The sequence below is a fragment of the Mesorhizobium loti genome, assembly GCF_003148495.1.
Taxonomy (GTDB): Bacteria; Pseudomonadota; Alphaproteobacteria; order Rhizobiales; family Rhizobiaceae; genus Mesorhizobium; species Mesorhizobium loti.
Genome location: NZ_QGGH01000007.1, coordinates 55,973 through 169,932, shown reverse-complemented (window position 1 = coordinate 169,932; position 113,960 = coordinate 55,973). Strand labels below are relative to the sequence as shown.

Sequence of the window (113,960 nt, the reverse complement as noted above, 5' to 3'; positions counted from 1 at the left end):
CCGGCCAACGTGCCATTGGCACTCTTGGTCATGACCGTTCGCGTGCGGTTGCTGAAGGCATCCGTGGTCGTCACATCGGTGACGACGGTGTCGTAGGTACCGTCGCCATCTATGTCGGCCTTGTGGGTCAAAGAAAAGCCGTCCGCGGAGGTCTGGTCGTAAGTCCTGCCGACCAGCGAGCCGTCCGCGTTGAATTGGCTGACGGTCGAGGTCGTCACGCCGACGGCATCGATAAGGATCGACTTGGCCATATCGACATGGCCATCTCCATCGAATTCGGTCGAGATCGAGATCGTCTTACGATCTGCGCTGGTGTTGGTGATGGTGCTGGACAGCAAGGTGCCGTCGCGGCTCTTGACCTGCTGGGTCTCCGCCAGGCTGCCGCCGGTCCCGACCACGGTCACGTCCGAGGAGACGAGATCGCCCTGTCCGTCGCCATTCGAATCCGTCGAGACAGTCTTGGAAAGACCATCACTGCTTGTGGTCGCGACCGTTTTGCCGATCAGCACATTGCTCGAGCTGAAGGTGGAGACGGTCGTTACGGTCGAGCTCCCGGCGCCGGTAGTGATGGCGGTGACGTCGTGGGTCTCATAGATGCCGTCGCCGTCGAGGTCGTGCGAGACGGTGCGTGTTCGGCCGTCGGCGCTGGTGACCGTCAATTCGCGATCTATCAGCGCACCGCCCCTCGAGGTTTCGGCAACGGTCTTGGTGCGGGTGCCATCGCCGGCCACGACCGTCGTCTCGTTGCTGGTCAGATCGAAGACGCCGTAGCCGGTCGAATCGCTCTGAACCGTCTTCGTGAGACCATCGGCGGAAGAAGTGGTGACAACCTTGCGCAGCAAGGTTCCGTTGACGCTGTTTTCGGAAACCGTCGTCGTGGTAGAGCCGTCCGCATTCTTGACGAAGACCTGGGTCTGGTCGGTCACGCCATCGCCGTCCTGGTCGAGTGCCGTCGTTACCGTCGTCTTGTCCGCGCTGGTCGTCGTGGTGGTGCGCTGAACCAGCGAGCCGTCGGCGTTGAAATCGCTGACGACGCGCCGGCGCACACCCGCCGTTATCGACGTCACGTCGGACTGCGAACGCTCATAAGTACCGTTGCCATCATCGTCGAACTGCGTTGTCGTCGACAGGCCGTCGGCGCTCACGGTGATGCAGTTCTGGAAGGCCAGCGTGCCATCCCTGTCGTAGCCGCCAAGCGTCGTCGTCTTGGAGCCGTCGCCATTGGTCACAGTGGTGGTTTTGACGATATATCCGTTGGCGTCAGAGGCGAGCACCGCATCGCCGACGGCGCCAGTGGTTCCGTCGGTCCTGGTATAGGTCGCCGTGCCGGTGATGGCCGAACCATCGGCAAAGTTCTGGCCGCTGCCCGTCGCCGTCAGACCAATCGAGGCAATGCCGAGCGAAGCCAACGACACAAGCTGTCCATTCACCATCACCTTGAAGTCGGACCAGCGATCGTCCCCGGAATCGAGCACGCCATTGTGATTGGTGTCGAAAACGCTTTTCAGCGCATCGAGATCGCTGGTTGCCGTCTGGTCCCATTCGGTGAAGACAAACTCGCTGGAACGGCTGATCTTGCCGTCGCCATCGGCATCGAGCACCAATACGCCATTGCCGTCGCCGGCCCAGGCCGTGCGGTGCTGGTAGCCGTCGCCGTTTAGATCGAGGAACTGCGACGACGATGAAAGCGGATTGATTGAAAGGCCATTGCCTGAAAGATCAAGCAGGACGGGATGACCTCCCCAACCATTATTGCTGTCGTGGCCGATACCGTCATGGTTACCGGCGTGGTCACCCACTGCCGGCGTTCCGTGCACACTGTTGCCCATTCCACCTGAGCCGGATCCAGAGCTGGAATGGTCACTACCCCCATGGCTTCCACCACCCCCACCGAATATGCCTCCGATCGCATGAGCAATGCCGCCGACTATGCCGCCGACAAGACCGCCTATCGCGCCGACAATTCCGCCAAATACTCCAGCAACCGCGTTACCGAACGCTCCGAGGGGGTTCCCAGGGACTTCCATCGGATGAATTGAGTTAGTGGGGGTGGGATCTATTGTTATATGCATTATTGGTACTTGCCCTATCGGTACCATCTTCAGCGTGTCAGGGTCGACGATTACCTCGACACCGGTGTCTGGGTTAAAAAACATTTGGCCCGCAGTTTGAGGCGGGGCTGTCCCGTAGTCATCGGCAAAGTCCGGAATCGGCCCGACTGCTGGAGTAGAGGCGAATTGATTTTTTGCGGGAGTCCTACTACCGCCATAGGAGTTTGGCGCTGCACTGCGGTCGGGCGCGCGCGAATCCTTTGGTGAGCCCGATGGGTCGGCCATCCCCGAGCGGCCAGATCCTGGATTTGTACTTTTGCCAGTGGATCCGCCAGATGACGGGGTACTTCCGCCGGCAGGGCTATCTGCTCCCGAACGTGGCGACGTCCCGCCGCGCTCGCCTCCGCTGCGAACATGCTCTGAAGGCGAATCGAGCCCGGACTTGGGGCCCCATTCTCGTACTCCAGCGGAATGAGCTGCCCCAGTGTACTTGGGCTCGATGCTGGAGAAATCCCACCCGCTGAAGTATTTACCAAGCCTGTTTTCATCGATCAGGGCAGTGTCGGCGAGATGCATATCAGCAAAGGCTCCATCCCTCAAAGCTGACAAGCCATCACGGTAGCCTGTTGTCATATTGTCGATATTCCGTGGATTGTTCCCCCACTCCCCCGAGTTGTCGACATTCTTGTTGGTCAAAGCGTTCTTTTCGTTTAGCACCCCAGCCCCAATCTTAAGGGTATCCAGGTCGAACCCGAGAGATGCACCGACAAATCCAAAATCATAACTTGCCACCGCAGTAAAATCGGCGACAAACCCCGTATATCCCCGACCAATCACTCCGTTGTAGCTGCGTTGCAGATCACGCGGGCCATTTGTCTTATAGTCGCCCATGACGGATAAGCTGCTACGACCATTGTATGTATCTACAATCGCATTCCTAGCAGAGGCGACGGGGTCATATTCGGCCGGGGCGCGCATAGGCTGTCCATTTGATTCACTAATTGTCTGACCTCGAGGGTTATGTGCCACTCTGGCTCTTGCCGTTCCACCACCCGTAGTTCCTACGTTGAACAAGTCGGCCATGCACTTTTTCCTCATCTAGAACGGATTTGAATGCCACATTGCCAATGTACTTCGTGTGGAAAATGTCAAAGTACAACCATTGATAAACAGTAAGAAGAATATAGGACTAAGAAATTAGCTATGGTAAAAAACCTCCTAAACGGAACGTCTGTATAGTGCAATAGGGACAACAATAAATTTATACATATGGTAATAATGATATACACTATTGCTGGCAGCAATAATATATCTATCGGCAAATCACTCGACTGAGACAGCAAAGAAAGTCCGTATCTATGTGACAGATAGGACTCGCACTCCGATCCGCCATACCCATAATTTATACCCATTCCAATGTAACTACCGCAGTTGTTAACCTTTTCGATAATACTTGAAAAAACACCAGCTAAAAATGCCACCAGCATAACCCAGCCTAAATAAAGGCTACTAACATTCTTAATTGGCGTCATCTGAGCACCCAAGCAATGCCAAAATCAGTTTATGGTACATGATGGTCTCCGTCTTACCGCTCATGAAACGCCTCGTCTGTCATTTCCATCAGGGGGTCGAGCAGGAACTCCAGAACCCGCCGATTACCGGTCTTGACCTCTGCCGTCACCGACATGCCCGGCGTCAGCACGACATCCCTCCCCTCGACGCGGAAAGACGTCTCATTCAGCGCAATGCGCACTGGAAACACCAATGGCCCAGCACTGTCCCGCGCCGTCTCTTCTTTGGCCGCTAATGGTTCCTGTGGCGAGCCGGCCGGAATGGCGTCGTTGGAGACAGTCAGCACCTTGCCGTCGAGCGTGCCGTAGCGGGTGAAGGGGAAGGCCTCGAGCTTGACGCGTACGTCCTGCCCTTCATGGACAAAGCCCTTGTCGCGGTTTAGCAACATCGCCTCAATCTCGAGCTTCGTACCGTCGGGCACGACCACCATCAGCTTCTGGCCGGTCTGCACGACCTCGCCTAGCGTGTTGACTTCGAGCTGCTGAACGCGGCCGGCAACGGGCGATCTGAGCAAGCTGGCGCGCTCGAACAGTTCGGCCTTGGCGAGGTCCTGCCGCGACACGCCGATCATGCGGTCGATTTCGATCAGTTCGGTAGCAACCTTGTCGAGATATGCATCGCGGCGTGCGCGCTTTTGCGCGGCGAGCGTCTTCACCGTGGCTTCGAGCTCGGCGATGTGACCCTCGTCGGACACCGTCGCCATCAACTGGTCCTGCTCCCCCTGGCGCGCCTCGATGGTGCTGGTCTTGATACCGACCTGGCGCTTTTCCAGCGCGACGTAGACATCGAGCCTGTCGCCAGCGAGTTGGACCAGCTTGCGGCGCTCGACCAGAGTCTTGCCGGCACGCTCGATCTCGATACGCTTCTGCGCAATCTCGGCTTCGAGGCTGTCCTGCTCCGACTGATAGGCTGCCAGCGACTGGCGCATCTGCAGGCGCTGCAAGTCGACCAGCGGCGCGGGGGCGTTTTCAGGCACGACGAACGCCGCTTCCGTCGCAGGCGTGTCATCGGCCACGGCGTCGATCAGCGCCTGAAGCCGGGCCTTGGAGACTTCGGCGGCGGCAAGGTTGCCGGCATTTTTCTGGCGCTCGGCCTGATATTCGGAGGGGTCGAGCTCGACCAGCGCGTCTCCCGCCGCGACATGGTCGCCCGCCTTGACATGCAGCGCCCTGACCGTGCCGGTGATCAGCGGCTCGATAACCTGCACTTTGCCGATTGGGATCAGCTTGCCTTGGATGGTGGCATAGGTGTCGATGCGGCCGAACCATGACCAGGCCAGAGCGCCCACGGCAAACAACATGATCAGCGCGGAGAAGATGCGTGCTGCCGGCGAGGCCGGCGTTTCCAGGATCTCGATCGCGGCGGCCTGGAAGGCGCGCTCGTCGCGGTTGAGTTTTGGGCGCTTGGCTTCGCTCTCGCGCGCCACGCCTTCCCTGATTGCTTGCCAATAGCGTCCCATCGCCTACTCCGCCGCCTGGGGTTGGAACGACGGGCGCTGTTCGGCCTGCAGTTGGTAGAGCTGCGCGTAGCGGCCGTTGAGTTTCAAAAGCTGCTCATGCGTGCCCTGCTCGGTGATGCGGCCGGCCTCGATGGTCATGATGCGGGTGGCGTCGCGCAGCGCTGCCAGCCGATGCGCAATGATGAACACGGTGCGGCCCTTGGCCATCAGCCGCATGTTCTGCTGGATGATGTATTCGGACTCGTAGTCGAGCGCGCTGGTCGCCTCATCGAACAGAAGGATGCGTGGATTGGTGACCAAGGCACGGGCAATGGCGATGCGCTGGCGCTGACCGCCTGACAGATTGGAGCCGCGCTCCTCCAGCACCGTGTCATAGCCGGACTTAAGCTGCAGGATGAACTCATGCGCGCCGCTGAGCTTGGCCGCCTCGATCACCCGCTCCAGAGGCAAAGCCGGATCGGCCAGCGCGATGTTCTCGCGCACCGTGCGCCGGAACAGAATATTCTCCTGCAGCACGACGCCAATCTGGCGGCGCAGGCTGCGCGGGTCGATCAGCGCCAGGTCGACGCCATCAATCAGCACACGGCCGCGCTCCGGCACATGCAGCCGCTGCAGCAGCTTGGCGACGGTGCTCTTGCCCGAGCCCGACGGGCCAACAATGCCGATGATCTCGCCGGGTTCGGTCTGGAACGAGACGTCGCTCAGGATTTCACGCTCGCCCGGCCTGTAGCGGAAAGTGACGTGGTCGAAGGCGGCATGGCCCGAAATCTTGCGTAGCGACCCTTGCCCGCCGCCGCCTGATATCTCGACCGGGGCGTTGAGGATATCGCCCAGCCGGTCGACGGAAATGCGCACCTGCTGCAAATCCTGCCACAGCTGCGCCAGCCGCAGCACTGGGCCGGAAACGCGGCCGGCCATGATGTTGAAGGCGACCAGCTGGCCGACCGTCATGTCGCCAGCCACCACTGCCTTGGCGCCGAACCACATGGTGCCGACGATCACCGCCTTGGAGATGAGCTGGGCGGTGTTGGAGGCAAAATTGGCGAGCCTGGCGGTGCGGAAGCCGGCGCCGACATAGCCGGCGAGTTGGTCCTCCCAGCGGCGCTGCATCTGCGGCTCGACCGCCATCGCCTTTAGCGTTTCGACGCCGACGATGGACTCGACCAGGAACGTTTGGTTCTCGGCGCCGCGGTTGAACTTTTCCTCGATGCGGCGGCGGAATTCGGGTGTTACCGCCATCGACAGGATGACATAGGCGGGGATCGAACAGATGACGATCAGGGTCAGCCACGGGCTATAGAGATACATCACGGCGAGGAAGACAAACAGGAACAAGACATCAAGCAATACGGTGAGCGCCGAGCCGGTGAGGAAGGCGCGGATGTTTTCCAGCTCATGCACGCGCGCCACGGTCTGGCCGGTCTGCCTGGCCTCGAAATAGGCAATCGGCAGGCCAAGCAGGTGATGGAACAGTTTTGCGCCCAGCGCCACATCGATGCGGCTGGTGGTGTGGATGGTGGTGTACGTGCGCAGCCCGGTGAGCAGTACCTCGAACATCGAGACAGCCGACAGGCCGATGACGAGTACTTCAAGCGTGGTCAGCCCATTGTGGACCAGCACCTTGTCGATCACCAGCTGGAAGAAGATCGGCGAGATCAGGCCAAGCAATTGCACGAAGAAGGAGGCGAGCAGCACCTCGGCGAAGATCCAGCGGTAACGGATGATCTCAGGAATGAACCACGAGAAGTCGAAGCGTCGCGAAAACCCTTGCGCGAAGGCGCGGCTGGTCACCAGGATGACATGGCCGCTCCAGAGCGCGTCGAATTCCTCTCGCGTCATCTCCTGCGGCGCCCCAACGTGCGGGTCCTGCAAAAGCACCTTGCTCGCGGATGCCGCCGCCAACACCGCGAAGCCGCCGCCCTTCTTCTCGATGATGGCCGGCAGCGGCAGACGATCCAGCCGCTTCGCCGACGGCTGCACGCTCCGTGCCTTGAGCTTCAGCCGCTTGGCCGCGCGCACAATGTCGACGCGATCGGCGACGCGCTCACCCAGACCCAAGTCGTGGCGAATGGCATCGGGGTCTGCCGGCTGGCGCAAATACTGGGTGAGCAGCATCAAGCAAATGACACCACTGTCCAGCACAGTCGATATAGGCGTGACAGAATCCACTTTCCCCCCGGAAAGACAACACGCAGTTGTACTTTCATTTATCCGTTGGAGAACGTCGCTCAAGCAATCAGCAAAAGTTGAAAACTATCAGATGACAGAACACGTTTTCGTGATCAAATATTAGATAAAACTAATACATCCGGCCTCCGAATTCAGGATCCGCGTCGTTTACGCCGACAATCCGGGCCGCGTGATTAGTCTCTCCCTACATTCGCGATCCATACTCAGGGCAACGCAGCCGGGCACCGGCTTGTAGGCGTGGTCGCCCCGGACGGCACGGAGTTTCGTTGGACAGCGCGGGAGTAACAGCTTTTGGACGCGCGCTAGCGCGACGTAATGACCAGGATGTGGCACGCAGCAGCTATTTCACCTGTGGGAGCAAAGGCGCTCAGAATGTAAAAACTTGAAGGAGCGCGCTACAGGGAGGCACACATGCCAGAACTCGACACCGTCGAAATTATCCAAAATCCGAATCTAACGTCCCACTTTGTCCATGAGCACACGCAATTCTGGCTGAGGCGAGACACAGAAAGTTCGAAAAGCTTCCAGGAACCCCAGCCAACCGGATGCTCGGCAGGCAACTTCGCTCCACAACCCTCGTTCGCTCTACGGTCGCTACTACTTCTGAAATAACATCAAAAGGTTGTCCGAAGTCTGCACGAATTCTGCGTCGCCTCCACTGCAGTTCGATAGACCAGGCTTAGGAGGACGGTTGCGTCGTTGATCATCAACCAATAGAGAGGGGATAAATCAGACAAAAGGACCACCAATGACCAACGAATCCGACACCCGCCCTGCCGAACTAGCTGAGTTAACAGCCAACATTGTCTCAGCATATGTCAGCAACAATCCATTGCCGGTGTCTGGTTTGCCGGACGTGATAGCATCGGTTCATGCTTCGCTGTCCGGATTAGGCACGCCGATTCCGCCTGTCGTTGAACCGCAAACTCCCGCGGTCAACCCGAAGAGGTCGGTGACGCCGGACTTCATTATCTGCCTCGAAGACGGCAAGAAGTTCAAATCCCTGAAGCGGCATCTCAGCACGGACTTTGGCCTGACACCGGACGCCTATCGCGCCAAATGGAACTTGCCGCACGACTACCCTATGACAGCTCCGAATTACGCCGCTCAGCGCTCGCAACTGGCGAAGTCCATCGGGCTTGGCCGCAAGGCTGAACCCGTCGCACAAGCCAAGAAGGCACCTGCGAGGCGGAAAGCCAAAGCGTAGTCCGCCACCACCTGACGCAGCGGAAGACTCAGCTATGTCTGGAGAGCGGCGGACCTGAAAAGGACCGTCTGGCCGGCGCCATTCGGGCAACCTCCCAGCGAGGGCGCCGGTCTTTTTTCCTAGCGGGGCGGCAATAGCCGGCGAACACGTCTCAGGCACCTATCGCCAGCGCCTGAAGCTATCATCGGGCCGCTTCGCGATGATCGACAACGGCCTCGGATACAGCGCGAAGGTCACCATCCTGCCCGGACCCGTGCAGGAACTCGCGCCTCTTCCCCGCGTGTTAACGACGTCAAGAATGCTCTCGGCAAACCACGGCTTAGCCAAAATCCAATGATGCCACCTAGCGATCTGTGGCGCGGTAGATTCCATAGCCAACCTTGCTGAGCAGCCCCTCGTCGCACATCCGGGCCAGATAGCAGCGGGGAATTCCGATCTCAGTCAGCTCGCGCGTTCGCACTTCACCCTTTTCACGGGCAAATGCGACAGCACGGTCTCGGAGGGATGGCCCAGGCCCGCCGGCCAATTCGATGCGCTCCGCGCGCTCTCGGTCACGCTTGCGAGTCTTGACGGAAGGTTTTAGCGTAGTTTCGAGGGGGATCGGCAGCTCGTAGTTCGCGGTTTCATTCGGCCCGGGGAGCCAAATTTTTCAAAGCTATGAGACCTTCAGTCGATCACCCAAAAGGGCTGATTTACCGCATGCCTACGGAATCGGAAGTCCTTAGGTTGCCTCAAAAGGCCGGACCCGCCGCCTTTCGCGGGTGAATCGTTTCCGCTGATCCAGCGCACTCGTCTATGACATCACGACACCGGGGCTACGGCGTTGTCGCGTAGCAGGCATGTAGCCTGGCCTTCGGCTTCGGCGATCTCGTTAGGATTTCTTGTCGCCATTTGGATTGGGTACCGGTGCCTCTCGCACGTCTCGCGGTGGCGGATCGACGTGTTCAAGCTCTGGCGGTGCTTCTTTGTCGCGACGCCGAGGATCTGCCTTCTTCGGTTCGGCCTTCGGTGGCGGTTCCTTGATCTTGTTTGGCATAATCCATTTAACCGGAATCCGCGTCTCTTGTTCCCGCTAGGGCGCCGAAAACTGAAAGCTGGAGGAACCGGGACCGTTGAAGAGCGTTCTCTGGCATGCTCAAAAAGATCGCCCTTGCTGCTGTGCTGTTCCAGGTCGCCGCCTTATCGGCTCTGCTGACTCAGACGGTTCTCTTCGCGTCATCCACCGCTACGCAGGCCGCGAACGTGCAGCCGGAGACATCCGTCGCGGTCACGGAGAAAGAATGCGCCAAGGCGACGTGGCCAGATATTCCCGATCATTGCCTTAAGCGGATCGAGGCGAGGAAGCTCATCACGATGACCTTGATGACGGCCGGGCAACAGCCCGCCGTTGCAGGCGTGGATTGATCTTCCAAGGCTTAGGCCGCTCAACCGGCCCCCCAGTCGACGCCGGCCGTCTCTCCCCGCATCATCAATCCACCCAATTTAAGTCAGGGCGCTGTGCTTGAAAGCGCAATGATTCCTGCTACTTGCGGCGTTGGGGTAGTGCGTTTTGGTTGGGCAAGAATTGGCGATGACTTCAGTGAATATGGAATGCCTGCGCTGTCATGGCAGCGGCAGGGTCTTCGACTGCTCCAAATGGTCGGCGTCAAACGGGCATTGCTGCCCGCAAGGGACGCATCGGACCGGTTGCCCCGGAAAGACGATCGCCTGCTCGGGATGCGCAGGCCTGGGGACGTTGGCGGAGCCGCCGCTGAGAGCCGTCGCATAGCTCATGATCGGGTCGCATGCCGCTGATGACGAGCGCGGCCCGAAGCGCCCGAAACGGCTTATCTTACTCCACTGATGGTTCTTCAGGTGGTGGCGTCAAAACCGTGATATCCATCCTGGCGATCTTGGATGCCGCGCGACCTCGCGCACCAGCATCCACGTCGCCGGTTGCGGCAACCATAATTTTGGCGAGATGTCCCACGGCGTCTGCGCTGCGGCCTCGTGAAAATCCATCGCTCGTTTCCGGCTTTCCCACTGCCGTTTGTTTTTCCGGTACTTGCCGATGCTGATTTGCGATCGCGGAAACCATTGAAACCTCCTGTGGTAACGCCTCGAACCTTATATTAGCACTGACTGTTGCGAGGCTGACCTGGCTAGGCCGCCGCCAGCAGCCGCACTCATCGCCGACTCGCTCTTGGCCGCTAGCCCAACTCTGCCGCACCGCACAAGGTCCATTGAACCGCGCGCTCAACGCTGCCTTGCTAGCAGATGACTACCGCGCGATGCTGACACCACGGTTGGAGCGAATCATGCGAAAAATTCTGGTGTCGGTGCTATTGCTCACAGCGGCCTTTTCCGTAAACCCGGCTTGGGCGCTGGACAGCAGCGGCACGCCTGTCGTGGTGACGCCACTGGCATCACGCACGACGACGGCGTCCGGCCAGCCGATCACGCTGCCGCAGAAGAACGTGCAGGTGCTGGCGTCGACCTACGACATCGCGCCGGGCGCGACCTTGCCTGTTCACAGACACTCCTTCCCGCGCTACGCCTATGTCCAGGCCGGCACGCTGAAGGTCACCAATGTCGAGAGCGGCAACAGCAACACTTACAAGACTGGCGATTTCATCGTTGAAATGATCGGCCAGTGGCATCAGGCCACCAATATCGGCGATGGTCCGGTGAAGCTGCTGGTGATCGATCAGGTCGAGGAAGGCGCCAAGAACACGGAACTGCGCCAGTAGCTTTGGCCGCCCAGGATACGTTCGACATGTCGACAAATGTGCCCAGGAATGTCGGTAAGGCTTCTGACCACCCGTCTGAACATGGTGGCGCAAATATCCCTGGTGTGCCTTGCTCAGTCGACAATTTCAGAAGCCGAATTGCTCCTTGCGCAACGCATCTTCGTACTCTTTCTTCAATTCCAGAACCTTGCCGCGCACCTCATCTTCCTTGAAGTGCGCCGCTTCCCATTTGTCGATCTCGGCTATTGAATGATTGACAGACGCGAGTTCCTCTTCCAGCTTGATCGCCGCTATCCATTCCTCCACCGCAGCCTTGTAGGCGCCCTGGAGTTGGTCGAGATCTGACGTATCGATTGGCATGGCACACTCCATCGTTGATGCCACTTTGTAGGTCAGCGCGATGAACAAACTAAGACAGCCGTTAGCGTCATCATTTCGGCTGCCTGGTATCGCGCCACGTGTCACCGCACCGTCGCGCACGACCACTTGGCCAAGCACTTAACCCCAGGCGCCGACCATCTGCCGTGTCGTGGCGTTCAGCCGGTTGAAGGCGTTGATGAGCGCGATCTGGATGACGAGGGCAGCTAGCGCCTTTTCATCATAGTGCCGGGCGGCCTCGTCCCAGACATCGTCCGGCACCGCGTCCGGCCGGTCGGCGAGCCGTGTGCCGGCCTCAGCCAGCGCCAGCGCCGCGCGTTCCGCATCGGTGAAGTAAGGCGTCTCCCGCCATGCCGCTAGCGCAAAGATGCGTTCGTCCTTTTCGCCGGCCTTCTTCAGTTCGCGCGCATGCATGTCGACGCATACAGCGCAGTTGTTGATCTGGCTGGCGCGCAGATGGATGAGCTTGCGTGTGACATAGGGTACGTCGGCCGCCTCGGTCGACTTGTCCAGCGCCAGCAGCGCCTGCACGGATCCGGGAATGAGTACCACCGGGTTTTTGATCCTTGCTTGCATGGTCTTTCTCCTTTGAAGTGTTTCGTCAGGGCATGTTTTACCGGCCCGGATGCCGGCCGCGCCGCCATGTTGCCGACGACAAACCCATAACCATTTGGCTATTGATTAATCCATAACTCCATGGTTATGAGAGTGTCAAGCGGGGAAATGCCGCCTGGCCCAAATGGCGGCGCGCTGTTCATGCTTTCGCGCCAACCGGCCCGATGCTAGGGCTGTCGGCGACATCATGGATTGGATCGCCCCTTGACCAGAGAGAATCGCCTGCCGCTGATCGAAATCTGTGTCGAAGGCATTGACGGCCTGCTGGCAGCAGAAGCTGCCGGCGCCGATCGCGTCGAATTGTGTGCCAGCCTCGTTGAAGGCGGCATCACGCCGAGCCTTGGCACGGTGCGCGCCGCCCTCGACCAGGCAAGCGTGCCGTTTCATGTCATGGTGCGGCCGCGCGGCGGCGATTTTCTCTACAGCGAAACCGAGTACGCCTCGATGCTGGCCGATGTCTCGGCACTACGCGAGCTCGGCGTGCCCGGCGTGGTGTTCGGCTGCCTGAACGCCGACGGCACCATTGACGAAGCGCGCATGAGCGAACTGACGCAGGCCGCCGGCCCCTTGCACGTCACCTGCCATCGCGCCTTCGACATGACGCGCGACCCGGCCGAGGCGTTGGAAGCGTTGATCCGCAGCAAGGTCGGCCGCGTGCTGACCAGCGGCCAGCGTGACACGGCAGTAGAAGGCGCTTCACTCCTGGCGGATCTGGTGCGGCAGGCCGGCGACCGCATCGTCATCCTCGGCTGCGGTGGGCTGGACTTGCACAACATCGCCGACGTGCGCAGCAAAACCGGCCTGTCCGAAATGCATTTCGCAGCCCTCAAGGATGTGCCAAGCGCTATGAACTACCGAAATCCCCATGTCGGCATGGGTGGCTCCGACCTCGACCGCGAGTATCGCAACACGCTGACTGACACCGACCTCGTGGCGGCCACCATCAAGGCAGCCAAGGCATGAGCGCAGCCCCTGCCCCGATCAGCCGTGTACTGGCCGAAGACGAAGCGGCGATCCTGACGCTCAACAATGAGCACGCCGCCGAACTGTCGTGGCTGGAGCCAGAGCGGCTGTCTTTCCTGCTCGGCGAAACGTTCTATGCACGCCGCATCGGTGATCTCGAAGCCTTCATCATGACCTTCGACCAGGACGCCCGTTACGACAGCCCGAATTTCTTGTGGTTCCGCGAGCGCTACGAGCGCTTCGTCTATGTCGACCGTGTCGTCGTTGCGGCTAGCGCGCGTGGCCGCGGCCATGCCCGCCGGCTCTACCAGGACCTGTTCGGCCATGTCGCGCGCGCCGGTCACACGCTGGTCACCTGCGAGGTCAACACCGACCCGCCCAATCCCGCCTCGGATGCCTTCCACGCCGCACTCGGCTTCACTGAGGCCGGTGACGCGGTGATCCACGGCGGCAAGAAAGCGGTGCGCTATTACGTCAGGCAGATCACCGCCTGATCCGCTGCGCTGGCCACACAAAGAAGCCAGAGCTAATGTAGGTGTTTCCGCCAACCGGAGGAAACGCAATGCCAAGCAACGTCTTCCGCTTCGATGAAAGCTGGCACATCCCCGAGGGTACGCCGCAGGAAGTGTGGGAGGTGCTCTCGGATGCCGAGTTGCTGCCGCTCTGGTGGGGCGACGTCTACAAGGAAGTGGTGCCGCTCGACAACAAGGGCAAGGCGACCATCGGTTCGCGTGCAAGAGCCAGGGCTCGCGGCGCCCTGCCCTATGAGCTGAATTTCATCATCGAGGCAGCGGAACTCGTACCCGGCCGCCTGGTGGTGGCGAAAACCCACGGCGATTTCGACGGGCTGTGGCGGGCGGAATTGTCGCCATCGGGCACCGGCACCCATGTGCAATTGACCTGGCAGGTCACGGTGCTGAGGCCGATCCTCAAATTCCTCGCCCCGCTGCTGCGGCCGGCCTTCGCCTGGAACCATCGCTGGACAACACCGCGCGGCGAAGCCGGTCTCCGCCGATATCTCGAGGCACGAAAGGCAGCGCCTCGATGAGGCCGGCGGCATTCACCAGTTGCGGTTAAGCCATTCGCGTGCCGGTCGTTCGATCAGGTAGTAGCTGCAGAGCGCGCAGGCAAAGACGCCGGCCAGCATCGGGATCGGCGCGCTGCCTTGCTCATAGACGAATTTATAGAACGGCTGCTGCCACAGATAGAGCGAGTACGACCACAGTCCCAGCGTTGCCATTGGCCAGGAGGACAGCAGTCCGGAAAAATAGCGCGGGCTGAAATCGAGCACATTGACGGCCAGAGCCAGCAGCGGCACTGCGAAGAGATAGTGGATCGGCGTCGGCACCGGATCGAGGAACAGCAGAACGGCGCAGATCGATGCCGCCAGGGCCACATGCTTGCCTCGCAAGACCGCCGGCAGCCTGCCATCGGCCTTGAGCAGGCAGATCGAAGCCGACAGCAGGATCGACGCGATGTGCACGTCGGTGCGCCAATAGGTGGTTTCGTAGTCCATCCCGAAGACCCAGTACGAAACCGCGCCGTTGGCCATGGCCAGAAAGGCCAGCGCCAGGAGCAGCACGACGACGCGAGAGCGGCTTGAGACGATGACGCTGATCAGCGCCAGGATGATATAGGCGTGCTCCTCGATGCAGAGCGACCATATATGGTCGAGCGCCCCTGCCCGCGTCACGAGAATGCCGGCATAATTATAGGTGAATGTCAGCGCCGTCAGCGCCGCCTTCCATTTGAAGGCGATGAATGTGCCGGAGAGCGCAACCATCGCGACGACCACGAAGACCAGAAGCGCCGGATAGATGCGGGAAAAGCGGCGCTTGAAGAATTTCTTCAGCGGGTAGCGTTCGATGAACAGGATCTCGCCCATCAGCCGGCCGCTGAGCACGAAGAAGAATTCGACGCCCAGCACGCCGAGATTGATCCCGGGAACGGGAAAGAAATGGCCGATCAGCACCAGGGCGATCGACAGGCCGCGCCAGCCGTCGAGATAGGCCAGTCTTGTTCTGGCTGGTCTGTCGACGGCGGACCGGAATGGAACGGCATGCGTCGCGGAGATGTCGGTCATGCCGATCCTTTCGCATTAGGCATGCGAAAGGGCACGGCGGTACACTCCGAACCCGGCTCGCATTCCCGCCCCAGGTCATATTGCAGTGCAATATCACTTTGTGCAAGTGCGAGATCGCGGCCGGAACATTTCCGGGCGAAGTATCGGCCGGAATTGCTTCAAGCAGAGAATTGCTGCACGGCGGCGATTCCATCAGCAACAGGACGGATACAGGTCACCACACACGAAAAAGGGCCCCGAGGGCCCCTTTCCTTGTCTGCAACTCATCGTGTCAGAAACTGTTTCGAAATTCGCTCTGGCGAGTCATATGGTGGTGGTTTCGAGAACCGGAGCGCAGCGGACATTTGGGTCCGTGAGCTCAGTTCTACTGCGACGCAGTAGAACGGGGAAGCGCAGAAAACGCCATCAGATGGCCGCCAGAGTAGAGTTTCCAAACAGTTTCTCAGGCGTTGGCGGCAGCCACCGCCCGCTTGGCCATCACCGCGATCAGATTGGCGCGATAGTCGGCCGAGGCATGGATGTCGGTCATCAGATTCTTCGCCGGCACTTTCAGGCCGTCGAGTGCCGAGGCCGCGAAATTCTTGGCCAATGCGGCCTCGATCTCCTTCGAGCGGAAGACGCCGTCGTCGCCGGCGCCGGTGACGGCGACGCTGACGCCATCCTTGCCTTTGGCCACGAACACGCCAACGATGGCATAGCGCGATGCCGGGTTGCGGAATTTTTCGTAAGCCGCCTTGGCCGGCGCGGTGAAGGTGACGGCGGTGACGATCTCACCGTCCTTCAACGACGTCTCGAACAGGCCCTTGAAGAACTTGTCGGCCGCGATCTGGCGCTTGTTGGTGACGATGGTGGCGCCCAACGCCAGCAGCGCCGCCGGATAATCGGCCGCTGGATCGTTGTTGGCGATCGAGCCGCCGATCGTCCCCTTGTGGCGCACCGCCGGATCGCCGATCAGCGATGCGAGATGGGCAAGCGCCGGACAGGCCTTCTTCAGCTTCTCGTCATTGGCAACGGCGTGATGCGTGGTGGCAGCGCCGATGGTGACGGTCTTGCCCGACACCTTGACGCCCTGCAGCTCCTTGATCCGCGACAGGTCGACAAGGTCGGAAGGTGCGGCGAGCCGCGTCTTCATCGCCGGGATCAGCGTCATGCCGCCCGAAAGCAGCTTGGCGTCACCCGTCTTGATCAGCTTGGCGGCATCAGTGACCGAGGCGGCGCGGTGATAATTGACCGAATACATGCTCGTTCCTCCTCAGTGTTTCGCCGCGCGGATCGCTGCCCACACTGTGGACGGCGAAGCCGGCATGGCAAGATCGTTGCTGCCGATGGCGTCGGTGATGGCGTTGATCACCGCCGGTGGCGAACCGATGGCGCCGGCCTCGCCACAGCCCTTGATGCCGAGTGGATTACCCGGGCACGGCGTGTTCGAGGTCGAGACCTTGAACGAAGGCAGGTCACTGGCGCGCGGCATGGTGTAGTCCATGTAGCTCGCGGTCAGCAGTTGGCCGCTGTTGTCATAGTGGGCGCCCTCGAGCAGCGCCTGGCCGATGCCTTGCGCCAGCCCGCCATGCACCTGACCCTCGACGATCATCGGGTTGATGATGTTGCCGAAATCGTCGGCGGCGACGAACTGGATGATCTCGGTCATGCCGGTTTCCGGATCGACCTCGACCTCGCAGATGTAGCAGCCGGCCGGGAAGGTGAAATTCGACGGATCGTAGAACGCCGTCTCCTTCAATCCCGGCTCCATGCCTCCCGGCAGATTGTGGGCGGTGTAGGCGGCGAGCGCCATCTGGAACCACGGCACGTTCTTGTCGGTGCCGGCGACCTTCAGGGTGCCGTTCTCGATGATGATGTCGCCTTCGTCGGCCTCGAGCAGGTGTGCTGCGATCTTCTTGGCCTTGGCCTCGACCTTGTCGAGCGCCTTGACGATCGCCGACATGCCGACCGCACCCGAGCGCGAGCCATAGGTGCCCATGCCCATCTGCACCTTGTCGGTGTCGCCATGGACGATCGAGACGGAATCAAGCGGCACGCCGAAGCGCTCGTTGACCAGTTGCGCGAAGGTCGTCTCGTGGCCCTGGCCGTGGCTGTGCGAGCCGGTCAGCACCTCGATCGTGCCGACCGCATTGACGCGCACCTCGGCACTTTCCCAAAGGCCGACGCCGGCGCCTAGCGAACCAACCGCGGCAGATGGCGCGATGCCGCAGGCCTCGATGTAGCAGCTCATGCCGATGCCGCGCAGCAGGCCCTTCCTGGCGGCGGCGGCCTTGCGCTTGGCAAAGCCGGCATAGTCCGACGCCTTCATCGCCGCGTCGAGCGAAGCCGCATAGTCGCCAGCGTCATAGCACATGATGACCGGCGTCTGGTGCGGGAACGAGGTGACGAAGTTCTTGCGCCGCAACTCGGCCGGCGAGATGCCGAACTGGCGGGCCGCGGTCTCCATCATGCGTTCCATGACGAAGGTCGCTTCCGGCCGCCCTGCCCCGCGATAGGCATCGACGGGTGCTGTGTTGGTGTAGATTGCCTTCACATTGGCGTGGATGGCGGGGATGTTGTACTGGCCCGACAGCAGCGTCGCATAGAGGTAGGTCGGCGTTGCCGACGAGAACAGCGACATGTAGGCGCCGAGATTGGCTTGGGTCTCGACCTTCAGGCCAACAATCTTGTGGTCCTCGTCGAAGGCCATTTCGGCATGGGTGTGATGGTCGCGGCCATGTGCGTCGGTGAGGAAGCTTTCGGTGCGGTCGGCCACCCATTTGACCGGCACGCCGGTTTTCTTCGACGCCCACAGGCAGACGATCTCTTCGGGATAGATGTAGATCTTCGAGCCGAAGCCGCCGCCGACATCGGGCGCAATCACGCGCAGCTTGTTTTCCGGCGCGACGTTGTAGAAGGCGCTCATCACCAGCCGCGCCACATGCGGGTTCTGCGAGGTCGTCCAGCAGGTGTAGTGATCCTCCGCCTTGTCGTAGTGGCCAAGTGCGGCGCGCGGCTCCATGGCGTTGGGCACCAGCCGGTTGTTGATGATGTCCATCTTGACAACATGGGCTGCCTTCTTGAAGGCGGCCGCCGTATCGTCGGCATTGCCGATGTCCCAGTCGAAGATCAGATTGTTGTCAGCCTCGGGGTGGATCTGCGGCGCGCCCTTGTCCATCGCCTTGGAGGCATCGACGACGGCCTTCAGCTCCTTGTAGGTGATCTCGACCGCCTCGGCGGCGTCACGCGCCTGCCCCTTGGTCTCGGCCACCACGACCACGACGGCATCGCCGACATAACGGACCCGGTCGAAAGCCAGTGGCGACCACGCCCCCATCTTCATCGGCGAGCCATCCTTGGAGTGGATCATCCAGCCGCAGATGAGGTTGCCGATGCCGTCGGCCTTGAGTTCCTTGCCGGTCAGCACGCCGATGACGCCGGGCATGCCTTGCGCCTTCTTGACGTCGATCTTCTTGATCTGCGCATGCGCGTGCGGACTGCGCACGAAGGCGGCATGCTTCATGCCGGGAACCACCATGTCGTCGACATAACGGCCGGCGCCGGTGATGAATCGTTTGTCTTCCTTGCGCGCGACCCGAGCGCCAACACCTTCAATGCCCATCAGAAATTCCTCCCGAAATGCTGAAATAGCGAATAGTGAGTAGCGAATAGCGAATAGCGAGTGGTGGAGATCGAGAGCCGCGTTCAGTCAGTGGAATACTGGCTATTCGCTACTCACTTCATCTCACGCAGCCTGTTTCGCCTTGCCCTTCGCCACCTTGGACATCGTCTTCGATGCGGCGAGGATCGCCTTGACGATGTTGTGGTAGCCGGTGCAGCGGCAAATGTTGCCTTCGAGCTCGGCGCGCACCGTCGCCTCGTCGAGGCCTTCGGGGTGGCGACTGATCATGTCGGTCGCCGTCATGATCATGCCCGGCGTGCAGAAACCGCACTGCAGCCCGTGATGTTCCTTGAAGGCGGCCTGCACCGGATGCAGGTCGGCGCCATTGGCCAGGCCCTCGATCGTCACCACGGTCGAGCCGGAGGCCTGTACCGCGAGCATCGAGCAGGATTTGACCGCCTTGCCGTCGACATGGACGACGCAGGCGCCGCATTGCGAGGTATCGCAGCCGACATGCGTTCCGGTAAGGCCGAGATTTTCCCGCAAGAAGTGAACCAGAAGCGTTCGGTCCTCGGCAGCACCGCTGACCCGTTTTCCGTTCACCATCAACGAAACGTCCGACATGAATCCTCCCTGGGTATCAACCTTGGTCATCACGCTGCCGATGCGGTGTTGGCGCTTCGGTCATGCGTTATTCGTACACTGCACAACGAACAAAAAACAGCACGTCGCAAACGCGGCACATTGTACTTTCGGTCATGGCCAATCCCAAACGTGCAATCCCGGTCGCCCCATTGCCAAACTACCGATTGGGGACAACAATGTTGGTCGACGCTCGCGCGCCCGACGCGCACAAAAATGCGTCGGAGGAAGTGCGGAGAATATCGCTGGCCAGTTCACGGACGCGCTATGCATGCGGCCTGTCGGCGCTCACCACGGACGAGCCCGACATGGAGGCGTTCGCCAGGGCGATCGCGCAGGAGGCAGCCGCCATCGATGCCGGCTTTGCCCTGCTGTTCTTTTCTCAGAGCCTGGTCGAGGCCAGCGCCCTCTCAGAGGCGCTCATGACCCACGCGCCGGCGCTCCACCATGCCGGCTGCTCGACCGCCGGCGAGATCACGCCACAAGGCCTCGAGGATGGCCACGTGCTCGCCATGCTGCTTCCGTCCGCCGCGTTCACCGCCGTCAGCGTGATGGTCGACAATCTATCGTCGTCGGGCATGGACAGGATCACCAGCGAGGTCGAGGCCTTGCGGCGGTCGCTGCGCATGCGCCTGGGTTGCGACCGCACCAAAGGCACCTTCGCGCTCTGCTTCATCGACGGGCTCTCCTATGCCGAGGAAGCGGTGAGTTCGGCCATCCACTGGGGCCTCGACGACATACCGCTGCTTGGCGGCTCCGCCGGCGACGATTTGAAATTCGAGACGACGCGCCTGATCTCCAACGGCCGGGTCACCTCCGACAGCGCCATCATCGTGCTGATCGCCACGGAAATTCCCTTCCATGTCTTCAAGACCGACAATTTCGTCCCCACCGATGAAAAGTTGGTGGTGACGGCGTCCGATCCCGATCACCGCATCGTGCGCGAGTTCAACGCCACCAATGCGGCGGAGGAATATGCCGCCTCCGTCGGCATCGTCGCGCAGACGCTGACGCCGCTGAGCTTTGCCTCGCACCCGGTGGTGGTGAAGGTGGGCGGCGAATATTACTGCCGGTCGATCCAGAAGATGCATCCCGATGGCTCGCTGTCGTTCTTCTGCGCCATAGACGATGGCGTCGTGCTGTCGATCGCCCAACCCAAGGACATGGTCGAAGCGACGCGCGCGGCACTGCGCGATGTCGAGGAGAGGCTTGGCAGCATCGACATGATCCTCGGCTTCGACTGCGTGCTGCGCCGACTGGATGCGCGCAACCGGCAGGTGTTTCGCGATATCTCGGAGCTCTACCGGGTCAACAATGTCATTGGCTTCGGCACCTATGGCGAACAGTACCGGTCGATGCATCTGAACCAGACTTTTACCGGCATCGCCTTTGGCGAGCGCCAGGCGGCGGAATAGGACGGCGCAACAAGATGCCGCTGAGGGACATAAACGATCTTGAAAAGCTGAAGAAGATCAACGCGGCACTGGTCAGCCGCGTTGAGCGCTCGATGGACCAGCAAGGCAACGCCTTCTCGCTGTTCCAGACCGCGATTTCACTGGAAAATCGGGTGCGCACACGCACCGAGGAACTGCATTCGACGCTGCGCCGGCTGGAGCAGTCGAACATCGACCTCAGCGCCGCCAAGGAAAACGCCGAACTGGCGAACCTGTCGAAAACCCGCTTCCTCGCCGCCGCCAGCCACGACGTGCTGCAGCCGCTGAACGCCGCCCACCTCTCGGTTTCGGCGCTGGCCGAAGTGCAGACCAGCGACGAGGGCAGGAAGCTGGTGCGACAGGTCGAGCGCTCGCTGGAGACGATGGAGGACCTGCTGCGCACCCTGCTCGACATCTCCAAGCTCGACGCCGGCGTGGTGCAGCCCGACATAGGCGACGTCAGCCTGGAGGCGCTGTTCTCGTCGCTGCGCTCGGATTTCCTGCCGGTGGCGGAACTGAAGGGGCTGTCGCTGAAATTCCGGCCGGTCAATGCCGTGGTCCGCTCCGACCGCACGCTGCTGCGCCGCATCCTGCAGAACATCCTCTCCAATGCGCTGGGCTATACACGCTCGGGCGGCGTGCTGGTCGGCACCAGGCATCGAGGCGACACCATCCGCATCGACGTTGCCGACACCGGCTGCGGCATTCCCGACGACCAGCGCGAGGCGGTGTTCGAGGAATTCCATCGCGGCACCTCGACGGCCAATGCCGAACTGGACGGCGGCGGTCTCGGGCTCGGGCTCGCCATCGTGCGCCGCATGGCCAGCGCGCTCGGCCATCCCGTGACATTTTCATCGAAGGTCGGACGCGGCACGATCTTCCACATCGATGTTCCCGTCGGTATCGGCGCCCCGGCCGACGCCATCGCCAGCATCGCCGATATGGAACGGCCGCGCGGCTATGGCCTGTTCGGCACCAAGGTGCTGCTGGTCGAGAACGATGTCGAGGTCCTGCAGGCCATGACCTTCCTGCTCGGACGCTGGCAATGCCTGGTGCGCGCCGCAACCTCGACCGACGATGCCCTCGACATGCTTGGCGACACCGACTGGGTGCCCGACATCGTCATCGCCGACCAGCATCTCGACGGCGGCGATCTCGGCACCGCCACCATCGCCGAAGTCCGCGACTATCTCGGCCGCGCCGTGCCTGCGCTGATCGTCACCGCCGACAGTTCGGAAGCGGTCGCCAAGGCCGCGCGCGCCGGCGGCATCGAACTGATGCGCAAGCCGCTGAAGCCGGCGCAGCTAAGGGCGCTGCTGGCGCATCTGCTGGCTTAACTTGACACCCTCCCACAACCGGGAATGTCAGTTCAAAACCCGGCCTGATCCCGAAACAGCTCCGCATTGTCCAGCTTCGACACCTCGATCACCGCTTGCGTGCGGCTATAGACATTGAGCTTGCGCAGGATTTCCGAGACATGCGCCTTCACGGTGGTCTCCCCCACCTGCAGCTCATAGGCGATCTGCTTGTTGAGCAGGCCCTGGCGCAGCATCTGCAGCACGCGCAGCTGCTGCGGCGTCAGCGTCGACAGGCGCTGCACCATGTCGGCGCGGTCGACGCTTTCGGCGTCCGGCGTGCGGCCTTCATAGGTTTCCGGCACATAGATCGCGCCTTCCATCACCGAGCGTATGGCGGCGGCGAGGTCGCTCTTGCGCGCCGATTTCGGAATGAAGCCGGCAGCACCGTAGGACAGCGCCTCGGAAATGATCTTCGGCTCCTCATAGCCTGAAACGATGACCACCGGCAGGCGCGGATAGCGGGTCCTGAGCTGCAACAAGCCTTCAAAACCGTGCACGTCGGGCATGCTGAGGTCGAGCAGCGCAAGATCGAATGGCTTGGCGCCGGCCAGCAGATCGAGCGCCTCGGTGATCGAGCGCGCCTCCACCGTATCGACTTCCGGATAGGCCATCTGCACCGCGCTGTGCAGCGCCTCGCGAAACAACGGGTGGTCGTCGATGATCAGGAACCGGGCGCGATCGTGGATTGCGGTCATGGGGTTCATTTCAGTTCGTGGGCGATTAGAATAACCTCGCCACCATGGCCAGATTATAGCCAAATAGTATATCGCCATCTCCGGCGGAAAATGCCGCCGGCACTTTCTCGACCAAATCGCCTTGCCCGGGCGCCCAAATCGGTCGAATGTTCCGGCAACCTAGCAGAGACCCGCATGACAGACTTCGTCCTTCCCTCGCCCGCGATCGCATCGGTGGCCGTTGCGGGCTCGTCCCAGCGTTTCGCGGTGCGCCGCATCTTCTGCGTCGGCCGCAACTACGCGGCGCATGCCCGCGAATTCGGCAATGACGAGCGCGATCCGCCCTTCTTCTTCACCAAGCCGGCCGACGCGGTGGTCGATTCCGGCACGGCGATTCCCTACCCGCCGCTGACGGCCAATCTGCACCACGAGATCGAACTGGTCGCCGCGATCGGCAAGCCTGGTTTTCGCATTGCCCGCGACAAAGCGCTGGACCACGTCTGGGGCTACGGCGTCGGCATCGACCTCACCCGCCGCGATCTACAGGACGAGGCCAAGAAGGCCGCCCGGCCGTGGGACTGGTCGAAGGCCTTCGACCGCTCCGCGCCTTGCGGCCCGCTGATCCCGGCGGCGAAATCCAGCCATCCGCAGAAAGGCCGCATCTGGCTCGCCGTCAACGGCCAGGTCAGGCAAGACGCCGACCTCGCCGAGCTGATCTGGCCAATATCGGATATCGTGTCGATCTGCAGCGAGGCGGTGGAGCTGGAGCCCGGCGACCTGATCTTCACCGGCACGCCGGCCGGTGTCGGCGCGGTTCGTGCCGGCGACACGATGACCGGTGGCGTCGACGGCATCGGCACGATCGAGATAACCATCGGCCAACCGAAGTGAGCGCATGAGCGAACTCGTCCTGCACAACTACTATCGCTCCTCCACCTCCTATCGGGTGCGGATCGCGCTGGAGATGAAAGGGCTGAGTTACGATTACGTCCCGCATCATCTGCGCCATGGCGAGCATCTGGAAGCAGCCTATCTCGCGGTCAATCCGCAAGGGCTGGTGCCGGCGCTGATCCTCGGCGACGGCACGCTGCTGACGCAGTCGCTGGCGATCATCGAATTCCTCGACGAGACCAGCCCGGAACCACCGCTGCTGCCGAAGGATGCGGCCGGCCGAGCACGCGTGAGAATGCTGGCGCAGATGATCGCCTGCGACATCCACCCGGTGAACAATCTGCGCGTGCTGACCTCGCTGCGCACCCTGTTCGGCGCCGGCGACGAGGACGTCGTCAACTGGTTTCGCCACTGGGTGAACGAGGGTTTTCAGCCGCTTGAAAAGATCCTGGCTTCCTCGCACGAGACTGGACAATTCTGCCATGGCGACACGCCGGGGTTGGCTGACATCTGCCTTGCCGCGCAGATTGCCAGCAATGCCCGCTTCGGCGTCGACCTAACGCCCTACCCGACGATCGCGCGCATCAACGCCGCCTGCATGGCGCTGCCGACCTTCCAGAAAGCCGCACCCCAGAACCAGATCGATGCCGAATAGGCTTCATCGGCCCACACGTGGCGTCGGCGCCGGAGGTCTGGCGGAATCGATTTCCGCTTGACCGGAGAGGGAATCGGCTATCGTTTCCCAGCTGCAGCAGGGTGGAGTAACCGATGAAAGCCGTCGTCTTCGAAAAATTCGGCGAAGCGCCGACGATCCAGACCGTTCCCGATCCGAAGCCGGCCGCCGATGGCGTCGTCATCAAGGTCGAGGCGACCGGCCTGTGCCGCAGCGACTGGCATGGCTGGATGGGTCATGACGACAGCATCACGCTGCCGCACGTGCCGGGCCACGAACTGGCCGGCATCGTCGTCGCTGCCGGCAAGCAGGTCACCCGCTGGAAGGCGGGCGAACGCGTCACCGTGCCGTTCGCCGTCGGCTGCGGCCGCTGCTTCGAGTGCAATTCGGGCAATCACCAAGTCTGCGAGCACCAGACGCAGCCTGGCTTCACCGGCTGGGGCTCGTTTGCCGAATATGTCGCCATAGAACACGCCGACACCAATCTCGTGCGCTTGCCCGACGAAATGGAATTCGCCACCGCCGCCAGCCTCGGCTGCCGGTTCGTCACCTCGTTTCGCGCCATTGTCGATCAGGGCCGGGTGAAGCCGGGCGAATGGGTCGCGGTGCATGGCTGCGGCGGCGTCGGCCTGTCTGCGATCATGATCGCCAGTTCCATGGGCGCCAATGTCATCGCCATCGACCTCACCGACGAGAAGCTGGATTTCGCCAAAAAGATCGGCGCCGTCGCCACCATCAATGCGTCAAAGACGCCGAATGTGGTCAAGGCGGTCAAGCAGATCACCAATGGCGGCGCGCATATGTCGATGGACGCGCTCGGCCACCCCACCACCTCGTTCAATTCGATTGCCAATCTGCGCCGGCGCGGCCGCCATGTGCAGGTCGGCCTGATGCTGGGCGAGCATGCCCGGCCGCAGGTGCCGATGGACAAGGTGATCGCCTTCGAGCTCGAGATCCTCGGCAGCCACGGCATGCAGGCCTACCGCTACGAGTCGATGATGGACATGATCCGCAACGGCAAGCTCAAGCCCGAATTGCTGGTCGGCAAGAAGATCAGCCTCGATGAGGCGCCGGCGGCCTTGGTGGCGATGGGCGGCTTCGAGGGCATCGGCATTGGGGTGGTGACGAAGTTTTAGCAGAGGGCGGCACCGTCATCAGGCGATCGCGCGTCGTGGCAATTCCTGCTTTGCGAATCGCTTGGCGCCTACGACGCAAAGCACCACGCCAAGCGTGACGACGACCATCAGCGGGCTGACCTGCTCGTGCAGCAGCGTCGCCGCCAGTGCCAGACCGAAGAAGGGCTGCAGCAGCTGCAACTGCCCGACCGCGGCGATGCCGCCTTGCGCGAGCCCGCGATACCAGAACACGAAGCCGATCAGCATGCTGAACAGCGAGACATAGGCAAGCCCGATCCACGCACTGACGCCGACGCCGTCGAACGACGGCGGCATGGTCATCAGCGTCAGCACCAGCATGATCGGCAGCGACAGCACCAGCGCCCAGCAGATCACTTGCCAGCCGCCAAGCTTGCGTGACAGGGCGGCGCCCTCGGCATAGCCCAGACCGCAGGCGATGATGGCAGCCAGCATCAGACCATCGCCCACCGGCGAGGCGGTCACGCCCTGCGTCAGCGCAAAACCCGCGACCAGCGCGCTGCCCACGCACGAAAACAACCAGAATGCCGGCCTCGGCCGGTCGCCGCCGCGCAGCACGCCGAAGATCGCGGTCGCCAGCGGCAGCAGGCCGACGAAGATGATGGAATGGGCCGTAGTGACGTGCTTCAGCGCCAGAGCGGTCAGCAAGGGAAAGCCCACCACCACGCCCAGCGCCACGATCACCAGCGACATCAGATCGCCGCGCCCCGGGCGTTTCTGCCGGAACAGGACGAGCAGCGCCAGGCCAAGCAGGCCGGCAATCGCCGCTCGGGCCGATGTCAGGAATGTCGGATCGAAATCCTTCACCGCCACGCGTGTAGCCGGCAGCGAGCCGCTGAAGATCAACACGCCGATGAATCCGTTCACCCAGCCGCCCGCGGTCTTGTCCATTTTATGCTCCGTTTGTCGGCTCTGTATCGAGCCGAACCCGTGGCTTTGCCAGAGACAATGCGGTACACTTATGCAAAACTGTCATGGTCAACAGAGCAGTACGGATGGACAAGCAGACCACAGAAAGCGAGAGCGGCGGAACGCTCGTCGAAGGCGTTATGGCGACAATCCGCCAGCGGATCGCGGCGCGCAGCCTGACGCCGGGAGCACGACTGCCCTCGATCCGCGCCTTCGCCAAATCCATGCAGGTGTCCAAATCCACCGTGGTCGAAGCCTATGAGCGGCTCGCCGCCGAAGGTGCGATCCGTTCGCGGCCGGGATCCGGCTTCTATGCCGCCGGCTCGCTGGCGCCGCTGTCGCTGGCCGAAATCGGCCCCCGCCTCGACCGCGCCGTCGATCCGCTCTGGATCTCGCGCCAGTCCCTGGAAGCAGGCGACGACATGCTGAAGCCCGGCTGCGGCTGGTTGCCGGCCTCGTGGATGCCTCAGACAGGACTGCGCCGGGCGCTGCGCACGGTGGCGCGCGCCGACGATATCGCGCTGGCCGACTACGGCACGCCGCTCGGGCTGCCGCCGCTGCGGCAATTGCTGGCGCGGCGTATGGCCGGGCACGGCATCGAAGTCTCGCCCGAGCAGATCATGTTGACGGAATCGGGCACGCAGGCCATCGACCTTCTGTGCCGGTTCCTCATCGAACCCGGCGATACGGTGCTGGTCGACGACCCCTGCTATTTCAACTTCCACGCGCTGCTGCGCGCCCACCGGGCCAAGGTCGTCAGCGTCCCTTACACGCCGTCGGGGCCGGATATCGAGCTGTTCGCGCAGGCGCTGGCCGAGCACCGGCCGCGCCTCTACATCACCAACTCCGCCATCCACAACCCGACCGGCGCGATCCTGTCGCCGGTCACGGCGCACCGGCTGCTGAAGCTCGCCGACCAATCGGAATTGACCATCGTCGAGGACGATATCTTCGCCGATTTCGAACATGCGCCGGCGCCCAGGCTGGCGGCGTTCGATGGTCTCAACCGCGTCGTCCATATCGGCAGCTTTTCCAAGACGCTGTCAGCGTCGGTTCGCTGCGGCTTCATCGCGGCACCCCGTGACTGGATCGAGCCGCTGACCGACCTCAAGATCGCCACGACCTTCGGCGGCGGGCGGCTTGCGGCCGAACTGGTGCTGACCCTGTTGAAGGACGGCAGCTATCGCAAGCACATGGATTTGCTGCGCGCGAAGCTTGCGCGCGCCATGGGCGAGACGAGCGCCCGCCTGAAGGCGATCGGCGTCACACCCTGGATCGACCAGCCGGCCGGCCTGTTCCTGTGGTGCAGCCTGCCGGATGGCGTGGATGCGGCCGAAGTGGCCCGCCGCGCTCTGGCCGACAACATCGTGCTGGCGCCCGGCAATGCGTTCAGCCTGTCCGGAACGGCCAGCCGCTTCCTACGCTTCAACGTCGCCCAATGCGCGGACGAGCGGGTTTTCAGGGTGCTCGAGGCGGCGATGGCGCGTTGATTTCGCACTCTCGTCCGTTAGCGGGCCGCGCAGATCTCCCGCACGCAGTCGCGCAGCCAGCGTTGCGCCGGATCGGCATCGAGGCGCGGGTGCCACAGCATGGAGATGGTGACCCCAGCGGTGGCAACCGGCAGGGGAAAACTGTGCATGCCGGCGCGTGCGCCCTCGGTATGCCGCTCCGGAACGCTGGCGATCAGGTCTGATGTGCGGGCCATGGCAAGGGCTGCCGAGAAACCGGAAACCATGCACACGACTGTCCGCTGCAGCCCGAGCCGGTTCAAAGCCTCGTCGATCGGCCCCTTCTCGCGGCCGCGCCGTGAAACGCTGATGTGCCGGCCTGCCGCATAGCGCTCTGGCGTCACCGTGTCCTCGCTCAAGGGATGGCCTGTTCGCACGGCGCCGATGAAGCGGTCGCGAAGCAACGCCTGGATGCGCACCTCCGGCCCGGTCTCGCCAGCGACGCCTATGTCCAGATCGGTCGCCGCGTCGCGCAACGACATGACGTCCTTGTCGGACTTCGGTGCAAAGCGCAGCCGCACGCCGGGCGCATCGGCCTGGATACGGGCGACGAGACGAGGAGCGAATTCTTCGACGAAGCTCTCATTGGTGCGCAGCGTGAAGACCCTGTCCAGGCTCCGGAGATCAAGCAGGGTGGCAGGACGCAGCAGCGCCTCCGCATCCTGGACGACACGGCCAACCTGCTGTCGCAGTTCTTCCGCACGCGGCGTCGCCACCAGACCGCGACCGGCGCGAACCAGCAGCGGGTCGCCCGTCGCCTCGCGCAGCCGCGACAGTGTCCGGCTCATCGCCGAGGGACTGAGGCGCAGACGGCTGGCGGCACGCGCCACGCTGCCTTCGGTCAGCAGAACGTCGAGAGCGAACAGCAGATTGAGATCGGGCGATGTCATTGGCGGATCATGGCACGATATGGCGTCAAACGCACGAATAAGATGCAAATGCTGCGTCTTCCGCCATATAGGCCAAGGGACTAGATCTCCAGCAGCTCCGCTTCTGGGGCTGATGGAAGGAGATCGCAGTGGCAATCGCTGAGCAAAATCGAGACGGACGCGCATCGGTGCTGCCACAGATGCAATCCGCCCGCTGGGCGCTGGCAAGCCTGTCGCTCGCAACGCTGCTGTCGTCGCTCGGAACCAGCATTGCCAGCGTCGGGCTGCCGTCGCTGATGCAAACGTTCGGCGCATCGTTCCAGTCCGTGCAATGGGTTGTTCTGGCCTATCTGCTCGCCATCACCACGCTGATCGTCAGCGCCGGCCGGCTGGCCGACATGTTCGGGCGCCGGCCCTTGCTGCTTGGCGGCATCGCGCTGTTCACATCGGCATCGGTGCTCTGCGGCCTGGCGCCGACACTCTGGCTGCTGATTGCCGCGCGGGCCGTGCAGGGACTTGGCGCGGCGCTGATGATGGCGTTGACGCTGGCCTTTGTTGCCGAAACCGTGACCAAGGACAGAATCGGCAGCGCCATGGGCCTGCTCGGCGCCATGTCCGCGATCGGCACGACACTCGGCCCCTCGCTCGGCGGCCTTTTGATCGCCGGCTTCGGCTGGCGGGCGATCTTCCTCGTCAATGTCCCGCTGGGTGTGCTCACCTTCGCTCTCGCCTGGCGTGCCCTGCCGGCACACAGCAAGACAGCGCAGGTCGACCGAGGCACGTTCGATGTCATGGGCACCGCCCTGCTGGCCCTGACATTGGCCGGCTATGCGCTGGCCATGACGCTCGGCAGAGGCAATTTCGGCGCGCTCAACGTCGGCCTGCTGGTCGCTGCCGGCATCGGCGTTTTTCTTTTCGCCGCCTCTCAGGTGAGGGTGAAAAACCCGTTGATCCAGCTTGCCGGCTTCCGCGATCTCCAACTGAGCGCCAGTCTCGCCATGAGCCTCGTTGTCGCCACCGTGATGATGGCGACCCTGGTGGTTGCCCCGTTCTACCTGTCGCGCGGACTTGGGCTCGATGCCGCAATGGTCGGCCTCGTGCTGTCGACCGGGCCGCTTGTCTCGACCCTGTCGGCGCTGGTGGCCGGACGCCTAACCGACCGCTTCGGCGCCCACAGGATGATGGTCGCCGGCCTGCTCAGCCTCGCCACAGGCACGTTCCTGCTGTCGCTCGCCATGACCAAACTCGGCATTGCCGGCTATGTCGTTCCGATCACCGTCACCTGCATCGGCTACGCGCTGTTCCAGACGTCGAACAATGCAGCCGTCATGACCGGTGTCGGAGCCAGCCAGCGCGGCGTCATATCCGGCCTGCTCAACCTTTCGCGCAATCTCGGCCTCATCACCGGCGCATCGTTGATGGGCGCCATATTCGCCGTCGCATCGGCCGAAGGGCACGCAGGCATTGGTCAGAAGTTTTTGAGTTCCGAGGCCGCCGCCCGGGGAATGCAGGTCACTTTTCAGACAGCAACAGCGCTGGCGCTGGTTGCCCTGTTCCTCGCGCTGCTCTCGGCCCGCGCCGCAGGCCGCGCAGAATCCAGGGTTTCGTGACCCGCCACACCGCTCAGAGACTGTTTCGAAATTCGCTCTGGCGAGTCATGTGGTGGTGGTTTCGAGAACCGGAGCGGAGCGGACACTACGTCCGTGAGCACCGGAAGCGCAGAAAACGCCATCAGATGGCCGCCGGAGTAGAATTTCCAAATAGTCTCTCAGGCGCCTGCCCGCTTGCGGCGCTCATAAAGCATGACCAGCGTTTCAGCCATCAGGGCAGGCTTTTCCTCGCCTTCGATCTCGACCGTGTTGGCCGCCTTCATCAGATACTGGCCGGGCCCCCTGTCCTCCATGGACAGCAGCGTGGTGCGCAGCCTGATGCGCGCCCCGACCTTGACCGGCGCCAGGAACCGCACCTTGTCGAAGCCATAGTTGAAGGCGGCCTGCGTATTCTCCGGCACGATGCCCATGCCGAGCGCCAGCGCGCCGATGATCGACAGCGTGAGGTAGCCATGCGCGATCGTCGTGCGGAACGGGCTTTGCCGCCGCGCCCTTTCAGGATCGACATGAATCCATTGATGGTCGCCGGTGCATTCGGCGAACTGGTCGATGCGGTTCTGGTCGACCGTCGTCCATTCCGACACACCGAGCTCTTGCCCGGCCATCGTCCTCAACTGGTCGAAGGTCGGCGGCGTTTTAGGCCGTATTTCAGTCATTCCTGCTTTCCCGATCGCTTACAAAGCCTCCGGACCACGAACTGACAGCCTCTGTCAATTCGCCCTGCGTGAATCCGTTCCGCCGAATCCGGCCGCAATCGCACCATGCCGCGACGGTAGTCGCAGGTTAAATCGGGATTTCCAGGCTTCGGGCCAGCCGGCAGCAACGAGCCGGTCTCGGCCACATCTGCTACTTCTTCTCGTAGCCGGCGCGGATTTCTTCCATCGCCTCCTTGATGCGGGTGCGCAGGATGTCGACCGATTCGGTGCCGGATTTCTTGACCAGTTCAGCCACTTCGCCGGCATTCTTCAACGCCGCCTCGAAGGACTTTCTGGCAAACTCCGTCTGTTTGGCCATCAGCTCCTGCGGATTGCCCGGCGCCCTGTAGCTTTGTGCTATCTCAGTGACCTCGCGCAGCGTGTCCTGCAGCATCTCGCGTTGCCTTGACAACAGCGAGGATGCGCCCGCGGCACCGGCTCGTGCCGATTTCTCCAGCGCTTCGAGATTCTTGCGGTGATGCGCAAGGATCGCCTCGACATCGACATTGGGCACCTTCAGGTCGCGGCCGAACCTGCCGAACATGTCCATGAAGGAATCGGATTCCGGTTGTTTTGCCATGCTCGTTTGCTCCCCTTTGCCGCGGATGCGGGCGCCCTCAGCAGGAGAATAGCACTCGCGTGCCATGAGTCCATTCGGACGCGGTGGAATGAGCGCCAGCCTGGCCGCGCATCAATTCACGAGGAACAGCCGCTCAACCACATAGAGCACGATACCGGCAAGCCCGCCGATGATCATGCCGTTGAAGCGGATGTACTGCAGGTCCCGGCCGATGTTCATCTCGATCAGCCGCGTCAGCTGCGCAAGGTCCCAGCGCTTGACCTGGTCGGCGATGAATGTCGACACGCCGCTCTTCTGGCTCTCGACGAACGACGCGAGCGCCACCACGAACCCCTGGTTCATGTCGGCCCTGATCTGCGCATCGCCGGCAAGATGCCGACCGACCTCGACGAACATGTTGGCGAGATGCGCGCGGATAACCGAATTCGGCGCCTTGGCGTCCTGCTCGATGAACTGGCTGAGGCTTGCCCACATGTCGCCGGCCAATCCCTTGACCTCCGGACGGGCCAGGAAATCGCGCTTCAGCTTCTCGGCGCGTTTGGCATATTGCTTCGATGTCCTCAGCTTTTCGATGAAGCCTTGAGCGAAACGATCGAACTCGGCGCGCATCGGGTGATCGGGATCGGCCCTCACCTCATCGAGCAGCGAGCCGGCCGAAGCGACGATTTTCTTCAGGAGATAGGCGTCGGCTCTGAATAGGTTGAACAGCGACGGCAGTTCCTCGCGGATCTTCTCGCGCATCGTCGCCAGCGCCTGTTCGTCGTTGAGAAACCGGCCGATCACCTTGGTGAATTCGTCGAACAGTTTCTGGTGGCGGCGATCATCGGTCAGGGCTGAGAGCAGCTCGGCAGCCAGCGGCGCCAGCGGCACCTTTTCGATCTGTTCCAGCATGCGGCTGGTGACGAAGCCGCGCAAGCCGGATTGCTCGACAGCGGCAAGCGTCTGCGGCACCAGCCGCACGACAAAGCGCGACAGGCCGGCGGCGCGCGCTGTATCGGCCAGCCAGTCGGCGACGAGCGCCGAAAAATCGACCTCGGCAAGCTTTTCACGCACCGGTTCAGGCGCCAGGAAATTGACCTCGATGAAGCGGCCGAGATTGTCGGCGATGCGATGCTGGTTCTCGGGGATGATGGCGGTGTGCGGGATCGGCAGCCCCAGCGGCCGTCGAAACAACGCCACCACCGCGTACCAGTCGGCCAGGCCACCGATGGTCGCGGCCTCGGCAAAGGCTGCGACGAAGCCGAGCCACGGATAGATGTGCTCGAATGATTTTGCGACCGCAAACACCAGCACGCACAGCGCCAGCGCCGCCGCTGCAACGAATTTTGTCCGCCGCAACGCGGAAAGCTTGGCATCATCCGCGTCGGTATCGAAACGGACAGGCGCCAGGGACGAAGCCGATTGTGACATGGGTGAGCCGCTCCTCGTCGATCTCAGGCTATTTAGTGGTTTGACAGCCAAAATACCCGCGACAGCCGGTTTCGCGCCAAATCTTGCTCGGGCGCGCACACAAAGTTGAGGAGAAAATTCATCTATTGGTCGAAGCTAGTCTGGAATTGTTCCAAGGTATAGGCCATATTCCGCCGAGGCCAATGTGGCGAATCCGGAATTTCGGGTCAAAGCCGCATCAGCAAAATTTCCAGATCTGGCGTGGTTGCACCGCACCAGTGCCTTGTGAGGACAAAATGCGGCTTACGCGCCAGACCAACTATGCCATGCGCATCTTGATGTATTGCGCGGCCAATGATGACCGACTGAGCCGTATCCCCGAGATCGCGGCCGCCTATTCGGTGTCGGAGCTTTTCCTGTTCAAGATCCTGCAGCCGCTGGTCGAGCACGGCCTTGTCCAGACCGTGCGTGGCAGGAATGGCGGTGTCAAGCTTGGCCGGGCGGCTGAAGCCATCAGCCTGTTCGATGTCGTGCGCGTGACGGAAGAGAGCTTCGCCATGGCCGAGTGCTTCGAGAACGATGCCGCCGAATGCCCGCTGGTCGACAGCTGCGCGCTGAATTCGGCGCTGCGCGAGGCGCTGAACGCGTTCTTCGCCGTGCTCTCCCGCTACACGATCGCCGACCTCGTGGCGGCACGCCCGAACGTGCGCAACCTGCTCGGCATCGACATGCTGATGGAGCGCCGCGCCCCGGCTGCCTGAACTTGGCCACATCGTGGTCTGGCTAGACCTACTGCAATAAACTAGGCTGCTGACTGCGGCAGCACGAACGGCATGTTTCCGGCCGGCAGCACGCCGACTCTGAGCCGGCAGTCGAACACTTTTTCGATCAGATCATCGCTCAGCACGTCCTGCGGCGACCCGGTGGCGGCCAGCCGGCCACGATGCATGACGAAGATCCGGTCGGCATACATGGCCGTGAGATTGAGGTCATGCAGGATGGCAACCACGCCACCGCCCCTTCTGGCGAAGTCGCGGGCAATGCTCATGATGATCAGCTGGTGCTTGATGTCGAGGCTGGAAACCGGCTCATCGAGGAAGAGATAGCGCGGCTTGCCGTCGAGCACCGGTGCCCAGACCTGGCACAGCACGCGCGCAAGCTGGACGCGCTGTTGCTCGCCGCCCGAAAGCTCCTGGTAGAAACGTCCGCCAAAGCCGTCGAGATCGACGCGCGCCAGCGCCCGTTCCGGCAGCCGCGCATCCTCGCCCGGCAAGACGCCCGAGCGGCCGCCGACAAGGCCAAGCTTGACCACTTCTCGCACCGTGAACGGGAACGACAACGTCGTCGCCTGCGGCAGCACCGCGCGCTGGACGGCGGTCTCGACCGGCTTCATCGCGCGGAGATCGCGGCCGTTGAGCGCGACGCGCCCGGTATAGGCGAGTTCGCCGGAAAGCGCCTTGAGGAAGGTCGTCTTACCCGAACCATTGGGGCCGACGATGGCGGCGATCTCGCCGGGCCGCGCGTGGAAATCGACACCGGTGACGATAGGCTTGCCGGCGATATCAACCGAAACATCCCTTGCCTCGATCATCCAAACCTCACAAGTCAATCACGCCGCGCTTGCGCAGCAGGATCCAAAGGAAGAACGGTGCGCCGGCGATCGCGGTGACGATGCCGATCGGCAGTTCGGCCGGCGCCACGATGGTGCGCGCGACCGCATCGGCCAGAAGCAGCAGCGAGGCGCCGAGCAACGCGGACGCCGGCAGCAGATAGCGATTGTCCGGACCAATAGCCAAGCGCAGCAGATGCGGCACCACGATGCCGACGAAGCCGATGCCGCCGCTGACGGCAACGGACGCGCCGACCGCCGCCGAGACGCCGATGATGGCCGTGTATTTCAGTCGCTGCACCGGAATGCCGAGATGGCCGGCGGTCGCCTCGCCCAGCGCCAGCGCGTTGAGGCCGCGTGCCAGGAACGGCATCGCCGCCAGCGCCAGCACGATGATCGGCCCGACCGAAGCAATCTTCGCCCAGGTCGCGCCGCCGAGCGATCCGAGTTGCCAGAAGGTCAGGTCGCGCAACTGGCGATCGTCGGCCATGAAGATGAGGATGCCGGTCAGCGCCATCGCAAGCGCCGCCAGCGCGATGCCAGCGAGCAGCATTGTGGCAACCGAGGTTTGCCCCCGTCGCGTGGCAACCTGATAGAGCACAAGCGTCGTGGCGAGCCCGCCACAGAAGGCCGCCAGCGGCAGTGCGAGCGTGCCGAGCAAGGCTGTCACCGGAGCCAATATTGTGGCGCCGAGCACGATGACGGCAACCGCGCCGAGGCTGGAGCCAGCCGAAACACCGATCAGGCCGGGGTCGGCCAGCGGATTGCGGAATAGTCCCTGCATGACCGCGCCGGAAACCGCGAGCGCCGCGCCGACCAGCATGCCGAGGATGATGCGCGGCAGGCGGATGTCGTAGACGATCAGGCTGTCGCGGGCGCCCAACGCAGCGTTATCAGGCACGGTGCCGAACAGCCAGTCGCCGATGACGTTGACGGCCGATGCGTCCGACGCCCCCGATGTCAGCGACAGGAAAACGGCAGCGGCCAGCCCCAGGCACAGCAGAAGAATGACGATACGGGCGCGGCCCGACCGGTCGCCCTCGGATGCGCTCGCCTCCACCGGACCGGCGATCGATTGATCGACCATGATCTGCCTGCTCAGTCCGTGACCTGCCCGCCATAAAGCGAGACAGCGAGGTCGTGGATGGCATCAGCCGTGCGTGGCCCGAAGCCGAGCAGATAGGCGCCATCGATGCGGATCAGCTTGCGTGCGGTTCCGGCCGGCGTCGAGGCGATCGACGGATTGCCGAACAGTTCGTCGTCAGATACCGGAGGCCCGGCATTGCTCATCATAAGGATCACGTCCGGCCTAGCGGTGATAACGGCCTCGTCGGACATCTGCTTGTAGCCGGAAAAGCCCTCGACCGCATTGACGCCGCCAGCCAGCTTGACCATGCCGTCGGCGGCGGTCTCGCTGCCGGCCGCCAGAATCTTGCCGCCTTGTATGGACAGCACGAACAGGATGCGCTTGCGCTCCTTGATCAAGGCGGTCTGCTTCTCAGCGGCCGTGAGCTTGGCGTCGAGCTCCTTGGCCAGCACTTCGGCCTTGGCGTCGACGCCGAGCGCCTTGCCGACGATGCGGACCTTCTCGATGATGCCTTCGTGGCTATAGTGCTCGGGCACTTCGATGAACGGGACGCTCGTCTTCTTCAAGACATCGACGGCTTCCCTGGGACCGCTGCCATGCAGCGCCAGGATGCCGGTCGGATTGACGGAGAGCACGCCTTCCGGTGACAGCGCGCGCATGTAGCCGACATCAGGCAGTTCAAGCGCCGCCTTTGGGTACCGGCTGGTGGAATCGCGCGCCACCAGATGCTTCTCCTCGCCGAGCGCATAGACGATCTCGGTGATCGAACCGCCAATGGCCGCAATTTTCGAGGGATCGGCGAAGACGGCCGTGCCTTCGGTGGCGCTAGCAGGTTGCAGCGCGACAAAAGCCAGAGAAAGACCGGCCATCGACCCGAGGATCGATCCGCGCACAGCCGACAGTCCGAGGAAAAAACGCATCTTACTTTCCTCAGGCTGCGGTCGGGCTTGGGATGCGCGGCAGGTTTTCCGCCAGGAACCGCCAGTCGTCACGCTCGCTTTCGCCTTCATGACGCTTGCCGAAGAACTGGATGATCATCTTGCCGTCGACGTCATAGACCTCGAGCGAGGTGACATGACCGTCCTTGGTCGGCTTGCGCACGGCCCAGACCTCGTGGATGTGATCGGTTCGCAGATGCAGGTGGAAGGTTTCGTCCAGCACATTGATCCATGGCCCCATCGGCTTGATCGATTTGATCGGCCCGGAATGGATCTGGATGCAGCCGCGGTTTCCGACAAAGCACATGATCGGCATCTCGCCTTCCACGGCATGATGGAACATGGCCCGAACGGCATCATTGTCGAGCAGCCAGGCATAGTCCTGGCCGACCATGCGCACCGCCTGCCGGCGGCTGAGCTTCAGCGTCTTCAGCATGCCGAAGAACTGGTGCACGTCGGTCAGCCGGCTCCAGCGGTCGCGCAGATCGTCGAGATTGGCGGCCGCTTCGTCGCCATGGATCTCGTCATCGGGGAGTGGCCCTGAAATGTCGACCGTCGGCTCCTGGTTGGACGATTCGAGCGCGGCGACCAGCTTCTGATAGGCATAGAGGCTGGAGGCCGGTCGCAGATGCACCTTGTGCACGGCCTCGCCTGCGGGGTCGAAGAACTGCAAGCTGCGGCGGATCTCGTCGCCATCGCGCTTTTCCACGGCAAAGCCGTGTGCCCACACCTTCGGGAAGATGCGCAAATCGATGTTTTCGCCAAGCACCATGGCATTGTGGTTACCGGTGACAACCTTGTCATAGACACCGATCTTTTCGTGCACCGCGCTTTCATTGCGGGTCAGCGCCATGACCTCGCCGACGGCTTCGAGGCCGGTCAAAAGATCGTTGACGCGCGGCTCGATACGGACGACGCCGTCGCCGCTATGCGCGGCGACCAGCTCGGCCTCCGAAATGCCGAGCTGGGCAGCCAGATCACGCTCGCGCGTCTTCGGATTGTCTGTCCGTGCCCGCCGGATTTCCTGCGGGGCGGGTTTTACGCGCTGGTCCATGTCTCGTCCCTGTTGCCTTGTCTTACTTGTTGAGAATGAGCTTGCCCTGGCGGGTGATCTTCAGCCGGTAGAGCGCGCCATGATGCTCGATGCCGATCTCGTGCTCGCCCTGGAACAGGGTGTTGCTGGACAGGGTCCGCACCGCCAGCGGAACCCGGTCGAAACGGACGGAGGCATCGTCGGAACGGCGGACGCGATAGCGAAAATCGTTGGGATTGTGGGTGTTCATCTGGATCGATCCCTTTCCTGTGCCGGGCGTCTGGCTAGGCGTTGCGTAATCCGATTCATTTCTTGACTTGAATAATCATGTTTACTAGTCAGTGCAATACCGGATTAAATGAGTCAACATTTAAGACGCCGGACACGATCAAAACTGCCAGCCAGCCCCGGGCCAGCCAGCATGAAACCTGGACTTTGGAGTTGGGGCATGGGGTTGATGACTTGGGAATGGCGCGGCCGGTCGGCAGCGAAGGGCATGGCGGCTTTGCTGGCAAGCGTGGCGGCGATCGCCTTGTCGGCGCAACTGGCCAACGCTCAGCAGGCGGCGCAGCCGGTAGATCAAACGAAGAAGGCTGACGAGGAAAAGCCCGCCCCTGCGGGCGCAACGCTGCTCGACAAGATCCTCGTCATCAGTCGCACCGGCGAGACGGCGATCGAATCGCTGGCGTCAGCCAGCCATGTCGATCAGGAACAGCTCGACCGCCGCATGGCGACAACGCCGAACGAGATGCTGCTCGGCGTGCCCGGTGTCGCCGCGCAGGCCGACGCCAGGCGCGCCAGCACTAGTATCAACATCCGCGGCTTGCAGGATTTCGGCCGCGTCGCGGTCATCGTCGACGGCGCCCGCCAGAATTTCCAGCGTTCCGACCACGGCACCCAGTCGACCTTCTACATCGATCCCGAGCTCGTCAAATCCGTCGACGTGATCCGCGGTCCCGTCGCCAACACCTACGGCTCGGGCGCCATCGGCGGCGTCGTCTTCTTCGACACCAAGGACGCCGAGGATTTCCTCAAGCCGGACGAGACTTGGGCCGGCTCCGTCACGGGGCGCTATGAGAGCAACGGCAAGGGCTGGACATCAAGCGCATCCGGTGCCTACCGCTTCAACGAGAACTGGGATGCGCTCGGCAACATCGTCTACCGCAACTATGACGACTACAAGGATGGTGGCGGCGACACAGTCAAGGGCACCGGCTTCGACGTGCTCAGCGGCCTGCTCAAGACCACCATCCGCCCGACCGACAACAGCGAACTGAAGCTCGGCTGGGTCGGCTCAAGCGACGGCTGGAACGAGATCAGCGGCGGCGTGCGGGTCAATGACGTCGACCTGAAGTCGAACACCTTCACGGCCCGCTACAACATCACCGATGAGGACAAGAGCTGGCTCGATCTCCATATCAACACCTCTTACAACAAGACCAATCTCGATCTGACCAGCCTCGTCCCTCTCAACCGGTTTGATCCAACCACCGGCCTTCCCATCGTGCTGCCGCAAGGCTCGACGTCGACCTTCGACATCGGCACGACCAGCATCGACATCTGGAACACGTCCCGATTCGAGACCGGCAATGTCGCACACGAACTGACCTATGGCGGCGACTGGGCCGGCGATAACGTCAAGACTGGCGGCACGGCCGGCGGCGACAGTTTCTACACGCCGTCGGGCAAGCGCAACGCTTCTGGCGCCTATGTCCAGGACAAGCTCACCTGGGAGTGGCTCGAAGTCATCGCCGGGCTGCGTTACGACAATTACAGCCTGAAGGACGATTCACGCGAGACATCCAGTGACAGGGTGTCGCCTCGTATCACCGTCGGTGTTTCGCCGTTCGAATCGGCTGGCCTCGCAGGCCTTCAGTTCTACGGCACCTATGCCGAGGGCTATCGCTCGCCGTCGATTACCGAAACGCTGATCAGCGGCAATCACCCGGCAGGCGTCAGCTTCCCGTTCCTGCCCAATCCCAATCTGCGGCCTGAGACCGGCAAGACGACCGAATTCGGCGTCAACTACAAGCAAAATGATATCTTGGAGGCTGGCGACGCGTTCCGTCTCAAGGCGGCGTATTTCAACAACGATGTCGACGACTATATCGAAGGCGTGACGCTGTCCGCGTTCGACCCGACCAGCGGCTGCCCGTTCGGCCCCGGCATCCCGATCTGCTTCCAGTATCAGAATTTCGCCAAGGCCAAGATCAACGGCTTCGAAATGGAAGGCGTTTACGACGCGGCATGGGGCTATGCCGGACTTTCGGCATCCATCATCAATGGTCATACCATATCGTATGAAGGCGACCGCGCAGATCTCGCCACGATTCCCTCCTCCCAGGTCACGGCGCAGCTCGGCTTGCGCTTCCTCGAGGATAAACTGACTGTCGGCGGCGAAGTGCAGTACAACGGCAAGCCGAAGGGCAATGCGGTGGCCAAAGACTACACGCTGGTCAATGCCTTCGCGAGCTATCAGGCGACCGATAATCTCAAGGTCGATTTCCGCGCCGACAATCTGTTCGATGTCAAATACGCCAACCCGCTCAACGGCAGCACGACAGCTGCGGTCTATGAGCCGGGCATAACGCTCAAGCTGGCGGCAACGATGCGATTTGGAGGCTGATGACAATGACGAGCTTGACGACATCCCTTCGTCAACTGACCTCGACGCTGGCGATGTCGCTTGCGATGGTTCCGGCGTGGGCACAAGAGTCCGCGCCGGTCCCCGCACTCAGCCTCGAACTCAACGGCGCGCAGCCTTCCGACAAGGGCTGCCGCCTGACGTTCGTGGTCAATAACAATCTCGGCGCCGACCTGTCCAAGGCGGCATTCGAGATCGCCCTGTTCAACGAGGCTGGCGTCGTCGACCGGCTGACCGTGCTCGATTTCAAGGAATTGCCGGCGGGCAAGACCAAGGTGACACGTTTCGATCTGGCCGGCACCGAATGCTCGAAAGTCAGCCGCGTGCTGATCAACAGCGCGACCGAATGCACCGGTACCGGCGTCGAGCCGAATGCCTGCATGCGCAAGCTGAAGACGGACACCAGGACCGGTATCGCTTTCGGCGTCTGAGGTGGGACTGCATCCCCCATTCCTGCAGAACACTGTGGCGTGGCCAATTGCCGGCCACCGTCGACTGCCGCTGCCAGCGAACGATCTTGATTTGACAATTCTGCTCTTGTCGCTGCAGGTCTCGTGGCGAGACATGCATGATATCAGCCCCCTCCCCAACGCCGGCGCCGGCGCCGAGCTGGCCATAAAACCAACCGAGCCGCTTGCGCTGCCGCAGCCGTCGGCCTGGAACCGCAAATGGACGGCAGCGATCGTCATCTCCTGTCTGCTCCACGCCGCGGTGGCAGCGGCTTTTCTGATCTCGCCTTCAGGGACATCCAGTTTCCAGGACGCTATGCAGTCGGAAGGCAGTGATCAGTCGGGCGCCAAGGTGGTCGGCAGCGCGCTGGACAAGGACCCGGCGGCAATAAATGTCGCGCTGGTGCCGAACCCGCAGCCGGCCAAACCACAGCCGGCAACGCCGCCCAAGCCGTCGCCGCCAACGGAGCCTTCTCAACCCGCGAAGGACGCAGCAAAGCCGCCGCTCAAGCCTTTGCCGGAACCTGTCAAACAGCCAGCGGTGACGCCGGACATATTGGTGGCCGGCGCCCCACGCCCCGATGACCAAAGCGTCGCCCCCAAGACCGAAACGCCAGCGCAGCCGACCGTTCAGGCCGGGAGCGCCGAGGCGCCTGTGGCCGTTCCGGAGCAGCCGCCGATCCCCAGCGCGAGGCCAACTCCGGCAGCTGCGCCAGCAACTGCAAGCGAACCATATGAGAAGCGCGGCACGGCGGATGGTCGGGAAATCAAGGCCGCAATTGCCAGCAAGGGCAGAAAACAAACCGGTGCAGGCAACGCGGCAGCGTCTCGCTATAGCGGCGAGGTGGCCAACAAATTGGCTCGCGCCAATCGCCGCGTTTCGAAAGCGGCGCAAACGACAGCCCGCAACAACGCTATGGTGGCATTTGTGGTGCTGGCCAATGGAAACATCAGCGACTTGCAACTTGCCAAAAGCTCGGGCTCTCCGGAGCTCGATCAATTCGCTTTGGAGCTGGTGCGAAAACAGGCGCCCTTCCCTCCCATTCCGCCGGAGACCGGACTGTTAAGCTGGCGGTTCAAAGCACCAATCGGCCCGTTCTGAGCCTCAGCCGCCCCGTTACGCCATCCATCGATCGTCAAAGTTCAAAACCGCTGAAAGGAACCCGATGTACATCGCCATGAACCGCTTCAAGGTGCAGACCGGCTCGGAGAACGATTTCGAAGCCGTGTGGAAGAACCGAGACTCCAGCCTCGCTGAGATGAAGGGTTTTAGGGAATTCCACCTGTTGCGTGGCCCGGTCAACGAGACCGAAGGCTACACGCTGTTTGCATCGCATACGGTGTGGGCGAGCCACGAGGATTTTATCGCCTGGACCAAGTCGGAGAATTTCCGCGCCGCCCACAGAAATGTCGGCACGACAAAGGTCCACTATCTCGGCCACCCCCAGTTCGAGGGTTTTGCGGTCGTCGAAGGCGCATAAATACTGGCCGGGGTCAGGCTCCGGCCAGCAGGCTCGCATTGCCGCCGGCGGCGGTGGTGTCGACACAGACCGCCCGTTCATGCGCATAGGCCGCCGGGTTCAGCACCTCGCTGACCAGCGGCACGATCGGGCCTGAGCGGTCGGCGATGACCTTGCGCACGATGCGCGCGGCCTCGGGCGTGCCCGAAAAAGCGACGACATCGACCCGCAGCGAGCGCGCTTCGACCGGATCAGGACGACCATCGATGGCGGCCAGTGGCAGGCCCTTGCCGGTCAATGCGGACAGGGCAGCCGGCGCACCGGGCGCCACCGCCAGCACCGCATTGCCGGCGGCGAGCGCTTGGATCGTCTGCGCGAGCAGCGTGTCGCCATCAGGACCAAGGCATAGCACCCGTCCGCGCGGCGACAGCGAGAGCGTGTTGGCCTCGCCGGTCGGCCCGGGCAGGTCGACCTGGCCGAAATCGATGCTGGCGGCAGCACCAATGGCTGCGGCACCCTTGCCGCGCAGATGCTTCCTCAGAATGGCGATCCGGTCGGGCCGCGTCGACCAGCCGCCAAGCGTGGGATCGGGCAGATTGTCGGCAAGTTCGGTCGCCGTGACCTTATGGCCATCCTGCAAATGGGTGCCGGCCTCCGGCCCCTTGCGGAAGCGCCTGAGATAGTGCGGACCGCCGGCCTTTGGACCGGTGCCTGAAAGCCCCTCGCCACCAAACGGCTGCGAACCGACAACGGCGCCGATCTGGTTGCGGTTGACATAGATGTTGCCGGCATGGATGCCGTCGACGAAATGCTGCACGCGGCCCTCGATGCGGGTGTGCAGGCCGAAGGTCAGGCCATAGCCCTTGCGGTTGATGGCCGCGATGACCGCGTCGATCTCGTCGGCGTCGAAGGTGGCGACATGCAGCACCGGCCCGAACACCTCGCGCTCCATGTCTTCGATGCCCTTGACCCGGAAGACGTGCGGCGCGACGAAGCGCCCCTCCTTCGGTGCCTCGAGCTTGGCGATCAGCCTGCCCTGCAGACCCATTTTCGTGCAGTACTCGCGGATCGAGCTTTGCGCCTCGTCGTCGATGACAGGGCCGACATCGGTTGAAATCCGCCAGGGATCACCGATGCTGAGCGCCTCCATGGCGCCTTTCAGCATCTCCAGCATCTTCTTCTCGACGTCCTTCTGCACATAGAGCACGCGCAGCGCCGAGCAGCGCTGGCCGGCACTCTGGAAGGCCGAGGCGAGGATGTCGCGCACCGCCTGTTCGGGCAGCGCGGTGGAATCGACGATCATGGCGTTGAGGCCGCCGGTCTCGGCGATCAGCATGGCATCGGGCGCGGCCGTCTCGGCCAGTTGCTTCTCGATCAGCTTGGCAACCTCGGTCGAACCGGTGAAGCAGACGCCAGCAATGCGCGGATCGGCGGTGAGCGGCCCGCCGACCGATGGACCGTCGCCAGGCAGCAACTGGATGACGTCTTCCGGCACACCGGCCTCGCGCAGCAGTTCGACGGCACGGAAGGCGATCAGCGGCGTCTGCTCGGCCGGCTTGGCGATCACCGAATTGCCGGTGACAAGTGCGGCGGCGATCTGGCCGGTGAAGATGGCGAGCGGGAAATTCCACGGCGAGATGCAGACGATGGCGCCGCGCGCTTGCGTGCCCGCCTCCGCATTGGCCGCTTCAGTGGCGTAGTAGCGAAGGAAGTCGACCGCCTCGCGCACTTCGGCGACGCCGTCGGCCAGCGATTTGCCGGCCTCCCTTGTGGCGAGCGCGAAGAATTCGACGGCATTCGCTTCATAGAGATCGGCGGCGCGGTTGAGGATGGCGGCGCGTTCGGCAACGGGACGCTTCGCCCAGGCCGGCTGCGCGTCCACCGCGATCCGCACGGCGGTCGCCACTTGCTTGGCAGCGGCTTCGCTGACCGTGCCGACCACTTCGGAAGGCTTGGCCGGATTGACGATCGGACGCTGCTTGCCATAGCCGGCGGCCCGGGTGATCGGCTTGGCATGCCAGCGATCCGGCCCTGCGAAGGCGGCCTTGGCCTTGTCGATCGCCGCCAGCGTCACCGTGTCGGTGACGTCAAAACCCTTCGAGTTCCGACGGCCGGCGCCAAAAATCTGGGAAGGCCGGGCAATCGCCGGATTGGCGGCCGGACCCTGGCTTTCGACCGTTTCGAGCGGATCACGCGCAATGTCCTCCGGCTCGACATCCTCGTCAGTCAGCTGGTGCACGAAGGAGGAGTTGGCGCCGTTCTCCAGCAGCCGACGGACCAGATAGGCAAGCAGATCGGAATGCGCACCGACCGGTGCATAGATGCGGCAGCGCGTGCCTTCGGACCGTCGCACCGTCTCGTGCAGGGCTTCGCCCATGCCGTGCAGACGCTGGAACTCGAAGGAGTCGCGGTTCGTCGCCATCGACAGGATGGCCGCGACTGTGTGGGCGTTGTGGGTGGCGAATTGCGGATAGATGCGATCGGTCATGCCAAGCAACTTCTTGGCGCAAGCGATGTAGGAGACGTCGGTGTTGGCCTTGCGGGTGAAGACGGGATAACCTGATAGTCCGAGCGTCTGCGCCCGCTTGATCTCGGTGTCCCAATAGGCGCCCTTGACCAGCCGCACCATGATGTTGCGGTCGTATTTCTTGGCCAGCGCGTAGAGCCAGTCGATGGCAAAGGCCGCGCGTGGCCCATACGCTTGCACCACCACACCAAAACCGTTCCAGCCGGCGAGTTCCGGCTCGGCCAGCACCCGCTCGATCACGTCGAGCGACAGATCGAGGCGGTCGGCTTCCTCGGCGTCGATGTTGAGGCCCATGCGCGAATGGCGCGCGGCAAGCGCCAGCGACAAAAGCCGCTCGGCCATGACCGGCAGCATCTCTTCCTTCTGCGCTACCTCATAACGCGGATGCAGCGCCGAAAGCTTGACCGAGATGCCGTGATTCTGCCTGATATCAGGGCCGTTGGAGCCGGAATCGAGCGACGAAATCGCGGCGGCATAGGCCTTATGATAGCGCAAGGCATCGGCCTCGGTGCGAGCCGCTTCGCCCAGCATGTCGAAGGAATAGAGATAACCTTTCTGCGTCATCGGCCGGCCGCGCTTGACGGCCTCGGCGATGGTGCGGCCGAGCACAAACTGCTCGCCCATCTCGCGCATGGCGGCGGCCACCGCTTTGCGGATGACCGGCTCGCCCAGCCGCCGCACCATAGAACGCAGCGTGCCCTCGATGCCGCCCTCGCCCTCATCGAGGACGCGGCCGGTCAGCATCAGCGCCCAGGTCGAGGCGTTGACGAAGATGGAACTCGAGCCGCCGGAATGCGCCGACCAGTCATGCGGCGCGATCTTGTCGGCGATGAGGTCGTCCATCGTCTCGGTGTCAGGCACGCGCAGCAGCGCCTCGGCCAGGCACATCAGCGCCACGCCTTCCTTTGTGGAGAGGCCGTAGGCCGAGAGGAAGACCTCCATCAGCCGAGGATCCGACGAACCGCGCACCGCCCGCACCAGATCGGCGGCCCGGGCCGAGATCGCCTTGCGGTCTTTCGCTGAAAGGCCCGTCGCTTCGGCCAGCCGCTTCACGGCCTCGTCTTCGTCGGGCAGGTAGTTGGCGCGGATCTGCTGGCGGATGGCATCAAGCGCGGGCATGGCGGTCCCATGGATTGAGCAAAGGGGATCGGGCCGGCGGTCACCGGACCGAATGGCGCAAGCTAGCACAAGTGCGAAATTTCGACCGGTCCAAAGAAATCGACATTGCAGGTCATTCGATCTATCTTGGTGATCTAAAACTATCATATGGACTGCATTTTCGATGACAGAAGATCAATTGGACCGCATCGACCGGAATATCCTGGCGGCGCTGGCAAGCGATGGCCGGCTTTCGATGTCCGAACTGGCGGCGAAGGTCGGCCTGTCGAAGACGCCGGTGCAGGCGCGAGTGAAGCGGCTGGAGAAGGACGGCTACATCAGGGGCTACCAGGCGATCATCGACCGCGAGCGTATGGGCGAAGGCCATGTCGCTTTCGTCCAGGTGAAATTGTCCGACACCCGATCCGCCGCGCTCGATGCCTTCAACCGATCCGTACAAGCCGTGCCGGAGATCGAGCAGTGCCACATGATGGCGTCGAGCTTCGATTATTTGCTGAAGGTCCGCACAAGGGATATCGCCGCCTACCGCCGCGTCCTGGGCGAGCGCATCTCGGCGCTCCCCCATGTCGCCCAGACCTCGACCTTCGTGGCAATGGAGACGGTCAAGGATCGGTAGCTCACTCCGCCAGCGTCTTCAGGAAGGCCACCAGCGCCCCACGCTCGCGATCCGACAGCTCAAGCGGGTGAACTTCGGACGTGCCCTCCACGCTGGGCGCAGCCTTGGCGTAGTGCGCCACCACCTCGTCGAGCGACGAAAACTGCCCGGCATGCATGTAGGGCGGTCGCGTTGCCGCTCCGCGCAGCGACGGCGTCTTGTAGGCGCGAACAAGTTGCGGCGCATCCTTGACCATGAAGCGCAGCTCGCCGCAGGCGCTGGCGTCGCCATCGCGATAGGCGCCGAAGCAGTTGAACGGGTCGGCCTCGACCTGTGCCACGGCATCGATGCGGCCGCGATCCGGCGGCAGACCCGCAACGGGCGGCACGCCGGTGTTGTGAAAGCTGTTGTCGGTGAAGCGCGGGCCGTCGTGGCAGGTCACGCAATTGGCCTTGCCGATGAACAGTTTCAGCCCAAGGATTTCCTCCTTCGAGAAAACGGCATCGCCTTTCGGCTCCGCGCCGGCGACAAGGTCCAGCGCAAAGCGGTCGAAGCGCGTTGGCGCCGGCTCGATCGAGCGTTCGAAGGCGGCAATCGCCTTGCCGAGATTGGCAAACACACCGTTGATGCCGTCGCGTTGTGCGCCGCTCATCGCGTTCCAGGCAGCCTTCTCGGCATCGGTTCCAAGCGGACTGGCATTCAACGGCATGCCGGAAAAGTCAGGCAGCGGCCCAAAGATGCGCTCATAGCGCTCACCAAAGCGCGCCTTGATGTAATGCGCGTAGGCGGCGCGGTTTCCCGCCTGCTCCAGCGGGTTTTCGAGCGGAGTCAGCGCTTGCGCCCACAGGCTGTCGCGGCGGCCGTCCCAGAAAAACCAGGGATCGCGCGCCACGCCGGCCAGCGGCATGGTGCGCCGGTTGGTGTGGCCGACGCCGACCGCTTGCGGCAGGTCGTCCTGGAACTGGCGGTCGATCTTGTGGCAGGTCGAGCACGACACCGTGCCGTCGCGGCTCATGCCAAGGTCGAAGAAAAGCGTCGAGCCGAGCGCGGCAGCGGCCGGCACGTCGGCAAAACGATTGGTGGTGTCGGGCTTCAGGGGCGGCAACCTCGACAGCGCCAGCGAGGCGATGGTCTTCTTCTCGGCGTCGGAAAAGTCAGGCTTGCCGCAGCCGACGAGGATGACGGCGACCATCAGCGCCAGAAAGCAGAAAAGGCGCTTCATCGATCGCTCACAGCACCACGTTGAACAGTACTGTGTCGGAGCCGGCGCCGGACGAGATGGCGAAACGAAGTTGCCACCAGCCGCTCATCGTGAATTTCAGCCCCTCGATGCGGTAACGGCCTTCGCCCAGGTAATCGGTGACCTGCGGGCTGGTCGGCAGGCCGTGATTGTGTTGCGGCATACCGCCGGAGATGGCGATCGCGGCGCGCTCCACCGAAGCCCCAGTCTTTGTTTTCAGGGTCAGCAGCCAGGATTCCAGTTCGCCCTGCCGCACCACGCCCCGTTCCGGCACGAAGCTGGCCATGTACAGCCCATTTTCGGATTTCTTCGTACGCGAGACATCCGGGCCGGCAGGCTGCGCGGACCGCGGCGCCGTCAGATAGACGACCGCGAGAATGCCGACCAGCAAGGCAGCCAGACCAAGACCTGCCAGAAGATAACGCCATATCGATACCAAACCGGTTCCTCTTCTGCAGACAACGCTCTGCCGAACGGATCGCATCCCGCCAGCCTGTGGGAAAACGCTGTGGCGGAAAAAACCCTGCTTGCCAAGCATGGCGTTGCCGATGGCAAAAAGCTACAGCACCAAGATCACTGGAGGACTGTAGATGGCGGGAACCGGCGTCGCCTCGATCGGCGAATGCATGCTCGAACTGTCGGGCCAGACGGGACCGAACTGGCGCATGGGCTTTGCCGGCGACACGTTCAACACGCTGTGGGCGCTGCATGCGTTGAGCACTGAGCGGCCGGCAACCTATGTCTCGGCCTTCGGCGACGATCCCTTCTCGCAAGGCCAGATCGGTTTCCTGGCTGAAAACGGCATCGGCATCGGCTCCAGCCCGGTCATAGCGGGCGCGCGGCCCGGCCTCTATGCCATCACACTGACCGGCGCCGAGCGTTCCTTCACCTATTGGCGTTCCGACGCCGCCGCGCGGCAGCTTGCCTCGGACCCGGCTGCGTTGGCGAAAAATATTGAAAATCAGGCGCTTGTCTATTTTTCCGGGATCACTTTGGCAATTCTGGACGATGCCGCACGCGCCACATTGCTGGCTGCTGTCGCCAAGGCGCGCTCGGTCGGTTCACTTGTCGCCTTCGACCCCAACTACCGGTCGCGGCTCTGGCGCAATCGCGAGGATGCGCAGGCAGCGATCGTCGAAGCCCTTGCTGTCACCGACATCGCGTTGCCGACCTTCCCCGACGAGCAGATGCTGTTTGGCGACGCAACACCGCAAGCGACCGCAGAGCGACTCGGGCAACTGGTTGGCGAGGTCGTCGTCAAGAATGGCGAAGCGCCGGCGCTGGTTGCCCAACGAGGAACATTACGCGAAGTCCCTGCGATCCATGTCGCCGCTCCCGCCGATACGACAGGCGCCGGTGATTCCTTCAATGGCGGCTACCTTGCGGCTCGTCTTGCCGGCCATGACCCGCTGGAAGCCGCGCGCCGTGCCCATCGCGTCGCCGCTGCCGTGGTGCAGGTACGCGGCGCGCTGGCGCCGTTCGAGACGCTGCGAACCGCTTTCGAAGGCTAAAGGCTGAAAAAACTAGGGTAGCCGAAATCTGTATTCCGTGACGTGGTGGTAGATCGCGCCCGGCCACAGCGTTGCCTGCGGGAAATAGGGCCGGTTCGGCGCATCCGGCCACACCTGCGGCTCGAGGCAGAAACCGCAAAAGGCCTTGTAGTTCCGCCCTTCCAGCCCGGTGCGCGGCGTCACATACTGGCCGGTATAGAGCTGGACGCCGGGCTCGGTGGTCCAGACCTCCATCTCGACACCGGAACTGGCGCCTTGCGTCCATGCCGCCTGCTTGAGCGGCCCGCGTGTCGACGCAAGGCAGAAATTCTGGTCGTAAGGCAGCTGTTCGCCCTCGGTCTCCATGCGCAGCGGCCGCGCCTGGCGGAAATCGAACGGCGTGCCGTCAACCGGCTTGACCACCCCGGTCGGGATCATGTCGCCATCGACCGGCAGGTAGGCGCCGGCGTTCAGCATCATCCTGTGGTCGAGAATGTCGCCGGCACCGCCATCATCCAGGTTGAAATAGGAATGCTGGGTGAGATTGCACAGCGTCGGCTCCTCACAGGTGGCGGTCAGCTCGACGCTGAGCGTGCCGGGGATCTTCAGCCGGTAGGTACAGGTGACGTCGAGCGCGCCGGGAAAACCCATCGTGCCGTCGGGATCGTGCAGGGTCAGCGTGACGAAATCCCTGCCATGCAAGGAAACCGTCCACGGCCGGTGGGAGTAACCTTGCGAGCCGCCATGCAGCGTATGCTTATCGAGGAAGTTTTGCTCGGTCTGGTAGCGGTTGCCGCCAATAGTAAAGCGGCCGTCGCGGATGCGGTTGGCATAGCGACCGACGACCGCTCCGAAGAAGCCCGTATCCGTCTCGTAGGCTTGCAGACTGTCGTAGCCGAGCACGAGCGGCGCATCATGCCCGGTCAGGCGCAGGTCCTGGATGATTGCGCCCAGACCGATGACGTTGGCGGTGATGCCGCCACCCCTGATCGTGAAGCGACGCACCGGCTCGCCTGCCTGTGTCGTGCCGAAAACCTCGCCGTCCTTCATCGCCATGCCCGTAAATGCCAGTTGATCCTGAGGACTTCGGCTGGTTTTCCTTCCGAGATGGGCAAGCCATTGGCCTCCCCATCTCAGGGATAGCCTATCAGAGGCCGAGGCCACCGATGCAGACATATTTGGTGTCGAGATAATCCTCGATGCCCTGATGTCCGCCTTCCTTGCCGAGACCCGATTCCTTGACGCCGCCGAACGGCGCCTCCGGCGTGGTGATGAGGCCTTCATTGACGCCGACCATGCCGTATTTCAGCCCTTCCATGACGCGGAAGGCGCGGCCGAGATCGCCGGTGTAGAAATAGCAGGCGAGGCCGAATTCGGTGTCGTTGGCGAGTGCGACGGCTTCCTCTTCGGTCTCGAACTTGAACACCGGTGCGACCGGGCCAAAGATCTCTTCCTTCATGAAGCGCATCTTCGGCGTCGCGTTGGCGATGACCGTCGGCTGGAAGAACGAACCGCCGAGCGCATGGCGCTTGCCGCCGGCGACGATCTTGCCGCCCTTGGAAGTGGCGTCGGCGATCAGCTCCTCGACCTTCTCGACCGCCTTCTCGTCGATCAGCGGTCCCTGCTGCACGCCGTCCTCGAGGCCGGACCCGACCTTCAGCCCATTGCTGGCGGCAGCGAGCTTCTCGACGAACTTGTCATAGACACCAGCCTGGACAAGGAAGCGGTTGGTGCAGACGCAGGTCTGGCCGGAATTGCGGTACTTGGCGGTGATCGCACCGGCGACCGCACGCTCGAGGTCGGCGTCGTCGAAGACGATGAACGGCGCGTTGCCGCCGAGTTCCATCGACACCTTCTTGACGGTGACCGACGACTTCTGGATGAGAAGCTTGCCGACCTCGGTCGATCCGGTGAAGGTGATCTTCGACACCAGCGGATTGGCGCAGATCTCGTCGCCGATCTCGCTGGCCGAACCGGTCAGGATGTTGACGACGCCCTTGGGGAAGCCGACTTCCTCGGCGAGCGCGCCCCAGGCCAGACCCGAATATGGCGTCTGCGACGCAGGCTTGACGACCGCTGTGCAGCCGGCGGCGAGCGCCGGGCCGAGCTTGCGGGCCAGCATCGAGGATGGGAAATTCCACGGCGTGATGGCGGCGATGACGCCGACCGGCTCCTTGGTCACCAGGATGCGGCGGTCTGCCCATGGCGACGGCACGACGTCGCCATAGGTGCGGCGGCCTTCCTCGGCGAACCACAGGATGTAGGCCGCGGCAGAGCCGATCTCGCCCTTCGATTCGAACAGCGACTTGCCTTGCTCGATGGTTAGCAGTTCGGCCAGCACGTCCTGATTGTCCATCATCGCGTCGTGCAGCTTGCGCAGCAGCTTCGAGCGCTCGAGCGCGGTGGTCTTGCGCCACGACTTGAAGGCGGCGGCGGCAGCTTCGATGGCGCGGCGGGTCTCGGCCTTGCCCGACTTCGGCACGGTGCCGATCTTGAGACCGGTGGCCGGGTTGTTGACGTCGACCGTCTGGCCGCTGTCGGCCTGCACCCATTCGCCATTGATGAGATTGGCCTGCCGCATGAAATGGCTGGTTTTCTGAAGCATGGTCTATCCTCCGTTCGGCGCGCTGACGGGCCGGTCTGTGAAGTCTTCGGTGAGCGTGCGCCATGGACTGAAGCCGGCACGCCGGAGCCTCTGCTCTTTACCTAGGGCAAGGCCCGCAAGCAATCGCAAGATGGCATATAGGGGTTGGACCAGCCCGAGGCGAGAGCAGGCCGAACTATGACGCGCCGATCGCGGGCCGGAATCATCTGAATATCGACATGCCCCATCAGAAAACGTGAAGCACCACCGCCAGCCAAAAGGCGGTGGTGACGGCGGCGCAGGCCGTGGCGATGGTCATCTGGTTCGACGCCAGCGCCTGGCCGGTGTTGAACTGCACGGCGATGAGATAGGAATTGATGCCGGACGGCAGCGCCGCCACCACCACCGCGACCTTGGCCGTCAAGGGCGGCAGGCCGAGCAGCCAGACAAAGGCGAGAACCAGCGCCGGCATCAGGAACAGCTTCAGCACCGAAAGCGCCAACGCCGGCCGGACATTGCCGGAGATACCGAAGCGGCGCAGGCTGAGGCCCATGGCAAACAGCGCCACCGGGCCGGCCGTATCGGCCAGCGCATCGACCAGCCGCTTGACAAGGTCGGGCAGCGGTACGCCGCTGAGGCGCCATGCCAGCCCCGCCAGAATGCCGATGATCAGCGGATTGATGAACAGCCGCCTCAGGAAGCTGCGGATCATGCGCAAGGGGTGCATGGGCTCGCCGCCGCTGCGGCCGAACATCTCGAACAGGACGATCGAGGCCATCATCATGATCGGCAGATGCACGGAGACCAGCAGTGACAGCACTTCGAAGCCGCTCGGGCCGAATATGCCAAGGATGAAGGGAGCGCCGAGCAGCACGACATTGGAATAGGCCGAAGATACGCCACCGACGACACCGGCGCGTGCATCCCGCCCGAATATCCGCGTGGTGACGAGATGGCCGGCGGCCCAGGTGATGGTTGCGGCCGCGAAATAGGCGCCCCACAGCGGCCAAGGTGCCACGCCGTGGAAATCGGCATTCACCATGGTCTGGAACAGCAGCAGCGGCATCGCCACCGAGACCGCGAAGTTGGATATCCCCTCGCCGCTCTCCGGCTTCAAATAGCCGGTGAACCCGGCGAGATAGCCGAGCGCGACAAGGCTGAAGACGAAAAGGACCGTTTCGGTGAGCGGAGACATTTTTACCGTGACAGGCGAGTTTCCCGTGATAGGCGAGCCACGGCCGCGGCGCAATCGCGCCCGAATTTGATCATGCCCGAATTTGATCATGGTAGGCTGGCAGCATTATAGAGGGCTTGGATCATCAGGGCGGACATCAACGACAAATGGCCTTTGTCGAAACCACGAAGCGTAATCTTTTGCGGCAGGCGTGGCTGACGGCTTTCGTCGCCGCACTGCTTTGTCTTGCCGCGACCGCGCTTGCAGGTGCCGAGACGAAAAGCCTCAAGGGTGTGGCGCTGATCATCGGCCAGTCGAAATACGAGCACATCGCCGCCCTCCCCAACCCCGCCAACGACGCCCGCGACATGGCCAAGATGCTGACCGACCTCGGCTTCGACGCGCGCAGCGTCACCGATCGCGACGCCACCAAGCTGAAGCGCGACCTGGAGCGGTTCACGGAAGATGCCGAAGGCGCCGATGTCGCCTTCATCTATTATTCCGGTCACGGCATCGAGGCCGGCGGCGAGAACTATCTGGTTCCGGTCGATGCCGACGTGTCGTCACTGAGGGATGCCGACGCGGCTTTGGTGCCGATTTCCGCCATCATGGACGCGTTGAAAAAGACTGTGCCTGTGACGATCGTGCTGCTCGACGCCTGCCGCACCAATCCGTTCCCGCAGGACGCCGTGGTGCGACGCGCACCGACCGCTTCCGCCTCGCCGATTGGTGCCGGCGGGCTGGAACCGGTGCGCGGCGCCAGGGCGCTCGGCAATGCGCCGGCGGCTGACGCGAGCCTGGGTACGGTGGTCGGCTTTGCCGCCGAACCGGGTCGCCCGGCGCTCGATGGCGCCGCTGGCGAAAATAGCCCTTACGCGTCCGCCCTGCTGCGCCACCTCGCGGCGATGAAGGGCACCGAATTCGGCTCGGTCATGCGCATGGTGACCGAGGAGGTCTATCTCGACACCAAGGCAAGGCAGCGCCCCTGGGTCAATGAAAGCCTGCGCCGGCTGCTTTATTTCGGCGTTGCACCAGCGGAGCCGACCGGCGATGACGGGCTGATCACCGGCGAGCGGCGCCAGCTGCTGCTGACGATTTCCGACCTGCCCGACCCGAAACGGGCGCAGGTGGAACTGGCCTCGCTGCAGGAAGGCGTGCCGCTCGATGCGCTCTATGGCGTGCTGAAGGCGCTCGGCACGGAAAAAATGCCGGAGGATCCGTCCGACCTGCAAAAGGTGCTCGACGCCCAGGCCGAGCGCCTGAAGAAAATGATGTCCGAACGTGCCGCGCTGCGCACCGACGATCCGGAGATCAAACGCCTGGTCGCCTCCGCCGACAAGGCGATCCGCCAGGGCGCCATCGTGACGGCGCGGAAGTTCCTCGATGACGCGGTCGGCCGGGTCGAGCAGACCAACGACGCGGTCGATGAGGCCGAGGATCTCGTCAAGCAGAAGCGTCTTGCCGACGCCGCGATCTATGCCAGACGCGCCGATGCCTCGGGGCTGGTGTTCGACTACAAATCCGCCGCCGGCGACTACGCCAAGGCGTTTTCACTGGCCGAAAAATGGGACGACAAGCTGCGCTGGAACTACAAGAACCAGGAAGCCGAGGCGCTGAACGCCTACGGCTACGCCACCGGCGACCTTGATGCGCTGCAGCGCTCCATCGATGCCTATCGCACCATCCTGAACTTCATCCCCAATGGCGAACAGAATCGCGACTGGGCGATCACCCGCAACAACATGGCGGTGGTGCTGCAGACCATCGGCGAGCGCGAGACGGAGACCGCACGCCTCGAGGAGGCAGCACAGATCTTTCGCGCCTCCCTTGTCGTGTTCGAGCGCGAGAAAGACGATCTCAACTGGGCCGCCGCGCAGAACAATCTGGCCAATGTGCTGTTGAAGATCGGCGAACGCGAGAGCGACCCGAAGCGCCTGAACGAGGCGGTGGTGGCAATGCGCGCGACGTTGGAGAAGCGCCCGCGTGAAAAAGTGCCGCTCGACTGGGCCGCTTCGCAGAACAATCTCGGCCTGGCGCTCTATGCGTTGTCCGAGCGCGAAGCCGCCGGCGAACATCTGACGCAAGCCGAGGCGGCCTACCGTCTGGCACTTGAGGAATACACGCGCGAAAAGGCGCCGGTGGAATGGGCGATGGTCGAGAACAATCTCGGCAACACGCTGGTGTCGCTCGGCATTCAGCTCAACGACAAGGCGAAGATCAACGAGGCGGCCGATGCGTTCCGTGCCGCGCTCGAGGTGCGAACTCGTGAAACCTTCCCGGTCTCGTGGGCAACCAGCCGGCTCAACCTCGGCAACGCGCTGAGCGGTGTCGCCCGCTTCGATATGGGCACCGGCGCGCTCGAAGAGGCCGCGACGGCCTATGACGATGCGCTGACCGTGTTTACCCGGCAGCGTTTCCCGATGGACTGGGCGTCGGCGCAGAACAATCTCGGTTCGATCTACCAGACGCTTGGCCAGCGCACCCGCGACGCGGCCAAGCTGGAGCAATCGGCCGCGGCGTTCCAGGCCGCCCGGCAGGTCTATGTCAGACGGAAATTCCCGCAGGACTGGGCAATGAGCCACTACAATCTCGGCAACACGCTGCAGCTTCTGGGCGGCGTGACCGATAAGCCGGAACATTACGGTGAGGCCATTGCCGCCTACCGCGATGCGTTGCGCGAGTACAAACGCGAGACGAACCCGCGCCAATGGGCGCTGGCCCAGGCCGGCCTCGGCTCGACGTTGCACTGGCTGAGCATGAGCAATGCTGACCCCAAGACCTTGCTGGAGTCCATCGCGGCCCGCCGGGCGGCCCTCGAGGTGCTCACCGTCGACGCGGCACCGGTCGACTGGGCCAACGCCCAGAACGGTATCGGCATGAGCCTGCTCAACCTCGGCAATCTCGAACGCACCGACAAATATCTCGGTGACGCCGAGGCCGCCTTCACGGCGACGCTGAAGGTATTCACCAGGGAAAGCCTGCCCATGCAATGGGCCCTCGCGCAGAACAATCTAGGCGACATCCACTGGAACCGCGGCAGCTATGGCGGCGGCAAGGCCGAATATCAAAAGGCGATCGAATTCTTCGAGAACGCCAAGCAGGGCTTTACGGAAGCCGGCTACACGATCCCCATCCCGCTCACCGACCAGAAGATCGATCTGGTGAAGAAGCAGATAGCGAAGAAGTAGGTCTACGCTTCCCGCCGACCGTACCTTGTCTTTCGGCCGGCTTTACCGTCCCTATATGTCTCGTCACCGGAACCCATTGCCGGGAACCGGAGAAGGATAGCGGATGATTCGATTTGCCTTGGCGTTGTTCCTGCTTGTTGTTCCCGGCGCGGCGCACGCCACGGATGCAGGCTGGGCGCTGCTACGCGATGGCGGGCATGTCGTGCTGCTGCGCCATGCCATGGTCACCGGCACCACCGACCCGGCCAATTTCGACATCGACAGCTGTGCCACCCAGATCAACCTGTCGGCGCGCGGCAAGCAGCAGGCGAGCAAGATCGGCGCTCTGTTTGCCGCTAGGGCGGCACCGATCGAGCGCGTGCTGTCCAGCCGCTATTGCCGCTGCCTCGACACCGCCCGCATCGCCTTCGAGGCCGAGCCGAAGCTCTTTGCGCCGCTGGACCTCTTGAAGGGCGACGAAACACAGAAGGCCGCGCAGATCGCCGCGATCATGAAGGAGATCCGAGCCTATTCCGGCTCCGACAATCTGGTCATGGTCACCCATCTGGAAGACATCGTGGCACTGACCGGCATCTCGCCGCGCGAAGGCGAGGCCGTCGTCGTGGAGCCACAGGGCGATGGCCTGCGCGTGCTCGGCCGCGTCACCTTCTGAGCGCGCTACGCGCGATCGCTGACGCCGGAAGCGGTGTTGCCGAAATGCCACCATTGAAAGAAGCCGCAAATCCGCCATGACAATGCCGCTTGCGACAACCCGTCGCAGGGTCTATAGGCGCGCTCCCGGTCACGAAAACCGAAGTGAGCACAACGGTTGGAGCTTTCGTCTCCGCCCGTGCAGGCGGCATTGCCGCCCTGTATACGGCGCCGCTTTGGGGATTGGGATCGCGGATGTAGCTCAGTGGGAGAGCGCCGGATTTGGATCCGGAGGTCGGGGGTTCAATTCCCTTCATCTGCACCACGGATAGCTCAGTTGGGTAGAGCATCAGATCGAGAATCTGACTGTCGAAGGTTCAAATCCTTCTCCATTGGCCTGATAAGCCAGCACCCTGCCACGGTGTTATCTGAAAAACGGTCCGGGGACTGGAATGCGAAAGACTGGACGGATGGCCCAAGCCCTCGGGCGCGGACCAGCCTGAGTGTCTTTCGCCATCGGCTCGCGGCCAGGCCCGCGGTGACGATCAAGGCGCAGCGTCGCCGGCAAAGGAAGCTTCGGCCTCCGGCGCCCGCTTCACTGCCCCGCGATCCGCTCCCGCAGGCCCGCCACGGATTGATGCCACCAGTCCCCGGATCATTCGTGCCCGGACCATGATGCAAGACGACGATGTGAAACGAGAAACGAAAAGGAAGATCGACGCATGACGTGACGCCTCGCATGGGGCCATGCCCGACAGGAGTAAGACAATGACCATTCTCGATCAGGTTCTTGGACGCGAGCGCGTCCTCGTAAGGGAAAACGAACGTGCCCTCACCCTCTACAAGGGGGAGATCAAGGCTGTCCTGTTGCCGGGCGAGCATTGGCTCGCCAACCGGCGTGGCAGCCTCGAAGTGTCCCGGCACGATCTGAAGAACCCGGAATTCGTTTCGGCATACGAGAAGGCGTTGTTCGACAAGCTCCCGGATGTGGCCGCGCGTCATTTCACCGTCGTTCGCACCGGGCGCACGGATGTCGCCGTCATCGAGCGTGACGGCAATTTGCATGCCGTGCTGGCGCCGGATCGCAAGCTGGTGCTGTGGACGGATGCCGGTCCGTGGAAGGTGACGCAGATCGACACATCAGTCGATCTCGCCATCGATGCGGCGGTCATGCGCCGGCTCGGCCAGGCCCGGAAGGCGGAATTGATGTCCGTCCATCCGGTCGTCGATGGTCAGGCCGGACTGCTCTTCATCGACGGTGTCCTGGTCAGGACGCTGACGGCGGGCGTGCATGGCTTCTGGAACGTCGGACGCATGGTGCAGATCAAGGTCGTCGACCTCAAGCGCCAGTCGCTCGACGTTGCCGGGCAGGAAGTGCTGACCAAGGATCGTGTAACGATCCGCGTCAACATCGCCGCCGAATACCGGGTCGTCGATCCGGTCAAGGCGGTGAGCATGGTGAAGGACTTCTCCGAAGCCCTCTACCGCGCCCTGCAGTATGCCTTCCGCAAGACGCTTGGCGCGCTGACACTCGATCAGATCCTCGAAAAGAAGGTGACGATCGACGAGGAAGCGGCGGCCAAGGTCCGCGCCGACATGGCCGAGATCGGAGTGGAGGTCAGCGATATCGCCCTCAAGGATGTCATCCTGCCGGGCGAGATGCGTGAGATCCTCAACCAGGTGGTGTCGGCCGAAAAGCAGGCCGAGGCCAACATCATCCGCCGCCGCGAAGAGACGAACGCCACGCGTTCCCTCCTCAACACGGCCAGGGTGATGGCGGAAAACCCGGTGATGCTGCGGTTGAAGGAGCTCGAGGCTCTGGAAACCATCGCCGGCAAGGTCGAGCGGCTGACCGTCCACAACGGAACGGGCGGGCTGCTGAACGACATCGTCAAGCTGCGCGAAAGCTAGACTGACGCTACGTCAACGGGAAGGGCCGCCGGCTTGTCAGGCGGCCCTTCTTGCGTTTCCTAGGCACCCTACCCATCTGCGCCCGGCGTATCAGGCCTTTTCCTGCCGGGAAAAACCGATTAGACAGCGCCCAAACAAGATGCGGACAGATTCCGCCCGCAACCGAAGGAAAAGCCCTTGTCCACCACGTTCGACAAAGTCGCCAAGATCATTGCCGACACCAGCGAGATCGATATCGACACCATCACACCAGAGAGCCACACGATCGACGATCTCGGCATCGACAGCCTCGACTTCCTCGACATCGTCTTCGCCATCGACAAGGAATTCGGCATCAAGGTACCGCTGGAAAAGTGGACCCAGGAGGTCAATGACGGCAAGGCTTCGACCGACGATTACTTTGTCATGAAGAACCTGTGCGCCAAGATCGACGCACTGGTCGCCGCCAAGACCGCCTGACGTCAGTTGAGCGCACGATCTTGACGCGCTCTGCCGCCTGACCCACAAAGCCGCCCATGAGCAGCCCCCGCGACGTCGTCATCACTGGTATCGGCCTTGTCTCCTCTCTGGGGGAAGGTCCGGACGCCCATTGGCAGAAGCTCGCGCAGCCGGGCCTGCAGCCGGTGCTCGAAGCGGCGCGCTTTGCACCCTATACCGTCCATCCTCTGCCTGAGATCGACTGGAACCTGCAGATCGCCAAGCGCGGCGATCAGCGCCAGATGGAAACCTGGCAGAGGCTCGGCACCTATGCTGCCGGCCTTGCACTGGACGACGCCGGCATCAAGGGCAATGACGAACTCTGCGCGACCATGGACATGGTTGTGGCCGCAGGCGGCGGCGAGCGCGACGAGGCGGTCGATGCCGCCATTCTCGCCGCTTCGGAAAGCCGCAATGACCGCGATGTGCTGCTCAACGAGAAATTGACCACCGAATTGCGGCCGACACTGTTCCTGGCCCAGTTGTCCAACCTGCTCGCCGGCAACATCTCCATCGTCCACAAGGTCACCGGCTCGTCCAGAACCTTCATGGGCGAGGAAGGTGCCGGCGTCGCCGCCGTCGAGACGGCCGCCGCGCGCATCCGCTCGGGCCAGTCGACGCACATCCTGGTCGGCGGTGCCTTCCAGACCGAACATTCCGACATGCTGCTCGGTTATGAGCTTGCCGGCTATTTGCATCGCGGTCCGTGGAAGCCGGTCTGGCAAAGACAGGGCACCGAGGGCGGCGGCGTTGTGACCGGATCCGGCGGCGCCTTCCTGGTGCTAGAGCAACGCGAACACGCGACAGACCGGGGTCGGAAAATCTATGCCGAGCTTGGGCCGGTCGTCTCCGGCCGCGCCAGGCGGCCACGGGGAGAACTCGACGCCGAGATCGCCGCACTGCTCAAGCAGGTTGCATCGCCGAACGGCAAATTGCTGGCCCTGTCGGGCGCATCGGGTGCCCACACTGCAACATCAGCCGAAAAAGCCGCACTCGATGCCAATCCGGCAATCGCCGCGCGCGGCTTCTCGACGCTGACCGGACACATGAAGGAAGCGCAGTTTCCCTTCGCCGTGGCGCTGGCGGCACTCGCCGTCGACCGCAAGGCCGCCTACCCTGTTTTTGATGCCGCAGCCGAGACGCCGTTCGAAGGCGTTCCCGCAGCCGTCCTTGCAACGGCGATCGGCTATCACCAATTCGAAGGCATGGCGCTGGTCAACGCCGCCTAAGGCGACGCTGCACGGTCCATGTTGCAACGATAAAAGGTCGAGGGCTACCGGATGGCCAATCTGAACGATCACATGGGCAGGCCGATCGTCGCCGTCACCGGCATCGGCGTTGTCACCTCGCTTGGCGTGGGCAAGGCCGACAATTGGGCGGCGCTGACCTCGGGCAAGTCGGGTATTCACCCGATCACCCGCTTTCCCATCGATCAACTGAACACCCGCATCTCCGGCATGGTCGATTTCCTGCCGTCGAGTTCGAAAGGTGCCAGCCCACTCACCTATGAGCTGGCCGAGCTTGCGGGCTTCGAAGCGGTGACCGAAGCCGGTCTTGATTCCAGCAATTTCGGCGGACCGCTCTTCCTCGCATCGCCGCCGGTCGAACTCGACTGGGCCGAGCGCTTCTCGCTCTACAATTCTGACAAGGACAAGGATGACACCGCCGCCGAAAGACTGCTTCGGGTCGCGCGTAGCTTGAAAGAGCTGGATATTTTCGAGACCACCCAGTTCGGTTCGATCGCCGACCGCCTTGCCGACCGTCTTGGCACACGCGGTCTGCCGATCACGCTGTCGACGGCTTGTGCTTCAGGTGCCACCGCGATCCAGCTCGGTGTCGAGGCGATCCGACGCGGCGAATGCGACCGGGCACTATCGATCGGCGCGGACGGCTCTGCCACCGCCGAGGCATTGATCCGTTTCTCATTGCTTTCGGCGCTCTCCACGCACAACGACATTCCCGAAAAGGCATCGAAGCCCTTCTCCAGGGATCGCGACGGCTTCGTGTTGGCTGAGGGATCCGGGGCGCTGGTGTTGGAATCGCTTGAAGCGGCATTGGCTCGCGGCGCGACTATTCTCGGCGTCCTGGGCGGTTGCGGCGAGAAGGCCGACGACTTCCACCGCACCCGCTCGAAGCCGGACGCTTCGCCGGCCATCGCCGCGGTTCGCGCCGCCCTCGCCGATGCCGGCCTGAGTGAAGACGAGATCGACTATGTCAACGCCCACGGCACGTCGACTCCGGAGAACGACAAGATGGAACATCTGGCGCTGTCGACCGTGTTCGGCGAACGGATCGGCTCGATGCCGGTTTCGTCGAACAAGTCGATGATTGGCCACACGCTGTCGGCGGCAGGCGCGGTCGAGGCGGCGTTCTCGCTGATGACGATGCGCGAAAGCGTCATTCCACCGACCATCAACTATGACAATCCCGACCCCGCGATCGTGCTCGACGTGGTGCCGAACAAGAAGCGTAATGCCGAGGTTCGCACCGTTTTGTCGAACTCCTTCGGTTTCGGCGGCCAGAACACTTGCCTTGTCATGGCGCGGGAACCGGTCTAAGCGACCTTTTTCAGCCAGACTGAACCGACAGGCCCCATGCGCGCATTGCAACTTATCGAGGACCGCCGTCTTGAGACGGTGGACCTGCCGCCTCCCCCACCGCCAGCACTCGGCGAAGTCACGCTGCGCATCAAGGCGGTGGCGCTGAACCACATCGACGTCTGGGGCTGGCGCGGCATGGCCTTCGCCAAGCGCAAGCTGCCGCTGGTCGTCGGCGCCGAAGCCTCCGGCGAGGTCGAGGCGGTCGGCCCCGGCGTTTCCAGCCTGCTGCCCGGACAATTGGTGTCGATCTACGGCGCGCGCACCTGCGGCCTTTGCCGCGCCTGCCGCGAAGGCCGCGACAATCTCTGCGAACATGTTTCGGGCGTTCACGGCTTCCATCTCGACGGCTTCGCGCAGGAAAAGATCAACCTGCCGGCCCGCCTGCTGGTTCCTGCCCCGCCCGGCGTGACCGACATCGGTGCGGCGGTGGCGCCCGTTACCTTCGGCACGGTCGAGCATATGCTGTTCGACAACGCCAGGCTGCAGCCCGGCGAGACCATTCTCATCCATGCCGGCGGATCCGGCATCGGCTCGGCGGCCATCCAGCTGGCCAAGCGAATGGGCTGCACCATCATCACCACGGTCGGCTCGAACGACAAGATCGACAAGGCCAAGGCGCTCGGCGCCGACCATGTCATCAACTATCGCGACGACCGTTTCGAGGGCGTCGTGCGCAAGCTGACCAAGAAGAAGGGCGTCGACGTCGTGTTCGAACATGTCGGCGCCGACACTTTTGCCGCTTCCATGCTGTGCCTGAAGCGTGGCGGCCGCCTGGTGACCTGCGGTTCGACTTCCGGCGTGTCGACGCAGATCAACCTGATGCAGTTGTTCCAGCAGCAATTGAAGCTGCTCGGCTCCTTCGGCTGCCGCATGGAGAACATGGCCAACGCCATGCAGAAAATGGCGGCGGGACAGGTCGCCCCGGTCATCGACACCGAAGTCGACTTCGACGGTATCGATGCCGCGCTGAAGCGCATGGAAGGCCGCGACGTGTTTGGCAAGATCATCCTGCGCGTCGGCTAGAGCCTTGACCTCTGTGTTCAAGAAGTTCCGCCGGGATCTCAAATTTCGCTACGGCAGGCAGCTGCGCCAGTTGAACTACTGGCTGGTGGCGCGCGCGGCTATGATGATCATCTCGGTCCTGCGTCTGCTGCCGGCCGACAGTGCGCTGAACTTTGCCGACCGCGTCGCACGCCGCGTTGGCCCCTGGGTGGGACGCCATCAGGTCGCTGTCGACAATCTGCGCAAGGCCTATCCGGAAAAGGGCGAGGCCGAAATCCAGGTGATCGCCTCCGACATGTGGGGCAACATGGCCCGCCTTGCCGCCGAATACATCTTTCTCGACGCCCTGTTCGACTACGATCCCGCGGCCAGCAAGCCCGGCCGCGTCGAGGTCAAGGGGATAGAGCATTTCGTCGAGATCGCGGGCGAACGGAAGCCGCATATCGTCTTCACCGGCCATCTCGGCAATTTCGAACTCTTGCCGGTGGCGGCGGCGACCTTCGGCATGAACATCACGGCGCTGTTTCGCCCGCCCAACAATCCCTATCTCGCCGACTACATCCTGTCGACGCGCCGCTCGACCATGGGTTCATTGCTGCCGTCGATGGCCGGCGCTTCATTCGCGCTGGCAGGAGTGCTTGAAAATGGCGGCAACATCGGCATCCTTGTCGACCAGAAATTCTCCAATGGACTGGATACGACATTCTTCGGCCGGCCCTGCCAGAGCAATCGGGTGCTGGCCACCCTTGCCCGTCACTATGACTGCGACGTTTACCCGGCGCGCTGCGTCAGGCTGCCAGGCAATCGCTTCCGGCTCGAGATCGAGGACAAGTTGACATTGCCGCGCACCACTGACGGCAGCGTCGATGTCCACGCTACCACCCAGTGTCTCAACGACGTGGTCGAACGCTGGGTACGCGAAGATCCCGGCCAGTGGATGTGGTTTCACAAAAGATGGGAGATCGGCGGTGGGCGGAGAAAGCGGCCCCATCAGGCAAAGGCGCCAGTCGCAAATACTCCGGGCTAGCCGCTGGCGAGGACGTTGGTCCTGCGCCAGCGAATGAAAACGGCATCGGCGAACCTGAACCGCTTCAGTTGGTGACGACAATCCGCGTGTTGCCGAACCCCACTTCCCGCACCATCGAATAGAAGGTTGCGGCATTGGCCGTGTGCAGCCGCACGCAACCATGCGACGCCGGGCGCCCGAGCTGCCTGACGGCGCCGGTTCCGTGGATGGCATAGCCGCCATGGAAGAACACGGAATAGGGCATCGGCGACATATGATATTTGCGCGAATACCACATCCGGGCCGTGCGCTGCGGCCGATAGGTACCGCGCGGCGTGAAATAGCCGGAACGCGCGGTGGAGACACTCCACCGGTAAACCGACAGGCCATATCTGACCGTCATCGTCTGCGACGACACGTCTATGTTTGCAACGAGGCTGGCTGCCCAGCCCTGCCCCGAAGCACCGAACAGCATCGCGACAAACACCGCCGCCATGAGAACTGTCTTTTTCATGCGATCAAACCCCTTTGATTGCCCCTTACTTGCCTGCCATCACGTTGTTTTTCATCTTTTTAATGGCAGGTGAATGAGGTAACACACACTCCTTGACCAATTCGCCAATCCAAAGCAGCGAATTTGAACGATTTCCCGCGATAGTTGCCGCAACGACACGCCGCACGGGCTTGATCACCGGTGGGCTTGCAAAATCGCTGATATCGCTGCTCAACTCCGTGCATGAACGAGCGACTCCTCCAGGCAATCGATGACAGGCGCGACGAGGTCGTCGCGCTGACCGCCGAGCTGATCCGTTTTCCGACCATCAATCCACCCGGCGAGGCCTACCGGCCATGCGCCGAATATCTCGGCGCGCGGCTGAAGAAGAGCGGTTTCGAGACCGAATTCATCCGCGCCGAAGGCACCCCCGGCGACACCGACCGCTACCCGCGCGTCAATGTCGTTGCCCGTTTCAACGGCAGGTCGCCCGGCGCCTGCGTCCACTTCAACTCGCATATCGACGTGGTCGAAGCCGGTGACGGCTGGACCGTCGATCCCTTTGCCGGCATCGTCAGGGACGGCAAGGTCTATGGCCGCGGTGCCTGTGATATGAAAGGCGGCCTTGCCGCCTCGATCATCGCCGCCGAAGCCTTCCTGCAGGTCTTCCCCGACTTTCCCGGCGCCATCGAAATATCCGGCACCGTCGACGAGGAGTCCGGCGGCTTCGGCGGCGTCGCCCATCTGGCAAGGCTCGGTTATTTCTCAAAACCCAGGGTCGACCACGTCATCATTCCCGAGCCGCTGAACAAGGACCGCATCTGCCTCGGTCATCGTGGCGTCTGGTGGGCGGAGATCGAGACCAAGGGCGAGATCGCGCATGGCTCGATGCCGTTTCTCGGTGACAATGCGGTGCGCCATATGGGTGCAGTGCTCAGGGCATTCGAGGACGAGCTGTTCCCCGCGCTCGACCGCAAGATGACGCGCATGCCGGTCGTGCCCGAAGGAGCAAAACGCTCGACCATGAACATCAATTCGATCCATGGCGGCCAGACCGAGGACTTCCGGCCCGGCTTGCCCTCGCCCAACGTGCCCGATTCCTGCCGGCTGACCATCGACCGCCGCTTCCTGCTCGAGGAAGATCTCGACACCGTCAAAGGCGAAGTCATCGGCATTCTCGACCGGTTGAAGCGCGAGCGGACAAAATTCGACTATGAAATCCGCGACCTGATGGAAGTGCTGCCGCTGATGACCGAGCGCGACGCGCCGGTGGTCAAGGCGGTTGCGCAAGGCATCATGGCGATCTTCGACCGCGAACCCGACTACGTCATTTCGCCGGGCACCTACGACCAGAAGCACATTGCCCGCATCGGCCATATCTATGATTGCATCGCCTATGGCCCTGGCATTCTCGACCTTGCCCACCGGCCGGACGAATGGGTCGGGATATCGGACATGGTGGAATCGGCCAAGGTGATGGCGATCGGGCTCAACGTGCTGCTGCGCGGCACAGCCACGGGATAAGGCGCGCATCGCGACAAGCTTCGACCTGTCGATGAGGCCGCCAGGACAAAAACATTCCCGGCCACGCCAACGGGCAGAACGAAACGCAATTTACTCCGTGGCAAAATCACGCTTCTATCGCCCGGGTTTGAGCACCTGTCTGAAACGCATGGGGAGTTGCACGATGAGATTGTGGAAAACCATCCTGGCCGCTGCAGCGCTGTCACTGGCCGCCGGCACCTCCGTGTTTGCCGCGCGAACCGACCTGGTCATCGGCATTCCGCTCGAACCCCCACATCTCGACCCAACCGCCGGTGCCGCCGCGGCGATCGACGAGGTTCTCTACGCCAATGTGTTCGAGGGGCTGACACGCATCGGGCCGAATGGCGAGGTGCTGCCGGACCTGGCCGAAAGCTGGACCATTTCCGATGACGGCAAGGTCTATACTTTCAAGCTGCACACCGGCGTGAAATTCCACGACGGTACCGACTTCGATGCCAGCGACGTGAAATTCTCGCTGGACCGCGCCCGCGCCGACAATTCGGTCAATGCGCAAAAGGGCCTTTTCGCGGCCATCGACGCAGTCGACGTGGTCGACCCCGCAACGGTCAAGGTTACGCTGAAAAACCCGCAGGGCTCCTTCCTTTACAATATGGGCTGGGGCGACGCGGTGATCGTCGCGCCTGAATCGGCCGAGACCAACAAGGAAAAGCCTGTTGGCACCGGCCCGTTCAAATTCCAGAGCTGGGCCAAGGGATCGTCGATCACGCTGGTCAAATCGGACACTTACTGGGGTACGCCGGCGTCCCTCGACAAGGCCGAATTCCGCATCGTGCCCGATGCCGCGGCCTATGTGCCGGCGCTGCTTTCCGGGGACATCCAAGCCTTCCCCTTCTTCGATCCCGACAGTCTCGCGCAGGTCAAGGACGACCCGCGCTTCAAAGTGGTGGTCGGCTCGACCGAAGGCGAAACCATCCTGTCGATCAACAACAAGAAGCCGCCCTTCGACAAGCTGCAGGTGAGACAGGCGATCTCCTACGCACTCGACCGCAAGGCGATCATCGACGGCGCTTCGGCCGGCCTTGGCCAACCGATCGGCTCGCATATGTCACCGGCCAACAAGGACTATGTCGATCTCACCGGCCGCTATCCGCATGATGTCGCCAAGGCCAAGGAATTGCTGAAAGAAGCAGGGCTGGAGAAAGGCTTCAAGGCGACGCTGAAACTGCCGCCGCCCGGCTATGCCAGGCTGGGCGGCGAAATCATCGCCTCGCAACTTCGGGACGTCGGCATCGATCTGGAAATCATTCCGGTCGAATGGGCACAGTGGCTGGATCAGGTGTTCACCAAGAAGGATTACGACCTGACCATCGTCTCCCACACCGAACCCAACGACATCGATATCTATTCGCGTAAGGATTATTACTTCAACTACGACAACCCGGCCTTCGACAAGTTGATTGCCGATCTCGGCGTCACCTCCGACGAAGCCAAGCGCAAGGAATTGCTGGGGCAGGCGCAGAAGATCCTGGCCGACGACGCCGTGGTCGGCTTCCTCTACGAATTACCGAAGGTCGGCGTCTGGGACGCCAAGCTGCAGGGGCTCTGGGAAAACGCTCCGATCCAGGCCAATGACCTGACCAAGGTGAAGTGGAGCGAGTGAGGCTGTTGGACAACAGGCGAAACCTGCATTCCGTCGCACTGGGCAAAACAGCGGTCCCCCACCTTCCATGACCGCCTACCTCCTCAAGCGCCTCGCCATTGCGCTCGCCACGCTGTTGCTGGCTTCGATGGTGGTGTTCGCCGTCCTGGAGATCCTGCCCGGCGACCCGGCGCGGCTGATGCTGGGCCTGAACGCCAGTGCCGATCAGGTCGAATTGCTGCGCAACCAGATGGGCCTCAACGCGCCACTGGCTTGGCGCTATCTGCACTGGGCCGGCGGCCTGCTCAGCCTCGATTTCGGCCGCTCCTACACCTATTCGGTGCCGGTCATCGACCTGGTGCGCGAACGGCTTGCCGTCTCGCTGCCGCTGGCGCTGATTGCGCTTGCGCTCTCCACCATCATCGCGATTCCCGTCGGCCTGTTTTCCGCCAGCCGGCGTGGGCGGGCCGGTGATACGATTTCCATGGGCGCCGCACAGCTTGGCGTCGCCGTGCCCAATTTCTGGTTCGCTCTGATGCTGATCTATGTCTTCGCCGTCTGGCTGCGGCTGGTCCCTGCCGGCGGCTTTTCCGGCTGGAGTGCCGGCATCTGGCCAGCCTTGAAATCGCTGCTGCTGCCGGCGGTCGCGCTTGCCTTGCCGCAAGCCGCGATCCTGGCGCGCGTCACCCGCTCGGCGCTGATCGAGGTCCTGAACGAAGACTATATCCGCACCGCCCGCGCCAAAGGCCTACCCTATCGCGCCGTGCTGTGGCGGCATGCACTGCGCAACGCCATGATTCCGGTGCTGACCATTCTGGGCCTGCAGTTCGCCTTCCTGCTTGCCGGCACCATCATCATCGAGAATGTCTTTTACCTGCCCGGCCTCGGCCGGCTGGTGTTCCAGGCGATCACCCAGCGCGACCTGATCGTCGTCGAAAGCGTCGTCATGCTGCTGGTCGCGGCCGTCATAGCCGTCAACCTCCTCGTCGACCTTTCCTATGCGGTCGTCGATCCGCGCCTGAGAAGCCGGCAATGACCCTGCACATCGACATGTCAGAAGAGACGTTCGGCAGCATCCTGGCCAAGGCATTCAGGAACACCGCCTTCGTTGCCGGTTTCGCCATCACCTTGCTGATCCTGGCAATGGCGGTAGTCTCCTATGCCTGGACGCCCTACGACGTCACGAAACTGGTGATATCGGACAAGACGCAGGCACCCTCGCTGGCGCACTGGTTCGGCACCGACCATTTCGGCCGCGATATCCTGTCGATGGTCATGGTCGGCGCCCGCAACTCGATTGCCGTGGCACTCGTCGCGGTCGGCATCGGCATGGGGGTCGGCGTGCCGCTCGGCGCCTTTGCCGCGGCACGCGGCGGTCTCGTCGACGAGGCGCTGATGCGACTGAACGATCTCGTCTTCGCCTTCCCTGCTCTGCTGTCGGCGATCATGATCACCGCCATCTTCGGGCCAGGCGCCATCAACGCCATCATCGCCATCGGCATCTTCAACATCCCGGTCTTTGCACGTGTCGCCCGCGCCGGCGCGCTGGCGATCTGGCCGCGCGAGTTCATTCTGGCCGCGCGCGCCGCCGGCAAGAGCAGCACGCAGATATCCATCGAACATGTGCTGCCCAACATCGCCACCCTGCTTCTGGTGCAAGGCACCATCCAGTTCGCGCTGGGCATCCTGGCCGAGGCCGGGCTTTCCTATCTGGGCCTGGGCGCCCAGCCGCCAATGCCGAGCTGGGGCCGCATGCTGTTCGACGCGCAGACCCGCATGGTGGTGGCGCCATGGATGGCGATCTTTCCCGGCATGGCGATCGTCGTCGCCGTGCTCGGGCTGAACCTCCTGGGCGACGGCATCGCCGACATCCTCGATCCGAAATCGCGGCGGCAGCGATGAGTTTGCTCGACATCGAGAACCTGTCGTTGACCATCGGCGACACGCCGATCCTCAAGGGCATGGAGCTTTCCGTCGCGTCCGGTGAGGTGATGGGGCTGGTCGGCGAATCTGGCTCCGGCAAGTCGATGACCGCGCTGACGGTGATGCAGCTCCTGCCCCATGCCGCGCGCGCCACCGGACGCGTCACATTCGACGGCATCGACATCCTCGCGGCAACCGAAGACCAGATGTGCGCGCTGCGCGGCGACGACATCGGCATGGTGTTCCAAGAGCCGATGACGGCGCTCAATCCGGTCAAGACCATCGGCGAACAGGTTGCCGAAGGCATACGCTGGCACACCAAGGCCAGCCGCGCCGAGGCCGAAGATCGGGCGCGAAAAATGCTCGACCGCGTCGGCCTGCCCGAAGCGAAATTCCCGATGTCGCGCTATCCGCACGAACTGTCGGGTGGCCAGCGCCAGCGCGTCGTCATCGCCATCGCTTGCGCGCTGAAGCCGAAGCTGCTGATCGCCGACGAACCGACGACGGCGCTCGATGTGGTGCTGCAGGCACAGATCCTCGACCTCCTGCGCGACCTCGTCGCCGAAAGCCGCATGGGCCTGCTTCTGATCTCGCATGACCTCGCCGTGGTGACCGAGATGGCCGACCGCATCACCATCCTGCGCCGCGGCGAGGTGATGGAGGCCGGAGACACGGCACGCACGCTGTCCGAACAGCTCCACCCCTACACGCGCCAACTGGCCCAGGCCTCGATGCACGTGCCGGCGCGCGCCAGGCCGCACGGCATCGAGACGGGCCGACCTTTGCTTCAGGTCGAGGGCGTGACCCGCGACTATCCCGGCCGGCGTACCTCGCTGTTCAAGCGCGCGCCTGGTATCCGCGCTGTCGACGACGTCTCGCTGTCGATGGCCCCGGGTCAATCGGTGGCGCTGGTCGGCCGCTCCGGCTGCGGCAAGTCAACGCTCGCCCGCATGATCCTGGCGCTGGATCGGCCGACATCGGGCACGATCTCGTTTCGTGGCGAGACTATCACTGGCAAGAGCGAAGCCGAGCTGAAGCCGGCGCGACGCGACATGCAGGTCGTTTTTCAAGATCCCTACGGATCCTTCGACCCGCGCCAGAAGGTAGAAAAACTGGTCGCCGAACCCCTGCATGTGCTGGAGAAAAAGCCGACGCGCGCCGAGCGCCGCGAGATGGTGGCGCATGCCCTGCACGAAGTCGGCCTCGGCATCAGCGACATGGACAAATACCCGCACGAATTTTCCGGCGGCCAGCGTCAGCGCCTGTCGATCGCCCGCGCCATCATCACCCGCCCCAAACTGGTCGTCGCCGACGAGCCGGTCTCGGCGCTCGACGTCTCGATCCGCGCCCAGATCCTCGATTTGTTCGCGGAGCTCAACCAGAAGCTCGGCATCGCCTATCTCTTCATCACCCACGACCTGACCGTCGCCCGCGCCATAACGGACGAGGTGCTGGTCATGCATGACGGTAAGATCGTCGAGCGCGGCAAGACGAGCGAGGTGCTGGATCACCCGCAGTCCGAGGCGGCCAGGGCGCTTGTCACTGCCGCCCCTGATCTGCACCGGGCGATCGCTCGGCGGATGCAGGAGCAAGGGTGAGCCGCCGGGCAACCGGCCGTTCAGAGAGCGCTACTCCTCCGGCTTCACCACATCGACCGGGCTGATGTCGAGCAGGTCGAGCGTGCGGCGCAGCAGGCGCACCTCGCTCTCGGCCAGTTGTGAATCCGCCTTGGCGATGTCAGCCATATGCTGGGCCAATTGCTTGCGCCGTTCGATGTCGAGATCGCGGAACAGCGCGATGGCCTGCGAGCCGTTGGTCTCGTAACCGAACTCGTTGAGATATTCGATGACGCTGTCGATGCTGCTTTCCTGAATGCCGAAGGCGTCCTTGCAGATGCGCCGGAAGGCAACCATTTCGCTCTCGCTGACCGACCCGTCGGCCAGGATCATACGGAACAGCATCAGCAGTTCCGCCGACAGAACCGGATCGTCAGCCACCTTGCGCACGCCCGGGTCGCCGTCGAAGATCTGCCGTATCTGGTCCAGCAATGCGAATGCCATCAGGAGCCTCTTTCCGATTTAACCACACACAAATACAAATCCAAGCGCGATGCGCTTGGATAGAGGTAGCGCGGAATCGATCTTGCGCAAACAGGGCGGCCGTGGTCGAACGCCCGATATTTCAGCCGGCCGGACACGTCCATACATCAGATGATCGACCTTAGCATCCAGACCGTCGCCATGCTCGCTTTCGCCGCCTTTGCCGCGGGCTTTGTCGATTCGATCGCCGGCGGCGGCGGGCTGATCACGGTGCCGGCGCTGCTGCTTGCCGGCTTCACACCGGTCCAGGCGCTCGCCACCAACAAACTGCAAGGCATGTTCGGCTCGGGCTCGGCGACCATCCACTACGCATCGAAGGGTCATGTCGACCTGCGTCGGCAATTGCCGTCGGCGCTTTTGGCCCTTGTTGGTAGCGCCATCGGCGCCTTGCTGGCGACGATCGTGCCGGGTGACATTCTGCGGGCTGCCCTGCCCATCGTGCTGATCGCCATCGCGCTCTACTTCGCGTTCAAGCCCAACATGAACGATGTCGATCGCGCCGAACGCCTGTCGCCGTTCTTGTTCGGACTGATCCTGGTGACCGTCATCGGCTTCTACGATGGTCTGTTCGGGCCAGGTGCAGGCTCCTTCTACATGTTGGCTTTCGTGGCACTTGCCGGCTACGGCGTGCTCAAGGCAACCGCGCATACCAAGCTGCTCAACTTCGCCTCCAACGTCGGCGGCTTCATCGTCTTCGCGGCCTTCGGCGTCGTCTACTGGAAGATCGGCCTGATGATGGGCGTTGCCCAGTTCCTCGGCGCCCGAGTCGGCGCCAGCCTGGCCATGCGCATCGGCGCAAAACTGATCAAGCCGCTGCTGGTGATCGTGTGCCTCGCACTGGCGGTGAAGCTGCTGGCCGACCCCGCGAACCCGCTGCGGGCCTTGATTGGTGTGTGATCACGCGCCCTGATAGGATGCCGCTGTTCGAATCATGTTGGAGGAGCCACACATGAATCTTAGCGCACCTACCCAGATCGTTTTTATTATCTCCGTTGTTATCGCCATCATCGGCGTTCTCGCCGCGCTTGGCGTTCTTGCGTTCATTCCACTCGCATCGGTGTGGATTGTTCTTATTGCTTTCATCGTGCTTGCCGGCGGCTGCTTGATGCGCGGCGCCTGACCATTTCCCTTGAAGTGGGGACAAGGAGCGCCCGGCCAAAAGCCGGGCGCTTTTGATTCTGGCTCGGCGTCTGCTAGATTTGACTTGGCGCAAGGATGATCGATGCCAGTCGAGATGCAACCCCGGCAAGAGCAGGACCGATCCGTCGCCGGGCGGTTTGAGATGCGCCGGCGCCTGCCCAATCCTCGACTTGCGGGGATTGTCTCAGATATTTGCGGCTATCGCGAAATGGCGGCCGGCCATCTTCGCAACGTCGAATACGCGTCGCTCACCGTACCCCTGGTCATCAGCTTCGCCGAACCCTTCGCCATCGGCCTCGGCAAGGCGCCCGGCGACAATGACCGCTTCGCCAGTTTCGCCGCCGGCCTCTATGCCGGACCGGTGGTGATCGAATCCTTCGGCGGCGCCTGCTGCGTCCAGGTCAACTTCACGCCGCTTGGCGCACGCCGTTTCTTCCGCCTGCCGATGAGCGAACTGGCCGACAGCATGGTCGTCCTCGACGACGTGCTGGGCGCGCAAGGCTTGGCGCTGCGTGAACGGCTTGGCAACGCGCCGGACTGGACGACGCGTTTCGACATGGTCGAAGCCTTCGTCACCGCCCGTCTCGAGAATGCCCCAGAAACGCCGCTCGAAATCGCCTGGGCCTATGACCGCATCATCACATCCGGCGGCCGGACCCGCATTGCATCGATCGCCGAAAGGCTGGGCTGGAGCCGCAAACATCTCGCCGGCAGTTTTTCCAACACCATCGGCATTGGCCCCAAGACGCTGTCGCGCATCGTCCGCTTCAACCGCGCGCTCGGCCTGTCGAGGCAGCAAACCGTCGACTGGGCTGGCATCGCCGCCGATTGTGGCTATGCCGACCAGGCGCATCTGGTGCGCGAGTTCCGCGACCTTGCCGGCGAGACGCCGACCGCGCTCTCAGTCAGGTAACATTTCTTCAAGACGCTGGAACAGCCTTCGACCAGAGTGATGCATGTCGCCCAAAAGTGCGCAGCGGTTTTGGGACAACGACATGCACAAACAGGGTTCATCGACCAACCCGACTGAAGGAGTTCCCGTGCCCACCACCACTGAAGCGCCCCGCCTCTACCCGGCTTTGCGCTACAAGAACGCGGCAAAAATGATCGACTGGCTGGGCGAGGCTTTCGGCTTCAGCGTTCGCGCCCGGTATGGCGAAGGCGATGTCGTGCACCATGCCGAACTGGTCTTCGGCTCCTCGATGATCATGCTGGGCGCGGTGCGCGACGACGACTACGGCAAGATGGTCGGCGAACCCGGCTCAGGCGGCGGCAAGTCGATCTACATTGCCGTCGATGATGCCGATGCCGCCTATGCCAAGGCCAGGAAGGCCGGCGCCACGATCATCCAGGAATTGACAAACCGCGACTATGGCAGCCGCGAGTTCATCTGCCGCGACCCGGAAGGCAACGTCTGGTCGTTTGGCACCTACTGGCCGAAGGCGGGCGAAAAGGCCTGAGCCAGCCTGCGTCGCGAATTACCGAGCCAGCGCAAAGATCGCGTCACAGTCGAGATGGGTCTCCAACTCGGCTGCGACCTCGTCCAGCGCCCGCTCGACCTCGGCGCGGTAGTCGATGCCACCGCCCTTGATGCCGAGGCTTTCGAGGAATCTCCCACGAAAGCCGTCGGCGCCAAACAGGCCATGCATATAGGTGCCGATCACCTTGCCATCGGCCGACACAGCACCGTCATCGATACCGTTGATGACGGCGGAAGGCCGCAGCGTATCCGGCCCGGTGGTGCGGCCGAGATGGATTTCGTAGCCTTCGAGCGTCAGGTCGAACGGCACCGAGTGGGCACTGACATTGCGCACCGTCTTTTCCGGTTCCATCACCGTTTCGACGTCGAGCAGGCCGAGCCCTTCGGCCTCGGTGACGCTGCCTTCGATGCCGTCTGGGTCGCGCACCATACGGCCGAGCATCTGGAAGCCGCCGCAGATGCCGACGACATGGCCGCCGCGCTTGCGATGGGCAAGAAGGTCGCGGTCCCAACCGTTCTCGCGGAATTTCAGGAGATCGCCGATCGTCGACTTCGAGCCTGGAATGACCACCAGCCCGGCATCGGCGGGCAGCGGCTTTCCCGGCGGCACGAACACCACCTCGACCTGCGGTTCGGCCTTGAGTGGGTCGAGATCGTCGAAATTGGCGATACGGCCAAGCACCGGCACGGCCACCTTCAATGCGCGCGCTTCGCCGGACGTCAGCCGTTCCAGCACCACCGAATCTTCCGAAGGCAGGCGTGCCGCCGCCTTCAGCCACGGAACGACGCCAAAACAGCGCCAGCCCGTGAATTTCTCGATCGACCTGATGCCGTCGTCGAACAGGGAAACGTCGCCGCGAAACTTGTTGATGAGGTAGCCGACGATCATGCGCCGGTCTTCTTCCGGCAAGATCAGATGCGTTCCGGCAACTGAGGCGATGACGCCGCCGCGATCGATGTCGCCGACCAGCACCACAGGCACATCGGCGCGCGCGGCAAAGCCCATATTGGCGATGTCGCGGCTGCGCAGGTTGATCTCGGCCGGCGAGCCGGCGCCCTCGACGATGACCAGATCGGCGCCCTCGCCGACCTTGCCCCAGGAGTCCAGAACGGCATCCATCAGCCGGCCCTTCATCGCCTGGTAGTCGCGCGCCCGCGCTTCGCCGAACACCTTGCCCTGCACGATGACTTGCGCGCCGACATCGGTCTGCGGCTTCAGCAGCACCGGGTTCATGTGGACCGAGGGCGCCACGCCGCAAGCGATCGCCTGCAGCCATTGCGCGCGGCCGATCTCGCCGCCACCAGCATTGTCGCCCGGAATATTGGCGACGGCGGCGTTGTTCGACATGTTCTGCGGCTTGAACGGCCGCACCTTCAGTCCACGCTTCCTGGCTGCGCGGCAGAGGCCGGCGACCAGCACCGTCTTGCCGACATCCGAACCCGTGCCTTGCAGCATGATCGCTTTGGCCATCAGCCCCTGCCCTGCGCCACGGTTCCGGTGATGTCGGATTTCTGCGCCAGCGGCCCGCCGCGCCAGATGTAGAGCGCCAGCAATGGGTCTTTGCCGGTGCGCATGGCGTGATTGACGTTGGACGCATGGCGGACGACCTCACCGGCCGTGCGCATGCAAAAGCCGCTCTCGCCCATGCGCCATTCGGTGCCGCCAGTCAGCGGAATGTAGATTTCCTCGGCAACGTGATGATGGTCGGGATAGACGATATCGGGCCCAAGGATCAGCAGGCCCGCGGCCACCTCGTCATTGGCGAAGTGGCCTCGCGTGCCGAACACCTCCAGCCAGCCGTAATTGTCGATGAACTCTTTTCCGAAATCCGCCTCGCCATAGGTCTGCCCCCAACGGAAATCATTCCGACGCTCGGCAAGCAGTTGCACCAGCGGCTTGGCATCCCGCGGCGCCAGCTCGGCGGAGCGATCGAGATGACGCAGGCAGGCAAGCGGACGTGGCTCCAGCGTGCGGGCCGGCATCTCCCAGCCGATCCGGGCCACGGCATCGCGCACCAGGGGGTGATCGACGGACGCAAGGTATGCGTGGAACTGTCCCAGCAGGTCATCGAATTTTGTCGTCACATTGTACTCCGGACATGCATTGGTGCACAGCCGCTCCGCGAAGGGTCGGGTTGCGCGGCGGCATCATTGGTCTAGATTGGTGCGCGCGCAAAGCCAAAAACGACAGGCCAACAGGTCGAAGATATTAGGGAGCACGCCATGGACGCCGCGGTCGATGCGAGCACCAGCCAGTTCGAACTCAACGAGGAGCAGCACGCCATCCAGGAGATGGCGCAGGCCTTCGCCGCCGACCGCGTCGCGCCGAACGCACTCGACTGGGACCGCAACAAGCATTTCCCGGCCGATGTGATCCGCGAGACCGGGCCGCTCGGCCTTGGCGGCATCTACATCAGGGACGACGTCGGCGGCTCGGCACTTGGCCGACTCGACGCCGTGCTGATCTTCGAGGCGTTGTCGCATGCCGATCCGGCCTTTTCGTCGTTCATCTCGATCCACAACATGGTGGCCTCGATGATCGACCGTTTCGGCAATGACGAACAGCGCCAGCGCTTCCTGCCGAAGCTCACTTCGATGGAATGGCTGGCGAGCTACTGCCTGACCGAGCCGGGCTCCGGCTCCGACGCCGCGGCGCTGAAAACGCGTGCGGTGAAGAGCGGCGGCGACTATGTCCTCAACGGCACCAAGCAGTTCATCTCCGGCGCCGGCGACAGCGATGTCTACGCCGTCATGGTGCGCACAGGCGCCGACGGACCGAAAGGCATTTCCACCATCGTCGTGCCGAAAGACGCACCAGGCCTCTCATTCGGCGCCAACGAACACAAGATGGGCTGGCACATGCAGTCGACCCGCCAGGTCATTTTCGAGGACTGCAAGGTGCCGGCGGAGAACCTTTTGTCGGGCGAAGGCGCTGGTTTCGGCATTGCCATGGCCGGGCTCGACGGCGGCCGGCTGAACATCGCCGCCTGTTCGCTGGGCGGCGCGCAATCGGCGCTCGACAAGGCGCTTTCCTACACCGCCGAGCGCAAGGCCTTCGGCTCGAAGATCAATCAGTTCCAGGCTTTGCAGTTCAGGCTGGCCGACATGGAGACCGAGTTGCAGGCGGCGCGCATCTTCCTCTATGCCGCCGCCTCCAAGCTCGACCGCAAGGCGCCGGATGCCGGCAAATGGTCGGCGATGGCCAAGCGCTTCGTCACCGATACCGGCTTCACCGTCGCCAACGATGCGCTGCAACTGCTCGGCGGCTACGGCTACCTGCACGACTACGGCATCGAGAAGCTGGTGCGGGACCTGCGGGTGCACCAGATCCTCGAAGGCACCAACGAGATCATGCGCGTCATCATCGCACGCGCGCTAATTGGCCGTTGAGATCACCAAAGTTCGGAGAGAGACAATGACGACGATCGCCTTCATCGGCCTCGGTAACATGGGCAATCCGATGGCCGCCAATCTGGTCAAGGCGGGGCATGCGGTGAACGGCTTCGACCTCGTGCCGGAGAACCTCACCGTCGCCAAAGAACATGGCGTGACGATCATGGCGAATGCACCTGCCGCGGTGAAGGATGCCGACGTGGTGATCACCATGCTGCCGGCCGGCAAGCATGTGCTGTCGGTCTACGAGGACATCGCGCCCAAGGTGAAAAAGGGCGCGCTGTTCGTCGATTCCTCGACCATCGATGTCGAATCGGCGCGCAAGGCGCATGCTATTGCCGCCAAACACGGCCTGCTGTCCATCGATGCGCCCGTCTCGGGCGGCACCGGCGGTGCCGCGGCCGGCACGCTGACCTTCATGGCCGGAGGCTCCGACGATGCCTTCGCCGTTGCCGAGCCGGTCTTGAAACCGATGGCCGGCCGCATCGTGCATTGCGGCGGCGACGGCGCCGGACAGGCGGCAAAGATCTGCAACAACATGATCCTCGGCATTTCGATGATCGGCGTCGCCGAAGCCTTCGTGCTGGCTGAAAAGCTCGGTCTGTCACACCAGGCGCTGTTCGACGTCGCCTCGACCTCGTCGGGCCAATGCTGGTCCTTGACCACCTATTGCCCGGTGCCCGGCCCGGTGCCGACTTCGCCCGCAAACAGGGACTACAACCCAGGATTTGCAGCGGCACTAATGCTGAAAGACCTGAAGTTGTCCCAGGAAGCCGCGCAAAGTGCCGGTGCTGTGACGCCACTTGGCGCCGAGGCAGCCCAGCTCTATGCCTTGTTCAACGCCCAGGGACATGGCGGCACGGATTTCTCCGGCATAATTAATTTTCTCAGGGGTAACCCAGCGTAACCAACGGATTTGGCGGACTTTTTCCGATTTTCTTCGGCAGAAAAAATGCAAATTTAGATTTGCTTAAGCTCTCGATAACTCTGCGGTAACGATGTCCCTATAAAACGGATTGCGAGGCGGACATATCGCATCCGCCCGGCGCTCCGGATCAGGTCTCGCGTACCGGAGCCCGTAAGTTTCGCAAAGTGTTTGAGTAGCGAAGCGCCATGCGTATCTGGCAAAGCCGCGTTCCCGATGGAGCGCGGTTTTTGCGTTTTGCCCTTCAGCGCGTTTCGAGGCATCGACCGCCCGGATCGTACTCCGGGATGCCTCACATGCGCCCGCGGGCGCCTTCCGGATCATAGGGTGAGTCGGCGACCACCTTCGCCGCGCGGCGCTCGCCACAAAGCCATCCGAACTGTCAGCCGTCGCATCGCGTATAGGCCGCGATCTTGCGCTTTGCCCTGCTATATTCCGATTGCAGCATTCGGGATCGGGACATGATCTTCGTTGATCAGCACGATCGGCGCATCGGCTCCCTCGACCCTGACGACCAGCAGGCGCAGGCTCCACGTCCCGGCCGTTCGGACAGCGGTCGAGTAGGCGGTGCCCTTGCCCTTGGCGCCATGGACCGGAATGCCGAACTGGGCGTCACCAGCCCCATTCGCATTGACATTGAGATGGCCACCGACCCAGAAACTGTCGGCCAGATCATCACCGAGGGCGGCCTTGACGCGGTCGTCGGCGCGAAGTCTGTCCATCGTCATGTGGTAGGCATCGCTGCCTTTCAGGACGTAGGGAATGCTGCCGACCATCGTCGCGCAGCCGCCGATCCCGACAACCCAGACGACAAGGCCGGCGATTGCCCAGTTGCGTTGCGTCTTGCGAAACTGCTCTGCGTCGCGCCAGGCGCGGTTCTGCCAGGCCCAGCGGCTGCCGCGCGCACCCAGCACGATGATCATGATGATGTTGACGACAGGAATCAGCGCCAGCAGCGCGACGAAGGTGCTGTTGCCGATGCCCCAGATCCAGTTGAGGAAGAAGGCGCCCCAGTTCCAGCGGTCGAGTTCGGCTGGAATTTCAGCCGGCTGGTTGAGCGGTTGTCCGGCCATCGTGTCCCCCATCGGTAACTGCACCGACTGGTTCTAGCGCATGCGCTCCTCGATGCGCAAAATCAAAGTTCTGCAACCCCGGTCAGGTCTTGTCGGACAGCCGACGAAAATTCGCTTTCACGGCACGGCTTGCCGGCTTCAGCGCGGCGCTGATCGAGCGCTCCGCGGCGACACCGTTGAACAGCGACGGCGTGCGACCGGAAAAGACTTCCGGCCAGAACCGCGATGCCGACTGCAGGAAAGACATCTGCGCCGCAAACGCGCCTTCGGCCATAGCCGCGGTCTTCTCGTTCACCGCACGCGCGGTCTCCGTGCTCCATGGCTGGCTGCTCCCGCCATCCATGGCCATCAACGGCAGCCGCATCATCGCCACCAGCGGTGCCAGCATCAGGTCACCGCCAATGCTGGCCGCTTCTTGCGTCCGTCGGCTCTTGCCGGTCTTTCTCATGCAAACAAACCCCTTCTCGCAGCCGAATCAGCCGCTGCCCCACACACTACGCGCTGGGGATGGAATTCGTTCCCTCGTCGCTTCAGCATGTTCCCGAGGCCAGGCGTTCCCCTGCTGAGGAACGCCTGGTCCAGGGTCGAGCCCTACCGCTTGCGCAGGTCAACCTGCGCCAGATCCAGCGCCTTCGAGATGCGGTCGCAGGCCATGTCGATCGTATCACGGGTCCAGATCAGCGGCGGCGACAGGATCATCGTGTCGCCGGTGGCGCGCAGCATCATGCCGTTGGCGATCGCGTGGTCACGCACGGTCACCGCCGCGCTTCCAGCCGGCAGGAACCGCTCCTTGGTCGCCTTGTCCTTGACGATCTCGATCGCGCCCATCAGTCCGATCGAACGCACCTCGCCGACCAGATCATGCCCGGCAATGCGCTCCTGCAACGCCTTGGCGAAGTAAGGGCCGGTATCGTTCCGGACGCGATCGACCAGCCCTTCCCGCTCGATGATCTCGAGGTTCTTCAGCGCCACGGCGCAGGCCACCGGGTGCCCGGAATAGGTATAGCCGTGATTGAACTCGCCCCCCTTCTCGACCAGCGTCGAGGCGATGCGGTCGCCGACCAGCAATGCCGACAGCGGCTGGTAGCCCGACGTCAGCGCCTTGGCCGTGGTGATGGTGTCGGGCTCGATGCCGAGCGTCTGGGCGGCAAACCACTCGCCGGTGCGGCCATAGCCGGTGATGACCTCGTCCAGCATCAAGAGAACATCGTATTTACGGCAGATGCGCTGCACTTCCGGCCAGTAGCTGACCGGCGGTATCTTCACGCCGCCCGCTCCCATCACCGGCTCGCCGATGAAGGCGGCAACCTTGTCGGCGCCGGCTTCGAGGATGGCATCCTCAACGGCCTTGGCCGCGCGCAGGCCGAAATCATGATCGCTCTCGCCGGGCAGCGCCAGTTCATAGGCATAGGGCATCATGACATGGACGATGTTGGGTACCGCGCCGCCGAGCTGCTTGTGCATGCCATCCATGCCGCCGAGCGACGTGCCGGCAACGGTCGAGCCGTGATAGGCCATCTTGCGCGAGATGATGCGGTTCTTCTCCGGCTTGCCCTCCAGCGCCCAGTAGTGGCGCACGAGACGCAGCGCCGTGTCGTTGGCTTCCGAACCGGACGAGCCGTAGAACACCTGGTTGACGTGCTTCGGCGCGATCTCCGCCAGCTTCTTGGACAGCAGCACCGGCGTCGGCGTCGAGCATTTGAAGAAGGAGTTGTAGTAAGGGAGCTCCTTCATCTGGGCATAGGCAGCCTCGGCCAGCTCGTCACGGCCATAGCCGATGTTGACGCACCACAGCCCGGCCATGCCGTCGAGGATTTCAGCCCCTTCGGAATCGTAGATGAACGGCCCGTTGGCGTGAGTGATGATGCGCGAGCCGGCCTCGCGCAGTTCCTTGTGGTCGGTGAACGGGTGGAGATGATGCGCGGCGTCGATCTGCTGAAGCTGCTTCAGCGAATAATTCTGATAGGTCATGGATCTGATCTTTCCTCTGGATTCAATCCGGCTTCGCCGGGGCGAATGCGTCAGAGGCAGACAGGTGGCGAGTAACCGATGCGGGCGCACAGCCGCAAAAGCTCCGCGCGCAGGGTGCGCGGTGACGGAGTCACCGCGACCCGCAATGCGCGAGCCTCAAATGCGCCAACCAACATCCTGACGAGAACCATGGCCGGCACCTTAAGCAATTCCAGGAAAAGTGTGAAACGGTTTTCCCGGGAAAAGCGCGTAGCGCTTTCCCTCAGGGAATTGCGTCAAAACAAGAGAGCGAGCAAAGGGCGGTCGAGGTGAACCACCCTTTGCGTCGGCGACACTCGGCCTGCCGGTTATGCCACCCCGCCCAGCGCCCTTTGCAGGAACACATATTTCATCGCCGTCTGCGCCGCCTGCGGCCGGCGGTCGCCACGCCCGCCATGCCCGCCTTCTGTCTCCTCGAAGAACAGCGTCTTGGCATGGCCGGCTTCCTGCAAGCGGGCGGCCATCTTGCGCGCATGGCCGGGATGGACCCGGTCGTCCGCGGTCGAGGTCGTCAACAGCACCGGCGGATAGGCGGCACCGGCGTCGACATGCTGATAGGGCGAGTAGGCTGAAAGCCACTTCGCGTCTTCCAGTTTTGACGGATCGCCATATTCGGCCATCCACGAGGCGCCAGGCGGCAATTCGGTGTAGCGCAGCATGTCGAGCAGCGGCACTTCGATGATGACGGCGCCGAACAGCTCGGGATGCTGCGTTAGCGAGACACCGGTCAGCAGGCCGCCATTCGAACCACCCTGGATGCCGAGTGAGCTTGCTGTCGCGATGCCGCGTTTGACGACGTCCTGCGCAACCGCGGCGAAGTCGTCGAATCCGTTCTGGCGATTGCCCTTGAGCGCCGCTTGATGCCACGCCGGACCGAACTCGCCGCCACCGCGAATGCAGGCCTGCACATAGGCATTGCCCTTTTCCAGCCACAGCCTGCCGCGCACGCCGGCATAGCCCGGCAGCAGCGGCACTTCGAAGCCGCCATAGCCGTAGAGCAGCGTCGGCACCGGGCCCTTCTGGTCGCGCCGCCGGACGACGAAGTACGGGATCATCGTGCCGTCCTTCGAGCGCGCCTCGAACTGCTCCGAGATCAGCGGCGAGGCATCGAAACGCGCCGGCTGCGACTTCACGGTGGCGAGCGTCTCGCCATTGTCATCAGACCAGATGATCGAGCTCGGCGTCAGGAAATCGCTGAAGGAGAAGGAGACGGTCGAGCCGAAATGCTCGGCATGGCTGATACCGACATTGCCGTTCTCGGGCAGCGCGACTGGTTTCAGCGACCATCTGCCATCCCTTCGCTCGCACACGACGACCTTGCCGCGCACATTGTCCATCAGGTTGATGAATAGCCGGTCCTGCGTACGGGCAATGCCGGCGATGGAAACGCGATATGCCGGCTCGAACAAGGTTTCCACAGGTCCGAGCGCGCCGGTCTCGACCCAGTGCGCCAGATCCAGCGAATAGAGGCCGTCAGGCTTGCAAACCGTGCCATCGGGCGCCGTCCATGGACTGCGCACGCCGAAGACGAGCTGGTCCCTGAATATTGCCGTATCGGTCATGTCGTCCGGCAGCGGCAGCTGTTTGTTTTCACCGGAAGGCAGCCGCAGGAAGATGTGCGAAGCGAAGAAATTCAGCGTCCGGGCCAGGATCAGATAGCGTCTGTCGCCGTCGTACTCGACGGCGGCACCAACGGCGAGATCCTCTTTCTGCGCCTCGAAGATCGGTGTCGCGTTTTCAAGCTTTGTGCCGCGCTTCCAGAGCTTGATCACACGCGGATAACCGGAATCGGTCTTGTCGGACTCTTCGAACGCGGCGGAAACAATCACGGTGTCCTTGTCCAGCCAGCTGAAGCCCGACTTCGACGCCGGCGCGTGAAACCCATCTTCTACGAACGATTCAGTTTCGATGTCGAATTCGCGCATCTCGCTGGCGTCGCCGCCATCCGGCGACATCGAGACCAGGCAGCGGTTGAAGTCCGGATAGAGTCGGCTTGCGCCGCCAAAAACCCATTTGGTCCCCTCCTTCGCCGCAAGCTGGTCGAAGTCGATGATCGTTTCCCAGTCGGGCTTCTCGGTCTTGTAGGAAGCGACCGTCGTGCGGCGCCAGAGGCCGAGCACATTGGTCTTGTCCTGCCAGAAATTGTAGACATGGCCGGCAATGGCGGCGCCGACTGCGATGTTGTCCTCCGCCGTCATCAGGTCGAGCGCGGTCTGGAACGACGCCTGATAGGACGGATCGCCCTGCAGCTCGCCAACCGTGACCTCGTTCTGGCGATGCACCCAGTCGAGCGACTGCTTGGCTGTCCTGTCCTCCAGCCAGAGAAACGGATCGTCGGTCGAAGGAGCGGAATTGGGCGTCTTGGTGGCGGGCTTGGTCATGAGGTCTCCGATAAACGTGTCGCTTTTGGCACTGCCAACATCGATATGCCGTGTCCGGTATTCAATATGTTCAGCGCACGATTAAGGCTTTCCGCCGACCAACCAGGCTTGCGATGGCCAGCGCCAGGCACATCAGGCCAAGCGTGATCGGCAGACCTCTCGCACCCAAGATGTCCATGGCGGTGCCCGCCAGCGGCGGCACGGCGATGCCGCCGACGCCCCACATCAGCGAGAAGGCGGCATTGCCGGCGACCAGTGTCGAGCCGGTGAAGCGCTCGCCGAGCTCGATGATCGACATCGTGTAGATGCCGTAGGAAACCGCGCCCCAGACAAAGATCATCGGCCAGATCAGTGATGACTCGATGAGAAGCGGCAGGAGCAGGCAGCCGAGCACCGTGATCGCGACGCAGGCAAGCCGCACCAGGCGCGCAGAAAGCCTTTCGGCCAGCAGGCCGAGCGGCACCTGCATGGCGATGTTGCCGGCGATCATCACCGACAGCAGCGCCGACATGCGGGTCTCAGTGATGCCGTGATGAGTGCCATAGACCGGCAGCAAGGCCAGCGCGCCCTGCTCGAAGCCGGCGGCCACAACGACGGCAAACAACAGCAGCCAGGCCAGCGGCACGAAGCCCAGAACGGAAACCTGATGCCCGGCTTCGTCGACCTTCGGCAGCCGCGGCAGCACCGAGGCCAGGCAGATGCCGCACAGCACGAAGGCAAAAATGCCGACGAGGAAGGGCGGCCAGCCTTGCGTGCCGACGGCAAGCAAGCACAACGGCCCAGCCGCGAAACCGGCCGAGATGACCGTCGAATAGACACCCATGACGCGGCCGCGTCGCGCCGGCGGCGCCAGCGCGATCACCCAGATCTCGCTCAGCACATAGAGCGGATTGGTCACCACGCCGATCAGGAAGCGCAGCGGAAACCATAGGTAGACATTCTGCGTCCAGCCAATCAGCGCCAGCACGATTGCTGACAGAGCAGCACAAATGAGCGCGGTGCGCCCTGCCCCGAACCGGCGCGCCAGCGCCGGGATCAGCGGCGACGACAGGATGAAGCCGACCGGCGTCATCGCCGCCGACAGGCCAATCATCGCCGGAGAAACGCCCTGGCGCTGCAGGATGAAGCTCAATAGCGGATAGGACAGCCCCTGCGCGATGGCGAACACCGAGACGGTCGCGATCACCGGTAATCGCGGCCCATTGCATCGTCTCGTCGTCGTTCGATTCCGCCAGAGTCATTGTGCGCACCATTATCGGGCTGCAGGATTAGCGATTGAGTTGGATGGTGGTAAGCCCCCGGCGGCCGAAAACCGCTTGCTCCAGACGATGCTTGTCAGGAGGCTGGGCTTGTCAGGAGGTTGGGCCTGTCAGGAAGCTCGGCGCACCGATGAGCGATACAGCGCGAACAACACCAGCACCGCGTCGAGGCCGGCGATCACGACCGGCAGGCCGAGCGGGCCGATGCCTTGCATGAGCAGGCCGGCACCGGGTGGGCCGACGATGCCGCCGGCACCCCACATCAGCGCAAAGGCCGCGTTGCCGGCGACCAGCACCGAGCCCTTGAACCGGCTGCCGAGTTCGACCAGCGCCATGGTGTAGACGCCGTAGCCGACAGCGCCCATCACCAGCAGCACCACCCAGATCAGCGGCGTCATGATCAACAACGGCAGCAGGGCTGCGCAGGTGGCGGTCGCCAGAGCACAGACGATGATCATGGCGCGGCCGCCAAAACGCTCCGCCAGAAGGCCGAGCGGAATCTGCAGCAGGATGTTGCCCAGCGAAAGCGCCATCACCAGCGAGGCCAGCACGGCTTCCGCCAGACCGTAACTGGCGCCGAAGACCGGGACCAGCGCATAGGTGCTCTGCTGGACCGCCGCCGAAACCAGAACAGCAAGCAGCAGCGCGGGCGCCACCTTGGCGAAGCCGACAAGGCCGCTGGCAGGCTGACCGTCATCCTCGAAACCGGTGAGCTTTGACGAGACGGCGTGCAGGATCACCGCACAGAGCGTGAAGCCGGCGACACCGACCAGGAAGGGCGCCCAGCCCGACGTGCCTAGCAGGGTCAGCGCGAATGGCCCGGCCGCGTAACCGGCGCCCATCAGCGTGTTGAAGACACCCATCACCCTGCCGCGACGCGACGGCGGCGCCAGCGACAGCGCCCACACCTCGCCCAGGATGTAGAGCGGGTTGATGACCACGCCGATGATGAAGCGGATGACGAACCAGGCCACCCAGTCCTGCAGATAACCGATGCCCAGGAAGCAGAGCGCGCCGGTCAGCGAGCAGCCGACCGCCAGGTTGCGTGCGCCGACCAGCCGCACCGCCGCCGGCACGAAGGAAGCCGACAGGATCAGGCCGAGCGGCATCATCGCCGCCGACAGGCCGATTAGTGCCGGCGACATGCCTTGTTTCTGCATCAGCAGTGTGAACAGCGGCGAGCTCAGCCCTTGCGCCGCGCCGAACATGGCAAGTGCCGCTGTGACGCCGGCAAGCGCTGCCCACTGCGTTCCCGCTTCGCCTTCGCTCGAGCCGGTCGCGACCATGCTGATGCTGTCATCCATATGAAATGCTGGCCATCCGGCCTGCAAGCCCGACTAGCTACGGGTTCGACTTGGGGAAAGGAAGGGCCGGCCACCGAAATCCGCTTGCGCCAACGAGCCCGTCCGGTTGGCCGAAGCCGAATGGTTCCTGATTGAACGGCGGCAAGTGCCCGGCTCGGCCGACGCTACGGAAAATACCGGGCGATAGCGCCCTTCTTGCCGTCGGCGTAAGGCTTCAACCACTTGTCATCGGTGGCGATCCCGTCATCGTCGGAAGGTCCCTTGCCGATCGTCCGGCGCCAGGCGCGGAACTTGTAGTGATCGAACACGTCGAGCATGTGCACCGCGTAGGCGGCGGCGAAGGTCTTGTCGCCCTCGACGATCACCAGGTTCTCGTCATTTTCGTAGGACGCCTTATAGCCAAGGTTATGGCTGCCGGTGATGACGGTGGCGTTGTCTTCCATCGGATCGATGATGACGATCTTGTCGTGCACGATCGCATGGCCGACGGTCAGCACCTCCGCCTGGAAATCGCGGGCGATCGTCGCGCCGGTCAGGTTTGCCGCCCGCACGATCGAGACGTTCGGCGCCTCCCAGACTTTCTCCGGAAAAACGAATGGCGACTTGCCGTCCTTGTTCGACTTGTGGGTGACCGGATCCTTGGTCGGCGCGACATAGTTGGGCATGGCGGTCTCGTCGCTGATCGCGCCCTGCACGATCAGCTTCGGATCGGCCATCGCTGCCGCCACCGCCTGGTCGACGATCGAGTTGTCGCCCAGCAATGAAGGATTGAACACCAGGAACAGCACCGCGCGCTTCGCCGCCTTGATGCGGGCAAAGACGTCCTCGAGGTCGACCGGCCGCACCGAGATGTCCTTCTTGTTGCGGTCGGGGTCGTTGGGTGAAAACCATACCGTCATGCCGTCCAGCGCCGCCGTGGCGCCGTTCAGCGAATTTGGCCTGTGGTTTTCCCGGCGGAAGGGCACGCCTTGCGTCTGCGCGACATGACCGGCGGCGCTTTCCGAGGCCGGCGGCGGGAACACATCGGCCTTCATGCGCTGCCAATAGGCGTCGAAGATCTCGGCCATATCAGGGTCGTCGCGGATGAAGGCGTTGTTGGACTGTCCGCAGATGCCTGTCGACGTCCAGTTGGTGCTGCCGGTCATCACCGCTTGCGGCTTGCCCTGGGGATCGCGGTAGACGGCAAACTTGTTGTGGCCGATGTGGTTGTTGTTGAACAGGCGGTCCGTCACCACGACGCCCGCGTCGTGCAAGCGCTTCCTGTATGGCGCGTTACCGGCGTCCCAGGCCTTGGTCTGGTCGTCCCTGCCAGAATTGGAAAGGATAACCTCGACGATATCCTTCGCGGCGATGATAGCATCGCACAATTCGTCATCGCCAAGTTCATAGAGCGCAAGCCTGACGGTGCCACCCTCGGTCTTGGCCCGTTTCATGAGACTGGTCAGCACATCTGGCACATCGCCGTGCAGATAGGCGCGTATCTTGCTGGTCGGATCCTGCAGGATCGCAGCGATCTTCTCGCGCTGCCCGACCTTGATGCCGGCCTCCTGCAACGCGTGCGACATCCATTGCGTCGACAGCACGCCATTGGTGAAGGCGACACGCGCCTTGCCGAACATCTGTCCGAGGAAGATTGGCGGACTGACCGCGCCGTGGCCGAGATAGCCCAGCGGCCGTGCCGGCCCGGTATAGGCGGGTTTGCCATCGACGACCTGATCGGGCCGCACCGGTACGGGATCGAGGCCAGGCTTCATGTCGCCCACCGAACGCACCCGGTAGGCTATCATCTCGCCGTCTGGCCTGACGTCGATGCTGTCGCGGCGCCGCCGCACGGTCAGATCGCGCCAGAATGTCTTCTGCACCGGCCAGACGCCGGTGTCCTGGGGAATCCATCTCGGATTGCGCTGTCCCTTGAAAGGCACCCAGGAGGCCAGGCAGCGTTCTACCCCGGTGTCGGGATAGATGCGCACGATCTCGAAGCCAAGGCAGCCCGGGATCATCCCGTCTATATCCCAGGAAAGGAACGCGACCTCGTTGTTCGTCGCGGCGCGCACTTTGACGACGTCAGGCATGACTGTCCCTCCAAAGACGTTAGGCTCGCAAGTATATCAGAAGTAAAAGACGGAAGTGTAACGCACTCCACATAAGCGCATTCAGCCGACGGCTGCTCTCGGGTACTTCCGGGCGCATCGGCACGGCAGGGCGATGCCGTGGTCGCGCAGCTACCGTCCCGGCATGTCGCTTCCCTCGCCCTAGTGGTCGCCGCCTCCGCAATGGCTGGCCAGCCGCCGGTCCATTATGCCGCCCGCTATCGCATCGCACGAGGACCATCATGACCGCCGCCCTACAACCCTTGGAACCGGCACTGGCCACCGACCGCGCCCGTCGCGGCGGCCGCGCCGGAAAGCGCGCCGGCGGCTCGGCCGCGTTCGAGCAGCCGGCTTTTCGCCAGCTGAAGAACCCGCTGACCCCAACCAGGCTGGTTTCGGACGACGAGCTGGAATCGATCCATCTCGCTTCCTTGCGCGTGCTGCGGGAAATCGGCGTCGACGTGCTGCATGACGAAGCCCGGAGCATCATGAAGGCGCATGGCGCCGATGTGCGCGAGGGCAGCGAGCGGGTGCGCTTCGACAGCGACATGATCCTCGAACTGGTGTCGCACTGCCCGTCGGAATTCACCATCCATGCCCGCAACCCGGCACACAATGTGCGCTTCGGCGGCAACAATGTGATCATCTCGATGATGGCGTCGGCGCCCAATTGCTCCGACATCGATCGCGGCCGGCGGCCCGGCAACCAGCAGGACTACCGCAACTTCCTCAAGCTCGCGCAGATGCACAACATCCTGAACTGCACGGGCGGCTACCCGGTCGAGCCGACCGATATCCATCCGTCCGTCCGGCACCTCGAATGCATCCGCGATCTCAGCGTGCTTACCGACAAGGTGTTCCATATCTATTCGCTCGGCAAGGAGCGCAATGTCGACGGCATCGAGATCGCCAGGATCGCGCGCGGCATCAGCCACGAACAGATGCTCGAAGAACCGTCCGTCTTCACCATCATCAACACCAACTCGCCGCTCAAGCTCGATGTGCCGATGATGGAAGGCATCATCCAGATGTCGAGCAAGGGCCAGGTCGTCGTCGTGACGCCGTTTACTCTGTCGGGTGCCATGGCGCCGGTCACCATTGCCGGCGCGCTGGTGCAGCAGAACGCCGAGGCACTGTCCGGCATCGCCTTCGCCCAGATGGTGCGCAAGGGGGCGCCCGTCGGCTATGGCGGCTTCACGTCCAATGTCGACATGAAGTCCGGTTCACCGGCTTTCGGCACACCGGAATACATGAAGGCGCAGCTCGTCGGCGGCCAGCTTGCCCGCCGCTACAACATCCCCTACCGCACCTCCAACACCTGCGCCGCCAACACGGTCGACGCGCAGGCGGCCTACGAAAGCGTGTTCTCGCTGTGGGGCGCCATCCAGGGCGGCGGCAATCTGATGATGCACGCCGCCGGCTGGCTCGAAGGCGGCCTGCGCTGCTCCTACGAAAAGACCATTCTGGACATCGACCTGCTGCAGATGGTGGCCGAATTCCTGACCCCGCTCGACCTGTCCGACGAGGCGCTCGGCTTCGACGCCATCCAGTCGGTCGGACCGGGCGGCCATTTCTTCGGCACCCAGCACACGCAGGACCGCTACAAGACCGCCTTCTACTCGCCGATCCTCTCCGACTGGCGCAATTACGAGACCTGGGCGGAAGCTGGCTCGCCGACGGCGCTCGAAAAGGCCAACAAAGTCTGGAAGGAACGGCTTGCGTCCTACGAAGAGCCCCATATGGACCCGGCCATCCGCGAGGAACTCAACGCCTTCGTCGACAAGCGCCGGTCCGAGGGCGGCGCGCCGACCGATTTTTGATCGTCTGTGTTGTTGATGAACAGTCGACCCCCACTCCGTCGAGCTGCGCTCGACACCTCTCCCCCGATCGACGGGGGGAGAGGAAAGGTGCGAGCTTATGCAGGCTGGCGCCCTTCCTTTCCCTCCAGAGGGGCCACCCGATTCAATCTCTTCAAAAACGGACCTATCTAAATGAAATCTCACGTAAAAGCGGTTGTCATCGGCGGCGGCGTCGTCGGCTGCTCGGTTCTCTATCACCTGGCCAAGGCCGGCTGGACCGACATCATGCTGATCGAGCGCTCGGAACTCACCTCCGGCTCGTCCTGGCATGCGGCGGGCGGCTTCCACACGCTGAACGGCGATCCCAACGTCGCCAAGCTGCAGGCCTATACGGTGCAGCTCTACAAGGAGATCGAGGAAATATCAGGCCAGTCCTGCTCGCTGCATTTGACCGGCGGCGTGATGATGGCCGACACGCCCGAGCGCATGGACTTCCTGCGCCTTGCCCACGCCAAGGGCCGCTATCTCGGCATGGACACCGAGCTGATCACCCCGTCCGAAGCCAAGGCGATGTTCCCGCTGATGGACGAGACCAATTTCGTCGGCGCCATGTGGGATCCGGTCGAAGGCCATCTCGATCCGTCCGGCACCACCATCGCCTACTCCAAGGCGGCCAAGAAACTCGGCGCCGAGATCGTGCTGCGCAACCGCGTCGTTGAACTGACGCAAGAGGTCGACGGCACCTGGAACGTCGTCACCGAACAAGGCACGGTGAAGGCCGAGCATGTCGTCAATTGCGGCGGCCTGTGGGCGCGCGAGATCGGCCGCATGGTCGGCGTCGAATTGCCGGTGCTGGCCATGGAGCATATGTATCTCTTGACCGAGCCGATGCCCGAGGTCGAGGAGTTCAACAAGTCGACCGGGCGCGAAATGATCGGCGTACTCGACTTCAAGGGCGAGATCTACACCCGCCAGGAGCGCAACGGCATCCTGCTCGGCACCTATGAGAAGGCCTGCAAGCCGTGGTCGCCGGTCAACACGCCGTGGGATTTCGGCCATGAATTGCTCCCGCCCGACCTCGACCGCATCGCGCCGTCACTGGAAATCGGCTTCAAGCATTTCCCCGGCATCGAGAAGGCCGGCATCAAGCAGATCATCAACGGCCCCTTCACCTTCGCGCTCGACGGCAACCCGCTGGTCGGCCCGGTGCAGGGCCTGACCAATTTCTGGTGCGCCTGCGCCGTCATGGCCGGCTTCAGCCAGGGCGGCGGCGTTGGCCTCGCTTTGTCGAACTGGATGGTGCATGGCGACCCCGGCTTCGACGTCTGGGGCATGGATGTCACCCGCTTCGGCGAATGGGCAGGCCTGCGCTACACAAACGCCAAGGTGCGCGAAAACTATTCGCGCCGGTTCTCCATCCGCTTCCCCAATGAGGAACTGCCGGCCGCACGCCCGGCGCAGACGACGCCGCTCTACGACACGATGCTGGCCAACAATGCGGTCATGGGCGACAGCTGGGGACTTGAGACGCCGCTCTGGTTCGCGCCGAAGGGCAAGGAACCCAGGGATATCGTCTCCTTCCACCGCTCCAACGACTTCGGGCCGATCGGCGAGGAAGTGCGCGCCACGCGTGAGCGTGTCGGCGTCACCGAGATCGCCAACTTCGCCAAATACGAAGTGTCGGGACCTGCGGCCGAGGATTTCCTCAACCGGCTGATGACCAACCGCATGCCGAAGACCGGCCGCATCGTGCTGACGCCGATGCTCAACGAATTCGGCAAGCTGATCGGCGATTTCACCATCGCCAAGGCGGCCGAAGACCGCTTCATGATCTGGGGTTCGTCGGCGGCGCAGAAATACCACATGCGCTGGTTCGAAAAGCACCTGCCGAAGGACGGGTCGGTCCGCATCCACCGCTTTGACCAGACGCTGGTCGGCCTGTCGATCGCCGGGCCGAAGTCGCGCGACTTGCTTCAGAAGCTGGTCGATGTCGACATCTCGACCAAAGCCTTCCGCTTCATGGATTTCCGCGAGATGGCTGTCGGCGGCGCGCCATGCCTGGTCAACCGCATCACCTACACCGGCGACCTGGGCTACGAAATCTGGATGGCGCCAGCCTACCAGCGCCTCGTCTATCAGGCGATCAAGGACGCTGGCGAGGAGTTCGGTCTCGTCGATTTCGGCATGCGCGCTCTGCTCTCCATGCGTCTCGAAAAGAACTTTCCGACCTGGTTCCGCGAGCTGCGGCCGATCTACGGACCGTTCGAAGGCGCGATGGATCGCTTCATCAAGCTGGAGAAAAACGACTTCATCGGCCGCGAGGCTGCCGCCAAGGAACAGGCCGAAGGACCAAAACTGCGCCGCGTTTCCTTCATCGTCGATGCCGCCGATGCCGATGTCATGGGCGACGAGCCGATCTGGGCCAAGGTCAGCAAGGACTACGGCACGGTTGAAAAGCCGCACGGCTATGGCGCGCCGCGCTTCGACAAGAGCGGCAAGGAAATACGTGGCTCCAAGGCTGCCGAAGGCGCGTCCGCCGTGCGCGGCATCGTCGACGGCGACTGGCGCGTGGTTGGCTGGGTCACGTCGGGCGGCTATGCCCACTATGTGCAGAAGTCGATGGCGCAAGGCTATGTGCCGGCGGCTCTTGCCGAGGACGAAAGTGCCGGACTGTTCGAGATCGAGATCCTCGGACACCGCCGACCGGCCCGCATCAACGTCGAAGCGCCCTTCGACCCTAGCGGCGAGAAGATGCGGACCTGATCATGGACAGCGCGGGGCCAAAGGGCAGCTTTGGCCGGCATCGCAAGATCATGCCGTTCGAGCCGGACTCTATCGAAGCGCTGCGCGACGCCTCCCGCCAGAAGGCGGCTTCGCTCAACCAGCATGTGCTGGGCTACGGCGCGCAGGCTGAGGCTGAATGGGCAGCGGCAGGCATTGCCGCTCCCGATCTGCCTGCGATGCGCCAGTACCGGCTGGAACGCATCCGCGCTGAGCTGAAGCGCCGCGGATACGCCGGCGCTCTGCTCTACGACCCCGTCAACATCCGCTACGCCACCGACAGCACCAACATGCAGCTCTGGGTGGCGCACAACCCGACGCGGCATTGTTTTGTTGCCACCGACGGGCCGGTGGTGCTGTTCGACTATTTTTCCTGCGAGCACCTGTCCGACCATTCCGGCGTCGTCGACGAAGTGCGGCCGGCGGTATCGTGGATGTATCTCTATGGCGGCGAACTGACCGAGCAGAAAGTCCGCCGCTGGGCCGCCGGAATCGTCGATCTGGTGAAAGAGCATGGTGGCGGCAACAGCCGGATCGCCATCGACCACATCAATCCGGAAGGCGTCGAGGAACTGGCTCGCCTCGGCATTTCCATCGGCAATGGCGAAGCGGTGATGGAGAACGCGCGGCTGATCAAGTCTCCGGACGAAATCCTGGCCATGCGCCGCGCCATCGTCGCTTGCGAAGCGGCGATGGGCGAGATGGAACAGGCGCTGAAGCCGGGCATTTCCGAGAACGAATTGTGGGCGGAACTTCATCGCGGGAACATCGCGCGCGGCGGCGAATGGATCGAGACGCGATTGCTCACGTCGGGGCCGCGCACCAATCCGTGGTTCCAGGAATGCTCGTCACGCAAGATCGAGGCTGGCGATCTTGTAGCCTTCGACACCGACCTGATCGGTCCCTACGGCTTCTGCGCCGACCTGTCGCGCACATGGCTGTGCGGCGATACAACGCCGACCAACGAACAGCGCGACCTGTTTCGCATCGCCGCCGATCAGATCGAACACAACACGGCTCTGATGCAGCCGGGCATCAGGTTTCGCGACCTTGTCGAACGCTCGGCGGTACCGCCCGGCGATTGCTTCCCGACCCGTTACGGCGTGCTTTATCACGGCGTTGGGCTGGCCGATGAATATCCGACGCTGCCGCATGCCAGCGACTGGACATCAGACACGCCGGACGGCGTGCTGGAACCAGGCATGGTGCTGTGCGTGGAAAGCTATATCGGCCGGCTTGGCGGGCGCGAGGGCGTCAAGATCGAGGAGCAGATCCTGATCACCGCGGCCGGCAACGAGCAGCTCTCAACCTACCCGCTTGACGAGCGGCTGCTCGGCTAGTCCGGCAATGGCCTCACGCAGCGCCTTGACCGTCTTTTCCGGCGTCGTTGCGGCGGTGATGTAAGGCAGGCCTTTGCGCCGTCCCGTCCAGCCGACGACCGCCACCTTTTTCGCCGCCGGCTCGAAGCGTTGCGCCAGTATCCAGCTCTCGCAGTCGATCGCCGCAACATCGGCCCTGCCTTCGGCAATGGCGACGATCGAAGCGCGATGGCCGCCGCTTTCGCTCCGCGAGGCAAAGATGTCCAGACTTTCGCCCATCACATCCAGGTCGCGTGTCAGTCCGAGAAACCCCGACATCGAATCGAGGCTGTTGAAGGTGAAGCGCTTGCCACGCATCAGATCGAGCGGGAGCAAGGGGCTGCCGTTCGCCGGCGATAGAACTTCCGGCCCCTCGCCTGTCCGCATCACCAGCGCGCTGGAATAGAGTTCGCCTTGCCCGCCTTCGTAGGCGTCGTAGCTGGGCTGGCCGATCACCTGCACATGCCTGGACAGGCCAAGCTCCATCGGCCCCCAGCAGGTCTGCGCGAACAACAGCGCCGGGTGCAGCCAAAGCTTGTGATAGTCGAGTTCATCCGGCGGCAGGGTCGCCGGATCGGGCGCGATCAATGTACCGGCAGCATCGCGAATACCGCCCGGCACCGACGGCAGGTCACCATTGCTGCGCACCAGGGTTTGCGGCGCGTCGATACCTTTTTGCCGGAAGGCATCGCGCAATCGTGCCCATTGCGCGTCGACCTCGCCGCGCACTTCGGGCCAGTCATACATCGGCAACGCCGCAACCAATTCACTCATGCCGACACTCAATCATCATGTCTGGAAAAAGGATCGCAGAAACGCGGCGTCCAATCAGAATTGGCCGACACGGATCCCCGGATAGGCCGGAATTATTCCTTTGGCGGCTCGGCGGGAACCGGCGCACTGCCCAGCCCGCTGATGCTGCGCGCCCTGATGCGCGGCTTGAAGGCCCTGCCCGGCTCAGGCGCACGTCGCAGCACCGGGTGCACGATCGGCTCTTTCGCCTTGAAGGCATAGGCTTTTATCAGCGCGAAATAGTTCGGATAGGCATAGCCATTGTTCATCCGCAGCCATTCCTCACGGCGGTCACGAAACAGCTTGGGCAGCTTGTACCAGGCCACGGTCGGGGTCTTGTGGTGGACGAAGTGCAGATTGTTGTTGAGGAACAGGAACGACAGCGGCGAGCGCTCGACGATCACCGTGCGGCCTTCCGGATGTTCCGACCATTGATGCTCGGCGAACGTACGGATCGAGATCAGCGACTGGCCGAGCCAGACCGGGACCAGAATGTAAAGCCACAGCGGGATGCCGAAGCCGAACTGGACGATCGGCAGCACGACAGCCAGGCCGATCGCATGCAGCAGCCAGGCCTTGCGGATCGCCTTGTCGCCCGCAATCATCTGCTTGGCGTCGTCGATGAAGAAGCCGACGCAGGACAGCCAGGGGCCGAGCACGAAACGGCCGGCCATGGTGTTGTTGATCTTGAGCAGGAATTTCATCGTCGGCGGCAGCTCGTCATGCTGCCAGAGTGCTTGATAATAGCTCTCGGGATCGTCCAGTGGATCGGTCAGCCGCTCGTCGGCGTGATGGCGCAGATGAATGGTCTTGAAGCGGCGGAATGGCCAGACCAGACCGATCGGCAGAAACACAAAGGCTTCGTTGACCCGCGCGTTGCGCGTCGGATGACCGTGCAGCACTTCGTGCATGATCGAAGATTGCAGTGCGGCGGTGAAAGCCAGGACGGCGAGCGCCAGGACGGGGTAGGATGGCCAGAGCAGGAAACCGGTGGCGAGCCATGTTGCGTAACAGAAGAAGGCGAGTACCACGGTCGGCCACTCGATGGCCGGTACGCTGTGTCGCCTGATGCTCTTGCTCGTCATGCTATCGACCACTGTCCCTCAGTCGCCGGAACCCCAATTGGTTCCTGACAGCATTGTGTCAGGAGAAATGATTCCACTCAACGAGACAAAGTGCACAAACTGTTGCGATTGCGCATTTTTAACCGCACATGTTATACATTGTAAACAGACTTAGGGATTCATTTACGCCTGAGATGCGCTTGGAAGCGGTTCGGCGCAAATTTTTCCTCAATCGGCTTGGAGCACGGACATGGACAAGCGCGACCTGTCGACGATCTTCCGCGAACGCCTGAAAATGCTCTTGACACGCTCCGACCTCAACCAGTCGGCCTTCGCGACCGCGGTTGGCATCGACCGCTCGGCGCTGTCGCAGCTGCTGTCGGGCGCCTCGACCCGCCTGCCCCGCGCCGAAACGCTGCTCAACATCGCCGCCGAGTTCAAGGTGTCACTGGACTGGCTTCTCGGCCTCAGCCAGGACGAGGGCCTCACGGGCGAAATCCGCGAGAGCCTGGAGATCGAGGAAGCGCCCGACGGTTTCGACCGCACGCTGCTGGCCAAATGGCATGCCGAGGCGGCCGGCACCAAGATCCGCTACGTTCCAGCCGGCATTCCCGATCTTCTGCGCACCGAAGCGCTGGTCGACTACGAGGCGGGCATCGCCAACAAGAGCCGCCTCGCCCAGGCCGGAGAAACCCAATACCGCATCGACTATAACAGGCGGCCGGAAACCGACATGGAAGTCTGCATGCCGCGCCACACGCTGGAGATCTTTGCCCGCGGCCTGGGTGTCTGGGATCGTTTCCCGGAAGCCGACCGGCGCGCCCAGTTGCTGCATATGGCGACGCTGCTCGACGACCTCTACCCGACCTTCCGGCTATTTCTCTATGATGGGCGGATGCGCTATTCGATCCCCTACACCATCTTCGGCCCCTATCGTGCCGCCATCTATGTCGGCGACATGTATCTGGTGCTCAACGCCACCCAGCCGATCCAGACACTGATCCAGCACTTCGACAATCTGATCCGCGCCGCCGACATCAATGCGCACGAGGCGTCCGGCTTCGCGCACAGACTGGCCGGCATGTCGTTCCCAACAGGGACTGTCTGAGCTTCCAATCATGGTCCTCTGGCAAAGCCTAAGATTTAGGCAGGACCCGATAAAAAACGACGGCGACCGCTCCGAAGGGCGGCCGCTATTTTTGTTCGTCATTGTTCCGGAGAGGATACCAAGGGTCGCAGCTCAGCGCCGGCTGAGCAGCAGGCTGGCAACAAGCCCGAGCACCACAAGGCCGACCGCGGCGGCCGCCGCCGGATGGTCGCGGGCCGACTTCTCGATCACCCTGCCCTGTTTGCGGATTGCCGGCATGGCATCGCGCAGACGCCCGGCAAGATCGGAATAGGTGTCGAGCGCGGCATCGCGACCGTCCTCGTAATAGGCGCCGCCGCGCCTCGCCACAGCCCTCCTCAAGCTGGCCAATTCCTTGGTGAGAGCCGCGACCTGCTTGTCGAGGTCGATGTCCGAGAGGGTCGAAAATGATGCCATGATGTGTTTCCTTCACTTGCAGAAGGAAACGAAACGCCTCACCGGAAGACGGGTTCCGGTTTTCGAGATATCGATGTCGCTTCGGGCTGCTCTATCTCTTTGTTTTCACGCAATTCCCAAGGGAAAGCGCCATGCGCTTTTCCGGGAAAACCGTGTCACACTTTTCCTGGAATTGCTTTAGCGCACCTGGTCAAGCAGGCGCTTGCATTCCAGGAGGTCGAACAGCGCCTCCTGTAGCAAGGCCCGATTGTCGCGCGAGAGCTTCGACGCGTCCGGCTGCACCGGACCGTCCTCGTCGCTCTTGCCCAGGCCGAAAAAGCGGCGGCTGGGCTTGACCCGCGGCTGGCCAACCAGTTCGTCATCCATGCCGCGCGGCTGGGCTGCAGGCGTCAGCGGCACCTGATCGGCCTGCCTGCGCTGCGAGATCGCCTCGACGGCGGCCATGTCACCATTGCCGATGGCGACCAGGAAATGATTGCCATTCTCGCGCAACAGTTTCTGCACGCCCTTGATGGTGTAGCCCTGGTCGTAGAGCATGTGGCGAATGCCCTTGATCAGTTCGACATCCTGCGGCCGGTAGTAACGACGACCGCCGCCGCGCTTCATCGGCTTGATCTGGTTGAAACGCGTTTCCCAGAAGCGCAGCACATGCTGCGGCAGATCGAGATCTTCGGCGACCTCGCTGATGGTACGAAAGGCGTCGGGGCTCTTGTCCATGGGCGAATCCTCACGCTGGACGACGATCCGGCTTACCCTGCCGAATCGGGTCTTATTTCAGCGGTTTATGAAGCAATATTCAAGCCCGGCGTCATGGCGGCGGCGGTTTTCAACCGCGCAGTGGGCTACTTGCCGCTTTTGACCTTGCCGCTTTGGTGGGAGCGCAGGATACGGCTCTTCAGCACGTTCGACGACTTGAAGGTCATCACCCGGCGCGGCAGGATCGGCACTTCTTCGCCGGTCTTGGGATTGCGGCCGATGCGCTCGTTCTTGGAGCGGACGTGGAATGTAGCGAAGGACGACAGCTTCACTGTCTCGCCGCGGACGATCGCTTCGCAGATTTCGTCCAGCACCGCTTCGACGAGTTCGGCCGATTCAGTGCGCGACAAGCCGACCTTCCGGTAAACTGCCTCGGCAAGGTCGGCGCGCGTAAGTGTCTTTCCCCCCATGCGACCGTCCCATCAGCTCAAAACATAAAATTCGGCACAACAACGGCAGAGCCTAAGTAATTGATCCGGCAAGGTCAAGGACCGAAACCGGACCGTTCGGCACTTACCAGCGAACCAGAACAGCGCCCCAGGTGAAGCCGCCACCCATCGCTTCCAGGAGGACGAGATCGCCCTTCTTGATGCGGCCGTCGGCGACGGCCACCGAAAGCGCCAACGGCACGGAAGCTGCCGAGGTGTTACCGTGCAAATCGACCGTAACCACCACCTTTTGCTCGGCTATCCCGAGCTTCTTGGCGGAAGCGTCAATAATTCGTTTATTGGCCTGGTGCGGTACGAACCAGTCGAGATCGCCGGCTGATATACCGGCCTGCGAGAACGTCGCCTCGATGACGTCGGTGATCATGCCGACCGCATGCTTGAAGACTTCGCGGCCCTCCATCCGGAGGTGGCCGACCGTGCCCGTGGTCGACGGCCCGCCGTCGACAAAAAGCTTGTCCTTGTGGGTTCCGTCGGAGCGCAGGCTGGCCGCCAGGACGCCATGGTCGGCGATCGTGCCCGCGCCATCGCCCGCTTCCAGGATCAAGGCACCGGCACCGTCGCCGAACAGCACGCAGGTCGAGCGGTCGCTCCAGTCGAGAATGCGCGAGAATGTTTCCGAGCCGATCACCAGGACGCGCTTGGCCTGGCCGCCACGGATGTAGAGATCGGCGGTGGCTACCGCATAGACGAAGCCGGAGCAGACCGCCTGCATGTCGAAGGCAAAGCCGTGATGCATGCCAAGCCGGTTCTGTATCTCGACAGCGGTGGCCGGAAATGTGTTGTTGGGCGTCGAGGTCGCCAGCACGATCAGATCGATGTCGGCGGGCGTAAGACCCGCATTGGCAAGTGCGGCACGCGCCGCCGCTTCTCCCAGCGAAGCCGTCGTCTCGTCATCACCTGCGATATGGCGCTGGCGAATACCGGTGCGCTGGGCGATCCACTCGTCGGAGGTTTCGACCATGCCTTCGAAATCGGCATTCTTCATGATTCGGCGGGGCAGCGCGGCGCCCGTGCCGCGCACGACTGATCTGATCAAAGTTCTTTCCTATTCCTTTGCGTCGGTAACGACGTCGGATTTCCTAGATGTCAGGGCATGCGGGTTGCGCGCATGGAACAGGTCCAGGTCGGCCTCGATGCGGTCGAGCAGATTGTTGCGTACCATGTCATAGCCAAGCTCGATCGCTGCGGCGAAACCGTCCGAATCTGCACCACCATGGCTCTTTACCACGATGCCGTTCAGCCCCAGGAAGACGCCGCCATTGGAGCGGCCGGGGTCCAGCTTCTCGCGCAAGCGATCAAAGGCGCCCTTGGCAAAGAGATAGCCGATCCTGGCCATCAACGTCCGGCTCATTGCCGCGCGCAGATAGCCGCTGACCTGCCTTACCGTACCTTCGGCCGTCTTCAGCGCGATGTTGCCGGCAAATCCTTCGGTGACAACCACATCGACCGCACCCTTGCCGATGTCGTCGCCCTCGACAAAACCATGATAGTTCATCGAGGCCATATTGGCTTCGCGCAGCATGCGCCCGGCCTCCTTGACCTCTTCCTGGCCCTTGATCTCCTCAACCCCGACATTGAGCAGACCGACGCTGGGCCGGGCAATGCCGAAGACCGAGCGCGCCATGCCGGTGCCGAGAATGGCAAAGTCGATCAGCTGGTGCGCATCGGCGCCGATGGTGGCGCCGACGTCCAGCACCACGCTTTCGCCGCGCAATGTCGGCCAAAGTGCTGCGATCGCCGGGCGTTCGATGGTGGCCATGGTGCGCAGGCAGAATTTCGACATCGCCATCAGCGCGCCGGTGTTGCCGGCCGAGATGCAGGCGTCCGCCGTGCCGGCCTTGACCGCTTCGACGGCCTTCCACATCGACGACTTCCAGCGGCCGTGGCGCAGCGCCTGGCTCGGCTTGTCGTCCATCCTGACCGCTATTTCGCAATGGAAGAATTCGCTGACCTCGGCGAGCTTGGGAAACTTGGCGAGTTCCGGGCGCACGACCTCCTCACGCCCGTAGATGACGAAGCGGATGTCGGGACGGCGGGTCGCGACCGTCATGAGCGCCGGAATAACCACGGCTGGTCCGTGATCGCCGCCCATGGCATCGATGGAAATCCTGATCACGCGGTATTTATCTCACGGTTAGGCGGCAGATCGCTTTAGCGCTCGCGAAGGTTCGGCGAAAATAACGGTTTTGGGCTGCTGCACAACCGACTTTTCCGTCGCGGGCGAGGTTTTCAGGATTTTCCCAGCAAGGATCGCAGTTTTTGCTGAAATTCATTCTCCGCCGGTTCGGTCTCGCTGCCGGCATTCAGCGACGCGCCCTGCTTGCGCGGATAAGGGTCGATGGCCAGTCCGAAGTACTGTTCGGCAAGTGCCCCGACATCGATCGTGTCCCCGGAAAATGTTTCGGGACTGTCAGGGCCTTCCGCGTCGAGCAGGATCTCGCCGCCGCCGTCGAAACCCTGCCGTCCAAGCTTGGAGTCTTCAGGTAGCAACAGAGCTTCGACCGGTTCGTCGATATGCGCTTCGACAGGCTCGAGCGTGACGATGCAAGCCTGGGTGATGTCGGCTTCGATGCGACCGCTGATCTTCACGCCATTGCGCTTCCATGACGCCACCAGAAGCTCTGCGCGATAGGATTCGACCGAAATCAGCCCATGCTCCTCGGCCAGCGCTGCACGCTGTGCGGAATCGGCCTCGATAACCACCGGCAGACCTTTCTGCGGCAGGCGCGTGACGTTAGCGCGGAAGGATACCGGGCTTTGCGGGTCAATGTGCTTCATTGTTCACCTCCCTTGGCGACGGAAAGGCCAGCGTGCCGGAGACAATCGATTCGGGTGTCTGCGCGGCCAGCTGGTTGCAGGCGTCGGTGACATAGTCGGCCAGCAGCGATGCTTCCGGCCAGGCGCCGGCGTCGGGCCGGACATTGCGGGCAAGGGCTGCGGTGAGCCCGTCACGGTCGTTTCTTTCCAGGGCATCGTCATAGGCGGCGGTTCGGCCATAAAACATCTTTGCCAGCTTTTTCATGCGTTTGGGCACGCCAACGTCGCCAATGCCCAACTCCCGCAGTGAATGATCGACGTCGAGGAAGAACTCGTCGATCAGCACCTGAGCGACCTCTTGCGCCACGCTGCTCTCACCGCGCAACCGATGCTGGAACAGGAACATGTGCAACGATAGCATCTCGAAACGGCCGAGCGGCGTGTCTGGCACATTCCAGTGGGAATAAAACACGGTCTGCCGCGCCGCCGCCACGATTTGTGCGTAAAGCGCCTCGGTGATAGCGCGGTTGGCGTGGCGTTCGCGGCCAAAAAAGCGCTGGAACATTGGGGATGGTCTCCTGGGGACCGTTTGTTGAAGTGGCCTTGTTGCATCGGCAAGCAAGCTGGTTTACCGGTTTCGCGGCCCAGCGCAAGTTGCGGCCAGCTAATGGAGTTGTTGTTGCGCGCGCTGAATTTCAAGTCGACCTTCTCGTCCAGGCCCGCTGGCGCAATCTCGCTGCTGGTGATTGTTTCGGCGCTGTCCGCCTGCCACACCAACAAGATGATCGGTGACCTCAGCCCCAGCGAGACGCTGACGCAGGGTTACGTCATCGACCAGCAGGCAATCGATTCGGTACCAGTCGGTTCCAGCCGCGAGCAGGTGTTGCTGGCGCTCGGCACGCCGTCGACGACGGCGACCTTCGACAACGAGGCCTTCTATTACATTTCGCAGACGCGCAAGCGCTACGTCGCCTTCGACAAGCCCAGGCTCATCGATCAGAAGGTGCTGGCGGTCTATTTCGGCGCCGACGGCCGCGTCACCCAGATCGCCAATTACGGGCTGAAGGACGGCAAGATGTTCGACTTCGTCTCACGCACCACACCGACCGGCGGCAAGGACCAGAACTTCCTCAGCCAGATCATCAACGGCGCCAGCAAGCTGGCGCCCGGCATCCCCGGCGGCGGCACTCCCTGATCTCCAGACTCTGAAGTTCCCCTCCGGGAAGCAGTAACATCTCAGGCGACCAAAAACCCGCGGGAGCAATCCTGCGGGTTTTTGTTATGGCCAAGCAAGCCCGGCTTGCCAGCAATGGGGCAAGCCCGTATCAAACCCCGGGATTTTGGGGTTTGAAAATGAACAGTGGCGAACGCGCAGCACCGGACGGCTGGATGGCCACGGGGACGCCCGACCGGCAGATCGTCACATCCGATTGGCTTGCCATCGATCCTCCGGCAATCGACGGCGTCAGGATCAAGGAAATCAGGCCGGTCGCGACGTCCAACGGCTACCTGACCGAGGTGTTCCGGGATGAGTGGGATCTCGATCAATTGCCCGTCGGCCAGGTCTTCCAGCGCACGATGTATCCGGGTGCGGTGACCGGCTGGCATGCACACAAGGTGACGCTGGATCGGCTTTTCTGTTGTGTCGGCAGTGTGCGCATATCGCTCTATGACGGCCGAAAGGCTTCGCCCAGCTTCGGCACGGTCTGGCACAAGATCGTCGGCGCATTGCGACCGGCGATCGTCGTCATCCCGCCAGGCGTGTGGCACGGTGTGAAGGCGCTCGGGCCGGAGATCGCCCTGCTGCTCAATCTCGTCGACAAGGCTTATGCGTATGACGCACCGGACCATTGGCGCCTGCCGCCGGACACGGAACACATCCCCTATAAGCTGGTATAGCGTGGAACGACCCGGCCAGTCCGATGCAACCGGGCAGAACACGCCGCTCGTCTCGGTGGTGATCGCAACCCATAACCGCCCCGCCGCGTTGCGACAGGCGCTGCGCAGCGTGCTGGGCCAGACCCTGCAGGACTTTGAAATTCTGGTGATTGGCGATGCCTGTCGCCCCGACACGGCGGCGGTCATCGCCGAATTTGGCGATCCGCGCATCGTCTATGTCAACCTGCCGGTCAATTTCGGCGAGCAATCCGGCCCCAACAATATCGGCTTTGCCAGGGCACGTGGCCGGTTCGTGGCCTTGCTCAACCATGACGACCTCTGGTTTCCGGACCATCTCGCGGCGATGACCGGCTGGATCGATGCGACCGGCGCCGATATCATCATTGCTCGCGGTGCCATCATCGAACCTGCGCGGGTGAAAGGCGATCCTCTCAAGACCTCAATCTACGGGATGGGCAAGGGCGGGTTTTATGATCCCGTCATCACAGCCGGATACGGATCGGCACAGATGGCCAGGCGGGCATCGCTGGGCTGGCTCGGCCCCTGGCGCCCTGCCAGCGAATGCTCCTGCGAAAGTTCGCAGGACTGGCTCTTCCGGGCCTGGCGAAAGGGAGCCGCGATCGCGACCATGCCACACCTGACGGTGCTCAGTATCTTCTCCGGCCAGCGCAGTGGCAGCTACGTCGAAGACACGGCGGTGGAACAGGAAGAACTTGCCAGCGGCATGCTGATGCCGAACGATCTGCGCGTCAAAGTTCTTGCCGCAGCGGCGGCCCCCTCTCGCCTGAAGACATCCAGCTATCTGAAACGCAGGCTTTGGGCCGCGTGCGGTATCCATCCGAGATCCGTCGAGTTTCGCCGCAAATACGGGCGCGGCGCCTTCGTCACCAGGCTACGTGAGATACGCGGCCTGCCGGCGATGCCCGCGCGAGAACCAGGGGGGGACGATTTGCTGGCCCGCTACCGCAAGCTTGCCGAGAGCGATGGAGCCAAGCCGAACGGTGGCTGAGGCACCGTGCCTGATCCGAGCCAAACAAAAACCCGCGGGATCGCTCCCGCGGGTTTTGCTTTCGAGCCGATGCCTTGTTCAGCCGTGCGCGAGCACGGCCAGTAGCAGGAGCGCCACGATATTGGTGATCTTGATCGCCGGGTTGACGGCCGGGCCAGCGGTGTCCTTGTAGGGATCGCCGACCGTGTCGCCGGTCACCGAAGCCTTGTGCGCTTCGGAACCCTTGAGATGCTTGACGCCGTCCTTGTCGACAAAGCCGTCTTCGAAAGACTTCTTGGCGTTGTCCCAGGCACCGCCGCCAGAGGTCATCGAGATAGCGACGAACAGGCCATTGACGATGACGCCGAGCAGCGAGGCACCAAGGGCGGCAAAGGCGGACGCCTTCGAGCCCGAGATCAGCAGCACGCCGAAATAGACGACGAGCGGCGCCAGCACCGGCAGCAGCGACGGGATGATCATCTCGCGGATTGCTGCCTTGGTCAGAAGGTCGACCGCGCGTGCGTAGTTCGGCTTCGAGGTGCCAGCCATGATGCCCGGATCCTCGCGGAACTGCTTGCGCACTTCCTCGACGATGGCGCCCGCCGCGCGGCCGACGGCCGTCATGGCAATGCCGCCGAACAGATACGGGATCAGGCCGCCGAAGATCAGGCCGGCGACGACATAGGGGTTGGAGAGATCGAAGGAGATCTCGCCCATACCCTGGAAGTAGGGATATTTGTCGCCATTGGCGGCAAAGAACTTCAGGTCGTTCGAGTAGGCGGCAAACAGCACCAGCGCGCCGAGACCGGCCGAACCGATGGCGTAGCCCTTGGTCACCGCCTTGGTGGTGTTGCCGACCGCGTCGAGCGCGTCGGTGGACTGGCGCACTTCCTTGGGCAGGCCGGCCATTTCAGCAATGCCGCCGGCATTGTCGGTGACCGGGCCGAAGGCGTCGAGAGCAACAATCATGCCGGCAAGGCCGAGCATCGTGGTGACCGCGATCGCCGTACCGAAGAGACCGGCGAGCTGATAAGTCGAGATGATGCCGCCGACGATGACGATCGCCGGCAGCGCCGTCGATTCCAGCGAGACCGCAAGGCCCTGGATGACGTTGGTGCCGTGACCGGTGACCGACGCCTGGGCGATGGAGTTGACCGGGCGCTTGTTGGTGCCGGTATAGTATTCGGTGATCACGACGATGAGACCGGTCACCACGAGGCCGACGAGGCCGCAGATGAACAGGTTCTTGCCGGTGATGGCCATGCCGGCAACGGTGCCGATCTCGCCCCAGCCCAGGGTGACCGAGGTGGCGACGCCAAGACCGACGATGGATAGCAGGCCGGTGACGATCAGGCCCTTGTAGAGTGCGCCCATGATCGAGCCGTTGGAACCGAGCTTGACGAAGAAGGTGCCGACGATCGAGGTCAGGATGCAAGCGCCGCAGATGGCGAGCGGATAAAGCATGGCCGCACCCAGGACAGGGGTGCCGCCAAAGAAGATGGCAGCCAGAACCATGGTGGCGACGACGGTCACCGCATAGGTCTCGAACAGGTCGGCGGCCATGCCGGCGCAGTCGCCGACATTGTCGCCGACATTGTCGGCGATGGTGGCCGGATTGCGCGGATCGTCTTCGGGAATACCGGCTTCGACCTTGCCGACGAGATCGCCGCCGACATCCGCCCCCTTGGTGAAGATACCGCCGCCGAGACGGGCGAAGATCGAGATCAGCGATGCGCCGAAGCCGAGCGAGACCAGCGAGTCGATGACGATGCGGTCATTGGGCTGAAGGCCCATGAAGTGGGTGAGGACAAGGTAGTAGATCGATACGCCGAGCAAGGCCAGGCCAGCAACCAGCATGCCGGTGATGGCGCCCGATTTGAACGCGATGTCGAGGCCGGCAGCGAGGCTGTTCGATGCGGCCTGCGCCGTGCGAACGTTGGCGCGAACGGAGACATGCATGCCGATGAAGCCGGCGGCGCCCGAAAGCACCGCACCGATCAGGAAGCCGATCGCGGCGGTGATGGACAGCAACCACCAGGCGAGCACAAGGACGACGACGCCAACGATAGCGATGGTGGTGTACTGACGCGCCAGATAGGCTTGTGCGCCCTCGCGGATAGCCGCGGAGATTTCCTGCATGCGTGCATTGCCCTGATCGGCCGCAAGGACCGAACGTGTCGCCCAGATGGCGTAAAGGATTGAAAGCAGGCCGCAGGCGATGACGGCGGAAATAATTGTCATTGCCGGATTTTCCTCGATTGATGGCCCAAAAGAACCCCTCCCTGGGCCGTTGAGACAGAGACCGGATTCCTCAGACGGAATCCAACCCTTCGCAGCGGTGTATGCGAAACGGGGCTCGGAACGTCAAGATATTGTTCGGTTTTTGCCCGGCTTTCGCCGCAATGCCTTCTTGCAAACCGATTGAATTTATTCAGATCGGGCCATGCCCGGCACTGAAGGGCTTGTGGCGGCCCTGAAAGCTCAGTCGTTGAGTGCAGCCAGCTGCTCGTCCGTTGGTTAGGTCAGAACAGGTGCAACACGACCAATCAGCCGATGCCCGCGCTCTTCGCCCAGGCCCAGCTCGCTTCTGAGAGCAGCGGCCCTCCGAACTTGATCCAATTCTCTCGGTCGCCCACAGAAAGTAGCGGGTCACTGACAGAATCCAGGCAGAGGCGACTCGCGTCTTCGGATATCTTCGAAATTGAAACTTTCTTGGCGACAAAGAAGGTCGACGCCGTGCCGTTGCGTTTCCCGTTGGCGGTGCAGGGCCAAATAGGTGCCGCGACGTACCCGCCTAGTATAGAAACGTTGAGCACATGAACGAAGTCAAACCTCTAACCAAAATGGCTTAGGCACAAATGGGATTTGCAAGAGAACTTAGAACCAAGCTTGGGCTTAGACGAGTTCCCAATCCGGAAGTCCTGCCGCAGCATGCATCAGTTGGCCGCAGGACATACAGTGTGAAGCCCAGCAATATCTATTGGTGCGATGAAACCTCGCCGCTAAGAATAGGAGCGTTCTGTTCAATAGCGGAGGAAGTCCTATTCCTTTGTCGCGCCAATCATCCGACGCAGTTTGTCTCAACTTTCCCATTCCGAGCTCTCATGACAAAGTCGATGGTTGCCTATAGTGATCTGGTGGTCAACGGACCGACTGAAATCGGCAACGATGTATGGATCGGACGACGCGCAATCATCATGCCAGGAATAACGATTGGTGATGGTGCCGTTGTTGGAGCCGGCTCGATCGTAACGAAGGACGTAGCTCCCTACGCGATCGTCGCCGGAAATCCTGCCAAGTTCATCCGTAACAGGTTTACTGACGACCAGATTGCGAGATTGCTTGCTATCCGCTGGTGGGAATGGAGCGACGAGAAGATCATAGCAGAACAGCCGAGGTTCTTTGGCCCGGTTGACGCCTTCATTGCCGCGAGTAGCGCGTCATAGCGCATCAGCGTCAGGTGAGGTCGCGAACTAGGCCGCCTCTCTGCCCATACGGCGCGCCGTGTAGCGCTCGATCGCCGACAGACCGTCATAGATCAGCACGGCAAGGGCTGCCACGATCAGGCCGCCCTGCAGGATGAAAGCAAGGTTGTTGGACAACAGCCCGGCGATGATCACTTCGCCCAGGGTCTTTGCGGCCACGGTCGAGCCGATGGTGGCGGTGGCAAGGCTGATGACCACCGACAGCCTGATGCCGCCGAGAATGATCGGGGCGCTGAGCGGCAGCTCGACCTTGGTGAGCCGTTGCCAACCGGTCATGCCGGCACCGCGCGCCGCCTCGACCACATTGGCCGGCAGCGTCGTCAGGCCGGTCAGCGCATTCTCGAAGATAGGCAGCAGGCCGTAGAGAAACAGCGCGATCAGCGTCGGCTTCTCGCCGAAGCCAACGGCCGGCACCGCGAGCGCCAGCACCGCCACCGGCGGAAAGGTCTGGCCGATGTTGACCAGGCTGCGCGACAGCGGCAGGAATTCGGCACCGGCCGGTCTGGTGACCAGGATGGCAAGCGCCACCGCGACGATGGTTGCAGCCACGGTGGCGATCAGAACCGTGCGCAAATGCAGCAATGTCAGCGTCAGCAGGCTGCCCTGGTTGTAGATCACCGGCGCATTGTTCTCGGTCAACGGCTTCAGCAGCGGCTCGAACCAGCCGGGATTGGTGACAAAGGCGACGAGCAGCACCACCAAGGCTAGCCTGAGCAGCAACGGAAGCCAGGCCTTCATGCCGGCCTCGCCGCGCGTTTCACCAGACCGTCGACGGTGACGCGGCCAAGCGGCTTGCCGTCGGCGCCTTTGACGGGCAGCGCCGGCCGGCCCGACCACAACAATTCGGCCAGCGCGTCGCGCTGGCTGGCATCGCCGGGGATGGCCTCGCCTTCGGCGGAGCCCTTCTCCACGGCATCGCGGACCCGGCCGAGCGACAGCAACCGGAACGGCCGCTCGCTGGCGCCGACCAGCGTCTCGACGAAGGCGCTTGCCGGCTTCGCCAGGATCTCGGCGGGCCTGGCGTATTGCACGAGCTTGCCGGCATCCATGACCGCGATCTTGTCGCCCATATGCACGGCCTCTTCCATGTCGTGGGTGACGAGGATGATGGTGGTGCCGAAGCGCTTCTGGATCGCCAGCAGATCCTCCTGCGCCTTGGTGCGGATGATCGGGTCCAACGCGCCGAACGGTTCGTCCATCAACAGCACGTTGGGCTCGGCGGCGAGCGCGCGGGCAACGCCGACGCGCTGCTGCTGGCCGCCGGACAGTTCGTGCGGGTAGCGCGGACCGAATGCTTCGGGATCGAGCTGATAGAGCGTCATCAACTCGTCGACCCGGGCCTTGATGCGGACCTTGTCCCAGCCGAGCAGCACCGGCACGGTGGCAATGTTCTGCGCCACCGTACGATGCGGAAACAGGCCGTGGCCCTGGATGGCGTAGCCGATGCTGCGGCGCAGCTCGTAACCCGGCAGCGAACGATTGTCGGCGCCGTCGAGCTTGATGATGCCCGAGGTCGGCTCGACCAGCCGGTTGATCATGCGCAGCAGCGTAGTCTTGCCGGAACCGGAGGTGCCGACAATGACGCAAACCGTGCGCGGCTCGATGACCATCGAAACGTCATCGACCACTGTTGTCGCGTCATAGCGCTTGGTAATACCTTCGATCTCGATCATGCCGTTTCAACCCTGCGCTTGGTGGCAGTCATTTCGATCACCGCATCGAGGATGATGGCGGCGGCGAAGGCGAGCGCGACCGTTGGCACGGCGCCGAGCAGCACAAGGTCCATCGCCGTCTGGCCAACGCCCTGGAAGACGAAGACGCCGAAACCACCGCCACCGATCAGCGCGGCAATGGTGGCAAGGCCGATGTTCTGCACCAAAACGATGCGGATGCCGGTGAGAATGACAGGAAATGCCAGCGGAAACTCGACGCCGAACAGGCGCTGCCTGTCGGTCATGCCCATGCCGCGCGCGGCGTCGTTGGCGGCCCGCGGCACGCCGGCGAGACCGACCACGGTGTTGGCCACCACCGGCAGCAGCGAATAGAGGAACAGTGCGACGAAGGCGGGTGCTGTGCCGACGCCACGAATGCCGAGCGCGGCAGCCCCCGGCACATGCGTGGCGACCCAGCCGAGTGGCGCGATCAGCAGGCCGAACAGCGCGATCGAGGGAATGGTCTGGATGATGTTGAGCACGTTGAGCACGCCGGCGCGCAGCCTTTCGACGCGATGGCACAGGATGCCGAGCGGCAGGCCGACGATCACCGCAGCAGCCAGCGAACCGAGCGCCAGCGTCACATGCTTGGAGCCTTCCGCCCAGAAACTGTCGGCGCGGTTGGCGTATTCCTTCAGGATGGAAAGGTCGTTCCAGCTTCCCGAAATCAGCAAAAGACCGATCGCCGCGCTGGCCGCGACCAGCACACCAACCCGCCCCCAGGGCGACAGGTTCAGCCGTGTCAGCACATCAGCCAGCAAAAGCGTGAAGGCAAAGATGAGAATCCAGAAGCCTGAGGCCGGCGAAACCCTCGCAAAGGTGTTGCCCGCCGGCGTGAGAAATGTGCCGGCGACGCCAACCAGCAGCGCGAGCGCGGCAAGCGCCACCACGCTGGCGGCGAGGCGCAGCACAAGCGGCGTCCTGAACAGAGCAATGAGCGCGGCGACGACGATGATGGCGAGCAGCAGCGCCCCGATGGTTGCCGGCAGCGCCTCGAGAATCGAGCGCGCCTGGCCGGGGACGATGCGGTTAGCGCGGAACGTGGCAAAGGGCGCGGCAAAAGCCGCATAGGCTGATATCGCGGCGATGACCACGCCGAGCTTGTCGAACCGAATGTTCACGCCCTCCCCCGTCAGTCGATCCGGCGCGCCACGAAAGCGGCGCGCCGGAATCGTCCTACTTCAGGAAGCCGTTCTTCTTCAGGAAGTCTTCGGCGACGCCCTTGACCGGCTCGCCGCCGACCTGCACGCGACCGTTCAACTCCTGCAGCGTGACGAGGTCGAGTTTGGCGAAGACCGGCTTGAGCAGCGTCTCGATCTCGGGATGTTCCTTCAGCACCTTTTCGCGAATGATTGGCGCCGGTTGGTAGACCGGCTGCACGCCCTTGTCGTCGTCGAGCACGACGAGCCCGGACGGTGCGATGCCGCCATCGGTGCCGTAGACCATGGCGGCGTTGGCGCCACTGGTCTGGTTGGCGGCGGCAGCGATGGTGGCCGCGGTGTCGCCGCCCGAGAGCGTGATCAGTTGCTCAGGCTTCAGCGTGAAGCCATAGGTGGTCTGGAAGGCCGGCAGAGCAGCGGCCGAATTGACGAACTCGGCGGAAGCCGCCAGCACCACCTGGCCGCCGCCCGCGACATATTTGCCGAAGTCGGTGAGCGTGGCGAGCTTGTTGGTCTCGGCGACTTCCTTGCGCAACGCGATCGCCCAGGTGTTGTTGGCAGGCGACGGCGACAGCCAGACGATCTTGTTGGCGTCGTAGTCGAGCTTCTTGGCTGTCTCATAAGCCTTGGCGGCATCTTTCCAGACCGGGTCGTCGGCCTTCTCGAAGAAGAAGGCGGCGTTGCCGGTGTATTCCGGATAGATGTCGATCTCGCCGGCGGTGATCGCCTTGCGCACCACCGGCGTGCCGCCGAGCTGGATACGGTCTGATGTCTTGATGTTGTTGGCGTTGAGGACGAGCTGGATGATGTTGCCGAGCACGCCGCCCTCGGTGTCGATCTTCGAAGAGACAACCACCTGGGCGCTGGCGGAAGCCACTGTTACGCCGAGCGCCAATGCCGCGCCGGCCAGAACCTTGACTGAAAACATCGTGAAAACCCCTTGCTATGAACCGAAATGCGGTGACCGCATATGAGCATGGCTTCAACGGCCAGTCGGGGCACACGGTTTCATAACAAGGGGGATCAGCGCAATATTTTTGTTCGGAAGGCCGATTTCGAGGCGAAGCTGGCGATCTGCTGCCATCTGGCGGATAATGCAATGAGGGTGCGGGTGGCAAACACGGAGAGCGTGTCATGGCCATACACAAAGTCGGTTACCTCATCGGCAGTCTTGCCCGGGAATCCATCAACCGCAAGCTCGCGAAGGCGCTCGTTCAACTGGCTCCTCCGGAACTTGAAATGACGGAAATCGCCTTCAAGGATCTGCCCCTTTACAGCTACGATTATGACGCGAATTTCCCACCGGTCGCCCGGGATTTCAAAAAGGCGATCGCCTCCGTTCAGGCCGTGCTGTTCGTTACCCCGGAGTACAATCGCTCGATCCCTGGCGGATTGAAGAACGCGATCGACTGGGCCAGCCGCCCCTATGGAAAGAATTCATTCGCGCGCAAACCGTCAGCCGTTATCGGAACATCGCCGGGCGCCATCGCAACCGCTGTCGCCCAACAAAGCCTGCGCAGCGTTCTGAGCTTCTGCAACTCACCCCAGATGAATGCGCCGGAAGCCTATATCCAGTTCACGCCGGGACTGATAACGGACGACGGCGAAGTGACGGTCGAATCCACCGAGGACTTCCTACGCAACTACATGGCTGAGTTCCACATGTTCATAGCGCGGGTGCTTCAGGTGTTGCCGCCGGACGCATAGGTTTGGCGTCAAACCGGGCGCGCGCTCGTCACCTTCAGCGCGCCTAGCGCGACGAAACAGAGCACAGCAACCGGGAATATCATCCAGTTCAGCATCTCCCAACCCCAGGCGTTGTAGACCATGCCCGACAGCAGCGACGCGCAGGCGACGGAGCCGAACAGGACAAAGTCGTGGAAGCCTTGCACCTTGCCCTTTTCCGAGGGCCGGTAGCTGGCCGCCACCATTGCCGTGGCGCCGATGAAGCCGAAATTCCAGCCAAGGCCGAGCAGGATCAGCGATGTCCAGAATTGCCAGAGCGCCAGGCCCGACAGAGCGACAATGGCGCAGCCGATGAGCAGGATCAGGCCGAGGGCCACAATGCGTTCGGCGCCGAAGCGATGGATCAGCGAGCCGGTGAAGAAGCTTGGCGCGAACATCGCCATGACGTGCCAGGAGATGCCGAGCGTCGCGTCATCCTCCGACAGTCCGCAACCGACCATGGCCAGCGGTGCGCCGGTCATGACGAAGCTCATCAGCGCGTAGCTGCCGACCGCGCAGAAAAGTGCGGCGACGAAGCGCGGCTGCGTGACGATTTCGGCCAATGGCCTGGCGTCGCTGGCGGCGATCTCCACCTTGCCGGATGCTTTCGCCGGCAGCCGCAGGAACGACAGGATGATGGCGCCGACCGCGGCCAACGGCAGGATGGAGACGAACGAACCGGCAAACATCACCGGCGCCAACAATTCGCGTGTGAAGATGACGATCTGCGGCCCGAGGATGGCGGTGATGATACCACCGGCCAGCACGAAAGAGATGGCGCGCGCCTTGAACTCCGGCGGTGCGTTGTCGGCGGCGGCGAAGCGGAACTGCTGGACGAAGGCGCCGCCGACACCGATCGTGAGCAAGCCAAAGGCAAACAGCCAGAAGCTGCTTTGGAAGAGCGCAAGCGTGGCGACGAGGCCGCCAAGCGCGGTGACGATTGTTCCGGTCATGAAGCCGCCGCGCTGGCCCATGCTGCGG

The 113,960-nt window shown here is 62.9% G+C and carries 103 protein-coding genes, 2 tRNA genes and 1 pseudogene (2 of these 106 running past the window's edge); 51 read left to right on the top strand and 55 right to left on the bottom strand.

Going from position 1 to position 113,960, the window contains the following annotated elements:
* On the bottom strand, positions 1–1,799 hold the 5' end (the start) of the coding sequence (locus C8D77_RS24360; protein ID WP_146211801.1) for a calcium-binding protein. It extends 6,967 nt beyond the left edge of the window; 1,799 of the gene's 8,766 nt are visible here — the first part of the coding sequence; it begins with the start codon at positions 1,797–1,799; the stop codon falls past the left edge of the window.
* Between the two features lie 72 nt (positions 1,800–1,871).
* On the opposite strand from C8D77_RS24360, the gene C8D77_RS37670 reads away from it, so the two are divergent.
* Positions 1,872–2,039, top strand: a complete 168-nt coding sequence (locus C8D77_RS37670) for a hypothetical protein (protein WP_167313577.1) — start codon at positions 1,872–1,874, stop codon at positions 2,037–2,039.
* 1,597 nt (positions 2,040–3,636) lie between these two features.
* On the opposite strand, the gene C8D77_RS24355 is transcribed toward C8D77_RS37670, so the two are convergent.
* The gene (locus C8D77_RS24355; protein WP_013896626.1) at positions 3,637–5,082 is read right to left on the bottom strand and encodes an HlyD family type I secretion periplasmic adaptor subunit; all 1,446 of its coding nucleotides are present in this window, start codon (positions 5,080–5,082) and stop codon (positions 3,637–3,639) included.
* 3 nt (positions 5,083–5,085) lie between these two features.
* The gene (locus C8D77_RS24350) at positions 5,086–7,251 is read right to left on the bottom strand and encodes a type I secretion system permease/ATPase (protein ID WP_013896627.1); all 2,166 of its coding nucleotides are present in this window, start codon (positions 7,249–7,251) and stop codon (positions 5,086–5,088) included.
* Positions 7,252–8,020: 769 nt separating this feature from the next.
* Here C8D77_RS24350 and C8D77_RS24345 point away from each other — a divergent pair.
* A complete protein-coding gene (locus C8D77_RS24345) occupies positions 8,021–8,479 on the top strand; it encodes a Ros/MucR family transcriptional regulator (RefSeq protein ID WP_109668777.1) in 459 nt (152 codons plus the stop codon).
* A 343-nt stretch (positions 8,480–8,822) separates the two neighbouring features.
* Here C8D77_RS24345 and C8D77_RS38835 read toward each other — a convergent pair whose 3' ends face one another.
* Positions 8,823–9,005: a type IV toxin-antitoxin system AbiEi family antitoxin domain-containing protein gene (locus C8D77_RS38835; RefSeq protein WP_281277037.1), complete on the bottom strand. Its 183-nt coding sequence runs from the start codon at positions 9,003–9,005 to the stop codon at positions 8,823–8,825.
* A gap of 605 nt (positions 9,006–9,610) precedes the next feature.
* On the opposite strand from C8D77_RS38835, the gene C8D77_RS24335 reads away from it, so the two are divergent.
* Positions 9,611–9,883 carry a hypothetical protein gene (locus C8D77_RS24335; RefSeq protein WP_109668773.1) on the top strand — a complete coding sequence of 91 codons (273 nt, stop codon included), beginning with the start codon at positions 9,611–9,613 and terminating at the stop codon, positions 9,881–9,883.
* 427 nt (positions 9,884–10,310) lie between these two features.
* Here the strand turns inward: C8D77_RS24335 and C8D77_RS24330 are convergent, their stop codons facing one another.
* Complete coding sequence (locus C8D77_RS24330; RefSeq protein WP_109668771.1) at positions 10,311–10,556, bottom strand: hypothetical protein; 246 nt, start codon at positions 10,554–10,556, stop codon at positions 10,311–10,313.
* 220 nt (positions 10,557–10,776) lie between these two features.
* Here C8D77_RS24330 and C8D77_RS24325 point away from each other — a divergent pair, with 220 nt between their 5' ends.
* A complete protein-coding gene (locus tag C8D77_RS24325; RefSeq protein ID WP_109668769.1) occupies positions 10,777–11,208 on the top strand; it encodes a cupin domain-containing protein in 432 nt (143 codons plus the stop codon).
* Between the two features lie 126 nt (positions 11,209–11,334).
* On the opposite strand, the gene C8D77_RS24320 is transcribed toward C8D77_RS24325, so the two are convergent.
* The gene (locus tag C8D77_RS24320) at positions 11,335–11,688 is read right to left on the bottom strand and encodes a hypothetical protein (RefSeq protein ID WP_245951863.1); all 354 of its coding nucleotides are present in this window, start codon (positions 11,686–11,688) and stop codon (positions 11,335–11,337) included.
* 18 nt (positions 11,689–11,706) lie between these two features.
* Positions 11,707–12,162: a carboxymuconolactone decarboxylase family protein gene (locus C8D77_RS24315; RefSeq protein ID WP_056596039.1), complete on the bottom strand. Its 456-nt coding sequence runs from the start codon at positions 12,160–12,162 to the stop codon at positions 11,707–11,709.
* 243 nt (positions 12,163–12,405) lie between these two features.
* Between C8D77_RS24315 and C8D77_RS24310 the strand changes: the two genes are divergently transcribed.
* The 3 genes from C8D77_RS24310 to C8D77_RS24300 all read left to right on the top strand — a co-directional run bounded on the left by C8D77_RS24310 (position 12,406) and on the right by C8D77_RS24300 (position 14,212).
* Positions 12,406–13,164 carry a copper homeostasis protein CutC gene (locus C8D77_RS24310; RefSeq protein ID WP_245468643.1) on the top strand — a complete coding sequence of 253 codons (759 nt, stop codon included), beginning with the start codon at positions 12,406–12,408 and terminating at the stop codon, positions 13,162–13,164.
* On the top strand, positions 13,161–13,658 hold the full coding sequence (locus tag C8D77_RS24305; RefSeq protein ID WP_109668764.1) for a GNAT family N-acetyltransferase: 498 nt from the start codon (positions 13,161–13,163) through the stop codon (positions 13,656–13,658). The genes C8D77_RS24310 and C8D77_RS24305 overlap by 4 nt, the downstream gene beginning before the upstream one ends.
* 68 nt (positions 13,659–13,726) lie before the next feature.
* Positions 13,727–14,212, top strand: a complete 486-nt coding sequence (locus C8D77_RS24300; protein WP_109668762.1) for an SRPBCC family protein — start codon at positions 13,727–13,729, stop codon at positions 14,210–14,212.
* Positions 14,213–14,224: 12 nt separating this feature from the next.
* On the opposite strand, the gene C8D77_RS24295 is transcribed toward C8D77_RS24300, so the two are convergent.
* From C8D77_RS24295 to C8D77_RS24280, 4 genes are all read right to left on the bottom strand, one after another.
* Entirely contained in the window at positions 14,225–15,247 is a 1,023-nt protein-coding gene (locus C8D77_RS24295) for an acyltransferase family protein (RefSeq protein ID WP_109668760.1), read from the bottom strand.
* A 442-nt stretch (positions 15,248–15,689) separates the two neighbouring features.
* A complete protein-coding gene (locus C8D77_RS24290; protein WP_109668757.1) occupies positions 15,690–16,487 on the bottom strand; it encodes an FAD binding domain-containing protein in 798 nt (265 codons plus the stop codon).
* A gap of 12 nt (positions 16,488–16,499) precedes the next feature.
* Complete coding sequence (locus tag C8D77_RS24285) at positions 16,500–18,848, bottom strand: xanthine dehydrogenase family protein molybdopterin-binding subunit (RefSeq protein WP_109668755.1); 2,349 nt, start codon at positions 18,846–18,848, stop codon at positions 16,500–16,502.
* Positions 18,849–18,971: 123 nt separating this feature from the next.
* Positions 18,972–19,472, bottom strand: a complete 501-nt coding sequence (locus C8D77_RS24280; RefSeq protein WP_109668754.1) for a (2Fe-2S)-binding protein — start codon at positions 19,470–19,472, stop codon at positions 18,972–18,974.
* 197 nt (positions 19,473–19,669) lie between these two features.
* On the opposite strand from C8D77_RS24280, the gene C8D77_RS24275 reads away from it, so the two are divergent.
* Positions 19,670–20,905 carry an FIST signal transduction protein gene (locus tag C8D77_RS24275; protein WP_109668752.1) on the top strand — a complete coding sequence of 412 codons (1,236 nt, stop codon included), beginning with the start codon at positions 19,670–19,672 and terminating at the stop codon, positions 20,903–20,905.
* Between the two features lie 14 nt (positions 20,906–20,919).
* The gene (locus tag C8D77_RS24270) at positions 20,920–22,260 is read left to right on the top strand and encodes a hybrid sensor histidine kinase/response regulator (protein ID WP_109668750.1); all 1,341 of its coding nucleotides are present in this window, start codon (positions 20,920–20,922) and stop codon (positions 22,258–22,260) included.
* A gap of 32 nt (positions 22,261–22,292) precedes the next feature.
* Here the strand turns inward: C8D77_RS24270 and C8D77_RS24265 are convergent, their stop codons facing one another.
* Complete coding sequence (locus tag C8D77_RS24265) at positions 22,293–22,976, bottom strand: response regulator (protein WP_164548677.1); 684 nt, start codon at positions 22,974–22,976, stop codon at positions 22,293–22,295.
* Positions 22,977–23,150: 174 nt separating this feature from the next.
* Here C8D77_RS24265 and C8D77_RS24260 point away from each other — a divergent pair, with 174 nt between their 5' ends.
* From C8D77_RS24260 to C8D77_RS24250, 3 genes are all read left to right on the top strand, one after another.
* Positions 23,151–23,846 (top strand): fumarylacetoacetate hydrolase family protein, encoded by a 696-nt coding sequence (locus tag C8D77_RS24260; RefSeq protein ID WP_109668746.1) that lies wholly within the window; start codon positions 23,151–23,153, stop codon positions 23,844–23,846.
* A 4-nt stretch (positions 23,847–23,850) separates the two neighbouring features.
* Entirely contained in the window at positions 23,851–24,501 is a 651-nt protein-coding gene (gene maiA, locus C8D77_RS24255; RefSeq protein ID WP_109668743.1) for a maleylacetoacetate isomerase, read from the top strand.
* A gap of 113 nt (positions 24,502–24,614) precedes the next feature.
* Positions 24,615–25,655, top strand: coding sequence for a zinc-dependent alcohol dehydrogenase family protein (locus tag C8D77_RS24250; protein WP_109668741.1), 1,041 nt, complete (start codon positions 24,615–24,617; stop codon positions 25,653–25,655).
* A gap of 18 nt (positions 25,656–25,673) precedes the next feature.
* Here C8D77_RS24250 and C8D77_RS24245 read toward each other — a convergent pair whose 3' ends face one another.
* Positions 25,674–26,564, bottom strand: a complete 891-nt coding sequence (locus tag C8D77_RS24245; protein WP_109668739.1) for a DMT family transporter — start codon at positions 26,562–26,564, stop codon at positions 25,674–25,676.
* A gap of 104 nt (positions 26,565–26,668) precedes the next feature.
* On the opposite strand from C8D77_RS24245, the gene C8D77_RS24240 reads away from it, so the two are divergent.
* A complete protein-coding gene (locus tag C8D77_RS24240; RefSeq protein ID WP_109668737.1) occupies positions 26,669–28,072 on the top strand; it encodes an aminotransferase-like domain-containing protein in 1,404 nt (467 codons plus the stop codon).
* Positions 28,073–28,089: 17 nt separating this feature from the next.
* Here the strand turns inward: C8D77_RS24240 and C8D77_RS24235 are convergent, their stop codons facing one another.
* The gene (locus C8D77_RS24235; protein ID WP_109668735.1) at positions 28,090–28,980 is read right to left on the bottom strand and encodes a LysR family transcriptional regulator; all 891 of its coding nucleotides are present in this window, start codon (positions 28,978–28,980) and stop codon (positions 28,090–28,092) included.
* A 128-nt stretch (positions 28,981–29,108) separates the two neighbouring features.
* Here C8D77_RS24235 and C8D77_RS24230 point away from each other — a divergent pair, with 128 nt between their 5' ends.
* Positions 29,109–30,569, top strand: coding sequence for an MFS transporter (locus tag C8D77_RS24230; protein ID WP_109668733.1), 1,461 nt, complete (start codon positions 29,109–29,111; stop codon positions 30,567–30,569).
* Positions 30,570–30,727: 158 nt separating this feature from the next.
* On the opposite strand, the gene C8D77_RS24225 is transcribed toward C8D77_RS24230, so the two are convergent.
* The 3 genes from C8D77_RS24225 to C8D77_RS24215 all read right to left on the bottom strand — a co-directional run bounded on the left by C8D77_RS24225 (position 30,728) and on the right by C8D77_RS24215 (position 33,254).
* Positions 30,728–31,225: a MaoC family dehydratase gene (locus C8D77_RS24225; protein ID WP_109668731.1), complete on the bottom strand. Its 498-nt coding sequence runs from the start codon at positions 31,223–31,225 to the stop codon at positions 30,728–30,730.
* Positions 31,226–31,415: 190 nt separating this feature from the next.
* Positions 31,416–31,844, bottom strand: coding sequence for a phasin family protein (locus C8D77_RS24220; protein WP_109668729.1), 429 nt, complete (start codon positions 31,842–31,844; stop codon positions 31,416–31,418).
* Positions 31,845–31,955: 111 nt separating this feature from the next.
* Positions 31,956–33,254 carry a DUF445 domain-containing protein gene (locus tag C8D77_RS24215; protein WP_109668727.1) on the bottom strand — a complete coding sequence of 433 codons (1,299 nt, stop codon included), beginning with the start codon at positions 33,252–33,254 and terminating at the stop codon, positions 31,956–31,958.
* 275 nt (positions 33,255–33,529) lie between these two features.
* On the opposite strand from C8D77_RS24215, the gene rirA reads away from it, so the two are divergent.
* Positions 33,530–33,994 carry an iron-responsive transcriptional regulator RirA gene (gene rirA / locus C8D77_RS24210; RefSeq protein WP_109668725.1) on the top strand — a complete coding sequence of 155 codons (465 nt, stop codon included), beginning with the start codon at positions 33,530–33,532 and terminating at the stop codon, positions 33,992–33,994.
* A 41-nt stretch (positions 33,995–34,035) separates the two neighbouring features.
* On the opposite strand, the gene C8D77_RS24205 is transcribed toward rirA, so the two are convergent.
* From C8D77_RS24205 to hemP, 5 genes are read right to left on the bottom strand one after another with little or no spacing between them, the layout of a single operon-like run.
* Positions 34,036–34,824, bottom strand: a complete 789-nt coding sequence (locus tag C8D77_RS24205; protein ID WP_109668723.1) for a heme ABC transporter ATP-binding protein — start codon at positions 34,822–34,824, stop codon at positions 34,036–34,038.
* 7 nt (positions 34,825–34,831) lie between these two features.
* Positions 34,832–35,929, bottom strand: a complete 1,098-nt coding sequence (locus C8D77_RS24200; RefSeq protein ID WP_109668721.1) for a FecCD family ABC transporter permease — start codon at positions 35,927–35,929, stop codon at positions 34,832–34,834.
* An 11-nt stretch (positions 35,930–35,940) separates the two neighbouring features.
* Positions 35,941–36,849, bottom strand: a complete 909-nt coding sequence (locus C8D77_RS24195) for a heme/hemin ABC transporter substrate-binding protein (RefSeq protein WP_109668718.1) — start codon at positions 36,847–36,849, stop codon at positions 35,941–35,943.
* 10 nt (positions 36,850–36,859) lie between these two features.
* Positions 36,860–37,921: a hemin-degrading factor gene (locus C8D77_RS24190; RefSeq protein ID WP_109668716.1), complete on the bottom strand. Its 1,062-nt coding sequence runs from the start codon at positions 37,919–37,921 to the stop codon at positions 36,860–36,862.
* 22 nt (positions 37,922–37,943) lie between these two features.
* Positions 37,944–38,150: a hemin uptake protein HemP gene (hemP, locus tag C8D77_RS24185; protein WP_109668714.1), complete on the bottom strand. Its 207-nt coding sequence runs from the start codon at positions 38,148–38,150 to the stop codon at positions 37,944–37,946.
* Between the two features lie 198 nt (positions 38,151–38,348).
* Here hemP and C8D77_RS24180 point away from each other — a divergent pair, with 198 nt between their 5' ends.
* From C8D77_RS24180 to hmuQ, 4 genes are all read left to right on the top strand, one after another.
* The gene (locus C8D77_RS24180; RefSeq protein WP_109668712.1) at positions 38,349–40,526 is read left to right on the top strand and encodes a TonB-dependent hemoglobin/transferrin/lactoferrin family receptor; all 2,178 of its coding nucleotides are present in this window, start codon (positions 38,349–38,351) and stop codon (positions 40,524–40,526) included.
* Positions 40,527–40,531: 5 nt separating this feature from the next.
* Positions 40,532–40,975 carry a hypothetical protein gene (locus C8D77_RS24175; RefSeq protein ID WP_109668946.1) on the top strand — a complete coding sequence of 148 codons (444 nt, stop codon included), beginning with the start codon at positions 40,532–40,534 and terminating at the stop codon, positions 40,973–40,975.
* Between the two features lie 106 nt (positions 40,976–41,081).
* Positions 41,082–42,095, top strand: coding sequence for an energy transducer TonB family protein (locus C8D77_RS24170; RefSeq protein WP_342770052.1), 1,014 nt, complete (start codon positions 41,082–41,084; stop codon positions 42,093–42,095).
* Positions 42,096–42,159: 64 nt separating this feature from the next.
* Positions 42,160–42,474, top strand: coding sequence for a heme-degrading protein HmuQ (hmuQ, locus tag C8D77_RS24165; protein ID WP_109668711.1), 315 nt, complete (start codon positions 42,160–42,162; stop codon positions 42,472–42,474).
* A gap of 13 nt (positions 42,475–42,487) precedes the next feature.
* Here the strand turns inward: hmuQ and putA are convergent, their stop codons facing one another.
* Complete coding sequence (gene putA, locus C8D77_RS24160) at positions 42,488–46,099, bottom strand: bifunctional proline dehydrogenase/L-glutamate gamma-semialdehyde dehydrogenase PutA (protein WP_109668710.1); 3,612 nt, start codon at positions 46,097–46,099, stop codon at positions 42,488–42,490.
* 163 nt (positions 46,100–46,262) lie between these two features.
* Between putA and C8D77_RS24155 the strand changes: the two genes are divergently transcribed.
* Complete coding sequence (locus tag C8D77_RS24155; protein WP_056596145.1) at positions 46,263–46,715, top strand: Lrp/AsnC family transcriptional regulator; 453 nt, start codon at positions 46,263–46,265, stop codon at positions 46,713–46,715.
* A gap of 1 nt (position 46,716) precedes the next feature.
* On the opposite strand, the gene C8D77_RS24150 is transcribed toward C8D77_RS24155, so the two are convergent.
* Both C8D77_RS24150 and C8D77_RS24145 read right to left on the bottom strand, forming a co-directional pair.
* A complete protein-coding gene (locus C8D77_RS24150; RefSeq protein WP_109668708.1) occupies positions 46,717–47,916 on the bottom strand; it encodes a cytochrome-c peroxidase in 1,200 nt (399 codons plus the stop codon).
* 7 nt (positions 47,917–47,923) lie between these two features.
* Positions 47,924–48,373 (bottom strand): FixH family protein, encoded by a 450-nt coding sequence (locus C8D77_RS24145; RefSeq protein ID WP_109668706.1) that lies wholly within the window; start codon positions 48,371–48,373, stop codon positions 47,924–47,926.
* Between the two features lie 151 nt (positions 48,374–48,524).
* On the opposite strand from C8D77_RS24145, the gene C8D77_RS24140 reads away from it, so the two are divergent.
* Complete coding sequence (locus C8D77_RS24140) at positions 48,525–49,445, top strand: sugar kinase (protein WP_109668704.1); 921 nt, start codon at positions 48,525–48,527, stop codon at positions 49,443–49,445.
* Between the two features lie 12 nt (positions 49,446–49,457).
* Here C8D77_RS24140 and C8D77_RS24135 read toward each other — a convergent pair whose 3' ends face one another.
* The 3 genes from C8D77_RS24135 to C8D77_RS24125 form a co-directional block, all read right to left on the bottom strand.
* Complete coding sequence (locus tag C8D77_RS24135) at positions 49,458–50,480, bottom strand: aldose epimerase family protein (protein WP_109668702.1); 1,023 nt, start codon at positions 50,478–50,480, stop codon at positions 49,458–49,460.
* 91 nt (positions 50,481–50,571) lie between these two features.
* Positions 50,572–52,029: an NAD-dependent succinate-semialdehyde dehydrogenase gene (locus C8D77_RS24130; protein WP_109668700.1), complete on the bottom strand. Its 1,458-nt coding sequence runs from the start codon at positions 52,027–52,029 to the stop codon at positions 50,572–50,574.
* Positions 52,030–52,255: 226 nt separating this feature from the next.
* Positions 52,256–53,203 carry an AEC family transporter gene (locus C8D77_RS24125; protein WP_109668699.1) on the bottom strand — a complete coding sequence of 316 codons (948 nt, stop codon included), beginning with the start codon at positions 53,201–53,203 and terminating at the stop codon, positions 52,256–52,258.
* Between the two features lie 146 nt (positions 53,204–53,349).
* On the opposite strand from C8D77_RS24125, the gene C8D77_RS24120 reads away from it, so the two are divergent.
* The 10 genes from C8D77_RS24120 to C8D77_RS24075 all read left to right on the top strand — a co-directional run bounded on the left by C8D77_RS24120 (position 53,350) and on the right by C8D77_RS24075 (position 64,017).
* The gene (locus C8D77_RS24120; protein ID WP_109668697.1) at positions 53,350–56,370 is read left to right on the top strand and encodes a caspase family protein; all 3,021 of its coding nucleotides are present in this window, start codon (positions 53,350–53,352) and stop codon (positions 56,368–56,370) included.
* A 103-nt stretch (positions 56,371–56,473) separates the two neighbouring features.
* On the top strand, positions 56,474–57,022 hold the full coding sequence (locus tag C8D77_RS24115) for a histidine phosphatase family protein (RefSeq protein ID WP_109668695.1): 549 nt from the start codon (positions 56,474–56,476) through the stop codon (positions 57,020–57,022).
* Positions 57,023–57,251: 229 nt separating this feature from the next.
* Positions 57,252–57,325, top strand: a tRNA-OTHER gene (locus tag C8D77_RS24110).
* A 2-nt stretch (positions 57,326–57,327) separates the two neighbouring features.
* Positions 57,328–57,396 (top strand) — tRNA-Leu (locus C8D77_RS24105).
* 372 nt (positions 57,397–57,768) lie between these two features.
* On the top strand, positions 57,769–58,911 hold the full coding sequence (locus tag C8D77_RS24100; RefSeq protein WP_170136806.1) for a slipin family protein: 1,143 nt from the start codon (positions 57,769–57,771) through the stop codon (positions 58,909–58,911).
* A 177-nt stretch (positions 58,912–59,088) separates the two neighbouring features.
* Entirely contained in the window at positions 59,089–59,370 is a 282-nt protein-coding gene (locus tag C8D77_RS24095; protein ID WP_010909964.1) for an acyl carrier protein, read from the top strand.
* Positions 59,371–59,426: 56 nt separating this feature from the next.
* Entirely contained in the window at positions 59,427–60,617 is a 1,191-nt protein-coding gene (locus C8D77_RS24090; RefSeq protein WP_109668693.1) for a beta-ketoacyl-ACP synthase, read from the top strand.
* A gap of 51 nt (positions 60,618–60,668) precedes the next feature.
* Positions 60,669–61,946 (top strand): beta-ketoacyl-ACP synthase, encoded by a 1,278-nt coding sequence (locus C8D77_RS24085; protein WP_109668691.1) that lies wholly within the window; start codon positions 60,669–60,671, stop codon positions 61,944–61,946.
* 36 nt (positions 61,947–61,982) lie between these two features.
* Positions 61,983–63,011: a zinc-binding dehydrogenase gene (locus tag C8D77_RS24080; RefSeq protein WP_027039032.1), complete on the top strand. Its 1,029-nt coding sequence runs from the start codon at positions 61,983–61,985 to the stop codon at positions 63,009–63,011.
* Positions 63,012–63,024: 13 nt separating this feature from the next.
* Positions 63,025–64,017, top strand: a complete 993-nt coding sequence (locus C8D77_RS24075; protein WP_170136813.1) for a lipid A biosynthesis lauroyl acyltransferase — start codon at positions 63,025–63,027, stop codon at positions 64,015–64,017.
* 64 nt (positions 64,018–64,081) lie between these two features.
* Here C8D77_RS24075 and C8D77_RS24070 read toward each other — a convergent pair whose 3' ends face one another.
* Positions 64,082–64,510, bottom strand: a complete 429-nt coding sequence (locus C8D77_RS24070) for a L,D-transpeptidase (protein ID WP_109668687.1) — start codon at positions 64,508–64,510, stop codon at positions 64,082–64,084.
* 25 nt (positions 64,511–64,535) lie between these two features.
* Positions 64,536–64,724 carry a hypothetical protein gene (locus tag C8D77_RS37295; protein ID WP_146211800.1) on the bottom strand — a complete coding sequence of 63 codons (189 nt, stop codon included), beginning with the start codon at positions 64,722–64,724 and terminating at the stop codon, positions 64,536–64,538.
* 8 nt (positions 64,725–64,732) lie between these two features.
* On the opposite strand from C8D77_RS37295, the gene C8D77_RS24065 reads away from it, so the two are divergent.
* The 5 genes from C8D77_RS24065 to C8D77_RS24045 all read left to right on the top strand — a co-directional run bounded on the left by C8D77_RS24065 (position 64,733) and on the right by C8D77_RS24045 (position 71,155).
* A complete protein-coding gene (locus C8D77_RS24065; RefSeq protein WP_109668685.1) occupies positions 64,733–66,013 on the top strand; it encodes an acetylornithine deacetylase/succinyl-diaminopimelate desuccinylase family protein in 1,281 nt (426 codons plus the stop codon).
* Positions 66,014–66,176: 163 nt separating this feature from the next.
* Positions 66,177–67,655 carry an ABC transporter substrate-binding protein gene (locus C8D77_RS24060; RefSeq protein WP_109668683.1) on the top strand — a complete coding sequence of 493 codons (1,479 nt, stop codon included), beginning with the start codon at positions 66,177–66,179 and terminating at the stop codon, positions 67,653–67,655.
* A 67-nt stretch (positions 67,656–67,722) separates the two neighbouring features.
* The gene (locus tag C8D77_RS24055) at positions 67,723–68,670 is read left to right on the top strand and encodes an ABC transporter permease (protein WP_109668680.1); all 948 of its coding nucleotides are present in this window, start codon (positions 67,723–67,725) and stop codon (positions 68,668–68,670) included.
* On the top strand, positions 68,667–69,536 hold the full coding sequence (locus tag C8D77_RS24050; protein ID WP_109668678.1) for an ABC transporter permease: 870 nt from the start codon (positions 68,667–68,669) through the stop codon (positions 69,534–69,536). Before C8D77_RS24055 ends, C8D77_RS24050 begins: the two co-directional genes overlap by 4 nt.
* Entirely contained in the window at positions 69,533–71,155 is a 1,623-nt protein-coding gene (locus tag C8D77_RS24045; RefSeq protein WP_109668676.1) for an ABC transporter ATP-binding protein, read from the top strand. The genes C8D77_RS24050 and C8D77_RS24045 overlap by 4 nt, the downstream gene beginning before the upstream one ends.
* A 30-nt stretch (positions 71,156–71,185) precedes the next feature.
* Here C8D77_RS24045 and C8D77_RS24040 read toward each other — a convergent pair whose 3' ends face one another.
* Positions 71,186–71,617 carry a TerB family tellurite resistance protein gene (locus C8D77_RS24040; RefSeq protein WP_109668674.1) on the bottom strand — a complete coding sequence of 144 codons (432 nt, stop codon included), beginning with the start codon at positions 71,615–71,617 and terminating at the stop codon, positions 71,186–71,188.
* Between the two features lie 150 nt (positions 71,618–71,767).
* On the opposite strand from C8D77_RS24040, the gene C8D77_RS24035 reads away from it, so the two are divergent.
* The 4 genes from C8D77_RS24035 (at position 71,768) to C8D77_RS24020 (ending at position 74,256) form a co-directional block, all read left to right on the top strand.
* Positions 71,768–72,553: a TSUP family transporter gene (locus C8D77_RS24035; protein ID WP_109668672.1), complete on the top strand. Its 786-nt coding sequence runs from the start codon at positions 71,768–71,770 to the stop codon at positions 72,551–72,553.
* Between the two features lie 52 nt (positions 72,554–72,605).
* Complete coding sequence (locus C8D77_RS24030; protein WP_023812274.1) at positions 72,606–72,776, top strand: hypothetical protein; 171 nt, start codon at positions 72,606–72,608, stop codon at positions 72,774–72,776.
* Between the two features lie 102 nt (positions 72,777–72,878).
* Positions 72,879–73,709 carry a helix-turn-helix domain-containing protein gene (locus C8D77_RS24025; RefSeq protein ID WP_109668670.1) on the top strand — a complete coding sequence of 277 codons (831 nt, stop codon included), beginning with the start codon at positions 72,879–72,881 and terminating at the stop codon, positions 73,707–73,709.
* A 127-nt stretch (positions 73,710–73,836) separates the two neighbouring features.
* The gene (locus tag C8D77_RS24020) at positions 73,837–74,256 is read left to right on the top strand and encodes a VOC family protein (RefSeq protein WP_109668940.1); all 420 of its coding nucleotides are present in this window, start codon (positions 73,837–73,839) and stop codon (positions 74,254–74,256) included.
* Positions 74,257–74,274: 18 nt separating this feature from the next.
* Here C8D77_RS24020 and C8D77_RS24015 read toward each other — a convergent pair whose 3' ends face one another.
* Together C8D77_RS24015 and C8D77_RS24010 are read right to left on the bottom strand one after the other, a co-directional pair.
* Positions 74,275–75,747, bottom strand: coding sequence for a cobyric acid synthase (locus C8D77_RS24015; protein ID WP_109668668.1), 1,473 nt, complete (start codon positions 75,745–75,747; stop codon positions 74,275–74,277).
* Entirely contained in the window at positions 75,747–76,361 is a 615-nt protein-coding gene (locus tag C8D77_RS24010) for a dimethylsulfonioproprionate lyase family protein (protein ID WP_109668666.1), read from the bottom strand. The genes C8D77_RS24015 and C8D77_RS24010 overlap by 1 nt, the downstream gene beginning before the upstream one ends.
* 138 nt (positions 76,362–76,499) lie before the next feature.
* On the opposite strand from C8D77_RS24010, the gene C8D77_RS24005 reads away from it, so the two are divergent.
* Entirely contained in the window at positions 76,500–77,666 is a 1,167-nt protein-coding gene (locus C8D77_RS24005; protein ID WP_109668664.1) for an isobutyryl-CoA dehydrogenase, read from the top strand.
* 25 nt (positions 77,667–77,691) lie between these two features.
* Complete coding sequence (gene mmsB, locus C8D77_RS24000) at positions 77,692–78,576, top strand: 3-hydroxyisobutyrate dehydrogenase (RefSeq protein WP_109668662.1); 885 nt, start codon at positions 77,692–77,694, stop codon at positions 78,574–78,576.
* 446 nt (positions 78,577–79,022) lie between these two features.
* On the opposite strand, the gene C8D77_RS23995 is transcribed toward mmsB, so the two are convergent.
* The 7 genes and pseudogenes from C8D77_RS23995 to C8D77_RS23960 form a co-directional block, all read right to left on the bottom strand.
* A complete protein-coding gene (locus C8D77_RS23995) occupies positions 79,023–79,667 on the bottom strand; it encodes a cytochrome c oxidase assembly factor Coa1 family protein (RefSeq protein WP_109668938.1) in 645 nt (214 codons plus the stop codon).
* A gap of 82 nt (positions 79,668–79,749) precedes the next feature.
* Positions 79,750–80,115 carry a hypothetical protein gene (locus tag C8D77_RS23990; RefSeq protein ID WP_109668660.1) on the bottom strand — a complete coding sequence of 122 codons (366 nt, stop codon included), beginning with the start codon at positions 80,113–80,115 and terminating at the stop codon, positions 79,750–79,752.
* A 143-nt stretch (positions 80,116–80,258) separates the two neighbouring features.
* Positions 80,259–81,638 carry an aspartate aminotransferase family protein gene (locus C8D77_RS23985; protein WP_109668658.1) on the bottom strand — a complete coding sequence of 460 codons (1,380 nt, stop codon included), beginning with the start codon at positions 81,636–81,638 and terminating at the stop codon, positions 80,259–80,261.
* Between the two features lie 347 nt (positions 81,639–81,985).
* Positions 81,986–84,058: a prolyl oligopeptidase family serine peptidase gene (locus tag C8D77_RS23975; RefSeq protein ID WP_109668655.1), complete on the bottom strand. Its 2,073-nt coding sequence runs from the start codon at positions 84,056–84,058 to the stop codon at positions 81,986–81,988.
* Between the two features lie 70 nt (positions 84,059–84,128).
* Positions 84,129–85,299: pseudogene (locus C8D77_RS23970) on the bottom strand (MFS transporter).
* Between the two features lie 128 nt (positions 85,300–85,427).
* A complete protein-coding gene (locus C8D77_RS23965; protein WP_109668935.1) occupies positions 85,428–86,603 on the bottom strand; it encodes an MFS transporter in 1,176 nt (391 codons plus the stop codon).
* Between the two features lie 182 nt (positions 86,604–86,785).
* The gene (locus C8D77_RS23960; protein ID WP_109668653.1) at positions 86,786–88,693 is read right to left on the bottom strand and encodes a phospholipase D-like domain-containing protein; all 1,908 of its coding nucleotides are present in this window, start codon (positions 88,691–88,693) and stop codon (positions 86,786–86,788) included.
* Positions 88,694–88,953: 260 nt separating this feature from the next.
* On the opposite strand from C8D77_RS23960, the gene C8D77_RS23955 reads away from it, so the two are divergent.
* The 3 genes from C8D77_RS23955 (at position 88,954) to C8D77_RS23945 (ending at position 94,631) form a co-directional block, all read left to right on the top strand.
* Positions 88,954–90,531, top strand: a complete 1,578-nt coding sequence (locus C8D77_RS23955; protein WP_109668651.1) for a trimethylamine methyltransferase family protein — start codon at positions 88,954–88,956, stop codon at positions 90,529–90,531.
* A gap of 171 nt (positions 90,532–90,702) precedes the next feature.
* Positions 90,703–93,273: a GcvT family protein gene (locus C8D77_RS23950; protein WP_109668648.1), complete on the top strand. Its 2,571-nt coding sequence runs from the start codon at positions 90,703–90,705 to the stop codon at positions 93,271–93,273.
* 2 nt (positions 93,274–93,275) lie between these two features.
* Complete coding sequence (locus tag C8D77_RS23945; RefSeq protein WP_109668646.1) at positions 93,276–94,631, top strand: M24 family metallopeptidase; 1,356 nt, start codon at positions 93,276–93,278, stop codon at positions 94,629–94,631.
* Here the strand turns inward: C8D77_RS23945 and C8D77_RS23940 are convergent.
* Positions 94,596–95,423, bottom strand: coding sequence for a phosphate/phosphite/phosphonate ABC transporter substrate-binding protein (locus tag C8D77_RS23940; protein ID WP_109668644.1), 828 nt, complete (start codon positions 95,421–95,423; stop codon positions 94,596–94,598). The two genes, C8D77_RS23945 and C8D77_RS23940, sit on opposite strands and share 36 nt — an antisense overlap.
* 92 nt (positions 95,424–95,515) lie before the next feature.
* Entirely contained in the window at positions 95,516–96,526 is a 1,011-nt protein-coding gene (locus C8D77_RS23935; RefSeq protein WP_164757599.1) for a fatty acid desaturase, read from the bottom strand.
* Between the two features lie 229 nt (positions 96,527–96,755).
* Here C8D77_RS23935 and C8D77_RS23930 point away from each other — a divergent pair, with 229 nt between their 5' ends.
* The gene (locus C8D77_RS23930) at positions 96,756–97,613 is read left to right on the top strand and encodes a helix-turn-helix domain-containing protein (protein ID WP_013531192.1); all 858 of its coding nucleotides are present in this window, start codon (positions 96,756–96,758) and stop codon (positions 97,611–97,613) included.
* 132 nt (positions 97,614–97,745) lie between these two features.
* Here the strand turns inward: C8D77_RS23930 and C8D77_RS23925 are convergent, their stop codons facing one another.
* The 7 genes from C8D77_RS23925 to C8D77_RS23895 form a co-directional block, all read right to left on the bottom strand.
* Positions 97,746–98,048 carry a hypothetical protein gene (locus tag C8D77_RS23925; protein WP_109668642.1) on the bottom strand — a complete coding sequence of 101 codons (303 nt, stop codon included), beginning with the start codon at positions 98,046–98,048 and terminating at the stop codon, positions 97,746–97,748.
* A gap of 177 nt (positions 98,049–98,225) precedes the next feature.
* Positions 98,226–98,765, bottom strand: coding sequence for a MerR family transcriptional regulator (locus C8D77_RS23920; protein WP_023810244.1), 540 nt, complete (start codon positions 98,763–98,765; stop codon positions 98,226–98,228).
* Between the two features lie 125 nt (positions 98,766–98,890).
* Positions 98,891–99,214 carry an integration host factor subunit alpha gene (locus C8D77_RS23915; protein WP_109668640.1) on the bottom strand — a complete coding sequence of 108 codons (324 nt, stop codon included), beginning with the start codon at positions 99,212–99,214 and terminating at the stop codon, positions 98,891–98,893.
* Between the two features lie 103 nt (positions 99,215–99,317).
* The gene (locus C8D77_RS23910; protein ID WP_109668638.1) at positions 99,318–100,289 is read right to left on the bottom strand and encodes a beta-ketoacyl-ACP synthase III; all 972 of its coding nucleotides are present in this window, start codon (positions 100,287–100,289) and stop codon (positions 99,318–99,320) included.
* A 9-nt stretch (positions 100,290–100,298) separates the two neighbouring features.
* Positions 100,299–101,369 carry a phosphate acyltransferase PlsX gene (plsX, locus tag C8D77_RS23905; RefSeq protein WP_109668635.1) on the bottom strand — a complete coding sequence of 357 codons (1,071 nt, stop codon included), beginning with the start codon at positions 101,367–101,369 and terminating at the stop codon, positions 100,299–100,301.
* Positions 101,370–101,482: 113 nt separating this feature from the next.
* On the bottom strand, positions 101,483–102,031 hold the full coding sequence (locus C8D77_RS23900) for a YceD family protein (protein WP_109668633.1): 549 nt from the start codon (positions 102,029–102,031) through the stop codon (positions 101,483–101,485).
* Complete coding sequence (locus tag C8D77_RS23895) at positions 102,018–102,575, bottom strand: ubiquinol-cytochrome C chaperone family protein (protein ID WP_109668631.1); 558 nt, start codon at positions 102,573–102,575, stop codon at positions 102,018–102,020. The genes C8D77_RS23900 and C8D77_RS23895 overlap by 14 nt, the downstream gene beginning before the upstream one ends.
* Before the next feature lie 114 nt (positions 102,576–102,689).
* Here C8D77_RS23895 and C8D77_RS23890 point away from each other — a divergent pair, with 114 nt between their 5' ends.
* The 3 genes from C8D77_RS23890 (at position 102,690) to C8D77_RS23880 (ending at position 104,918) form a co-directional block, all read left to right on the top strand.
* A complete protein-coding gene (locus C8D77_RS23890; RefSeq protein WP_109668931.1) occupies positions 102,690–103,205 on the top strand; it encodes an outer membrane protein assembly factor BamE in 516 nt (171 codons plus the stop codon).
* A 158-nt stretch (positions 103,206–103,363) separates the two neighbouring features.
* Positions 103,364–103,909: a dTDP-4-dehydrorhamnose 3,5-epimerase family protein gene (locus tag C8D77_RS23885; protein ID WP_164757600.1), complete on the top strand. Its 546-nt coding sequence runs from the start codon at positions 103,364–103,366 to the stop codon at positions 103,907–103,909.
* A gap of 1 nt (position 103,910) precedes the next feature.
* Entirely contained in the window at positions 103,911–104,918 is a 1,008-nt protein-coding gene (locus C8D77_RS23880) for a glycosyltransferase family 2 protein (protein ID WP_245951862.1), read from the top strand.
* 78 nt (positions 104,919–104,996) lie between these two features.
* On the opposite strand, the gene C8D77_RS23875 is transcribed toward C8D77_RS23880, so the two are convergent.
* Positions 104,997–107,138, bottom strand: coding sequence for a sodium-translocating pyrophosphatase (locus C8D77_RS23875; RefSeq protein ID WP_109668627.1), 2,142 nt, complete (start codon positions 107,136–107,138; stop codon positions 104,997–104,999).
* Positions 107,139–108,001: 863 nt separating this feature from the next.
* On the opposite strand from C8D77_RS23875, the gene C8D77_RS38085 reads away from it, so the two are divergent.
* Positions 108,002–108,343: a CatB-related O-acetyltransferase gene (locus C8D77_RS38085; RefSeq protein ID WP_109668623.1), complete on the top strand. Its 342-nt coding sequence runs from the start codon at positions 108,002–108,004 to the stop codon at positions 108,341–108,343.
* Between the two features lie 27 nt (positions 108,344–108,370).
* Here C8D77_RS38085 and C8D77_RS23860 read toward each other — a convergent pair whose 3' ends face one another.
* From C8D77_RS23860 to osmF, 4 genes are read right to left on the bottom strand one after another with little or no spacing between them, the layout of a single operon-like run.
* Entirely contained in the window at positions 108,371–109,120 is a 750-nt protein-coding gene (locus C8D77_RS23860; RefSeq protein ID WP_109668621.1) for an ABC transporter permease, read from the bottom strand.
* On the bottom strand, positions 109,117–110,055 hold the full coding sequence (locus C8D77_RS23855; protein WP_109668619.1) for an ABC transporter ATP-binding protein: 939 nt from the start codon (positions 110,053–110,055) through the stop codon (positions 109,117–109,119). The genes C8D77_RS23860 and C8D77_RS23855 overlap by 4 nt, the downstream gene beginning before the upstream one ends.
* A complete protein-coding gene (locus C8D77_RS23850) occupies positions 110,052–111,215 on the bottom strand; it encodes an ABC transporter permease (protein WP_109668617.1) in 1,164 nt (387 codons plus the stop codon). The genes C8D77_RS23855 and C8D77_RS23850 overlap by 4 nt, the downstream gene beginning before the upstream one ends.
* Before the next feature lie 55 nt (positions 111,216–111,270).
* Positions 111,271–112,182 carry a glycine betaine ABC transporter substrate-binding protein OsmF gene (gene osmF, locus C8D77_RS23845; RefSeq protein ID WP_109668615.1) on the bottom strand — a complete coding sequence of 304 codons (912 nt, stop codon included), beginning with the start codon at positions 112,180–112,182 and terminating at the stop codon, positions 111,271–111,273.
* A 206-nt stretch (positions 112,183–112,388) separates the two neighbouring features.
* Here osmF and C8D77_RS23840 point away from each other — a divergent pair, with 206 nt between their 5' ends.
* Positions 112,389–112,961 (top strand): NADPH-dependent FMN reductase, encoded by a 573-nt coding sequence (locus C8D77_RS23840; protein WP_109668613.1) that lies wholly within the window; start codon positions 112,389–112,391, stop codon positions 112,959–112,961.
* Positions 112,962–112,969: 8 nt separating this feature from the next.
* On the opposite strand, the gene C8D77_RS23835 is transcribed toward C8D77_RS23840, so the two are convergent.
* Positions 112,970–113,960, bottom strand: partial view of an MFS transporter gene (locus C8D77_RS23835; RefSeq protein WP_109668611.1) — the 3' portion only. Its footprint extends 221 nt past the window's final position; the window shows 991 of its 1,212 coding nt (coding positions 222–1,212); its start codon lies off the right edge, out of view — the gene reads right to left on this strand; the stop codon is at positions 112,970–112,972.

Bases quoted from the DNA above. Each gene is read 5' to 3' on its own strand.
- C8D77_RS24175 (WP_109668946.1), top strand. From the start codon at position 40,532: ATGACGAGCTTGACGACATCCCTTCGTCAACTGACCTCGACGCTGGCG.
- osmF (WP_109668615.1), bottom strand. From the start codon at position 112,182: ATGTTTTCAGTCAAGGTTCTGGCCGGCGCGGCATTGGCGCTCGGCGTA.
- C8D77_RS23915 (WP_109668640.1), bottom strand. From the start codon at position 99,214: ATGGGGGGAAAGACACTTACGCGCGCCGACCTTGCCGAGGCAGTTTAC.
- C8D77_RS23900 (WP_109668633.1), bottom strand. From the start codon at position 102,031: ATGAAGCACATTGACCCGCAAAGCCCGGTATCCTTCCGCGCTAACGTC.
- C8D77_RS24100 (WP_170136806.1), top strand. From the start codon at position 57,769: ATGACCATTCTCGATCAGGTTCTTGGACGCGAGCGCGTCCTCGTAAGG.
- C8D77_RS24085 (WP_109668691.1), top strand. From the start codon at position 60,669: ATGGCCAATCTGAACGATCACATGGGCAGGCCGATCGTCGCCGTCACC.
- C8D77_RS24180 (WP_109668712.1), top strand. From the start codon at position 38,349: ATGGGGTTGATGACTTGGGAATGGCGCGGCCGGTCGGCAGCGAAGGGC.
- C8D77_RS24135 (WP_109668702.1), bottom strand. From the start codon at position 50,480: ATGGCGATGAAGGACGGCGAGGTTTTCGGCACGACACAGGCAGGCGAG.
- C8D77_RS24325 (WP_109668769.1), top strand. From the start codon at position 10,777: ATGCGAAAAATTCTGGTGTCGGTGCTATTGCTCACAGCGGCCTTTTCC.
- C8D77_RS23955 (WP_109668651.1), top strand. From the start codon at position 88,954: ATGACCGCCGCCCTACAACCCTTGGAACCGGCACTGGCCACCGACCGC.
- C8D77_RS23860 (WP_109668621.1), bottom strand. From the start codon at position 109,120: ATGAAGGCCTGGCTTCCGTTGCTGCTCAGGCTAGCCTTGGTGGTGCTG.
- C8D77_RS23975 (WP_109668655.1), bottom strand. From the start codon at position 84,058: ATGACCAAGCCCGCCACCAAGACGCCCAATTCCGCTCCTTCGACCGAC.
- C8D77_RS23895 (WP_109668631.1), bottom strand. From the start codon at position 102,575: ATGTTCCAGCGCTTTTTTGGCCGCGAACGCCACGCCAACCGCGCTATC.
- C8D77_RS24140 (WP_109668704.1), top strand. From the start codon at position 48,525: ATGGCGGGAACCGGCGTCGCCTCGATCGGCGAATGCATGCTCGAACTG.
- C8D77_RS24195 (WP_109668718.1), bottom strand. From the start codon at position 36,849: ATGCGTTTTTTCCTCGGACTGTCGGCTGTGCGCGGATCGATCCTCGGG.
- C8D77_RS24025 (WP_109668670.1), top strand. From the start codon at position 72,879: ATGCCAGTCGAGATGCAACCCCGGCAAGAGCAGGACCGATCCGTCGCC.
- C8D77_RS24030 (WP_023812274.1), top strand. From the start codon at position 72,606: ATGAATCTTAGCGCACCTACCCAGATCGTTTTTATTATCTCCGTTGTT.
- C8D77_RS24305 (WP_109668764.1), top strand. From the start codon at position 13,161: ATGAGCGCAGCCCCTGCCCCGATCAGCCGTGTACTGGCCGAAGACGAA.
- C8D77_RS24245 (WP_109668739.1), bottom strand. From the start codon at position 26,564: ATGGACAAGACCGCGGGCGGCTGGGTGAACGGATTCATCGGCGTGTTG.
- C8D77_RS24050 (WP_109668678.1), top strand. From the start codon at position 68,667: ATGACCCTGCACATCGACATGTCAGAAGAGACGTTCGGCAGCATCCTG.
- C8D77_RS24005 (WP_109668664.1), top strand. From the start codon at position 76,500: ATGGACGCCGCGGTCGATGCGAGCACCAGCCAGTTCGAACTCAACGAG.
- C8D77_RS24115 (WP_109668695.1), top strand. From the start codon at position 56,474: ATGATTCGATTTGCCTTGGCGTTGTTCCTGCTTGTTGTTCCCGGCGCG.
- C8D77_RS24205 (WP_109668723.1), bottom strand. From the start codon at position 34,824: ATGATCGAGGCAAGGGATGTTTCGGTTGATATCGCCGGCAAGCCTATC.
- C8D77_RS24345 (WP_109668777.1), top strand. From the start codon at position 8,021: ATGACCAACGAATCCGACACCCGCCCTGCCGAACTAGCTGAGTTAACA.
- C8D77_RS23945 (WP_109668646.1), top strand. From the start codon at position 93,276: ATGGACAGCGCGGGGCCAAAGGGCAGCTTTGGCCGGCATCGCAAGATC.
- C8D77_RS24040 (WP_109668674.1), bottom strand. From the start codon at position 71,617: ATGGCATTCGCATTGCTGGACCAGATACGGCAGATCTTCGACGGCGAC.
- C8D77_RS23960 (WP_109668653.1), bottom strand. From the start codon at position 88,693: ATGCCTGACGTCGTCAAAGTGCGCGCCGCGACGAACAACGAGGTCGCG.
- C8D77_RS23950 (WP_109668648.1), top strand. From the start codon at position 90,703: ATGAAATCTCACGTAAAAGCGGTTGTCATCGGCGGCGGCGTCGTCGGC.
- putA (WP_109668710.1), bottom strand. From the start codon at position 46,099: ATGCCCGCGCTTGATGCCATCCGCCAGCAGATCCGCGCCAACTACCTG.
- C8D77_RS23940 (WP_109668644.1), bottom strand. From the start codon at position 95,423: ATGAGTGAATTGGTTGCGGCGTTGCCGATGTATGACTGGCCCGAAGTG.
- C8D77_RS24315 (WP_056596039.1), bottom strand. From the start codon at position 12,162: ATGCAAGCAAGGATCAAAAACCCGGTGGTACTCATTCCCGGATCCGTG.
- C8D77_RS23930 (WP_013531192.1), top strand. From the start codon at position 96,756: ATGGACAAGCGCGACCTGTCGACGATCTTCCGCGAACGCCTGAAAATG.
- C8D77_RS24335 (WP_109668773.1), top strand. From the start codon at position 9,611: ATGCTCAAAAAGATCGCCCTTGCTGCTGTGCTGTTCCAGGTCGCCGCC.
- C8D77_RS23875 (WP_109668627.1), bottom strand. From the start codon at position 107,138: ATGACAATTATTTCCGCCGTCATCGCCTGCGGCCTGCTTTCAATCCTT.
- C8D77_RS24235 (WP_109668735.1), bottom strand. From the start codon at position 28,980: ATGACATCGCCCGATCTCAATCTGCTGTTCGCTCTCGACGTTCTGCTG.
- C8D77_RS24200 (WP_109668721.1), bottom strand. From the start codon at position 35,929: ATGGTCGATCAATCGATCGCCGGTCCGGTGGAGGCGAGCGCATCCGAG.
- C8D77_RS23990 (WP_109668660.1), bottom strand. From the start codon at position 80,115: ATGAGAAAGACCGGCAAGAGCCGACGGACGCAAGAAGCGGCCAGCATT.
- C8D77_RS23855 (WP_109668619.1), bottom strand. From the start codon at position 110,055: ATGATCGAGATCGAAGGTATTACCAAGCGCTATGACGCGACAACAGTG.
- C8D77_RS23920 (WP_023810244.1), bottom strand. From the start codon at position 98,765: ATGGACAAGAGCCCCGACGCCTTTCGTACCATCAGCGAGGTCGCCGAA.
- C8D77_RS24045 (WP_109668676.1), top strand. From the start codon at position 69,533: ATGAGTTTGCTCGACATCGAGAACCTGTCGTTGACCATCGGCGACACG.
- C8D77_RS24155 (WP_056596145.1), top strand. From the start codon at position 46,263: ATGACAGAAGATCAATTGGACCGCATCGACCGGAATATCCTGGCGGCG.
- rirA (WP_109668725.1), top strand. From the start codon at position 33,530: ATGCGGCTTACGCGCCAGACCAACTATGCCATGCGCATCTTGATGTAT.
- C8D77_RS23885 (WP_164757600.1), top strand. From the start codon at position 103,364: ATGAACAGTGGCGAACGCGCAGCACCGGACGGCTGGATGGCCACGGGG.
- C8D77_RS24070 (WP_109668687.1), bottom strand. From the start codon at position 64,510: ATGAAAAAGACAGTTCTCATGGCGGCGGTGTTTGTCGCGATGCTGTTC.
- C8D77_RS24060 (WP_109668683.1), top strand. From the start codon at position 66,177: ATGAGATTGTGGAAAACCATCCTGGCCGCTGCAGCGCTGTCACTGGCC.
- C8D77_RS24220 (WP_109668729.1), bottom strand. From the start codon at position 31,844: ATGGCAAAACAACCGGAATCCGATTCCTTCATGGACATGTTCGGCAGG.
- C8D77_RS38085 (WP_109668623.1), top strand. From the start codon at position 108,002: ATGACAAAGTCGATGGTTGCCTATAGTGATCTGGTGGTCAACGGACCG.
- mmsB (WP_109668662.1), top strand. From the start codon at position 77,692: ATGACGACGATCGCCTTCATCGGCCTCGGTAACATGGGCAATCCGATG.
- C8D77_RS24240 (WP_109668737.1), top strand. From the start codon at position 26,669: ATGGACAAGCAGACCACAGAAAGCGAGAGCGGCGGAACGCTCGTCGAA.
- C8D77_RS24280 (WP_109668754.1), bottom strand. From the start codon at position 19,472: ATGTCGGACGTTTCGTTGATGGTGAACGGAAAACGGGTCAGCGGTGCT.
- C8D77_RS24055 (WP_109668680.1), top strand. From the start codon at position 67,723: ATGACCGCCTACCTCCTCAAGCGCCTCGCCATTGCGCTCGCCACGCTG.
- C8D77_RS24090 (WP_109668693.1), top strand. From the start codon at position 59,427: ATGAGCAGCCCCCGCGACGTCGTCATCACTGGTATCGGCCTTGTCTCC.
- C8D77_RS23965 (WP_109668935.1), bottom strand. From the start codon at position 86,603: ATGGTCGCGACCGGCTCGAGCGAAGGCGAAGCGGGAACGCAGTGGGCA.
- C8D77_RS24355 (WP_013896626.1), bottom strand. From the start codon at position 5,082: ATGGGACGCTATTGGCAAGCAATCAGGGAAGGCGTGGCGCGCGAGAGC.
- C8D77_RS24065 (WP_109668685.1), top strand. From the start codon at position 64,733: ATGAACGAGCGACTCCTCCAGGCAATCGATGACAGGCGCGACGAGGTC.
- C8D77_RS24250 (WP_109668741.1), top strand. From the start codon at position 24,615: ATGAAAGCCGTCGTCTTCGAAAAATTCGGCGAAGCGCCGACGATCCAG.
- C8D77_RS24295 (WP_109668760.1), bottom strand. From the start codon at position 15,247: ATGACCGACATCTCCGCGACGCATGCCGTTCCATTCCGGTCCGCCGTC.
- hmuQ (WP_109668711.1), top strand. From the start codon at position 42,160: ATGTACATCGCCATGAACCGCTTCAAGGTGCAGACCGGCTCGGAGAAC.
- C8D77_RS24150 (WP_109668708.1), bottom strand. From the start codon at position 47,916: ATGAAGCGCCTTTTCTGCTTTCTGGCGCTGATGGTCGCCGTCATCCTC.
- C8D77_RS24260 (WP_109668746.1), top strand. From the start codon at position 23,151: ATGACAGACTTCGTCCTTCCCTCGCCCGCGATCGCATCGGTGGCCGTT.
- C8D77_RS23925 (WP_109668642.1), bottom strand. From the start codon at position 98,048: ATGGCATCATTTTCGACCCTCTCGGACATCGACCTCGACAAGCAGGTC.
- C8D77_RS37670 (WP_167313577.1), top strand. From the start codon at position 1,872: ATGGCTTCCACCACCCCCACCGAATATGCCTCCGATCGCATGAGCAAT.
- C8D77_RS24080 (WP_027039032.1), top strand. From the start codon at position 61,983: ATGCGCGCATTGCAACTTATCGAGGACCGCCGTCTTGAGACGGTGGAC.
- C8D77_RS23985 (WP_109668658.1), bottom strand. From the start codon at position 81,638: ATGACCTATCAGAATTATTCGCTGAAGCAGCTTCAGCAGATCGACGCC.
- C8D77_RS23840 (WP_109668613.1), top strand. From the start codon at position 112,389: ATGGCCATACACAAAGTCGGTTACCTCATCGGCAGTCTTGCCCGGGAA.
- C8D77_RS24215 (WP_109668727.1), bottom strand. From the start codon at position 33,254: ATGTCACAATCGGCTTCGTCCCTGGCGCCTGTCCGTTTCGATACCGAC.
- C8D77_RS24225 (WP_109668731.1), bottom strand. From the start codon at position 31,225: ATGACTGAAATACGGCCTAAAACGCCGCCGACCTTCGACCAGTTGAGG.
- hemP (WP_109668714.1), bottom strand. From the start codon at position 38,150: ATGAACACCCACAATCCCAACGATTTTCGCTATCGCGTCCGCCGTTCC.
- C8D77_RS24300 (WP_109668762.1), top strand. From the start codon at position 13,727: ATGCCAAGCAACGTCTTCCGCTTCGATGAAAGCTGGCACATCCCCGAG.
- C8D77_RS24120 (WP_109668697.1), top strand. From the start codon at position 53,350: ATGGCCTTTGTCGAAACCACGAAGCGTAATCTTTTGCGGCAGGCGTGG.
- C8D77_RS24275 (WP_109668752.1), top strand. From the start codon at position 19,670: ATGTTGGTCGACGCTCGCGCGCCCGACGCGCACAAAAATGCGTCGGAG.
- C8D77_RS24330 (WP_109668771.1), bottom strand. From the start codon at position 10,556: ATGGTTTCCGCGATCGCAAATCAGCATCGGCAAGTACCGGAAAAACAA.
- C8D77_RS23995 (WP_109668938.1), bottom strand. From the start codon at position 79,667: ATGGCCGGACAACCGCTCAACCAGCCGGCTGAAATTCCAGCCGAACTC.
- C8D77_RS24125 (WP_109668699.1), bottom strand. From the start codon at position 53,203: ATGTCTCCGCTCACCGAAACGGTCCTTTTCGTCTTCAGCCTTGTCGCG.
- C8D77_RS24035 (WP_109668672.1), top strand. From the start codon at position 71,768: ATGATCGACCTTAGCATCCAGACCGTCGCCATGCTCGCTTTCGCCGCC.
- C8D77_RS24270 (WP_109668750.1), top strand. From the start codon at position 20,920: ATGCCGCTGAGGGACATAAACGATCTTGAAAAGCTGAAGAAGATCAAC.
- C8D77_RS24190 (WP_109668716.1), bottom strand. From the start codon at position 37,921: ATGGACCAGCGCGTAAAACCCGCCCCGCAGGAAATCCGGCGGGCACGG.
- maiA (WP_109668743.1), top strand. From the start codon at position 23,851: ATGAGCGAACTCGTCCTGCACAACTACTATCGCTCCTCCACCTCCTAT.
- C8D77_RS24290 (WP_109668757.1), bottom strand. From the start codon at position 16,487: ATGTATTCGGTCAATTATCACCGCGCCGCCTCGGTCACTGATGCCGCC.
- C8D77_RS24130 (WP_109668700.1), bottom strand. From the start codon at position 52,029: ATGCTTCAGAAAACCAGCCATTTCATGCGGCAGGCCAATCTCATCAAT.
- C8D77_RS24265 (WP_164548677.1), bottom strand. From the start codon at position 22,976: ATGACCGCAATCCACGATCGCGCCCGGTTCCTGATCATCGACGACCAC.
- C8D77_RS24015 (WP_109668668.1), bottom strand. From the start codon at position 75,747: ATGGCCAAAGCGATCATGCTGCAAGGCACGGGTTCGGATGTCGGCAAG.
- C8D77_RS24285 (WP_109668755.1), bottom strand. From the start codon at position 18,848: ATGGGCATTGAAGGTGTTGGCGCTCGGGTCGCGCGCAAGGAAGACAAA.
- C8D77_RS23935 (WP_164757599.1), bottom strand. From the start codon at position 96,526: ATGACGAGCAAGAGCATCAGGCGACACAGCGTACCGGCCATCGAGTGG.